The following is a 115,343-nucleotide window of genomic DNA, read 5'->3' as shown; positions in this document are numbered from 1 at the left end:
GTCCAGTAACTTCTCCAAAGCCGGTTTGCAGTACCAGCTTGAAGCCAACGCAAGATTCGAGAACGGCGATAAACGCTTCCGGGGGGCATGGCAACTTGCGGAACGATACTGGGAGGTGGGGGAGGATTACAGCGCTGAGTTAATCGCGTTGCTGGAGAGGCTGCTGCGGTTTGTTGAATGGCCGGAGGCAGTAGCGCGCGCATGCGCTGAGTTACTGGAAGGCGATTGGGCAAAAGACTACATGCAGCACCAGCAGTTGGGCGCTGCGCCCGCCCTATGGCCGAGCCAGAAGCAAGGCATTGCCCAAGCGCTCTGGCTGCTCGACACGGTTGGAAGCGCGCTCGTTGCCGATGCCACCGGAGCTGGAAAGACGCGGATGGGGGCACATCTCGTTAGGGCACAGTTGGACCGGATCTGGAGTTCGGGTCGAATCCGCAAGGGCAACCCCATGTTGATCTGCCCACCGGCGGTCCAAAAGGCATGGCATGACGAGGCAACGCTCTGCGGTTTACCGTTATCATCGTCATCCCATGGCGTGCTGAGCAATTCGCAAAGCATACAGCGTGAGGCCGCCATTGATGCGGTCCGTCGTGCGCAGATACTGGCTGTCGATGAGGCACACAACTTCCTTAACCCCCAATCACGGCGTACTCGCCAGCTGCTGGGGAACATGTCGGACCACACCATCCTGTTCACCGCAACGCCGATCAACCGAGGAGTTCGTGACCTCCTTCGGCTGGTGGACATGTTGGGAGCCGATAACCTTGCTCCGTCCACACTCAAGATGTTCGAGCAGGTGCTCAAGCGGCGAGATGTAGGCGATTCGGTCGCGCCGAACGAGGCGCAGGCACTTCGTGCTGAGATCCAGCGTTTTACCGTGCGCAGGACCAAATCGCTGCTGAATCGCATGGTCGATGAAGCGCCGCAAGAGTATCGCGACGCGGACGGGCGGCAATGCCGTTATCCACGGCATGAATCCCGCATGTATGAGCTGGGGGAACCGGACAACGACTGTCAGCTCGCGGAGAAGATTCGGGCACTTGCCAACAAGCTCAGGGGCTTGGCCTATCTTGCCAAACCCATTCAGATGCCGGAGGCGCTGAGATCACAGTGGTCGGAAGAAGAGTACCTGAAGATTCGGCTCAACGCGGCGAGTAAACTGCCCGCTTATCTCGTCATGGCAACGCTGCGCTCCTCACGAGCGGCGCTGCTTGAGCACCTGAGGGGCACGCAGTGGGCCGAGGATGTAACACGAATCACTGGGTTGAAGAAACAACCATCCGGCAACGTCAGGCGCCAGCTCATGGAGCTTGCCGGAAATCCCCCGAAGAATCGCTTATCGACCCCCCTGCCAGCTTGGTTGACCGACCCCGGGGCACATCGCCAGGCATGTCGAGAGGAGGAGGCGATCTACATAGAGATTGGAAAACTTGCCCTCCAGATGACCGAGCGACGCGAGGAAGCCAAAGCCGACCATCTCTGCGCCGTACTCAAGCGGCACAGCCTGGTGCTTGCCTTTGACAGTCGACCGATCACGCTGTACCTGATGCGTGAAAAGTTGCGAAGACGCGGTGTTGAGGTATTGCTGGCTACCGGCAGCGATCAGCAGGGCAAAAGAAGCGTGAATGAGGCCTTCAGGCGGGACTCAAAACACCGGAACACCATCGCCCTATGCTCCGACAGTATGTCGGAAGGCATCAACCTCCAGCGGGCGTCCTGCATCGTGCATCTGGATATGCCAAGTGTCGTTCGGGTCGCTGAACAGCGGGTCGGCCGGGTGGACCGCATGGATAGCCCGCACAAGAATATTCAGGCTTGGTGGCCCAAGGATGCTAAAGCCTTCGCATTGCGAACGGATGATCGGTTTATCGAACGCTACCAGACGGTAGAAACTTTGCTCGGCTCCAATCTTCCACTACCGGAGGACATGCGCAGCGCCAAGGAAGACTCTGCGGTGGTTGATCCACTGACCCTTGCGCAGGAGTTGGAGCAGGAAGGGAGGGAGAGAGGTTGGGACGGATTGGAAGATGCGTTTACGCCGGTTCGAGCCCTTGTGAGTGGAGAAACGGCGCTGGTTGAGCCCGCCGTCTACGCCGAGTACCGAAAGGTGACGGCACGGGTGCTTTCCCGCGTCAGCCTTGTGCGCACGGATCGCCCCTGGGCGTTTTTCTGCCTGCGGGGCGCGGCAGAGTCCGCACCGAAATGGATTGCCTTCCCTCGCCCTGATTCCGCAGCCATGACAGAACTCGGCGACGTCTGTGAGTTGCTTCGCGCCAGGCTCGGGCCGGACGTGCAGAGCGGCCAACCGGACGAGACAGCCATGGTTCAACTGGAGGAATTCTTGAAACAGCTACTGGCGTCGGAGCGATTGCTGTTGCCACGACGCAAGCAGCGTGCGCTGGAACAAATGGCCGTGGTGATAAAGCGATACCGGGATGATGCGGCGAAGGCGCAAGACGAAAACGCGTACAACTTTTTTCAACGATTGGTTGAAATGCTTGAGAATCCAGACCCTGAGCAGACTCCAGACTGGAACGACCTGGCCGAACGTTGGCTCGACGTTATCCGCCCGCTCTGGTTCACGTTCCTTACCCAGCGGCGCCGGCGCCGCCCGCTACTGCTAAACGAACTCACAACGTCGCTCAAGGGCACCGAACGTATCCCGATGGGGCAATTACAGGAAGCCTTTCAAGGACTTCGTATCGGGAGTCCGCTGGATGAGCGGATCGCGGCGTGTGTGCTTGGGGTGAGGGGATAGGGTAGTCGTGCCCAAGGAGCCCCTCCCTATACTCCCTTCGCCAACGGAAGAGTTGGTTGGCAATGACGTCGTGCCGACGCGCAACAACATAGACCGATGCACCGGCCACGAGCGTCTCCTCAGCCATCTGCCGCTTGTACTCCCGGATGAATCGGCGGCGCTGGCTAACCGCACGCTCGGTCTCATCGACTGACGTATCCCCCTACCTCCTCGTGGACACTCCTGAGCGGCTTTGAAAGGGAATGTAGGCTCAGTCCTCACCGACCTGTTCACAAAGGCATGGGCGGCTTGGTCGGCTCCGGGATTGGAATGTTGCAAACAGGCGTAGTGCGCATCCCCGTCACGATCCACTATGCAGCTCGACGCTTTTTTCGACGCCTGCCTCCAATTTTTCGATGCTGACGGGCACGCTCCTTCTCAGACATGATACTAACGCGCTTCTGAGGTGCTATCGCTTGGGGCACAGCTAGCTGCCATGTCGTCTCACGCAGGGTCCGAGCATCATCGTCGGTGGACGCAACCTCCACCTGCAATGCGAGATTTTCCGGTGTAAAGAACCGAGATCCGGCCTCGATCGCATGCCGGAGCCGATTGGTCGCCTCGTCAGTTTCAACTATCCAGCGTTTCCAGGCCCTTAACTGACCGAGTCCGAGTGACGCGACGTTCAAATTCTCAAGCGATTCGAGGTTATTAGTAATTAACTTGTGGTCTCGGTGTGGGTCCGCAAGCAGCACATTGAGTCCCTGAAAATTTCCGATAAGTTCGCTTTCGTACTCTCCATCTGATCGCGTCTTCACCAGACCAGCATCGAGCAAATCTCGAATTTCATCCTGAGATCTCTGCCGCACCCGCTCAACTTTTGAATCATTTGAGCGCGCCTTTTGCCGCATAACCTCACGCACACCGTCTGGCGTCACACGCTTCCATTCTTGCAACGCTTTCCGAACCCAACTGGCACCACGTTCCTGCTGAACAAGATCTTGAACACCTCGGCGCTTAACGGGAACGTCGTCAACGAAGGCAGTAATGTCCCGCCTTAACCGAATTTCGTTCTGGGTTGCCTCAAGTTTGCGTTGGGCAATGGCAAAATCGTGGCCGAGTTTGGTCTTGCCACATACTCTGCCGACGTGAAACAAGCGGCCGTCGGCGAGTTTTCCCAGTAACCCACTTTTATGCGGGGTTCGGCAGTCTGCGAGCCCGCATGGGATCTCCATGTCCAGTCTGTAAACATTGATTAGGTCAAACTCACCGTCGAGCAGGTCCGCCGCCGTGATGCTCCGATCCAGACCAGATCTTTGAAGCAACTCGTTGGCATCGTAGATAGGGTCCACCTCTACGGGAAGATCGAACGACTTCACTGACTTCGCCACAGGAAAATCCTTAACAGGCATCGAAAGTTGGACGATGCCATAACACGACATCTTGTGACACCCTATCGCACTATCGGAAATTGTTGGGCCTCGACCGTCATCAGATCCACCAGCTCCACGCCGAATGGATCGGCGACGCTGTCGGTTCGTATAGCGGGCCACTGTTGTCCTTATTCTTGGTCAATTTGCGCTGATGCCGAATGTCGCCTCGGGAGTTGAACGATCCAGAATCGATGATGTGTGGCCGTGCGCCAGCGCGTGGTCGCCAACCTCCGCCACACGGCAGAGAACGAGCTAACGAGCGGGAGGTTCAGAGCGCGAAGAGCTCTCCGCTGCCGTTGGCAGCGAGAACGCCGTCAATCGCAGATTACGGTGTTTCCCATTGTTCGGCAGTTGCGCAGAGTGGTCGGCTGATTGTCTTTAAGAATTTGCTCGCGACGTGCACGACGTTGTTCTCGCTCGATTGCGGATAGACGCTCGCTAGTTTCCCGCTGCCTGCGCTCTTCGGCGCGCTGTGTGGCGCCGCCTGGATCGAGGCGGTCCTGCCACGCTTGATCTAGGGCCTCCAGTTCCCCGCTTAGCCGCCGGTGCCGGTTTCTGTTCGTCATGAGATCGGAGACAGTTTGGTCCAGACCCAAGTTGATTGAATTTATTTCCCGTTCCAATCGACGACGCTCTGTTTGATAGGCTTGGTGTTCCGATTCGAACTGATGTCGTGCCTGTGATTCCTGATGTCGCGCTTGGGCTGCAGCCGTTTGTTCTGCCGAGGGTCCGGGGGAAACGCGAATCCTCTCCATGTCGGCGTCGGGGGTTTCACATTGAGTCCCCTGAAACGTGGTACTGCCGTCCGGCAGGGTGCATCTGAAGACTTGCTGCGCGTGAGCGAAACTGGAAGCGATGGTGATCGCGGCGACGATAGCCCCCGCCGAGAGCAAGAATCTACCCATTACCCAACTTCCCCCGTCCTTCGCATGTCACGCTTGAATGACCAGAGTCTAGCAGAGCTAATGTCTTGTCCCGACCAGTATGAGGCGCGATCGCCACGAAGCTGTCATGCGTGAACCATGTCCCGATTTCGTAACATGATGCCAAGACACGCGACGCTATGAGAGTGTCTTGGTGTAGTCTCCGTCGAGACGCCACGGTTCGAAAAAGATCGGGATGATGCGTGTGACGGTTCCGGAGAGGTCAGTCAAATTGTTGAGGGCAGGATGATCAAAGACGCGACAACGCTGATCGAGCTGCGGGTGCTTGTGGGCTATCTCGGTGAGCAGGAGCCAGCCTGGTGGGCGTCAAACTTTTTCGCACCGACCGCCGAAGCTTTTCTCAGCCCGGTATTCGGGCGCTCGGCGAAGCAAGCTCAGTATCATGGGGTGCTAGAGGCTGCGCGTCGCGTTCATGATGAGCGTATTGGCGTTGGCCGAACGCTGCATCTATTCCACCTGCCAGAGGGCTTCGAGCAGAGTGCGGCCAGCCTGGTCGCTGATCGTGAGAAAGGCGCGGCGCACTTTGAGCACACGGGTTCTGTCGAGCACGTTCAAGCTCGATTAGAAGTGCTTGCGAGCCCCCAGAAGGCACAGGAAGGGCCGTTGCTCGTCGGAGATTTCGGCGGCAACCTCGAGGAGCACCTGCCAACCGTAGCGGGCCTTTACCTTGATGCGTTTCGCAAGGGTATCCAGACCTTTCCATACCTTCGGGAGGCGCATTGACCGAGTCTCCCATCTACACCACGCAATTGCAGGCTGGGCTAGGCCTGATCGACGAGACACAGCGGTTGTTCGAACTTTTTGAGCCGGGTATGCGCTCCCGCCAACTGTTCGCCAAGGCGCTTGAGTCCGGCATGTTCCCCCTGGTCTCGGCTCGCCGGCTGGACAACATCGTTCGGGAGTGCTTCGCGCCTCGCTACCTGCGGCATCCAGGTGTTGCCGAGAATTTGAAGCGTCTGCTTCCTTGTCTGGAGCGTGATGAGCGTCTGCAGGTATTCATGCTCCACACTGCCAGGGCCAACGCCATCCTGGCCGACTTTATCCGTGACGTGTACTGGCCACGTTATGTCTCCGGGCGGGATAGCCTCAGCCGTGAAGATGCAGTGAGGTTCGTGGAAAACGCGGTGAGGGAGGGGAAAACCCAGAAGCAGTGGTCCGAGAGCACCGTCAGCCGCGTGTCCGGTTACCTACTAAGCGCTTGCGCTGACTTCGGCTTGATCGAAACTCGCCGCAGCGGGTCGCGGCGGCTCTATTCGCTGCGTCTTGTCAGCCGGGTTGGGACCTACCTGGCCTATGACCTCAAGTTCCAAGGGCTAGGCGACAACCAGGTACTGAATCATCCTGACTGGCAACTCTTCGGCCTTGAGCGTGCCGACGTGCGCGATCAATTCAAGCGCTTGTCACTGGATGGGCACTTGATCTTGCAAGCTGCGGGGGATGTCACTCACATCAGCTGGCAGTACAAGAATATGGAGGAGGTGGTCAATGTCCTCATTGGATACTGACTTCAACGAGCTGATGGAGCGGGTTCGGCACGGTCGTGAGTTCGGCCATGCCAGCTTCGAACCCGTTTTCTACCTGGTATTTCGGCCCGAGCAGATCCTGGATGTGAAACGCCACCTGCCCGCCTGGCAGAGCCGGCTGCGTAACGAGGGCTGGGATGTCCATACGTTCTCAATTGCCGAGGCCGTGGATGAGATCCTCACCCAGGCAAGAATGCGCAATATCTGGCTGGCCGCCGATCAGCGTAACCCGCAGGACTGGAAGAAGACGAATGCATCTCTCGCCAACGCGGTGGCCAATGGCGCTCTGCAGCAGCGGCTTGAAGCCAGACTCTCGGAGCTCGAAGACAAGCCAGGCAGCATCCTGCTCGTCACCGATCTGGAAGCCTTGCACCCCTACATGCGTATCGGGGTGATTGAAGGACAACTTCAGGGGCGCTTCCATGTGCCCACAGTGTTTCTGTATCCCGGGGTGCGCACTGGCAAGACACGCCTCAAGTTCCTGGGCTTCTACCCGGAAGATGGCAACTATCGGTCGGTCCACGTCGGCGGGTAGAGAAGGAGTTCATAGATGGAAATCAAACAGCTATTCGATCCCAGCCGCGACATCTACCGCAGCATCGAGAAGGTGATTGCCTACGGCGTCTCTCAGGAGGAACGCCTGCGCAAGGAAATCGCCGAGTACGTGGTAACCGATGCCATCGACGAACAGTTCAACCAGCTCCTCACCAAGATGCAGGCGGCCATGGAGGCAGGCGGGGAGAATGAGGTCGGCGTATGGGTCTCTGGTTTCTACGGCTCGGGCAAGAGTTCCTTCACCAAATATATGGGCCTGGCTTTCGACGATAGCGTAACCATCGACGGCGTGCCGTTTCGCCAGCACCTCCAGGATCGCCTCAAGAACACCACCACGCGCCAGCTCCTGAGCACTGTGGCAAGGCGCTTCCCGGCTGCCGTTTTGATGCTGGACTTGGCCACCGAGCAGGTCAGCGGGGCCACGATGGAAGAGGTCTCCAGCGTCCTCTACTACAAGGTGCTGCAATGGGCGGGCTACTCACGCAACCTCAAGGTGGCGGCATTAGAGCGCCGGCTGAAACAGGAGGGGCGCTACGAGGAATTCCTAAATCTTTTCGAAGACAACACGCGCGGGGAATCGTGGCGTGATTACCGGAACGATGAACTGGTGGTCGATAGCCTGATCCCCGAGATTGCCCACAAACTGTATCCCGCCCTGTTCACGACCCCAAACGCCTTCAATACGGCCACCAGCGACGTGATCCGCTTCGAGAATGATCGCGTTCAGGAAATGCTCGAGATTGTGCGTGAGCACTCCGGCAAGGAGCACATCATTTTCATTGTGGACGAGGTTGGTCAGTACGTGGGTGCGCGGCAAACGCTCATTCTGAACCTGGATGGCCTGGCTAAGAACATCAAGGCCCAGGGCGAGGGCAAAGTGTGGCTGATCGGCACCGGGCAACAGACCTTGACCGAAGATGACCCACGCGCCTCGCTCAACTCGCCCGAACTCTTCAAGCTCAAGGACCGCTTTCCCATCGGTATCGACCTCGAGGCCGATGACATCAAGGAGATCTGCTACACACGCCTGCTCGGCAAGTCTCCGGAGGGTGGCAAGCAACTAGGCGAACTCTTCGATCAGCACGGCCAGGCGCTCCGCCACAACACCAAGCTGGAGGATGCCCGGGCCTACGGCGCTGACTTCGACCGCCAGACCTTCATCGATCTTTACCCCTTCTTGCCAGCCCATTTCGACATCCTGTTGCACCTGCTCGGCGCCTTGGCGCGCTCCACTGGCGGCATCGGGTTGCGGTCGGCCATCAAGGTCATTCAGGACATTCTGATCGAAGGGGATGGCAAGCGCGTGCCGGTGGCTCAGCAGCCGGTGGGCTGGCTGGCGACCACGGTTACCCTCTACGACGCCCTCGAAAAGGACATCGAACGCGCCTTTCCCAATTGGCACAAAGCCGTCAACACCGTCACAAAGACTCGCTTCCCGGACTCGGAACTGGAAAAGCGCATCGCCAAGGCGGTGGCCGTTCTGCAGATCCTCGGCAATCTGCCGATCACCCGGCGCAACGTGGCCAGCCTCATCCACGCCGACGTGGCAAACGGTAGTCAGGCCGATGGGGTGAATGCCGCTATCGAGCAACTAATCGCTGACCCGATCGTCCCCTTCGGCGAGCAGGACGGATTCCTGTGCTTCTTCAGCGAGAAGCTGAACGATATTGAGCAGGAGCGCACGCAGATTCCGCTTCGTGCAGTTGAATTGAAGCGCATCCTCAACAGGGCACTGGAGGAGGTGTTTTCGCCCTTGCCCAGCGTCCAGCTGCACGGTTCATTGTCGGTGCAAAGTGGCCTCAGGACTCAGGGCCCCGAGGGTATTCCAGTCTCATTGGCGGGTGATCGTCACCCCATTCAAACAGTGGTCGAACTGGTCGAACCCACCGACTATGAGGCGGCCCGCTCACGGTTGCAGGATGATTCCCGGGTCAAGACAAACGAGAACGTAATCTACCTGGTGGGCCGCAAAAGCCCCGACCTCGACGAACTGGCCGCCGACATCTATCGCTGTCAGGAGATTGATGCCAAGTTCCGGCACGATCCCGACCAGGAGGTGCGCGACTATTGCCGAGCCCAACTGGAGCGGGCCAGTCGGTTGGGTGCAAACCTCCAGCGGTTGATTAAGCGCAGCCTGCTCCAGGGCTCGTTCATTTTCCGTGGGCAAACCACTGCCGTGGAGGGTCTCGCCAGTGACTTGACCGAAGCCGCTCGGAAGCAGCTTGCCGGCGTCGCAGGGCAAGTGTTCAGTCGCTACAGCGAAGCGCCTGAGCGTGTCCAGAGTGATGTCGCAGAGCGCTTCCTGCGCGTGGGAAACCTTAGCGGCACGACCGCCAAAACCGATCCGATGGGTTTGGTGGTTCAGCAGGGTGGCCAGACCAGCATCAACATCGATCACAGAGCGCTGATCAGCATCCGCGATCAGATTGATCGCGTCGGCTCGGTGGATGGAAAAAGCCTGGCAAGCCGTTTCAGTGACGCGCCCTTCGGTTGGTCGCAGGACACCTTGCGGTATCTGGTGGCGGGCATGCTTCTCGGTGGCGTCATCAAATTGAAAGTGTCCGGCCGGGAGGTCACGGTCAACGGGCAACAAGCCATCGATGCGTTAAAGAACAACAACACGTTCAAGAACGTTGGTATTTCCCTGCGAGAAGATCGCCCATCGATGGAAATGCTGGCCCTGGCGGCGACGCGTCTTACTGACCTAAGCGGTGACAGGGTGGTTCCCCTGGAAGATTCCATCAGTAAAGCTGCCACGAAAATTTTCCCGCTGCTTCAGCAACGCTACGCATCGCTCGCGGGGCGTTTGCAGTCGCTAGGTTTACCCGGCGACGACCGTCTGGAGGCCATGGGCCGTGAAATGGCGGACATTCTGCTCACCGATGGCTCTGATGCCCCGCAGCGCTTGGGACGCGAGGAATCCAGCTTATACGACGCGCTGACCTGGGCGGCGGAGCTCAAAAATGCCTTGGATCAAGGCTTGGAAACCACACTGCGCGACCTTGGCGACCTGGCACGCGCAATTGATGGGCTGCCAAGCAGCGGCGCGCCTGGTGAGCTGAAAGCGGAGCTGGCGGAACCGCTAAAAGACCTGTCGACAAGGCTGGCGTCCAGTGAGGCCCACCGCTATGCCTCGGATTTCAACACCCGGCTGACTGAGCTACGAGGCAAGGTTCGTCAGGCCGCCGAGGGCATGCGGGAGTCGCAGCAACGTCGCTTACGCCAGGCGGAGCAGGAGTTGCAGCGCGTCCCCGAGTGGCCCGAACTGACCCAGCAGGAGCAACAGGAGCTGCTCGCCAGTCTGGATGAATTGGTCCTGGACACGGAGCCGGACATCAACGGCTTGCGTGCTTTGGTAAACCGGGATTACGAATTGCAGAGCGCGGTAACATCGCTCAAAGAACGCGTGGAGCACGTTGGTCGCGAACGACAGCAACAGCGGGTACGCGAGGAACAGGAAGCGCTGGAGGCGCGTTGCAAGGAGAGCAAACCGGTACTCAATCGCCGATTACAGACTCGGGCAAAAATTCGTTCATTGGATGAGTTGGATAGCGTCATCCGGGAGCTGCAGAAACTGCGCGGTGAACTCAAGTACGCCCATGCCTTCGAGCTCAACCTGGCAATCGACGATTCGGATAGGGAGTGAGGCATGGCCTTTGATCAAGCCACCCGCAATCGTCTGCAGAGACTGGTTAGCGACTGCCGTAAGCAGTTAACCGAAGAGTTTACCCTGCAGTTACAGCAAACGTATGGCCTGGATCCCAAGAGCGGCGAGATCACTGCGCTCGAACGCCTCACCCACCTGAGCGACCGCGAGCGGCACACTGCCGAATTACTGCGTGAGACGCTGAGCCATTACCTGGCAAGCGAGATGGCGGGGGAGCACCCAAGCAAAGCCCAGCGTCAGGCCGCCATCGACCGCATCATCCGCGAGCAGGCCTTCACCGTGCTCAACCGCCTGGCGGCGCTGATGATGATGGAGGCGCGTGGCCTGCTGCTGCAGTCAGTCAGCAAGGGCTCCCAGTCCCAGGCCTTCGAGCTCTATCGCCACTTGGCGGGCACCGCCCTGGGTGAGACCGGGGAGGCCTACCAGACCTTCCTGTTCAGCTTGTTCGACGAGTTTGCCATCGACCTGCCGGCGCTGTTCGACCGCTTCGCGCCCCAGGGGCGGCTCTTCCCCCGGGAGACGGCGCTGAACGCTCTGCTCGAGCTGCTCAATCATCACGAAATCGAGCGGCTCTGGGCACTCGACGAGACTATCGGCTGGATCTACCAGTACTTCAACAGCCAGGAAGAGCGCAAGGCGATGCGCAAGGCCAGCCAGGCCCCGCGCAACAGCCGTGAGCTGGCGGTGCGCAACCAGTTCTTCACCCCCCGCTATGTGGTGGAGTTCCTGGTCGACAACACCCTGGGCCGTCAGTGGTTCAACGCCACCGGCGGCACCACGCCGCTGCGCGACAGCTGTCAGTATCTGCTGGTCAAGCCGGACGAGCAGCCTGAGGCCGGGGTCAAGCTGCGCGATCCGCGCACCCTCAAGCTGCTGGACCCGGCCTGTGGATCCATGCACTTCGGCCTCTACGCCTTCGATCTCTTTCTGCAGATCTACCGCGATGCCTGGCAGCGGGAACAGCAGCACGGCCCCGGCTCGCTGGACGTCTCCACCCAGCCGGAGGCGGGTTTCGAACCGCTCTGCCATACCTATGCCGATGAAGAGGCCCTGCTGCGTGACGTGCCGCGACTGATCATCGAGCACAACATCTTTGGGGTGGATATCGACCCCCGCGCCGCCCAAATCGCCTCGCTGGCGCTGTGGCTGCGCGCCCAGCGCGCCTGGCACGAGGGCGGTGTGCAGGCCATGGAGCGCCCGGATGTTGGGCAGGGCAACGTCATCGCCGCGGTGGCCCCGCCCGCCGAGAAGGAACTCCGCGAGGCCTTAATGGCCCGCCTGGATCGCCAGGATGCCGAGCTCTTCGAGAAGACCCTGCAGATGCTCAAGGGCCTGCCCGAACTAGGCGTGCTGCTGCGCGCCGAGAAGGAGCTCCCTGCGCTGATTCGTCAGGTCTATGTGGGCAAGGGCAGCGACCTCTTCGCCGAGCAGGAGCAGGAGACCTGGCAGAAGGCCGAGGAGCGCCTGCGCCGGGCCCTGGTCGAGTTCTCCGAGGAAGCCGGCGCCACCTACCAGAGCCGCCTTTTTGCCCAGGATGCCCTGCAGGGCCTGAGGATGATTGATCTCTGTCGAGCGGTCTTTGATGTGGTAGTCATGAACCCGCCGTTTGGTGACACCGTCGCAGCTGATAAGCTCTTAGATAAAAAGATCTATCCTGGTGCTAAGCATGATGTGTCTACTGCTTTTGTTGATCGTGCACTTGAGTTGACTCAAGGAGGTTCGGTAGGGGTTTTGATGACCAGAACCCCTTATTTTTTAACTTACTTGACAGCTTGGCGTGAAAGATTGATAGAAAGGGTTGGGAGTGCGCATTTTGTTGACCTTGGGCAGGGTGTGCTGGACGCTCTTGTAGAAACAAGTGCAGTCTGCTTCCATTCTGATCGTAAAAAATCATATTTCGGGGATGTGAGAGGCTTAGAAGCGAAAGGTGGTGAGAATGCCATTCTACATCTTGTCAGAAGTTTTTCATTTTATGAAATCGATATAACTTTATTTTCTAGCATAAAAAGGTCCCCCTTTATTTATTGGGTGTCGCCAGAGATTCTCGGGCTTTTTTCAAAAGGTGTATTGATCAGTGATGGGGCAAGAGATGGGTATATTGGTGCTGTCACTCAAGATGATTTTAGGTTTACTAGGCTTTGGTGGGAAGTCGAAGGAGAACAAGGCTACCAAAATATTTCAAAGGCCGGAACTTATCAGCCTTTTGTAGGTAACTTTTTGATAAGGATTAATTGGAAAGAGTCGGCTAAGGAGTTAAAGTATTTTCTTGTTGATTATCGTGCTAAGAAAGGTTTTTCTCCACACTGGACTGCACAACTAAATGGCTACGATAAATATTTTCAGCCAGGAGTGACATGGTCATCACGGCCTCACAAAGTTGGTAGTTTTTGGATTCTGCCTGAAGGCTCAGTTTTTGGAAATTCGGGGCCGGCAATTATTGATGAGAATCCAGAGGGGAATTATTATAGCTTGGCTGTTCTCAACAGTCCGACATATCTCTCTCTTTTGAGTCTTCTTATGCCGCGAGGTACGAGAGGTGATGGGCAGACTCTTAAGTACGAGCTTGGTTATATAAAGTCTGTTCCTTTCCCAAATGCTGAAAATGATGACTTTGAGTTTATTTGCTCGCGCTCTAAAGAGATAGTTAGGTTGCTGCATGGTTTGCAGGCATACGATGAGATGTGTCCGGATTTTTATCTTGAGTCTGCTTTTCCAAAAGTAAATGATTTCGATCAGTTTGTGGGTGTGATCTATGATGTAAAATTAAAGGCTGAAAATGAGTATCGGATCCTGAAAGGGGAGTTGGATAAATTTATAAGAAGACTATATGCTTACACAGGTGATGTTAGTGAAGGTGATCTTTCTTCTTTAGAAGAATCTGTTGTTGAAGTTATCGAGGATATGGTTCACCCTCTTTTCAAGGTTGATGACGCCCCTGGTCTAGCGAGTAAAATATTCTCATATGCATTGAGCATGGCTTTTAAAAGGTACAAGTTTTCGTGCTCATGTGGAGGCTCTTTCTGTAGAGGGGGTTCAAAAGAAAGAGAAATAGACGCGCTGGAAATAGGTATTTTATCTGGTGATGCAAACCAGTCTGATAATATTTATAAGCGCGTTTTGGATGTTACGTCTTGCTATCTAGGTTTTGATTCATCAACTCTTTTGTCAGAAGCGGCGAGTGGTCTTGGTGATAGTAAGGGTTATGATCACTATCTGAGAGAGAAGTTTTTTAGCCAGCATGTAAGGGACTGTACTGCAGCGAAAAAAGCTGCGCCACTTTATTGGCAGATTTCCACGAGATCGGGAAGCTACTCTTTGTGGATTTATTTTAGAAATGTCACGAGTCAGACTTTATATGTGGCTATAAATGATTTTGTTAACCCAAGGCTTCATCAGATAGATAGTGATGTTCGAGACATTATTTCGAATTCTGGTAGCCTTGGCGTCTCGACCTCCAAGGAGGTTGAGAGAATTAAAGGATTGCGTGAGGAGTTGGCTGAATTTCGCGATGAGCTCTTGGAGATCGCGGAGAAATATCGGCCCAATGTTAATGATGGAGTGCAGATTTCGGCAGCGCCATTATGGAAGTTGATTGACTTTAAGCCTTGGCAAAAAGTTCTTAAAGATACCTGGGACAAGCTTGAGCAGGGTGACTACGACTGGGCCCATCTGGCCATGGCCTACTGGCCGGAGCGGGTGCGCGAGAAGTGCGTTACCGACAAGTCGCTTGCCATCGCCCACGACCTGGAGCGCCTCTACGTCGAACAAGAGCCGGCGTCCAAGAAGACGATTGGGCGGAGGAAAAGCACAGGGAGCAGTGAATGAGCATCATGGTGCAGTCCAGCAAGGCGCATGATCGCAGCCTTGGCGAATGGTTTCACGATATCCAGCGCGGCTCGATCAAGCTGCCGCGCTTCCAGAGAATGGAAGCTTGGGACCGCAACAGAATCACAAGTTTTTTGGATACCGTGATTAACAATCTGCCGATGGGAGTGGTGCTGATTCTGCAGGTTGACGGTAATCAGAATGAGAAGTTTGTGTCCCGCTATATCAGCGGCGCAAAACCCGCGACGCAGGGGACGGTGACCCAGCATCTTTTGGATGGCCAGCAACGCCTGACGGCCTTCTGGCGGGCGATGCACAACAACTACGAGTATGAAACGTTCTTCGTTTATCACCCCGAGTTTGATACGCAGTCGGGTGCGCCTGGCGAGGATGTGCAGGTTTTCTTGAAGCCTCGCTGGTATGACAAGCAGGGGCGGCGTATGCCGCTCTGGGCGGATGACCCTCGGTATATTCTCGAGAGAGGATTGTTCCCCATATCACTGCTTCGCCCGGGCGATATGAGTCCGGAAATTTCCGATTGGCTAGCGAAAGCAACGAGCCACCTTAAGCCCGCCGGCAGTGAGGATGACGCCTACCAGAAGCTCGAAGCCTATATGGAGCGACAGGAGAAGCTAAAGGGCGAGATTAATCGCCTGAGAGAGCGTGTGACCCATTTCAACCTTCCCTACCTGGCTTTGCCGTCGTCAACGCCGAAGGAAGTGGCATTGCAGGTGTTCATCAACATGAACACCAACAGCAAGCCGCTTTCCCTGTACGACATCATTGTTGCTGAAGTGGAAAGCGTGGCAGGCAATTCCTTGCACGATCTGGAGGCCATGCTTGATGCCCATTGCCCCCATGCCAAGCGCTACGCCGAGCTACGGGATCTGATTCTCTCGACCTCCGCACTGCTGCAGGACAAGGTGCCGAACAACCGCGGCATGATTGAGATGAACAAACAGGTGCTCGTGGACAACTGGGGGCATCTTGAGCGCGGGCTGGAACGGATGGCGGATTTTCTGGCCAGCCAGGGTGTATACGATGCGGCTAGGCTACCGACCAATGCTGTGTTGTCAGTAATTGCGGCTTGTTATCAGTTGATCCCCGATGATGGCGATTATCGAGGAAAGGCGGAAACCCTGCTGCAGCGGTATCTCTGGTCGGCGTTTTTCACGGATCGTTACGAAAACTCAGCACCGACGCGGGCCTATGCCGACTTCAAAGCCCTTCGAGCGGTGCTGCAGAACCTTCAATTTGATGAGACGCACATCAAGCAGGTGCCCGTGCTGGATCGTGATCACTACCCCCTGGCGACGACGGATGAGTTGATGGCGGCTGGCTGGCCGAAGGCAAAGGGGATCGAAGCCAGAGGCATTATGGCGGTGACCACGTATCTTGAGGCTCGGGACTTCGCCGATAACCAGCCCGCCACCTACGACAACCTGCAGAAGCGGGAGTATCACCATGTGTTCCCCGACGCCTTGCTGCAGGAGGCGGAGATCCCCAGCTTTCTGGCGCTGAATTGCGCCTTGATCACCTGGAAGACCAACCGTGTGATCGGGCGTAAGGACCCGCTGGCCTATCTGGAAGAGCGGGTCGGCTGGGCGGGCGAGGATGCCGTGCGCCAGCGCATGAAGACGCACCTGATCGATTATGACCTGCTGGCCAAGGCCGAATTCGGGGATTTGCAGCAGCAGGCTGAAAGGGAGAGGCTGCAGCAGGATTACAATGCTTTCCTCAGGGACCGGGCACGGCGTGTTGCCTGGGTCGTCGAGTACCTTGCGGAAGGGCTGCACCCCGATCTCCATAAGCTGTGGCAGGAGTCCACAGAGGTGGAGAGCTGAGGGCATGCCGGTTCACTATCACCTTGGTGATTTTCCGCCGAAGCAGCTCGACTGGTCGTTGCTGATCCCGTTGCTGGGGCCAGCCTCTGCCGCCGTGGCACGCTATGACGGGACCCTGGCAGCGATTCCCAATGCGGCGGTGCTGCTCTCACCGCTGACGACCCAGGAAGCGGTGCTGTCCTCGCGCATCGAAGGCACCCAGGCCACGATGGGGGAGGTGCTTGAGTACGAGGCCGAGGGCGATAAGGCGGACCTCAGTGCCGATCGCCGGGCGGATATTCAGGAAATCCAGAACTATCGCGCCGCCGTTCGTCATGCGGAGGGCATGCTGCAGGAGCTACCACTCTCCCAGCGCGTAATCCTGGAGGCGCACAAGGTGCTGCTTTCAGGTGTGCGCGGACAGGGCAAATCACCGGGTCACTATCGCCGCATACCCAACTGGATTGGCCCGGCGGGCTGCAGCGTCGAGCAGGCGCGCTTTGTGCCTATCTCAGCCGACAAGCTGCCGGATGCGATGAGTACCTGGGAGCGTTATGCTCATGGCGAGGTGCCGGACAAACTGGTGCAGTTGGCCATACTGCATGCCGAGTTTGAGGCGCTGCACCCCTTCTTGGACGGCAACGGCCGCCTCGGCCGCATGCTAGTGCCGTTATTCATGTGGCAGTCGGGGCTGATTCAGCGGCCGATGTTTTACATCAGCGCTTTCTTCGAGACCAACCGTGATGAGTACTACGATCGGTTGTTGGCCGTGTCACGTGACAGCGACTGGACAGGCTGGTGTCGTTTTTTCCTGATAGCCGTTCAAGCCCAGGCCGAAGAGAACCAGCAGCGTGCAACGCGGATTCTGGAACTCTATGAGCGGATGAAGCGTGAATTGCCGGAGCTGACGCGCTCACAGTACGCCATTCACGCACTGGATTGGATTTTCGAGCGGCCTATCTTCAAGAGTTCGGATTTCGTGGCAAGTGCCAGTATTCCCGAGGCGACGGCAAAACGCATCTTGTCGCTCTTGCGCCGCGAGTCTGTGTTGCGTGACCTGGTGGAGGCGCGCGGGCGGCGTTCGGCGGTGCTGTGTTTCCCAGCGTTACTTAACATCGCTGAGGGCACAGCGGCGTTTTGAGGTGTACATTTGCATCAGAACTTTATTTGTGGATCATTTTTAGCATTAAGTGATCCACAAATAAAGATGAAGCTCATGCATGAGCGAGAACAGGTTTGGTCAGCGTGGGCACACAAATGGGGAATGGAAGACTCAACCCTATGAGTATTGAGGCATACATTCAGGAGCAGGTGCTGGCCGAGCGACTTCGTCAGCATTCTGTGGTGGTGGTTTACGATCCGCAGCGGCGCTACCGCAGTCTCTGCCAGGGCCTGACGTCAGAGAAATGTCTGGTGGTGGACGCGACCGAGAACAGTATCGAAAGCCGCGAGCAGGCGATGCGGGCACTGCAGTCTCTGGGGCATGGTGAAACGACCGGCCTCCTGGTGTATGTGCCCGCCGAAGCGCCACTGGAGCCCGAGCAAAAACAAATCGATCCATTCTCTCCTTTCGCAGCCTGCGGCGCTGTGTTCCCCGATGGAGATGGCGACAGTTTTCAGACCTTGTGCCTGAAGGCGAAACCCGAGCACGCCGACGAAATCCGACAACTGTTCGTGAATGACCCGAATCCGGACTTCGCCGTCATTGATGCCGTTGGCGGCGGGGTTGGCTGGCCGAATCTGAGAGCGCTACTGAACGCGGAATCCAGTCGCGACATTCTAATGAGCGTATTGGCGCCAAGTGAGTCTCAGCTCAAGGCGCTCAAGGCCAACGATGCCTGGGTGGCTGAAGCGCGTGATCTGTTCAGCCGAGCATTGGGGTTGAAGTTACGTACGCGGGGCAAGACCTGGTCCTCGATTGCGGAGGAGCTTTGGCGATTCGTGCTGTTTAGCGAATTCGCCTTCGACCTGCCGGGGGAACTGCCCGAGGCACTGGAAGATATTCCACGGGCGCAGCAGAGTGCCCGGCCAATCGTTGAGGCTCTTTGTGAGGCCCTGCGCAATGATCGCCGCAGCCAGGATCTATACATCGAAAAAGCCGAAGAAATCGAGCAGGAGCTGGATCTGCCAACCCATTGCCAAGGGCTCACCGATCTTGGTTTGCGCGATACCTTCCCGTTCGAGGAGCGGACGTTTCTCGCGCAGGCGAAGGCTGCCTATGAGCAGGGTGATCTAGAGCGTGTGCGTCTCATTCTTACCCAGCATGAACGTTCGGTCTGGATTGGCAAAGGGGAGAGCCGTGCCAAGTGGTATCTAGTAGAGGCGGCAGCGGCTCTATCTCAAGCCTGTGACGATTTAGAGGGCCAACTCCCTAAGCATGCCGAGAGCATGGAATCCCTGGTGCACTTTTATGTGGGGCATCTGCGGGAAGTTGACCGCCTCCATCGCGAGTTTGAGCAGGCGGTGGCTGACTACGAGTGGCAGGATACCGCGGCCGAGATGACCGGGTTGATTCAGGGTGCCCGCAGAGGTTACGGCAAGCTGGCCGATGCGGCGCAGCAGGTATTCATGCGCCGTCTGGCCAAGACCGGATGGCCATTACCAGGGATGTTGGCCAATTCCGAAGTCTTCGATCGTTTGGTGGCGCCAGCGCTGAAACAGAACGGCCACAAGGTGGCTTACGTGATGGTTGATGCGCTTCGTTACGAGCTCGGCGTTGCGCTGGAGAAACAGCTAGCCGAGGACGGCGCGATCCAGCTCCACTACGCGCTCGCGCAGCTTCCCAGCGTGACGCCCGTGGGTATGGCGAGCCTGCTTCCGGGCGCGAGTGACTATCTGGAAGTAGAGAGGCGTGATGACGGCTTGATGCCCTTGCTGGACGGGAAGCCGGTTGCATCCGTCCCGCAGCGCATGGATGTATTCCGGCGTCGCTACGGGCAGCGTTTTGCGGAGATGCGCCTTGAGGAATTTGTTCGCAACAAAGGCCAAGAGATCGGTGAGGAGACCGACCTTCTGGTGTTGCGGTCAGTGGAGATCGACAGTCATTTTGAAAACCACCCTGAGACAGCGCCAGCGGAAATCACGAATGCGCTGAAGCGCATCCGGATGGCGGTGCACCGTCTAATCAAGCACAAGTTCAATGAGGTGGTGATCGTCACCGATCATGGGTTCTTCATGAATACCCATGCTGGTGCTGGAGACAGGGCAGCCAAGCCGCACGGAGACTGGCTGATCGTGCATGACCGCTGCACCCTCGGTGATGGCTCTGCCGATGATTACCACCTGGTGATGGAGGCGGAGCGGCTTGGTGTGCGCGGCGACATGACGCGTTTTGCGGCGCCGTTAAGCATGGCGGCTTACCGCTCAGGTTTGCAGTATTTCCACGGCGGCGTTTCGTTGCAGGAGTGTGTTGTACCGGTCATACGGATGCAGCTCAAGCAGCATGAACAGCCCAGTGTGAAGCGTGCGCGAGTGGCCATCGGATACAAGAGCGGCGCGTCCCGGATTACCACGCGAGTGCCGGTTATCGACGTTGCGGTGGAGGCTGACGACATGTTCTCCGGCGAAGGAAGTTACGAGATTCTGCTGGAAGCGCACGACAAGCGTGGCAATGTGGTCGGTGAAGTCAGGGCCGGTGCTCAGGTGAATCCGGCAACGGGGACGCTGACACTGCGCGCGGGCGATTCGGTGAAGGTAACGCTCAAGATGCAGTTGGAATTTGAAGGTAGGTTCAAGGTGAAGGCGTTAGACCCAAAAACGCACACCGTCCACAGCCAGATCGATCTTGAAACGGACTACACAGTGTAAGCCATGGATAACCTCGACCAGCAGTTGGCGTCATTATTCGACGGGAAGGTGGTGCGAAAGGATCTCCTTCATCGCATCAAGAAGGGCACGAACGTGCCGACCTTCGTGCTGGAGTTCCTGCTGGCACGCTACTGTGCAAGCGATGAGCCGGAGGAGATCCAGGCCGGCATGGAAGCCGTGCTGGATACGCTGAGCGATAACTATGTGCGGCCCAATGAGGCGAATGCTGCGCAGTCTCGCGTTGCCACAAAGGGCAAGCACCGCTTCATCGACAAGGTGCATGTCAACTACGTTGAGAAGGATCGTCGGCACTGGGCGGCGTTGGAGAATTTTGACTCTCGGCGGGTGGCAATCAGCGATAAGTTCTATCGTGATAACGAGCGCTTGTTGCAGGGTGGGCTTTGGGCCGAGGTGACCATTGCCTACAACGAGATCGAGGACGACGATTACGCCTTCTTCGTCGAAGATCTCAGGCCAATCCAGCTCAGCCGCTTTGATTACGATCGCTATCGTGAGGGTCGCGAGGCATTCAGCCGTGACCAGTGGCTGGATGTGATTCTGCGCTCGGTGGGGCTGGAGCCGAGCAAGTTGTCAAAACGGGTGAAGTTTCATTTCATTGCTCGCCTGGCGCCATTGATAGAGCCTAACTTCAACTTCATCGAATTAGGGCCGCGGGGGACCGGTAAATCGTATTTCTACAGCGAGTTCTCACCTTACTCGACGCTCATTAGCGGTGGGCAGGCCACCAAGGCCACGCTCTTCTACAACGTGCAGCGGCGCAAGATCGGTCTGGTGGGCTTCTGGGATACGGTGGCATTCGACGAGGTTGGTGGAATCAAGATCAAGGATCCTGACACGATCCAGATCATGAAGGACTTCATGGCGAACGGGCGTTTCTCACGAGGGGTTGAAGTCATTGCCCAGGCATCCATGGCCTATGTGGGGAATCTGGATCTCTCGGTCGAGCAGATCGTCAATTCCGAAGTGTACGATCTGTTCCAACCGCTGCCGAAGGAGTTCGATCTGGCGATTCAGGATCGCTTTGCCTGCTATCTGCCCGGCTGGGAAATGCCAAAGAACAGCAGTGAGTTTCTGACCAACAACTACGGATTCATCACCGACTACCTGGCCGAAGCCTTCCATTATCAGTTCAAGCAGACCAATCGCTATGAGGAGGTGTCGAGCCGGGTCAGGCTAGGTGACGCGGTGGAGGGTCGAGACGAGAAGGGCATTAAGAAGACTGTTTGCGCGTTCCTCAAAATCCTGCATCCGGATGGCAAGCCCAGCGATGAGGAGTTCGAGGAGTACGTTGCCTACGCCGTGGAGGCCCGACGTCGCATCAAGGAGCAGATGAACAAGCGCAAGACCGATGACGAGTTCTCGCGCATTAATCTCTCCTATTTCAATCCGGCGGGCGAGGAGGTGGTGGTCTACTGCCCTGAATCCAGGGGCGCTCTGGCGACGCAAGAGCCTAGTCGACGCAATATCCACCAGGATGGCGATGAAGGGTCGCCTTCCCCGGCGTCACACGAGTCAGGGGCACCAGAGCCCAGGCCAATCGTCGATGTCCCGGCCGAGGTGAGCGTGACCGAACCGCCGCCGGGCGAGCCAGAGCCGGAGGAGAAGCACTTCACCATTCATTACGGGGATACCGGCTTTAGTTATGAGGCGCTGCTGCTGCCGTATTTGCGTGGTGCAAAGCTAGTGGAAATCGAAGACCCATACATCCGGGCCAATCACCAGGTGCACAACTTCGTGCGTTTCTGCGAGGCCGTGATCAAGGCTCCGACCATACGGAAGATCGTGCTGACCACCAGCTACGACACGGATACCGACGTGAAGGGCCTCAGCGAGCGTATGGAAGAACTGAAACAAAGCCTCCTGGAACTGGATATCGAGCTGAAAGTTTTGATCAACGAGAACCTTCACGACCGGGAGATTCGGGTCGACAATGGCTGGGTGATCAAGATTGGCCGAGGGCTCGATTTCTACCAGAAACCGGATCAGTGGTTTGGCGTCGGAGCCCACGACTTGACCATGCGGCGATGTCTGGAGACGAAGGTAGACATATTTAAAGGCGCAAGTGGAGATTAATTCGGTCGACCAACGCACCTTGATACTTCATTCGAAAAGCGTTTCGTGCGGTCGAATTGGCAGATGCGTTCAGGTCAGTGGATATCCCGGCCCTTCACCTAAGACGGATGCCTTTTCGGGTGATGTGGTCGAAGGTGTAGACGTGCTCTTCTGGTGCCTCTTCACACCGGCCGACAATTCGTCCCCAGAACTCTATCCGCCCACTCTTTGCCGCCACCGCTCCGCCGCAGCGAGGGCATCCCGCAGTGTATCTGGCGGCCTTGATCATGCGAGGGGCATTGGGCGCATCCTTCCACCAGACAAGCAATCGATCATCATGGACCGACTGCATCCACCATGGCGCGATGACAACCCGGTTGTCAGGCAGCCGCACAATGGGCCCGAGCGACGCCCAGATGGCCCAGAGTATGACTGCGATGGCAGCCGCCATCACAAGTATGGCGCGCAACTCGCTGAACTGGACCGTGAGCAATAAAAGGATTACCAGCAAGACACTGAACAGCATGGCCGCAGCCACAAGCGTCAGCACCGCGGCTCGGCGCCAGCCATGGAACACGAGGCCCTTGTGGAACAGGCGGGCAAGCAGTGCGGGATTACTCAGATCCTCGCATATGTAGACGATGTCCGCAGCCTCCTGATTTACAGGCGAAGGTGCGCCTGAGTCAGCCGTTGACTGATCGGGGAATGGTCGCACTATCAGTCGATATCGGGTGGGGTTCCCCGTGCCCCCACCTTCTTGACGGTCCAAGTCGGGAAATCCATCCAGTGCGGCATCCGACGACCTCTGTCGCAACCCTTCCAGTTTTTGCTCCCAGAGCTTGGTGAGCTTCTTCCAGTAAATTCTGACCGTCTTTGAGGGATCGTCAGCCAGCCAGCTCCGGCGCGCTTGCCGGTCGACTTCCTCACACAGGTCGATGCTTGTGAAGCCCTCCGTAGCGTCCGGCCGAGCAACGGTCAGGCGACAGAGGGCCTGGAGAAGCACCACCGCCAGCGTGTTTTCCGGCCATCTCTTGGAGGCCTCTAGCGTCAACTCCGCGGCACGCTGCTCTCTGGTGATCCCGGTTTCAACCCGGTTGTTTCCCTGTTCCTGCCTGACTGATTCCGCAGAATTCATCGCGTGTCCAATCATTTAATGGAGAGAGTGCAAATGTCGAAGTCTGAAATTCTGCTGCAGTCGTTCGGGATCGACAAGCAGGGCCATTTGGTTTCGGTCTTAGAAGTCGTCAATGGGAAGGCTTGTGGATGTGCGTGTCCAGTGTGCGGCGGACAACTCGTCGCACGGCAGGGTGAAGTGCGTGCCTGGCACTTTGCTCATGCGTCGGCGAGCCACTGTGACGGTGCGGCCGAAACCGTTCTGCACCTGGCGGCCAAGGAGTTAATCCTGCGCCGGCAGGGCATGATGCTTCCTGGCGCAACCGCAACCGCCACTCACAGGTTACCAGACGGACGCCAGGCTACCGCCACCGCAGAACTCCTTCCCGCATGGGCTGATTTCGAAGCCGTGCATGTGGAGAAGGCTTTCCGAGAATTGCGCCCAGATCTGCTTGTAACCCTCGGCGGTAAGCCCATGTTCGTCGAAGTGGCGGTCACGCACTTCATTGATGCCATAAAAGAGACGAGGATCCAGGAGCTGGGAATTCCCACGGTAGAGATTGCCCTTGACGTCAGTCTTCGCGAGTCCTGGTCTTGGGATCAATTGGAACAAGCGGTCATTGACGGCCATGACGGGAAGCGCTGGATCAATTGTCCTTGGGCGAAGGAAATCATGGAAGAGGCGCAGCGACGGGCGTTGGCGGCGGCAAATCAGCAGTCAGTCCCCGAAGCGACTACGAAGCCGAGAAAGGCGAAAGCGCCCCGAACACGGTTCGTTGTTAGGGGATGCTTTGTCGATGTCATCGAGCGCCCATTCGGCATCGCCGTGTGGTCACCGTATCATCCGGAAGTCAATCGGCTCATTAAGCAGATCGTCCAGCCGCTCGGGGGGGCCTGGAAGCCCAGCTTCAAGAACTGGCTCTTACCCCTGAAAGCGAGAGATTCGGTTCTCTCCGCATTGGACGATATTGCCACCAACCCTGGAAGGCGGATCGGGTAGTGGGAGACCCATCTTCCTAGGAGTTGGGTTTTATCCTGGGGTCTGCGCGAGCCTCATCTACGGCACTCGCGGCATATTTCCCACCGCGATTTGATGGCCTGATCCGCTTGCCAGGATGAAAGCGAGCGGCACGGTTTGGCCATCTTGGCGGCGGATGCGGGTAGCCCCGCATCCGCCAAGCCTCAGTCCCCCGATCTGGTGTTGCCGCCTTCCGGGTCTGCACGCATGCGGGCGGCCAGGTTCGCGGCCCGATGGTGGGTGTATCGCATCAGCATGCGGACGTCCTTGTGGCCCGTGACGGTGGCGACCTCGGTGAACTCGAACCCGTACTCGAAGAGTCGCGAGGTGCCTTCGTGACGCAGGTCATGCCAGCGCAAGTCCTTGAGCATGAGCGGGTCAGGCTCCGTTTCCTTCCCCTTGCAATCGGCTGCGTAGATTCGGCGCGCGCGCCTGAGCGTGCGATTCCAGCTGCAGCTCAGGCTGTCCGCGGTCATGGTGGGGAACACAGGTCCCGAGCGTTTCCGTCCAAGCGCCAGCAGTGCGTTGACGGCCGCCTCGGACAGTGGAACCGACCGGCGCTCGCCATTCTTGGTGTCCATCTCCGACAGGTCAACGACACAGGTGTCGAAGTTGATGTGCTCCCAGCGGATCTTCAGCAGTTCGCCGCGCCGCATCGTTGTCTCGATGGCCAGCGTGAAGACATGGAGCAGCCGGTCCGACCTGACGGGGCGGATGCCGTCCGGCAGGCTTGCCTGTGGGTCGAGGGCCCGCCGGAGGTAGTCTTCCTCGTCCTCTCGCAGACGGCGCACGCGCCCCTTCCCCGCTTTCGGTTTTCGCGCCTGCTGGAACGGGTTGGCGGGCAGGTCATCGTAGCCCCAGTCGCGCATGGCAAGCGAGACGACGGCCTGGAGGAGGGCGAGTTCGCGCCTGACGCTATCAGGCTTGACTGACTTCAGGCGCGTGGTGATCCAGGCCTGCACGTGCTGGCGCGTAATCAGGCAGAGGATGTGGTCGCGCAGGGGGAGTCCGCCGTCCTTGACATCCCTCAGCCAACTGTTGATGCGCCAGCGCTCGCTCTCCGCGCCACGATGCTGTGGAGATTCCACATCGCGATAGAGCGCGAGCAACTCGCCCAGCGTGGTTTCGCCGGAAGGCCCGTTACTACCGACTGCTGGTGCCCCGGCGAGTGGCGGTTGGGCAGGGTAGGAAGGCGCGGGGGTGCCGCCATCGATATGCGCGCCACCGTCGAGCGCGACCTCCGCCTGCCTTGCCCAGCGCATGGCCTCTGCCTTCGTGGTGAACGTCTGAGAGAGTTGCGGGTGACCGGTGCGCCTGATCCGCGCCCGCCAGCGACCACTGCTTTTTTTCTCGATTGTTGCCAAGTCAACACCTCTTCTGGTTGGTCGACATGGCGAAAGTGTTCAACGGCGGGCGCTGGCAAGGGATGCCTCAAAAAAGCTGACTGTCCCCAAATTGTCCCCAGATTGTCCCCAAAAAGAAAAAGGGCCCGCAGCATGGCTGCAAGCCCTTGATTTTCTTGGTGGACGCGGCTGGGATTGAACCAGCGACCCCTGCCGTGTGAAGGCAGTGCTCTCCCGCTGAGCTACGCGTCCTGAAGAACTCAGGATTCTAGGGAGCGCTCCGGCGCCTGTCAATCGACGCATGCCCATGCTCGGAGGGCGCCGCAGACTGCGATTGCGTGGCGCCGGATGCGGTTGCCTGATGGGCGAGATGGATGTGTTCCTCAAGCAGTTGGCAGGCGCCTTTACTGTCACGCTGCAATGTCAGGCGAACCAACTCGTCATGATGGCCATCGAGTATCCGCCGCATGTCTCGGTCCGGGGTGGCGGCTCGTCGGTATCGATCGAAATGATCATGCAGTTGCGCGATCAGGCGCTCGAGCCAGGGTGAGTCGCATGCTGACACAAGTGCCTGGTGAAATTCCGAATGACGCCGCTCCCAGGTGTCCTGATCCGCGTCGCCCTCCGTGGTCCGCGTTAACCGATGCGCGGCTGCAAGCAACTCCGATTCCCAATCGGCGTCGCCTCGCGCGATCGCTCGTTCCAGCGCGGTGGACTCCAGTTGCTTGCGGAGCAGGGCGAGGTCTTCCAGCTCGGAGAGGCTCAGTGCTGGTACGCGGAATCCGCGCTGGGTCTCCTGTATCAGCAGTCCGGTTGCGGCGAGGTGGTTCAGTGCCTCGCGGAGGGGGCTGAGGCCAACGGAGTAGGTCTCCCGAAGCGTGGTGATGGCGAGTTTTTGTCCGGCCGCGAATCGCCCGTTGATGAGATCCCGTCTGAGTCTTTCGACCATTGGGCTGGCCTGTCCGGGTCGGTTCCTTTTCACCATCGCTCCCCCGTTGAAAAGCCCTCGAGCACGTCACGCCTGATCCCGATTGGAGGGACGTGACGTATCCTCCCGGGAGTATTTTCGTTATGCAGACGCCCGATCATGGTCGGTAACAGCCGGTCTGGCCACCCGTCGGTTCCTTGACAGGTGGCGGGTCAGGCGCTACGTTTTAGCCATTAGTATATAGTATACAAAAATGATTTCGGGTGAGTGCGCAAGCAGTCTCCCCACATCCCGACAGGTTCCGGACGAGTTGGAAGCTGTCGCAAGTGACAGCCCGTGTAGGTCGAGAGTCGGCGGTCGGGCGAGCAATATTGAGGAGCATAGACATGGCAGAGTTGATGGATCGGGATACGTTCCGCACTGCGCTGGAAGATGCGATCAAGGGCAAGAGTGCGAACAAGGCGCCGTTCAGCATTGCCTGGGCGAGCGGCAAGCTTGACCGTGATCATCTTGCCCGCTGGGCGGAGAATCACTATCACTACGTGGGTCCGTTCGCGGACTATCTGGCCTATATCTATGCGCGCACGCCGGATCATTGCCAGGAAGCGAAGGACTTCATGCTGCAGAACATGTATGAAGAGGAGATCGGTGGTGACCGCCACACGGATCTGCTGATTCGCTTCGCCGAGGCCTGTGGCACGACGGGCGAGCGGGTTGTGGACCCGGACAACATGTCGCCGACGACCCGTGGCCTGCAGGCGTGGTGCTATTCGGTGGCGATGCGCGAGCATTGGGTTGTTGCGGTGGCCGGTCTGGTGGTTGGCCTCGAGAGCCAGGTGCCGTCGATCTACCGCCGTCAGACGCCGACGCTGCGTGAGAAGTACGGCTTCACCGATGAGGAGGTCGAGTTCTTCGATCTGCACATCGTCTCCGACGAGATTCACGGTGAGCGTGGCTACCAGATCGTGCTGGAGCATGCGGACACGGTGGAGTTGCAGCAGGCCTGCCTGAAGATCTGCGAGATCGGTGCGCAGATGCGTCTGCTCTACACCACGGCGCTGTACTACGACTACGTGGCCAAGGACGTGCCGCTCTCGGAAATCGGCATCTCAGAAGCCGCCTGAGGGCTGCTGCTGCGTCAACGATGCACCCGCTGGTGCGTCGTGACTGGCGCGGTAACAAGACAACCGGCGCATCGCACGGGACAGGGGCGATGCGCTGGTTTTGTATTTTCCTGATGTCTCGGCTCCCGCCCTGTCGAGAATCCATTCAATCAAAGAGAGGTTTCAGCCTTGGCCAGCACAGCAGGCGAATTCAATAACTATATCGACGGTGAGTGGTGCAAGAGTGTTTCCGGCAAGACCTTCGAGAACCGGAACCCTGCCGACACCGACGACCTCATCGGCACCTTCCAGGCTTCTGTCGCGGACGATGCGGCGCGCGCCATCAGTGCGGCACAGGCTGCATTGGCCGAGTGGAAGCAGACACCTCTTTCAAAGCGGGCGAAGATTCTCAATGCGGCCGCTGATCACCTCGAGGCCAACGCCGATCAGTTTGCGGAAGAACTCACAAGGGAAGAGGGAAAGCAGCTTGCCGCGAGCCGCGGTGAGGTAATGCGCTCTGCGCAGACGCTGCGATTCTACGCCGTGGAAGGCCAGACCCTTTACGGTGAGACGTTCCCCACTGATGACAGCAAGACGCTGGTCTACACGCAGCGCGAGCCTCTCGGTGTGGTCACTGTCATTACGCCCTGGAATTTCCCGATCTCCATTCCGTCGAGGAAGATCGGCCCGGCCCTGATCAATGGTAATACCGTGATCTTCAAGCCGTCTTCGGATGCACCGTTGATCGCGACGCGCCTGGTCGAGGCTTTCGAGGCGGCTGGGCTGCCGAAAGGGGTGCTCAACTTCATCACCGGTGGCGCCCGGGACATCGGCGCGGCCATCACCGAACCGGCGACCGTCCGTGCCATCTCCTTTACCGGTTCCACGGCAGCCGGTGAGCATATCCAGCGCTCCGTGCCGATCACGACCCGCACCCAGATGGAGCTGGGTGGCAAGAACCCGCTCATCATCCTTGACGATGCGGATCTTGATCGGGCAGTCACACTGACGGTCAATGGCGGCTTCTCCCTCACCGGGCAGGCCTGCACGGGGACGAGCCGTGTGCTGGTCACCCCAGGCATTCGCAAGGCCTACACGGAGAAGCTGCTGGAGAAGGTGAAGGGGCTCAAGATTGGCAGCGGTATGGAAGAGGGTGTGGTGATTACCCCGCTGGCCACCAAGTCGCAGCTCGACAATGTGCTCAAGTACGTTGAGATCGGAAAGTCGGAGGCAACCCACCTTTGCGGAGGCGAGCGGCTGACCGGCGGACACTTCGACAAGGGCTACTACGTCTCGCCGGCAGTGTTCACCGACGTGACGCAGGACATGCGTATCGCCAAGGAAGAGATCTTCGGCCCGGTGATCGCCATTATCGAGGTCAAGGACTACGACGATGCCATCGCCAAGGCCAATGACGTCGAGTATGGATTGTCTGCTTCCCTGGTCACCAACGATTTCCGTTATATCCAGCGCTTTCCGCTGGAAATTGAAGCGGGCACGGTCAAGGTCAACGGCACCACGACCGGGAACCTGATCAACGCCCCGTTCGGTGGTCTGAAGCGGTCGAGCACATCGACCTTCCGTGAATCCGGGCGCACCGGGCTTGAGTTCTTCTCGCAGACCAAGACGGTTTACCTGAGTCGCTGATAATCCGCTCTCGGTGGGGGCTTGCCGCCAGGTTGCCCCCACGTAGCCACAAACCAGGAGATACTCCGTGAAGAAGTTCTTTACTCTTGATCTTGAAGACGCCCGCGTGATGATCGAGGCGGCCAAGGCCAAATCCGAAGAAATCGGCGTTCTGGAGACGATCTGCATCGTCGACAGCGGCGGTTATCCCCTCGCCCTGGAGCGTATGGACGGTGCCCGTCTGACCGGTCCGCAGATTGCCTGGAACAAGGCGTTTACCGCGGCGGGTCATAAACGTTCCACCCATCTGTTCAACACCCCGCCGAACGGGCCTGCGCTGCCCGGCAACGAAGCCTTCGGTATCCAGTGGAGCTTCGACGGCAAGTTTGCCGTGTTCGTGGGCGGTTTTCCTGTCGTTGTTGATGGTGAGGTCGTTGGTGGCGTCGGGCTCAGCGGCGGAAACGGCGAGCAGGACACGGCGGCTGGCGTTGCGGCCCTGGATGCCCTTCAGAAGAAGCTGGCAGGCGACGGACACGAGGTCCTGGTGCAGGCCGACATCAAGAAGTAGTGCCGGATACGAAAACGCCGCCGATGATTCGTCATCGGCGGCGTCTCGAACAACACGAAGGGAGTAGGCTGGTCGGCTACTTTTTCACGACCCGGTCAGGATCCCAGGACACCTTGACGTCTCCGCTCACGAAGGTCTGGCAAGCCATTCGGTAGCCCTCGGCGATCTCTTCCGGTGTCAGGTGTTTTTCTTCCTTTTTCTTCACCTTGTCCGTGTTTTCGAGACCTTCTTCGATCTTGCAACGACAAGTGCCGCAGATTCCTCCGCCGCACTTGAAAGGGATGCCGCCCTGCTGACGCAAGGATACACGCAGGAGATTGGACATCTCCTTGACCTCAACTTCCTTGTTGGCATTGGTGATGAATGTAATGGAGAACATCGAGAGGTTTACCTGTTGATACGCATGCAGCATGCCAAGAAAAACGAAATTAACATGGGAATGAGCGGCTCGCAACGATAAAATAGCGATTTGGTGAAGCCGCTCATGTATGAAGATAAGGGGGCTATAAGTGCTGAAAATAGGATTGATCGGATTCGGGACAATCGGTCGAGATGTCGCGCAAGGAATAGCTGAGGGTAAAGCCGGAAATGCGGAGTTGAAGGCAGTGCTTGTCCGGCGCTTGTCATCAGTGGACCAGGAGCTGGGGGACGGCGTGCTGGTGACCGACAATGAGGCCGATTTCCTTGGCGTCGATGTGGATCTCGTGGTCGAGGCCGCAGGTCATGGCGCCGTGCAGGCTCATGGCGTCAACGTCTTGCAGAGCGGTCGCGATCTGATCGTTGTCTCCGTTGGCGCCTTCTGCGATCAGTCTCTGTACGAGGCGGTGTGGGCAGCAGCGGAAAAGGCGCAGCGCCGCATCATTGTGCCATCTGCCGCGGTTGCAGGCCTCGACCGTATTGCTGCCGGTGCCCAGGGCCGGCTTGACAGCGTCACACTGACAACGCGCAAGCCTGTCGCCGCATGGCGCGGCACCTTCGCCGAAGAGGTGGTGAATCTCGATACGCTCACGGAGGCGACAGAGGTATTCAAGGGCACCGCGAGGGAGGCCTCACGGACGTTTCCGGAGAGCGTCAATGTTTCTGCGGCACTGAGTCTTGCGGGAGTCGGACTGGATGAGACCATCGTACGGGTCATGGTGGATCCCGACCTTGATCGGAATACCCATCAGATCGAGGCGGTTGGCCAATTCGGAAAGGTGTCAATTCAGGTTGAGAACACGCCATCCAAGAAGAATCCGAAAACGGGTTATATCGTCGCAATGAGTGTGCTGAAAGTGATAAAGGGAAACGCATCCCCCCTCGTTATAGGGATATAAATATTATTGAAAATAAAGACTCAGGCCAGAAAGGAAATCTGGCCTTTTTTATTGGCGAAATTTATTGTTCGACGCGGCGTAACTCGGTCTTCAGATGTCCGAAGGAGATGAGAGATTCGAGTTCCGAACGTGCCTCGTCAATATCCTCGAACGACTCGAATATCTTTACGGGCACATAGTTCACGTCTTCTGGTTCGCCGGCGCTGACGATCTTCACGCGGGTCGTCGGAGACATGACTTCCGCAATCACGAACTCGGCGCGTTTCTGGTCGTAGAAGTAATAGTCGTACTTCTCCACGGCGCGAAGGCCGTCCACCACTTCGCTGCGGTATTGGTTGTCCTTGCTGGCCAGTATGATGTACACGGATCGTTCTCCTTTGCGTTCGGTGCCCCGATTCAGCGGCTGTCCGGCTTTATGGCAAGGATGTCTTCCACGCCCTTGACCAATCCGTCCAACGCCTCTTCCACGATCTGTTGACCAATTTCCAGGCTCGCCCTGGTGGCGTCGCCAATGCACCCGTTGGCGGTCATCTCTTCGTAGCTGTAAAAGCCCTGAATCGGATTGCCGGGCCGCAGGCTTTCCCATCGCCCCTTGCCACGCCGAATCTCGCCGCTGGTGATCTTCGATTCGCGCACGATATGTGGTGCCAGGTAGTAGGCCTCGGAGACCTCCCGCTCGCAACTGTGTCCGAACGGTTTGGAGGACACATGCTCCGCGATGGCGTTTTTGGCGGCTGCTGTGGTCTTGGCGTAATAGCATTCCACATCCAGTTCCTGCGACAGCGAGGCGCTGGCGATTCCTAGCGTGGACTGGTTGCCACCGTGACCGTTGAGGAACAGAAACCGCGTCAACCCGTGCTTCTTCAGCGAGGTGACCATGTCCCGGAGTACTGCGATCAGGGTCTCAGGACGCAGTGTGATGGTGCCGGGGAAGTTCATATGGTGCGGTGAGACGCCCATATTGATCGTGGGAGCGACAACCACCCGCGGGTGCAGGCGTGCGGCAAGCCGATGCGCCATGGCCTCGGCGAGCACGGCATCGCAACTCTCTGCCATATGGGGGCCGTGTTGCTCATGGGCGCCCACCGGTATAATTGCCATTTCGGTGGTCTTGAGCGCATCAGCCACTTCAGGCCATGTCATGTCCGCCAGAATATAGGCTTGGTCGTTCACGGTGGGCTCCTCATGTTAATACCGGCACCCTGGGGCCTTTACGAATACTGTATACGAAAAGGCGAAAGCTGACCAGATGAGCCGGCCAGGCGGCGCCTGATCTGGTCGCGACAGCTGATTACACTGTAGTGAGTGGTATGTTGCTTGACAAAGGGTTGAGCCGGAATATACTCAACCATTCTGTATATAGTATACAAGATTAGTGGGCGAGCCGCTTCGGATGGGCTCACTCGAGTCGCGTCAGCCTTCAGAAGGCCGGAAGCTGTCGCAAGTGACAGCCCGTGTAGGTCGAGAGTCGGCGGTCGGGCGAGCAATATTGAGGAGCATAGACATGGCAGAGTTGATGGATCGGGATACGTTCCGCACTGCGCTGGAAGATGCGATCAAGGGCAAGAGTGCGAACAAGGCGCCGTTCAGCATTGCCTGGGCGAGCGGCAAGCTTGACCGTGATCATCTGGCCCGCTGGGCGGAGAATCACTATCACTACGTGGGTCCGTTCGCGGACTACCTGGCCTACATCTATGCGCGCACGCCGGATCATTGCCAGGAAGCGAAGGACTTCATGCTGCAGAACATGTATGAAGAGGAGATCGGTGGTGACCGCCACACGGATCTGCTGATTCGCTTCGCCGAGGCCTGTGGCACGACGGGCGAGCGGGTTGTGAACCCGGACAACATGTCGCCGACGACCCGTGGCCTGCAGGCGTGGTGCTATTCGGTGGCGATGCGCGAGCACTGGGTCGTTGCGGTGGCCGGTCTGGTGGTTGGCCTCGAGAGCCAGGTGCCGTCGATCTACCGCCGTCAGACGCCGACGCTGCGTGAGAAGTACGGCTTCACCGATGAGGAGGTCGAGTTCTTTGATCTGCACATCGTCTCCGACGAGATTCACGGTGAGCGTGGCTACCAGATCGTGCTTGAGCATGCGGACACGGTGGAGTTGCAGCAGGCCTGCCTGAAGATCTGTGAGATCGGTGCGCAGATGCGTCTGCTCTACACCACGGCGCTGTACTACGACTACGTGGCCAAGGACGTGCCGCTCTCGGAAATCGGCATGCCAGTAGCCGCCTGACGGGCTGCTGGTTACACATCGCGCAGGTCGGACCATGTCATGCCGCAAGTTGTCGGCGTGCCATGTTCGGACCTGCGCGTTATCATTTGCCGCTATCCAGATAGGAAACACCATGCCGAAGATCACGCTGCACAAGAATGGGGAAGTCCACGTCGGAGAGGTCAAGGACAACACCAATCTGGTTGTCCGCGCCGGTATCCGGCAGTTTCCCTATCCCAACCTTAGCTACAAGTGCGGGATGGGAAAATGCGCAACCTGTCGTTGCCGGGTCATCTCCGGTGGCGAGCACCTGCCAGAGCCGAACTGGAAAGAAAAGAAGATGCTCGGCGAGAAGATCGACGAAGGCTATCGCCTCGCCTGCCAGCTGTGGATCAGCCACGACATCGAACTATCTCAGGACGTGGATTAGGCAGTGTCGACTCTGAATCGCTCCGACGTCGTCTATGGCAGCACTGGCATGCGGTTCGAGTCGGTTTTCGTTCGCCCCGACGTGCCCGAGCCGCTCCCCGGTCTGATCGTGCTCCATGGTCTTTTCGGGCTGCAGGAGATGGACATCCGTTTCGTTGAGCGTCTGGCAGAGCATGGCTATGCCGTCTTGCTTCATGGCTGGCAGACAACGGACAGGGATCCGGCGGATGATATCGTCGGGCGAGGCGTTGGAATGGCTGTTCGCTGGCTGGCGCGGCAGCCCGGTGTTGCCGATGAGCCTTTCGGGCTGATCGGTGTCTGCCGAGGCGGCAGCCTGGCCGTCATATCGGCGGCCGCCTTGCAGTGCTTCAGCCGCGTCGTTTCCTTCTACGGGCAAGCTCACTATGCGGGGAAATCGACTCTGGCAAAGCCTGTCTCGCCTATCACCCTTGTAGATCGGATCAGCGCTCCGCTGCTCGCGATTCACGGTGAACGGGATACGACATTTCCGGCCAGCGATTCCAGGGATTTCTGCGAACGCTTACTTGCGAAGGGCGGGAGTTGTGAACTCATTACCCACCCCGACGCAGAGCATGGTTTCTTTCTCGAAGGGCATCGCAACTACCATCCGGATGCGGCTGAAGCGATCTGGCCCCGGTTGCTGAGCTTTCTCGAACGCAATCGGCGTAAGGCTGACGAACAAGGCCCGCCGTGATGGCGGGCCTTGTTCGGTTGTCACGATAGCGCTGTTAACCCAGCTTCCATTCATGCAGTTCAAGGCTGCGTACCTTCTCGGCTACGTAGGGATCCGCCTCCGCCAGCTGCCTGGCATCCTCCAGTGAATCGGCGATATACACCACCATGCCACCCGAGCCATCGGTAAACGGCCCTTTGCCATGGATCTTGCCTTGCTGCTCGAGGCTTGCAAGATACTCGAGGTGCGCGGGACGTACCGCCTGATTGCGGCTTTCATCGGCCATACGCAGAATTGCTGCGAAAAACGCCATTACACTATCTCCTCAAAGGTCCAGAACGACGCGTTCACCGGCAGGTGCGCGGGACACACAGACCATCATCCGGTCGTTGCATGCCTTTTCGTCGTCCGAGAGCACATCGTCGCGGTGCTCGATATTACCGGAAACGACTGCTGTTTCGCAGGTCGAGCAAATGCCCTCCTCGCAGAAGGACTCGATCTCGTAGCCGGCCTCGCGAAGAACCTGCAGTAGCGTCTTGTCCGCGGGTACCTCAAGCTCGCGCTCGCTCTTCTGGAGATACACCGTGAAGGGGTCGTTGCTGAGCTCATCGCCAGAACGCTGAGCCGAAAAGAGTTCGAAGTGCACATGCTCTTCCGGCCACTCGAACGCGTCTGCGAGCATGCGCGTTGCCTGCAGGAGGCCGCCGGGTCCGCAAACATAGAGATGACCATCCTCGGGAGGATCCATCAGCACCTGCTCGAGCTGGATGCCTTCGTCCGGATCTCCGCCATCGTGGTGGAATACCGCCCGATCGCCGCACACCGCGGAGACTTCCTCCCGGAAGGCAGTCTGCTCTGCAAACTTGGTGCAGTAGTGCAGGGTGAATTCCGCACCAATCGCCTTTAACCGATGTGCCATGGAGAGCAGGGGGGTGATACCGACGCCGCCGGCAATCAGCACATGGGATCTACCGTCCTCGCGCAGCTCGAAGTTATTGCGGGGCAGCGTGATCTCGAGCTCCATGCCCTCAGAGACAGACTCATGCATCCACTCGGAGCCGCCGCGGCTCTCGGGTTCCCGGAGGACGCCGAGGAGGTAGCGACTCCGCTCCGTGGGATCGTTCGCCAGCGAGTAGGATCGAGCCATGCCAGCGTCCGTGATCACGTTGACGTGCGCGCCGGCAGTGAAGGCCGGCAACTCGCCTCCGTCAAGGGCAACCAGTTCGAAGCGCTTGATGGTGTCTGTTTCCGGAGTGACCTTGGCCACTCGTACCTTGAGAGTTTCGGTGGAGGTAGAAACTGCCATGGGGAACCTCGTCTAGGGTCTTTGCGACACATAATATAGTTGCGTGAAACAGCGCGAGGAGCCATGCAGGATGGCTCCTCGCGGATCGGGCTGCGGCCGTGGCGGCCGGATGGTCAGATCATGATGATGATCGCGACCACTGTTGCGATCAGCACCCCTGTCATGACCGGGACGAAATTACGCCTGACCAGTTCCTGCGGATTGACGCCCGCGATACCGGCATCCGCCGCAACCCCGAACGCCCAGGCAGCCAGTGTGCCACCGCCAGCGAAGATGGCGCAGACCTGGCCGAGGGCGGCGAGGACTGCGATGTCCACCCCGGCACCTGTGCCAAGCGCGCCTGAGAGCGAACCCACCAGCGGCAGGCCGGAGAAGCCGGAACCGTCCATGCCGCTCAGCAGACCGATCACGGCAATACCGAAGGCCAGCAGCACAACGTTACCGTCGATGTACTGACCGATATTGTTGCCGATATCGAACAGGAAGCCCGGCGTGCCGGAGCCCATCACGGTTTCGGCGTGGCCGGGATGACCGAGGAAGAAGAACCCGGCGATGGGGATGATCGGCGCAAAGATCTTGATGGCGAAGAAGAAACCGTCCCGGGTGTGCGTGCTGATGCCGTCCAGGGCCTTGCTGCCGTGCGCCGCGAACGAGGACAGCACCAGCAGGACCGTTGCCGAGCCGCCGAGCAGGGCGGTGGCACCGCCACCACGAATGGCCTGATCGGGCAGGAACACGGCGCGGTAGATCATCAGCAGCGCGATGGACAGCAGAACGATCGGCACCGCGATGGCGAAGAGTTTCGCATACTGGCCGGGCGGTACTTCCTCGGCAATCGCACCGGCGGTTGTGTCCCGGCCGACGGCCGTTTCCTCGACAGGCTTGGTGAAGACCGTGTCACCCTTCGGGATCTCGATCGCGCCAGACTTCATGTCGCGGCGGATCGTGTAGACAGCGATGGCGATGGCAACCACGCCGACAATCAGCGAGAACAGCATGCTGTAGGGCAGGATCTGCTGCACATCAATGCCGGCAGCCCCGGCCGTCAGTCGGTTCGCACCCTGGATGACCGGGTCGGCGGCCAGCGCCATGCCGTGGCCGAACAGGTTGACTGCAACTGCAGCGCCGATGGCGGGCAGACCCACCTGCATGGCTACTGGAATCAGCACGGTTCCCACGAGCGCCACGGCTGGTGTTGGCCAGAAGAACGCGGCTGCGATGTACATGGTGATGCCGAGCACGAAAAACGCCGTCCACGGCCCCACCATGAGCTTGCGCATGGGGGCGACCATCATCTTGTCTGCGCCTTGCGCCTGCAATGACTTCAGCATTGCCACCATCAGTGCGATAACCAGCATGATGTCAAACAGCGACTCACCCGCATTCAGGAGAGCACGGAAGACCACCTGTACACCGAAGATGATGCTGTTGAGAAAGCCGTCGGGCGAATTGTCGGACAGGAGCCCCAGCATGAGCGTACCGACAATCGAGGGCACGATGACGCCCTTGCGAAAACCGATCGAGACAAAAATTGAGAGAATGACTAGCAGAAATACCCAGTGTGATAACGTGAGTTGTACCTGTTCCACGTCTGACCCTCCCCGGAATGGGTTTCAAATGCACGATTGTTTAGTTGTTCCCTAAACGCCCCTTCCGGGCGCTCCCCTTACTGAGAAGACTCCTCTTCCTTGTCTTCCGGAAACGCTCATCCGTCGGGAGCAACTGGGATGCTCTCCGGGATGACCGCCTGCTGCTCGCTACGACCCCAGGCCCCTTGGGGAGGGATGTTGTATCGGGGGCCCTGTCCGTCCCCCTGCAAATAACCTGCATTCAGTTGTCGTAAACAGGATCGCCGTGCGACCCTACCTCGACTGAACGTTGTCTCTTGTATACTATGTTCTTGTTTTCGCCGTTCAAACGACCTGCCAAACCCGGCTAATCGGACGTCTCAACGGATAATCGATTTTTTAGGTATACAGTAGACGAAAAAGTCAGGCAACAGTTATCTTGCACTTATCGCATGAGGAACGAAGGCATGACCCCGGAAGACTCTGGCAGTGGTTCCCAACCGCATACGGACAAAAAGATGACCCCCATCAGGCACACGTCTTTGAGAGAGACAATCACCAACGAAATTCGCAAAGCCATTCTTTCTGGTCGCTACAAACCTGGAGAGCGCCTGGTTGAGGATCGGCTTGCAGAGGAATTCGGTGTGTCACGTAATCCCGTGCGTGAGGCCATGCGAGTGCTGGAGATCGAAGGCTTGCTGGAGGTCGCTCCACGTCGCGGTGCCACGGTGGCCAAGTTCACCCTGGAAGAGGCGAAGGAAGCCATCGAGTTGCGGTCATCGCTTGAGGGCTTGAGCGCGCGACTGGCCGCACGCCGCTGCAGTGACCAGACGAGAAGCCGGATCTTTGATCTGCTTGGCCGGGGTCGGCGCGCCCTCGATGAACAGGATTGGACGGCTCTCCGGGCACTCAATGACGAGTTCCATCAGTTGATCGCGAAAGCCGGAAGTAATCGTTTCCTTTGGGAATTCATGCATGCCATGCGGGCCAAGACCTACTGGATGGCCGCAGGCAGCAAATCCTGGCGCGGCAAGGACTCGTGGCTCGAGCATGAAGCCATTCTCCACGCCATCCTTTCGGGGGACGAGGAACTCGCGTCGCTGCTCGCGAGCCGACACGTGGCAAGCGCCGGTCAGGCGTTCATGGACGGAGCGGAAGAGGCAGCAGGGCGGTCCACGGGAAGCGGTGGAGGCGACGCAGGCTGAGAGTACCCGCATGCTGGTTCTGGAAAATACGCTTGTCCAGGAGCTTGTTGACGCGGATGCGGCCATCGCCGCTCTCGAAACGGCTTTTCGTGAATTCGGACGCGGCGAGGCGGCCGTTCACAGGCGCGTGCGGACTTCCCTTGCAGAGCGCAAGCTCAGTACGATGGGTGCCATCATGCCCACGGCGGGCATACTCGGTGCCAAGGTCTACACGACCATTGACGAGAATTTCCGGTTCGTCGTGTTGCTTTTCGACGCAGAGTCCGGGCGCCCGCTGGTCAGTATCGAGGCCGATGCGCTGACAGAGATCCGCACCGCTGCGGTGTCCTGCATTGCGGCGCGCAAGCTTGGCGTGGATTCCCCGGCCACCACCGCCATTTTCGGTGCCGGATCGCAGGCGGCAAACCACATCCGGTTGCTTGCATCCCAGGGATTGGCTGGGGAAGTGCGTGTCGCGTCCCGCAGTAATGCAGATGCATTCTGTCGCGAACTGGAAGAGGAATGTGGCATCTCCGTTCGCCCGTCGACACCGCGCGCTGCGCTGCTGGGAGCTGACCTGGTGGTGACGGCAACCCGATCGACCACGCCACTCTTTCCCATGGAATTTCTTGAGAGTGATGCCTGTGTTCTAGCCATCGGGTCCACGTTGCCGGCGTGTGTCGAAGTCGGGCCAGACGTGTTCGCCGCCGCCCGGCGCGTGGTCGTGGAATGGCTGCCACAGACGAGAGAAGAAGCCGGAGACCTGCGGGAGGCACTGCGGACTGGTGTTCTCGCCGAGCATTCGATCCTCGACATGAGTCACCTGCTACTGGCCTTCGACGAGGGTCACAAGGAGTCTGCCACGGGGTTGCGGGTGTTCAAGTCGGTTGGTGTCGGGCTCGCCGACATCGCCATCGCCACCGATCTCTATCAGCGGTTTCTCGGCTCGAAGAACGACTGACAACAGATTCAGCAGCACGCCTTATGCCCTTGCGCTTGCATGGTCGGTGGCGCAAGGCAGCACACACTATCCGAGGTATTCATGTTTCCCGAAATCATTGATGGTTTCGGCTGGCAACTCTACGTGATTGCGGCCTTTCTGATCGCGCTGGGTGCAGCCATTCAAGGCGGAATCGGCATCGGTTTCGGCATGTTCGCGGCGCCGTTTCTGGCGCTTGTTGAACCGAGACTGGTGCCGGGGACGGTGCTGATGCTCGGATTCTTTGTGGCGGCACTCATCATGCTGCGCGAGCGACACCACGTTGACATGAAGGGGCTCGGGTGGTCGCTCGGTGGTCGCCTGGCAGGTACGGTCGTGGCCGGTGCAACCGTCGCGCTGGTGCATGAATCGGTGTTCGGGGTGCTTTTCGCCCTCATGATCTTGATGGGTATCGGGCTCAGCATCATCGGATGGAGGCTCTTGCCGACTCGGCCGAATCTGATCGGTGCCGGTATCCTGTCCGGCTACATGGGCACAATTACCTCGGCCGGTGCGCCGCCAATGGCGTTGGTCTACCAGCACCGGTCGGGCCCGACCATTCGCGCGACCATGGGCGCCTTCCTCGCCGTCGGTGCCATTTTTTCCGTCATTGCCCTGGCATTGGCAGGACGTTTCGGCCTGATGGACCTGGTGTTCAGCGTGTTGCTGGTACCGCCCATGCTTTTCGGCACCTGGGTTTCCCGTTATGGCATGAGCTTTGTCGATCGGGGACGAGCCCGTACCTTCGTCCTGGCTCTCACGGCGGTGGCAGCCATGGTGCTCCTCGTGCGATCGCTTATCCAGCTATAGGTATTAATCCACGTCCGGCCGGTTCGACGCCGCGGACGCTGCCGGCGGCGTCGCGCTCTGTTAGTATTTCGGCCCTCTGGACACACCGAAACGGGAAACTGGCCAATGACCGTCAAGAGTCGATTCGCACCAAGCCCCACCGGCTATCTCCACATCGGTGGAGCGCGGACCGCACTTTTCTCCTATCTGTTCGCCCGCCGACACGGCGGACGGTTCGTGCTGCGCATCGAAGACACCGACCGCGAGCGCTTCACCGAGGAATCCGTCAACGCCATCCTCGAGGGCATGGCCTGGCTTGGGCTCGAGTATGACGAGGGCCCCTTCTACCAGACGCATCGCTTTGAGCGGTATCGCGAGGTGATTCAGCAGCTGCTTGATGAAGGCAAGGCCTATCGTTGCTACTGCAGCAGGGAGCGTCTGGACGCCGTCCGCGAGAAGCAGGTGGAGCACAAGGAGAAGCCACGCTATGACGGTCACTGTCGGCATCTGACCGAGCCACCGTCTGCAGATGCTCCCTATGTGGTGCGCTTTGCCAATCCACAGGATGGCGATGTGGTGATCGACGACCTGGTGCACGGGCGTATCGTGATCAGTAACACCGAACTGGACGATCTGGTGATTGCCCGCACGGACGGCAGCCCCACCTACAACCTCACGGTCGTGGTGGACGATATGGACATGGGCATCAGCCATGTCATTCGCGGTGACGATCACATCAACAACACACCGCGTCAGATCAACATCCTCAAGGCGTTGGGCGTCAAACTCCCGGTGTATGCCCATGTGCCCATGATTCTCGGCGAGGACGGCAAGCGCCTGTCCAAGCGGCATGGTGCCGTGGGCGTCATGAATTATCGGGACGAAGGGTATCTGCCGGAGGCTGTGCTCAACTACCTGGTGCGCCTCGGTTGGTCATTCGGCGACGAAGAGATCTTCTCGTTGGATGAGATGGTGGCCAAGTTCGACATCGATGGGCTCAACGCCAAGGCGTCAGCCCTGAATATCTCCAAGCTCAACTGGCTCAACCAGCACTACATGAAGACACTGCCACCGGAGCACGTGGCCCGACACTTGAGCTGGCACATGGGCCAGCGGGATATCGACCCCGCAGAAGGGCCGCCGCTCGAGAGTGTGGTGGAAGTGCAGCGTGACAGGTACAAGACCCTGGTCGAGGTCGCCGATAACAGTGTCATGTTCTATCGCCGGCCAGCCGAATATGACGACAAGGCAGCCCGCAAGAACTTGAAGGGCGAGGCGCGCGGGGCGCTGCTGGCATTGAAGGAAGGGCTTGAGGCCGTGGAGGACTGGCAGCGCGCCGACCTGCATGCGGTGGTCGAAGGTGTTGCAGAACGCCTGGAGCTCAAGCTCGGCAAGGTTGCGCAGCCCCTGCGGGTGGCCCTGGCGGGTGTTCCGGTCTCACCATCCATCGACGTCACGCTGGAACTCCTGGGCAAGGCGGAATCCGTTGCGCGCATTGATGCGGCGCTTGCCTGGATGGATGCGAACGCTGGTGGTGATTCGGCTGATTGAGGGCAGTTGACAGGGGGTGGTGCGCTGCTTAGTATACGCCCTCGTTTCGGGGCCATAGCTCAGCTGGGAGAGCGCCTGCATGGCATGCAGGAGGTCGGCGGTTCGATCCCGCCTGGCTCCACCAAAATCAAGGATTTGGACGCCCCCTTCATGGGGGCGTTGTCCTATTCGGGGCAGCGTTGTCCAAAATCTACAGTGGCTTGACCCGCCGAGTCTCTCTCGAACGCAGGTACGCAAGATGTTGCGCTTCGGTGCGATGCCCGAGGAGCGCCTGCGAATCGAGGCCTAACTCTCTCGCGTCCGTTGCGCACTTCGCTCGAAGGTCGTGGAACGTGAACCGACGGACACCTTGCGCGACCGCCTTGCGCATTACCCTCTGCCACATCGCACTGAATCCGTCCGCAGAGTATGCTTGCCCGTCCCGTGTGCACAGGACGTGCAGTCCCCGAACGCCCTGTTTCCTCCGAAGACCTTTCGCTGCCTCGATGGCGGCCGACAGTCGCGGGCTCCACTCGATAAGCATCGTATCGCCGGTCTTCTCCGTACAGACCCGAATGCCATCGGTGCTGACCTGGGACCACGACAGGGCCAGTAGGTCGCCACGGCGCATACCGGTGCAGTACGCCAGTTCCATTGCGACCTGGATCAGGGGCGGAGCCAAACCGTAGACCGTCTGGTACTCCGCATCGGTGACGCGCCGGTCTCGGGCTTTCTCGGGGTTGCGCCGAACCTGCTTGGTGACGTTCTCCCTCAGCATTCCCTGCTCTACGCCCCAGGACAAAGCCGCAGACAGAGTACCGACCTCGCGGTTTGCTGCTACCGGATGGGAATGTCGACGGAGATAGCGGGCGATGTGGTGTGGTTCCAGTTCCTCAGCGCCCATGCGGCCGAAGACGAGATTGAGGCGGTTGAGATGGGCGCGACGATCCTCCTGTGTTCGTTCCGCCAGGCTTGGTAGCGCGTTTTGGCGGTAGTCGTCGAGAATGGCGCCAATGGTTCCCTGTGTTGGGGTGCCAGACTCAATTTCGGCCCATCGACGCAGTGCCTTGCGGTAGTCGCTGCCAAGTGGTTCACGCCAGCGGCGACCATTCACGATGCCGTGGTCGTAATAATAGGCCTTCCGGATGCGACGCATCCGGGTTGGCAAATCCGTCTGTACAGTCTTTCGTCGACCCATTGCTCCTGTGAGCCCCAACTTATGGCAAGTGCTTCCAGTCTGGTTCCGTGATCGCATGCGTTGCGTCGCTCCCGACGAGGTGTCGCATGGCCTCGTCACGCGCGACTTTCGGTTTTCCGCGTGCGCCGAGCGCGTACCGATAGCCGTTTCTGTCGAGCCAACGCCGCTGGTCCGCTGCCCGGATGTAACCCGTAAGGCTCTGTATCTCATCGTCACTGAGCAGCATGGCTTACGCCCCTCTTTCATTGAACATGAAGCCCACGATAGCGATTCGAAGGGCCGTTGTTTCCCGCTACGCCGGTCGATTCCGACGGGTTTTTGAGAACTTCTGCATCAGCGTTTTGTGAATCCGAACGATGTCGTCAATATCCTATGAGTACCCGTTGCCTCCCCAAGTATGAAATTGAAACCGCCAGTGAACCTGTGGGTTCACAGTGATGCGTTTATCAGCGAATAAACCGCGAAAACCTCCACCGTTTAGCCCACACCGTGAACCCGTAGGTACCCGACAGGTTCTCTGTTGAGTTTGCCGAGGGGCGGGCAGCCAAGACGTGCTGAAAACCCATCCAAATGGGCCGGCGCGTGTGCAGTCTTGTTCCGGCTCTCCGTGAAAGGCTATCCAGGCATGAGCCTCCCAATTGGGGGGGAACAGCCTGCAAGTTCTCCACGGCGACGTTCCGGAGACGAAACCACAGGTTTTGAGGTGGAAAATCCAACGTCATCCTCCCTGTTGGGGGGAAACATGGTGCAAGTTCCCCCCCAAGAGGATAGCCTTCCGCCCCCTGGAGCAGGGGCAACGAAAGAGGCCTTATTCAGCACTGAGAATGAATTAAATACTTTTAAAACAGTTACCTGCGATCTCCCTGGTGTATCGTGGTCACGCCTTTTGGCGCCTGAATTGCACCTTTTCTTCCGTGAGCCTCCCAATTGGGGGGAAACTGTATGTAAGTTCCCCCCCACGCGCGCGGCGAGCCGTCATTCAGGCTGAACGTTTCTCCCCCACTTGGGGGGAAACATGCTGCACAGTCCCCCCTAAAGATTGCAAAAATTGCCTCGTCTACGCGCGCGTGGGGGGAAAAAGCATGTTGTTTCCCCCTAGATAGGATGGGGGGAAACCAAAAAGCTGGAGATCGCTGAGGGGAAACGTCCCAGCAATGTCGTGAGCATCTTCCCGAACCTCGAGGCGGTGGCCTGACTGGTTGGCGGGGTGCTCATCGAGCAGATCGAGGAACGGGCAACGGGGCGGCGCTACAGGTGCTTGATTCGGCTTGGCGGTCAATAGGTCGGCGGTTCAATCCCGCCCACTGGCACCGTGAAGTCATTAGCTCAAGCGCTTCCATTCCTAAAATCTGCAGCATGCTATGCTGCCGTTGTGGACAGTGAGGTGAAATACCGTATGACTGATCGAAGAGCAACGCTCAGCTACGTGTACTCACGCGCGGCAGAGGTTTTCGGCGACCCAGAACGAGGGAGCGCCTGGCTTGAGCGTCCCAATCGGGCGTTCGATGACCGAGCGCCATTGGAACTGTTGGAAACGGAACACGGTGCGCATCTCGTGGTTCAGGTCCTCGGGCGAATTGAACACGGAATCGCTGGCTAACTCCCGTTTTGCCCTACCATCCATCGCTGATCGCACGATCTAAGTTCTGGTCGCGGCTTCGAACGCTTGCCTTATGCGTCCCAGTGCTTTGCCGAGATCAACTCCCCGCTCATCCTGCAGCCCGGCACCGCCGCACTGACCGATGGCCTCGAGGCTTTGGAGCAGATCATCCACGACGGAGCCACACAATGACGTCGCGGCAGAAAGGCCCGGATGAAGCTCCAGTCTCCAAGTGTGCCTTTGCAGACCAAGGCGCCAATGACTTGCCACCGGTCGCAGGTAGAGGCACTGCCGTGGATCGCGTTACGGCAGTTGGGTCTTGCCGGCGAAGTGCTTATACTCATTGTTGAAAATCTCAACATTGAGGCAAGCCATGGCGACGGTGAATTTCAGTGTCCCGGACGAGGTGAAAGAGGCGTTCAACGCCACCTTCGCCGATGCCAACAAGAGCGCGATCATCGCCGCGTTGATGCGCGAGGCGGTCGAGCGCGAGCAGCAGCGGCGTGAGAGTCGTGCCGCCAGTGCCCGGATTCGCGCACGCCGTCGGCATGCACCCGTGCGCAGTGTCGAAGAGTTAGGCGCCGCCCGCGAACAGGGGCGCTCCTGAGTGCTTTTGGTCGTTGATGCGAGTGTCGCCCTGAAGTGGTTTTTCCAGGACCGTGAAGGGGAAGACCACGTGGAGGCCGCACTGGACGTTCTTGATGCGCTGGACCAGGGACACGTGCGCCTCATCCAGCCACCGCATTTCCTCGCAGAAATGGCGGCCGTCCTGATCCGCGAGAAGGGGGAGACGGCGTACGAAGACTTGCGCGACCTGCAAGCGCTGGACTGGGAGGTTGTCGATGAGCCGGCTTGCTACGAGGAAGCGATGCGGTTGGCAGCAACCCATCAGCATCACCTGTTCGACACCCTCTATCACGCGACCGCGTTGCGGTTCCCCGATGGGCGATTGTTGACGGCGGATCGCCGCTACCACGGCAAGGCAGCCGGGGAGGGGCGAATCGACCTGCTGGGCGAGCCCCTGCCATGGGACGAGTAATAGGGTAAATCCGCAGTCCCGCCCTCCATGGATCTGCCGGTGATCCATGTATCATGAAGCCGCCAAGAAATCCCAGAACAATCGATTGAGGACGCTCCCTTGAACACCGAGAACCACTCCCAGACGGCCGCGTTCATCTGGCAGGTCGCCGATCTCCTGCGCGGTGATCTCAAGCAGTCTCAGTACGGGCGGGTGATCTTGCCGTTCACGCTGCTGCGCCGCCTGGAGTGTGTGCTGGAGCCCACCAAGGCCCAGGTGCTGGAGGCGGCGCAAGAGCACGCCAGCAAGCCGGATGGTGTCCGTGAGCGCCTTTTGCTGCGCGCTGCCGATCAGCCCTTTTTCAACGCCTCACCGCTGACCCTGGGCACGCTGTCGGACACGCAGACCGCCGATGACCTCATGAGCTACGTCCAGTCGTTCAGCGCGGATGCCCGCGAGATCTTCGAGCACTTCAACTTCGAGGACTTCGTCCAGCAGCTCTCCGCGAACAACCTGCTCTACCAAGTGGTGCAGCGGTTTGCCGGTATCGACCTCAGCCCCCGGCGCATCTCGAACTTCGGCATGGGCTCGATCTTCGAGGAGCTCATCCGCAAGTTCGCCGAGAGCTCCAACGAGACCGCCGGGGAGCACTTCACGCCCCGGGACGTGGTGCACCTCACCACCTCGCTGGTTCTCACCGGCCAGGACGACAAGCTCACGCCGCACAGCATTGTCACCGTCTACGATCCCACAGCCGGCACCGGCGGGTTTCTCTCCGAGAGCGACGAGTACATCCAGCAGGTGAGCGAGAACGTCACGGTCTCCCTACACGGCCAGGAGCTGAACCCGAGTCCTACGCCATCTGCAAGGCGGACATGCTCATCAAGGGTCAGCAGGTGGACAACATCAAGCTCGGCAACACGCTCTCCGACGACCACCTCGCCGGTCAGAGCTTCGACTACATGCTCGCCAATCCGCCCTTCGGCGTGGAGTGGAAGAAGGTCCAGAAGCAGGTCGCCGACGAACACAAGTTCAAGGGCTATGACGGCCGCTTCGGCCCTGGCCTGCCGCGGGTCTCCGACGGCTCGCTGCTGTTTCTCATGCACCTGGTGAGCAAGGTGCGTGACCCGCGGGAGGGTGGCTCGCGCATCGGCATCATCCTGAACGGCTCCCCGCTTTTCACCGGTGGTGCGGGCAGCGGCGAGTCCGAGATCCGGCGCTTCCTCCTAGAGCGCGACATGGTGGAGGCCATCGTCGCCCTGCCCACGGACATGTTCTACAACACCGGCATCGCCACCTACGGCTGGGTGCTGTCGAACAGCAAGCCCGCCCAACGGCGCGGTAAGGTCCAGCTCATCAATGCGACCGACCGCTACAGCAGGATGCGCAAGTCGCTGGGCTCCAAGCGGCAGTACATCAGCGATGCGGACATCGACACCATCGTCCGCCTCTACGGCGCCTTCGAGGAGACCGAGGAGAGCAAGATCTTCCCGGTGGAGGCGTTCGGCTACCGGCGGATTACCCTCGAACGCCCACTTCAGCTCAACTTCCAGGCCAGCGAGGAGCGCATCCGCCGCATCCTGGAGGAAAAGCCCATCCAGAAGCTCGACGAGGGCACCCAGGCGAGCATTCTCGCTGCACTTGATGCCATGGACGGAGACACCCTCTGCCGGGATCGGGACGCCTTCACCAAGGCCCTCAAGCAGGCGCTCAAGGAGCGGGACATTAAGCTCGGTGCCCCACAGATGAAGGCGGTGCTGAACGCCCTGTCCGAGCGGGACCCGGAGGCCGAGCTCTGTAAGGACAGCAAGGGCAACCCGGAGCCGGACACCAGCCTGCGAGACAACGAGAACGTGCCGCTCACGGAGTCGGTGTACGACTACTTCGAGCGCGAGGTGAAACCGCACGTGCCGGATGCCTGGATCGACGAGTCGAAGCGCGACGAGCAGGATGGCCAAGTGGGCATCGTCGGCTACGAGATTCCGTTCAACCGCCACTTCTACGTCTTCAAGCCGCCGCGGCCGCTGGAGGAGATCGACGCCGACCTCAAGGAGTGCACCGACCGGATCAAGCAGATGATCGAGGAGCTGTCGGCATGACGTTTCCGGCGTATCCCGAGTACAAGGATTCCGGAGTTCTGTGGCTGGGGCAGGTGCCGGCGCATTGGCGTGTCGTGCCAACTCGCGCCTTCGTCGAAGAAAGCGATAGGAGAAACGATGAAGGGGGCAGAGAGTACCTGTCTCTCGTGGCTGGTCGGGGCGTGATTCCTTATGCAGACAAAGGTGATGTCGGCAACAAAAAGCCCGATGATTTATCAAAATGCAAGGTCGTGGAATCCGGTGACCTTGTGCTTAATAGCATGAATTATGGGATAGGATCTTTTGGTATATCCCAATACACTGGAGTTTGTAGTCCTGTCTATATAATTCTTCGTGCAAGGCCAGAGGTGTCTTTCCCGGATAATTCACCAGCAGGGTAAGAAAAGGATGACGCAGCGCCGTAATCCCCTCAAAATCAGTGTTGTGACGACATTGATCAAGAGAGGGGACGCTGCGCCATGGGTGAAACGCTATCGCTGTTCGAGCCGTCGTTCAATGGCTCCGTGCGGGTGGAGACGCGCTCGGAGCGTCTCAGCGGCGATGCCGGTTTCCTGCTGTTGCGCGAAGTCCTCGATGACACCGGCCTCATTGACCACCTCGCCGGGCGGCTGCACGACCCGCGCTGCCCGGAGCGTGTCGTGCATTCACTCCCGGAGTTGCTGCGCGAGGCTGTTGCCATGATCGCCCAGGGCTGGGGCGATCAGAGCGACGCGCAGCGCCTGCGTGACGACCCCTTGCTCGCCCTCGCCGGCAGTGACCGGCGTGGTATGGCTGCCGCCGGCAAGACGCTGGCCTCGCAGTCGACGTTCTCGCGGTTGCTGGACCTCCTCGCCCAGCCCGCCAACCAGGCGGTGATCGACACCGCGGCGCTGGAGCTTGCCTCGCGGCGGCGGGCCGCAGCCGGCGCACCGCCGGCGCCGGTGATGACCGTCGATATCGACGGCCTCCCGCTCACTGCCCACGGTGAACAGCCAGGCAGTGAGCACAACGGCCATGTCGGTGATCGGATCCACTATCCGCTCATCGCCTCCTGTGCCGAGACGGGCGACATGCTCGCCGGGCTGCTGCGCCCCGGCAACGCCGCACCCGGCGCGCAGGCTGCCGCGTGGGTCCCGGAGCTGGTCGCCACTCTGCGCGAGCGTGGCCTTGCCCGGCAGGTGCGCTGCCGGCTCGATGCCGGGTTTACCGATGGCGCCACCCTCGAGGCGCTGGACCAGGCCGGGATCGGCTACCTGGGGCGGCTGCGCGACAACGCCGCACTGGACCGCCACTTCGACCCGCACCGCCGGCGCGGCCCGGGGCGCCCGGCCGAGCGGCCGCGGGAGTGGACCGAGGAGACGGTCTACGGCGCCGAGAGCTGGCAGCGCAAGCGCCGGGTGGTCATGGTCATCCAGGAGCACCCGGCCGAACTCTTTCGGCGGTGCTTCTACATCGTCACCAACCTGCCCGCCTCGACCCACAGCGGCGAGCAGGTCCTGGCGCTGTACCGCCGCCGTGGCAAGGCCGAGGGGCACATGGGCGAGCTCAAGGACACCATCGGCACCTCGCTGCCGTGCACCTCGCGGGGACGGGCCAGCGAGGCCGAGGTCTTCGCCCGGGCGCAGGCGCTGCTGTCGCTGCGGCTGCTCGCCTATGAGCTGCTGCACGTGCTGCGCGCCCAGATGGAGGCCGCCACGGGACAGGGCTGGAGCCTGCGGCGGCTGCGCGAGCGCGTGCTCAAGGCCGCCGCGCGTGTGCAGCGCCAGGCACGCCGGCTGCATGTGATCCTCGAGCGCCGTGCCGCGACGCTGTGGCGCACGCTGCTGGGGCGGCGTCATCGATGGCGACTGGCCGCATGACCGCGTCCGCTTCAACGCGAAAAACCATCCCCGACACGCTGGAACACCCCGGCGACGGGGGCGCTCGTCTGCAGCTGTGGCCAACCGGCTTCGAGAGCTCCTTGTGAGGCTGCTCATGCGTGTCTCGCACCCGGTTCGGAACCGTTGCACCGACCATCGGCTTCATCAACCAAGGCGCGCCGGGCGTGCCGGCCCCAGCATCAGCCAGGTCACCCAGATCAGCAACGCTAACGCCAGCATGGAAAGAGTGGATGCGGCCGGCGAGGGATTCAGTGACTCCGGGGGCTGCGGTAATCGCGGGGTCAATGCACGCGCCTGCGGCAGAATCGGATAGATATCCTCAGCCTTTCCGGTGCCAGCATTGATGCGCTCGACCACCTGGTCGGTCAAAGGGAGGGCGCGGGGAATAAGGCTCGCTCCCGGGCCCTGGGTCGAGAGCCTCACATCCCCCGGCGGGGCGGGTCCTGCCACCAAGAGTTGCGTGGACAGGGTCTCGACTGGCTGGCTGAATCCGGACATCCGCGCGGCCCCCTCATGCTCCGCTGGGAAAAAACGTGCGTAGTCGGAGGGGGCGAGGCGCGCCGGCTGCAGGTAAGGAAAGACAATGCGGTTGTTACGCTGCACCCAGTTGTCGACGCCGATCAGCCGCAGATCCCGCTGCAGCAGGGCCAGAGCGGTCGAGTTGCCGACAGGCTCCATCAGGATCGCGACGTCGGCCCCGCTATCGACCAGGGCGTCGGCCAGGGCAACGGGTGTATCGCCGTCAACCGGGCTAAGTGTGGCGGTCAATTGTAGGCCGTCGATAATGGACTGCGCGACTCGAAAGCCACTGGAACCCGTGGGCCCAGTCGCGATCACGGTCGCGTCCTCGAGGCGACTGACTTCCGGTTTCAGTGCAAAGGCCTGCAGAAAACTCGTCCCAACCAGAGCCACGGCCTCGATGCCGGAGCGCATTGGAGGCTGCCCGGTGGCTGGATCGGCCGAGCCGGGCGCAAAAAATGCCGGCGCGCCGATCAGCGCAATCCGCGCGCGCGCATCGTCGATCGCGCCAAGCGGATCATCGGATCGGATCAGGTTCACGGTGCTGGTCGGGAATGATCGGCGCAGCTGACGTAGAACGGTTCCCACCTCCCCATCCGCGTTTGCCGAAAGGGAAACCGCCAGGTTCAGGGCCTGACGATCGCGCTCCCCGATCTCGCCATCGATCAGACTGAGACGGATCAATTCTGCCCGTACCACTTCACGCGGATCCTCACCCCGCACCATGACACTTCTACTCAGCGCCTGCATCTGCGATTTCCCGATTGCACCGGCCAGTTGCCCGAGGACGTCTTCCAGCGCCGGAAAGCGTTCCAGGACCGCCTGACGATAGACCAGGGCGCCGTCATAGCGAGGAAAGAAATCAAGATCGTCCTCAAGCACATGCAGGTCGAAGATCTGGATCTGGGGGGCGGCTGAGCGGGTCAGTGCGACATCGATATCACCGTCCAGCAGGCGATCATAGAGTTCGCTTCGGTCGCGCGGCTCAATCTCGAGGGTCCTTTGGAACTCCATGCCATAGCGCCGGCCAAGGGGCGCAAGACCGTCGACGGGGCGAGCCCGCATATCGCTGTCGATCCCGAGCGCGAGCTGATCCGCGTAGCGCGCCAGATCTGAATAGCTTCGAATGCCGAGTGAGAGCGCGCGGTCGCGCAGCATTACAAGCCTGGGCCCGTTTTCAAAGCCCAACGGCTCGCTCCACTCAAGTCCGAGCGAGGCGTAGCGATCGCGCAGCAGGGCGATGGACGCATCCGGGTCGGCGTCGGGGGCTTGCGCGAGTCCCAGTAGCGCCAGACCCGCCCCCGTTTGTTCGGGATAAAGATCGATCTCGCCACGTTTCAGGGCCTCAAGCGTAAGCCGGCTGCCGCCCAGACCGATGCGTCGCTTCACGGGTATGCCGGCAGCTTCGGCGAGCTCGGCCACCAGCTCGGCGACGATCTGGTCTTCCGGGGACTGCGTGCCACCGACCTGTAATGGCTCGCGGTCACTGCCACATCCGGTAAGGATGAATAACAGGGCGAGGCTTAGTAGGATGCTGCGGGTGCCGCTCACGATAGGCTCCTTACCCGTTGATCGACCGCGCCGATGCGCGTAGGGAGTGCACACGAGCACCTCCGCGTTCGGTTCGAATTGTTCTCAGAAAACCCACCACCTGCAGCAGCAGTACCACGGAAAACGGAATCGCGCCGGTGACCGCCATCGCCTTGGCGACTTCAACCGAGCCACTAAACAGGGTGGCAACGGTGAGCACGGCGACCAGGGTGCCCCATACCAGCTTGTAGGTCAGCGGCGGGTTCAGCTGGCCTTCGCTGGTCATCATCGACAGCACGAAGCTTCCCGAATCCGCGGAAGTCACCAGGAAGATGAAAATCAGGAACAGAGCAATAAAGCCCAGCAGCTGCCCGAACGGAAAGAAATCGAGAAAGATGAAGAACGCACGGCTGACGTCCTGGGACACGAGTTCGGCAATCCCTCCGCCCCCGAAGAGCTCGATGAATACGCCCGCCCCGCCCAGCACCGCGAACCAGAACAGCGAGAAAAGCGTGGGTACGATGATGACTCCGGCGCAGAACTCGCGAATCGTCCGGCCGCGGCTGATGCGGGCGATGAAGATGCCGACGAAGGGCCCCCATGCCAGCCACCAGATCATGTAGGTCAGGGTCCAGCTGGCGGTCCAGCCCTGCAGTCCCTCGAACGGCAACAGGTGAAAGGCGAGATTCGGAAGCTGGGTCAAATAGCTGCCGAAGGAATCCACCAGCGTCTCGAAAATGAAAGCGGTCGGACCGACAAAGGCAATGTAGATCACCATCAGAACAGCCACCGCCATGTTGATGTTGGACAGGAGCTTGATGCCCTTGTCGACACCGACAGCCGTGGAGGTCATGTAGGTGGCATACATGACCGCCATGATTGCCAGGGACATACCGAAGCTCAGGGGCGTGCCACTCAGTTCGCCAAGGCCCGCCCGGATCTGCAGGGTGCCCATGGTCAGCGAGCCAGCAAGACCGAAGACGACGGCGAAGACACCAAGGACATTGGCAACCTGACCCAGGCGCTGGCCCGCAACCCCCGGGAAAAGGGCCTCGATCGGAGTGGAAATCAGCGGTTTCTGCTTCTTCCGGAAGGTGAAATAGGCAATCACCATGGCGCAGATGCCATAAATCGACCAGGCGTGCAGCCCCCAGTGCAGGTTCGTCAGGGCGAATGCAGCCCTGGCGGCCTCGGCGGTCTCGCCCGGCATCCCGGGCGGCTCACGGAAGTGGTACAGCGGTTCCGCAACACCCCAGAAGATCAAGCCTGCGCCCATGCCCCCGGCGAAGAGCATCGCGATCCAGGAGACGGTCGAGAACTCGGGTTCCTCGTCATCGTCACCCAGCTTCACGCCGCCGTAGGGGCCGAAGGCGAGGAATCCTGCGAGGATCAGAAAGCCGGTGCTAATCAGCAACCAGTACCAGCCGATGCTGGTGAGCATAAAAGTTGTGAAACCAAGGGACGTGCTGCTCATGCCCTCGGGATCGATCAGCCCCCAGGTGCCGAAGGCGGCGACCAGGATGAGTGAGACCACGAAAACCCGGTTCAGGGTGAAGCGGCGTTGCTCGACGGGCCGGGACATGACCTCTCCTCATTGCGCGGGCTGTCAAAGGATGGGGCCGATTTTGTTGCTCTTCGGTGTGTCCAGTAGAAGAGCGCGCTTCGACCCTGCTTCGGCGTTTCAGTGAAGTGCGGTTGCCTCGAGGCGCAGCCGCAGCGTTCCGGATTCATCCAGCATTTCCATGTGCCGCCCGATGATGCTGTATCTGCTCACCTCCTCGAGCGCCTTCAGGAATCGACTTGCCTGCTCCATGCCCTCGGCACAGGCCATGCGAGTCGTCGCGACCCTGGAGAGCTGGATCGATGCGCCCTTTCGTTCGTAGGCACCGCTAATGCGATTACAGCCGTCGGAACCGGCGAGCCGATTTCCCTCGTGGAACACCAGATGGGGCTCACGCTGATCCGGTGCGCGCTGCACGTGATCATCATCGAGGAACACTGCTCTCCAATACGTATTCTTGAGGTCGGCAAGTTTGACCGGCGGCGGGCATGTGAGCTCTGGCGAAACGTCGATGAACCGCTCGGGCACGAGCGTCAATACTGGGCCTGGCCCCTCCATCGGCATGCGCGACACGATTTGACCATCGAGGCTCACCCGCAACGCTTCCCCGGGCTCGTCACGCGCCGCAAGGTAGGCCTCCTCGAGGGCGCGGTTGTCGGCTTCCGTGGCTACCGGCAGTTCGAGACCGGTCAGGCATTCCTGGAAGCGTCCGGCCCCGGCCACATACCGGTACATACCCATGAGCAGCAACCGCGGCTCGAGCGGCTGGAATGCTGGCTGGCGCTCAAGGTTGTAGTTGAGTTCAGACTCGATGTGCCCCCCATCGCGGTCCAGTAGGCGCAGGGTGTCCGGCGCCGAGACGGCAAGGCGCAGCGGCGCCTCCCGGCCACCGTAGAGCGTGAGCTGATCACCGTCTGACGACAGCAGGTAACGCCCGATGTCGTCAGACGGGCTACCTGCACGATCCTGGTACGCCTGCCGCAGGAAGTACACGCCATCGTCCAGCAGATTCAGGTGGTAATCGATACCCGGGCAACTGGCACAGGGCAGCGTTCCCGTGAAGGTCGCCGGGAGCTCCCCAAGCGGGTGCGCGCGAGCACTGCCGACCCGGCGCATCCGCAGGGTGGCCGTCGACGGGAAGCCCCGGGTGATAACCTGGTGGACTTGGTCGGTGACGAATATTAGCTTGTCACCATCGTAAAGGCGCGCTGCCACACTGTAGGTATGCCGCGGGTCGATCTGCGCCGGGTCGTACTGGATCCGGAATGCGTAAGGCGGTTGTCCGGCGCTCTCCACGACCATCTTGCCCAGACGCTCGGCACCCCGGCCCGGCTGGCTGATGTCTTGGAGAACCACTTCCAGCCTGGCATTTGGCGGCGCAGCAATGCGCTCGACATAAAACGCGTTGCCGCTGACCTCGGCCATATCGGTCTGGCTGACCTTGGCTGCGCAGCCGGTCATCATCAATAACGTTAACAGGAAGGACATTTTCAACGGTTGTCGCATCGTCTTCTCTCGATTGAATTCAGCCTTTCTTTTCGCCTCGCGATTCCAGATCGACTGAACCCTTTGGCGGATAGTCCAGTTGGTCTCGTAATTCCTTGCGCGCTTTAACGCCGAGGTTCGGAAAAGGCAGTGCATCACCATCACGCAGCTCGCGAACGATTTGCTCGGCACGCTCAGTGCTTTCCTCATCAATCCCGCCATCACGGGCTAGATAATTGACAACCGACGGGAAGGCAACCCCGGTTCCCGATTCTTCGACAATGTCGATCAGGCGCAGAAAAACATCTTCCTGAACGGCAAGGAATTCGTTCCAGTCATTGGTTTTGACATAGGCAAAGATTTCTATGTCAACCGAGTGTTCACCAAAACCAAGGAATCGAGCCCTTGACGGTTCAGGTGTAATCATCGGGTGCTTCAGAAGTAGAATGCGAATCTCGGTCAGTACCCAGCGTAACTGGTCAGGTGTTGTTTCGTAGCGCAGCCCAATCGTTTTGCGCAGGAGTATTCTGTCGCGCCTGGTCAGATTCTCGATATTAAGGTTGATGAATTCAGCATTTGGAATTGTGATGATGGTTCTATCCAGGGAACGCAACTTCACCGATCGCAAGCCGATGCCCTCGATAACGCCCAGATGCTCCCCTACTTGGCAAAAGTCTCCCGCCTCCACGGGTTTGTCAGCAAACAGTGTGAGGCCGCCAATCAGGTTTTCCAGAGTGCTGCGTGCTGCCAGAGCCACGGCCAGGCCGCCGATACCCAGCCCGGCAATCACGCCTTGATAGGGTATGGAAAGAACCTCGGCGAGGAATAGAATAGCGCCAATGATAACAGCCAGTTTGGCGATAGAAGTGGCCAAAGAGCGAAGAATTTGATCTTGCGTGGCGCGTAATTCAAGAAACTCATTGATCTTGTCTACAAAGTTATACGCGAGCCAGCCTCCAATAATCGATAGAATCACACTGAAGAAAACGCGCAAGGGTATATCGACCGATTGGGGGAGGCCCAGACTCTGGACTGCGAATAGCCCGATAGCTGCAACGAAGACCAGGCGTAATGGCCAGATAAAGCGGACGGCAGCAGAGAGGGAATGCTCGTCCTCATGCGTTTGTAGCCGGAGGACTTTGGCGGCACCCCAGGTGAGCACCCAACCCAGGGGAAGAGCCATGAGGAGCCATAGCGTCAAGGCGAGCCATTGCCAAAGCTCCACGCCTGCGCGCGTCTCTTGAAGCAGGTCTCGGTGGAGGCCGCGAACCTGATTACGCAATTGGAAAAAGGTTGTGGGTTGGCGGGCGCGCTCCTTATCGCCGAGCAGCGGCATATCCTCCAACGCCATGAACAGCTGGCGCGCGCTGTCCATGGTGTCGGCACTGAACTGCCATTGGACGGACCCGTCTTCCCGCTCAGACGGCACGATCTCCACAAGCCCGGTCGGGTGAAGAAAATGAACGTACCGCCCGCGCCGTTCCGGGTTATCCGGTATTTCCTGGCGTAACGGGCGTCCGATACGGTAAAGCACTTCAATGAGATACTCCCCGAGCAGGGCGCCTTCTTCGTTGCGTATCGCAGCCGGTATCCGGGACAGATCCATGGTTTCCAGAAACAGCTCGGTATTCTTTTTTTCAGCCTGGTCCCAGTACTCGATGAAGGTCCGCATTGTGGCTCGGGGCGAGCCGAGTTCACGATGGGCGCGTGAATGCGGGACCACCCCTCCGTGGATCGCCGTCAGTTCCTCCAATGATTCACGCATCTCGCCTTCCGGCGGGATCACCAGGCGCCATGCAGGCCCACTTCGTTCGTCGCCGGCATCCACGGCTCTAAAAGTCACCGGATAACTCAGGTTGCTACCCGCCTGAGTCAGTTCAACCGTGTAATCTGTCTCGCCAGTGATGTCCCCGATTGGGCGCAGTTCCCAGATGCGAAACGTCAGGCGGTCAACGATCTGGAAAAACAAGCGTGTCAGATCGATGCGTTGATAGGGCGTTAGCTCCTCCCCGTTGGCCGAAAAGTCCAGCAGGGGAAGGACAATGCCCAGCCGATCGCTTCGGCCTTCCCCCGCCTTGTTCCCGGCCCGAACAAAGGACTCCAGCGTTCGCTCCGGGCTTGACATGTCGAGTTCGCCAAAAAAGGCACTCGCCATATCGATCTGCGTGCGCGCACCGGTCCACCACTCTCCCGTGCCGAAGCGCCCCATGAACGTTTGTTGGTCCGGCGACATGACGAAGGTGAAAACCCCTTCGCCAGCGGCATCCATCCAGGTCCCGGTGAGCTGAGTGCCGTCGATGCGACCCTCGATAACACCCTCGAATCCGGGATAGGTTCCGACAACATCCTTGCCGTCCTGGTGTAGGTCCATCACCGCGCCGCCACCGCGCCACTGCGTGTCCCATACCCCCGTCCAGTCCTGCATCTCGTCCGCTGTTGCCGGAGACACCAGAGTTAGCAGGGCCATGAATGCAATCAGAATGTTTTTCATGGGTTATCGCGATTTGTGCATCAGTTGCAACATGAAATGCTGAATATCGGAGGCGCCTCCGTCCTCCAGCACTTCGTTCTGGTAGGTAACAATCGCCGCGCCGCCCGGCCATGTCGGAAATCCCCCGCCTACTGCCAGGCGCAGGCTTCGCCGGGAGTCCTCAACCCGCTCGCCATCAATCGACGTCCGGCCACCGGCACTCGCTATCAGCCCGCCGCTGAGCCAGGCTGAGCCGGCGACATTGCGACTGTAGTGGGCCTCCAGGCCCCACATTGGCTGCTGGCGCAGTGTCCCGCCGCCGGCGATATCACTGTTGCTGGTGAATAGCCTCACGCTTGGATAGAAGTCCCACCAGGAATAGCCATCATTACGCGTGATGCTGTAGTTGAGGGTCGACTTCAATGCCCACCGGTTGGCGCCGATGTTGACGGGTGAATCCGAGTGATAGGCCCCGGTTGGTGTGGTGAGGGCGAAGTGCAGGCCCGCGTAATCCCCGGGCGTATGCTGGCGAAACCGCTCGCGTGGCAACGCGGGTGCGCCGAACAGGTTATAATCGAAGGTCAGGACGATGTCACCGCGGTCCTGCTCATCCACCAGGACTTGATCCGTGTCGGTTTCGTAGGACAGCAGCGAGGTCCAGGGCAGAGACACGCCGAAGCCACCGGTCCGCCCGTTGATCGAGGTGATGTAGCTATAACTCAGGCTCACGGTCTGGTTCCGAGATTGGATGGTGTCATCCCCGATCGCCGGATCTGCCCACGTCGCCGAGCGGACTCCGTTGAAGGTCATGGTGAAAAGATGCGTATCGACGGGTGTATTGATGTAGTAGCGCCCCACCTGTCCAATCGCCTGCGAGTGGGGTAGCAGCAGGAGAGGCATCGCAACGATTGTCAGGGGAAGAGGAGCAGGCCAAAACGCCATCTAACTACCCGGAACCAACATGGAAAAACCCAGGCGGACGGACCACTTCGGCAGCCCCTGCTGGTCGCGGAGGTTGTACTCCGGGTTGATCGACCACTTCACCGACTGGCCACCGAGACTCATTACCTTACTGAGTAGCAGACCGACGGGCAGATTCACGAAGGCACTGCGCTCCCAGTCATACGTCCATTGGGCATCCCCGGTGGCAACCGCCCAGCCATTGCCCAACTGATAGGCGATAACGGGTTGCAAGCTGCTTATGCCAATATCACCCGCGAACAGGTTCTGATTGAACACGCCATAGGTCCAGCGCTCGCGCGAGGCCACGAACCCAACCGCGGGCCCCAGCGCGAAGGTGTCGGATTTGCCGTCCTTTCCCGGTAAAAGCTGGGCGACAGGACCGACGCCCCAGCGGCCCCATGGCTCATCAAAGACCGTCAGATTGAAGACGGTCACATCGGCCAGTCCGTCGGTTGTTGCCCCGCTGTTGGTGTAGTTAACGGTCGTGCGCAGGATGTTGCTTGTATTCCACGCACGGAAGGGCAGGACCGTCTGGAACTGGCTGAGGTCCGCGGCGGCATCGAGTCCATGAAACTCCGGAATTCTCGTGTAGCGGAGGTTGAGCGACATCAGCGACGCCGTCGGGTCGGCCGCTTTCCTGGCCAGTTCCTCGCTGTCGTCAGCAAAACCAACGGGGCTGGTGATCGCAATTGCGATCACCAGCCCCGCTTTTGCAATGCCCTTTCGAAAAGTGCTTCCGACGGGTCTTCTCATCCAATAAATCCTTCAGCTTGAAACTCAGTCTTTGGACTCGCGTTGCCAGGGTTTCCAGGGACCGTCCGGGTCTTCCGGCAGACTGCGGGAGATCGGCGGACCAAGGGAGCCGTCGGAGCCATCTGGGTAGGGGTCGGTGAGCATGATCATCTCGGTGAAGCCCGTGGCGACGATCGGCCCGTCGGGTCCACCCTCCCGCAACTGGATCACCCCTTCGATGTACGGCCCACCAAAGCCCATTCCCTCCTGCTCAGGGAAAGTCGGCTCGTACCAGTACGTGCCGTGTGGTGTCTCGATCCGGCCATACCAGGGGTACTCTTTGCCCGACTTTTCCGACGTCCACATCCGCTCGGGGATCAGCTTGAAGGCCGGGCCGAAGTGATAGCTTCGCTCGAAGGTCTCACCATCCATGAACAGGTAGCGGTTGACCTCGTAATGCGGGTTCCGGAAATTAAGGCCCTCGTAGTACTGGCGGAACGTCATCAGGTCGCCATTATCGAAACGGAACCACGCCCAGAAATAGCGGTATTGCAGCGTGTTGCGGAAGTTGCCCCACTGATGCTCAAACCACCCGGTGCCTTCGAAGCGAACCGTGCGACCGCCCACTTCTATCTCGCCCGAAGTGGCCATGTTGGGCGCAGTGTAATAGTAGGTCAGGCCGTACATGGTCTCCGGGTTTTGCCGCTGTTGCGGATCGAACCCGATGCTTTCCAGCCCCCAGTAGGCCATGGGTACGTACCCGGGCTGCTGCAGCTCTGCTGTCATGTCAAGGTTGAAGGGTGCGTTCCACTCGTCCTCCTTGGTGTTATAGCCCGAAAACTGCCATGTCTCCGTCGCGTGGGTGTAAGCGGTCGTGAATCCGTTCTTGCCGTCGTCGATCTCGTAGCGGAAGTGGAAGTCCTCGGCGTCCGGCGCCGACCCCTCCGTGGTCATCGGTCCTGTGACGTAGAGAAGCGCGGTGTGGAACTCGCCGGTGTCGAGGTTGTGGAAGGCGAACAGGACGTTGTGCAGCGGGTGGCCGTCCTCTTCCATCCAGCCCTGGCTCAGCGGCACCCAGAACACGGATACGCGTTCGTCGGTCTCCACGTCGCGGCCGAGGACGGTGATGTAATGCCACTCGTTGAAGTCGTTTTTCTGGTAGAAATCACCGCCGTGCCAGGCATGATCCCGGGGCAACTGATAGAGAGCCTGGCCGGTTTCTGTCTCCACGCCTGGGCCTTCGAATGGCGGCGGCATTTCAGCGCTTGCGGTATATAGAACCCCCCCGAGCAGGAAAGCTGCCGCGGCCATGATTGTTTTTTGACTCATCATGCGTCCTCTTCGTTCTGGAACATCACTCGTACGATCTTCATGAAACCCAGCGGGCAAACCGGAATGACTCTCGCGCAGGCGTAGAACAGAACCGACGCGTCGCAACTTTTTTCAGGCTAGCCGGGAATCGGCGCCTGGCGTAGTCTAAAAAGTGCAGGATTCAGGGAGGCACTGATTTTCTCGTTGCTTGCCGTTCCGACAGCGGGCACGAGTTGCGATACTACGTCCTGGCACTAAGTCACACTGATGGATCATCTGTTGAGCGGCGACGAGAGAGAAACAGTGAGCAGCATCCGACGAACTCACTTCCAGTCTGTTGAGGAGTTCGAGGCGGCCTTGCGGTCGGTTTGGGACGTTGAGATTACCCAGGCCGAGGCTGGGCCGGGCGCCGCCACCTTATGGTCGACGACGACGGCGGGCTGTCTTGTTTACGGTGGCGCCGGAAACCGCGCAATGGTCTATTCGGGGCGGCGCTCCGAGGGCTATTGGACCTTGACACCGATTACACGTCTCTCTGCGTGTGGGCGTTATCGCGGACAAGTTCTAGAGGACGGAGATCTCTTGTTTCTCGACCCCGGCGGCGAGGTCTTTCAACAAACCCGCGAAGGCCATCGTCAGCATGCAATCTCGATCCCGGTGACCATGGCGGAACGGATTGTTACCTCGGAACATGGCCTGCCCCCGGAATCCATAGTCCGGCAATGGTCCCGGAAAAAAGCACCGCGGGCGTCGGCGCGGCTTGAGCGTCTGCTGATGCAGTTATTATCGGGAAAAATGTCAGCTTGCACCGGAAGACAGTCTGACGAGGCCGAGCTGGTGGGGCAGGTGATCGCTGAGGCGCTATCCGGAAGTGCGCCTCAAACCCTTCGTTCTTCGCTTGCCAATCGACGCCGTATTATCTCCCAGGCAGAGGAGCTGATTCGCAATCGCCTGAACCAGCCCCCCAATATCACCGAGCTCTGCGAGGCGACCTATTCCAGCCGCCGTCTGTTGTTTAACGCATTCCATGAACTGTTGGGACGATCTCCAATTGCTCACATCAGGATCCTGCGGCTCCATGCCGCACGCCGCAGGATACGAGCCGATGCCAATGAAGCGAACATCCAGGAAATCGCTGCCGAACTCGGTTTTTTTCACCCCGGACAATTCGCGTTATATTATTCGCGGTGTTTCGGTGAATCACCGAGCCAAACACGCCGTTTCTGGCAGGGCTTTTCCTTTGCCAGAGAGTCGGTTCTAGAGAAGAAAACGAGACGAACATGACGCATCACTATTCCCTGGACGACTCTTTATGAAAGCAAGGCTGATCGCCGTGCTCTGCATGAGTGCGTTTCTCGTGGGCTGCGGATCCGAACCAGATGTACCGGAGGCGACGCCAGTGGGAATCGGCGTCTATGAACTCACGGAGTCCGAGATCAGGCAGCAGTGGAATGTGGTTGGTCGCACCCAGGCTGTTGAGTCGGTGGCGATCCGGGCGCGCACTGAAGGTGAAGTGACCGAGGTGCTGGTACAGCGCGGTGGTCGGGTCGATGCCGGTGACGTTCTATTCCGTCTCAACGATGACATGGCCCGGGAGCAGGTGGGGCGTGCAGAGGCCCAAGTCAACTCCTGGCGCAGCGCCAACACGCTGGCCCAAAGGAACTTTCAAAGGGGGCTTGAATTACGTGCCGAGGGATATCTTTCCATCGCAGATCTTGATCGCCTGAGAAACGAAGCCGAACAGGCGGAATCGGCCCTGGCGGATGCCGAAGCAGCACTCCGACAGAGCCGGCTCAACCTGGACTACACCGTAATCCGAGCCCCAATCAGCGGCCGCGCCGGAGATACAAGGGTGACACTGGGTGACCTGGTGAGCCCCGCCTCAGGGGCACTGCTCGAGATCATTGACCCGGACCCTATCCGCGTCCAGTTCCAGCTTACCGATCGCGAGTTCGCGCAAGTGTCGAATATGCGGGATCAGACTCAGAGCACGATCGGATTGGAGACCTACATGCTGCTTGACGGCTATCAACGGCATCCGTTCCCCGGCACCATCGAGTTTGTTGACATTGTTGTACAGGAGACGACCGGAACGGTCGCCGCGACGGCTACTTTCGCGAATCCGGCTGAGACGCTGTTACCGGGTCAGTTTGTGACCCTTCTGATTGAGCGGTCCGAGTCCACTCCCGGTCTGCTGGTGCCCGAGCAGGCCGTGCAGCGTAATCAGCTTGGTCCGTTCGTCATGCAGGTTGGACCAGACGGCACAGTTAGTCAAAGACAGCTCACCCTCGGCCCCCGCTACGGCTCTGCCTGGCAGGTCGAGGACGGATTGCAGGTCGGGGATCTGGTGGTGGTGGAAGGCCTGCAGAAAATCCGACCTGACATGCCGACTCAGTTAAGTTTTTACGACCGCGATCCGGAAACCGGACTTTTGGCGCCTCGGGAGATGATCCAGCCGTGAGCGCTTTCTTCCTCGACCGGCCAAAGTTCGCCTTTGTCCTGTCGATTCTCATCACATTGGCCGGAGTGCTTGCGCTGCAGGTCCTGCCGGTCAATATGTACCCCGATCTCGCCCCACCGCAGGTGCAGGTGCGTGCGGTTTATCCCGGGGCCAGCGCGGAGGTTGTCGCCGACGCTGTGGTACGGCCGATTGAACAGCGTCTCAATGGCGTCGAGGGCATGATTTACATCGAGTCCTCTGCGACCAGTGACGGTGCAGCCAGCATTACGGTCACGTTCGCCACCGGGACCGATTCGGACATGGCCCAGGTCAATGTGCAAAATCGCGTCAAGCTAGCCGAAAGCCAGTTGCCCGAGCCCGTGCGCCGTGAGGGTGTGGTGGTGCGCAAACAGGCCGGCAACATGCTGATGGGGATTAATCTGGTTTCCGAGCGCCCCGGTCTGGACGCTCTGTTTCTGAGTAACTACGCCAACACCAGTCTTCTGGAGAATATCGCCCGAGTGCCAGGTGTGGCCGAGGCCAGTGTGCTTGGCACCAGTGAGTACGCCATGCGTCTCTGGTTGGATCCGGGGCGCATGAACCAGCTTGGCGTCACCGTCGCCGACATCAACGCTGCGGTGCGAGAGCAGAACCAGATTGTTGCGGCAGGGGCGCTTGGCCAGGAGCCCGCGCCCCCGGGACAGATCTTCACGTTCAATATCCGCAGTGAAGGCCGTCTGAGCGAAGCCGGTGAATTCGGGCAGACGGTGCTGCGCGTCAGCCCCGAGGGTCGAGTCGTCCGACTCGGCGATGTTGCCAGGATCGAACTGGGGGCGCGATCCTACGCCGCGACGTCGCAGCTCAATGACCAGGATACCGCCTTTCTTGTCATTTACCAGCTTCCCGATGCCAACGCACTGGATGTCGCTGAACGCGTTCGCGACGAAATGACGGCCCTCGCGACGAATTTCCCGGATGGCCTGAGCTACCGGATTCTGTTCGACAGTACGCGGTTCATTGATGAATCCATCAACGAGGTAGTCAACACACTATTCGTTGCGGTGGTCCTGGTCGTGCTCGTGGTCTTTCTGTTCCTGCAGAGCCTGCGCGCGACGCTGATTCCGGCTGTCGCCATTCCGGTTTCGCTGATCGGCACCTTTGCCTTCATGGTTCTCATGGGGTACTCGATCAACCTGATCACCCTGTTCGGGCTGGTTCTGGCCATCGGCATTGTCGTGGATGACGCCATTGTGGTGATCGAGAATGTCGACCGCCTGATCAAGGAAAAGGGCCTCGACGTACGAGAAGCAGTAAGTCAGGCCATGCGCGAGATCAGCGCGCCGATCATTTCCACCACCCTGGTGCTGTTGGCCGTGTTCGTGCCGGTGGCCTTTCTGCCTGGCATCACCGGCGAGCTTTTCCGACAGTTTGCGGTGACGATCTGCTTTGCAGTGCTGATTTCATCGGTTTGCGCTCTGACTCTGTCGCCGGCGCTCAGCTCGGTTTTGCTGCGCAAGGAAGCTGAGCCGTTGCGCCTGCTGAGCCCGGTGGAGTGGTTGCTTCAACGGTTGACTGCGGGCTACAGCTGGCTGATCGGCCGATTGCTCAAGCGCATGCTTGTCGTCGCCGGACTTTTTCTGGCTCTGCTCGGACTCCTGGGATACCTGGCAGCCACAACCCCGACCGGCTTTGTGCCAGAAGAGGATCAGGGGTTCCTGTTTGTCGATGTGCAGTTGCCGGATGCGGCGTCGGGCAGCCGAACCGCTGCGGTGATGGAACAGGTTGTTGATGAGGTGTTGCAGGATCCTGCGGTTAGCGACTTCATCAGCGTTAGCGGTTTCTCGCTGCTCAGTGGCAGTGGCTCGAACATGGGCTTTGGTGTGGTAGTGCTGAAGGACTGGTCTGAGCGCGAATCGGCATCCCTACAACCCGCCGCGGTCGTTCCACGACTCAATGCCCGACTATGGGCCATTCCGGCAGCTCGCGTCATGGCTTTCAACGTGCCTGCCATTCCAGGTCTGGGGGTGACGGCCGGGTTTGATCTCAGGTTGCTGGATTCTGCTGGCGTGCCGCCGGAAGATTTGGCGGCGACGGCTGATAACCTCGTATTACAGGCCAACCAGCGCGAAGAGATGGTCGGCGTGCGACACAACCTTCGCGCCAATGTCCCCATGTTCGATCTGGAGGTCGACCGCGACAAGGCGCAGTTGCTCGGCGTTGATTTCGGCGATGTCTTTCTGACCTTGCAGGCACAGCTCGGCGGCCTTTATGTCAATGATTTCAATCAGTTCGGCCGAACCTACAGGGTCATGCTCGGATCGGAAGGCGCCTACCGTTCCCGACCAGAGGATTTGCGCCATTTCGAGGTTCGCAATAACCGCGGCGAGATGGTGCCCATTGCCGGGATCGCCCGTCTTGAGCCCTCTCAGGGCGCAACGCGTATCGAAGGGTTCAATTTGAATCGCAGCGTCACGATCAATGGTGAGCCTGCTCCTGGCCTCTCAACCATGGAAAGCGTCGGGGTAATGGAAGAGCTGCTGACGGAACTGCCGGATGGCTACACGTTTGCCTGGGCTGGCCAGACCTTGCAGGAGCTGGAAGCCGGGAATCTGATCGTTGTCCTCTTTTTGCTGGCCATCGTTGCCGTTTACCTGTTCCTGGTGGCCCTGTATGAAAGCTGGACCTTGCCACTTGCGGTCCTACTATCGGTTCCGCTGACTTTCCTGGGCTCCTTCCTGGCTTTTCGCGCTACCGGACAGGCGCTGGACATTTATGCCCAGATCGGACTGGTGCTCCTGGTCGCGATGTCGGCCAAGACGGCCATCCTGATTGTGGAGTTCGCAGCCCAGTTGCGACGCGAGGGCAGGCCCATCCGTACGGCGGCTGCCGACGCCGCGGTGCAACGGTTTCGTGCGGTGCTGATGACCGGGCTCTCGTTCATGCTCGGCGTTGTGCCACTGGTTATGGCCAGCGGGGCCGGCGCCGCCAGTCGGATCAGTCTCGGTATCACCGTGCTTTCCGGGACCACGGCTACGGTCATTCTCGTAACGCTGATGACGCCGGCCTTCTACGTCATGATCCAGAGCATGCGTGAGCGTTTATCCGGCCCCGCGGAGGGGCTTCCGGCGGAGCCCGAGCAATCGGTAGACGGGCAATCCGGGCAGCCGGTATGAGTCACCCGTTGCGACTCCTGTTTCTTGGCTTGCGCTCGGCGTCCCGCGACCGATATGTTCGGGGGCTGCTGGCCCTTGCCTTCACGATCATTGGCCTTGCCGCGTTGTTCTACGCAATTGTCGAAGACTGGCCCTATCTGGATGCCCTCTATTTTTCAGTCATGACCATTGCAACGGTTGGTTATGGTGATCTGGCGCCAGTGACAACCATCGGGCGTCTTTTTACTATTGCGTACGTGCTTGTAGGGCTGGGGATTTTCATTGCCGCCGCCAGTGCTTTAGCAGCCGCGATTCTTTCGCAAAGTGATGTGGAGCCTCAGGATCAGGACCGCGAGTGACATGCCGCCATCACAGTGGCAGGGTCAGACCCGCTAGGTTCAAGGGGTTGCGGTAGGCAACCTGTTCCCCTTGACTGGAATACGCACCGGCATCGTCTCTCGCGCCGTACGGGATCGAGGCTGTTCACCCGGACACGTTTGTGGAGCAACAGATCGATCTTCACGAGGGCGCGGTATAACCACGCCCAAACGACGCCGCGCTGCGCTCCGCAACCCTCCGAAATCCGTTGACGAATACCTCGGGACGCTCGCCGCCCAGGGGTTTGTCGTCACAGCCGACAGACTGCGCCAGTTCGCAGACGTCCTCTCACCTAAACCCACTTTGCCGCCAAAGGACGCTGACCGACCCTAAGCCGCCGGTCGCCCGGCATCTGCGAGAGTCCGCTTTCAAGAACTGTCCACGACACCCGGGGAAGTCCAATCCGCAGCATAATTGTCTGCGATACGCTCAGGATCTAGCGCCCGCCGCCGGGCGTTGCCAATGTCCTCAGCTCTGCAGATTAGGGAGCGGCCACGGTGGTTTTGCCAGTGCCCAAGCTCGTGGGCTGTGGAGAATCGAACTCGTGACGGCAGAGCTCGGTTGTCTACTGTGATAATCGCCCTTTCGCCGAAACCAACGATTCGCGCTTCGCAGCCCTCGAGCGGGCGATACTTCACTATCGCTCCTTGATCATATGCGATTGCTTCTAGATCGATCTCTTGGGGCTGGGTCACACCGAGCGACTGCAGCAGCTGCTCAGCGGGGCGGAGCGGGCTCACAGCAGGTTGCCCTCTTCGTCAATTACTCCGAGTTCCACTAGATCCTGAAGGTAAGTGTCAATATCCGCGCCATGGTCATCTTGGTTGCGTGCCGCCATGGTGAGCTTCTCTCGAAGAGCGGGATCATCGCTTGAGAACCGCTCGATTAGCGCCCATTTCTGCTCCGGCGAAAGTTCAACAACACTCAATGTCGTCTTTGAAGCGAGCGCATCGTATCCCCGCCGAGCTGCCTGCAGCCGCTGCTTACTATGCGCGGAAACCACAGCGTTAATGAGGCTTCTCGTCTCAGCGGCGGCGGCCACCGGATTGTCGTATTCCTGGAGCAAGTCCTCGTCGCTCAGTTCATCTACATCTCGCGCGAGGGTTGACCCGAGTCGGGCCAACTGCTTCTTCGATCTATCCTGGTTACCAATCATGATTGATTGCCTCCGCCGAACTCGCGCTCGATCGTGCGCCGTACTCGCCGTCGCGCTGTAGCGTATTCTTTATCGTCCATGGACTCTGCCTCCTTGATCTCCGTCGCCGACCACTCTTCCATGTCGCCTATGACAATGGCCAGCGCAGGCGGATCGTCAGCAAACAGGGTTTCCAGGCGATATATGGTCCTCCCCAGTTGGTCTTGCGCCGATACCACTTCTTCTGCGGACAGTGAGTGAATATCTGCGGCTCCGTCTGGGAGGTTGTCGTAATCGTCGACGGGGATCGATGACTGACGGGCATACTTGTCTCTCTCTCCATCGGCGATGCTCCGCATGGCATTACCCAAGTAGACGGCCACTGGGACGTCCTCGGGGCAATTGCGTCCCTCGGCCTCAAGTGTGCGAAGTATCGCCTCCTGCAAGAGGTCGTCGCCTCCCAGACCTGTTCCAGGGGCATATAGGGCAGCCTTCTTCCTGAGTCGCAACAGATCTGCATCCGTCAGCTCCTCCAATGCGGCCATGAATCCCGCTTGGTCCCGATATGTCCTATGCGAGGTTCCCGCCACCGGCCCCACTCCTCTTGTCCTTATAGGCGGTCGGCGAGCACCACTCCAGACAAACTTTTTTCGCTGTCGTGTCCGAGCCGCCCCTAGTTTACCGCCTAGGTTAAGTAAGTAGAGCAATTGCTGTCCATCAACGGACTACACGAGCAGGGCACGAGCAGCGTATGACGACTGAGAACGCACAACAGGTTTTCCGGGTGCTGAGCATCGATGGCGGTGGGATGCGGGGTCTGTACACCGCCACCTATCTTGACGCCCTGGCACGACGCTATAGGGTCACGCGAGGCGAAGCCGCACTGGATATCGGCAACGGATTCGACCTAATCGCCGGCACCAGTACCGGAGCGATTATCGCCAGTGCCCTTGCCGCTGGTATCCCTCTGGCACGGGTCGCCGGTGTGTACCGAGATCACGGTGCAGCGATTTTTCCACGCAAGGTGCCGAACGGTCTTGGGACCGAACTGCTCCGCCAAATCTTTCGGCGGCCCGCGTACTTAAGGCAAGGCGCTGAGGCGCTCACAAACGCCCTTGAACAGGAACTCGGGCAGACAACCGTAGGCGAAGTGTGGAATGACCGGCGCATTGGGCTGTGCATCCCAGCGGTGGATATGTCGCGCAACCGCGCCTGGGTGTTCAAGACTCCGCACCTGCCTGACACACTGCATCGCGACGATGGCTACCGACTGGCCGACGTGTGTCTCGCGGCGACCGCGGCCCCGGTGTACCGCTCTATGGCGCGCTTGGCGACTCCGGACAACGACGGCCATCACGTCTTCGTGGACGGTGGGCTATGGGCCAATAACCCGGTCCTGATCGGACTCATCGATGCCCTATCGATGACTGGTCCCGGCGACCGCATCGAGATCTATTGTCTGGGCACGTGCCCCCGGCCAGAGGGGGAGTCAGTGGGTGCCGGCGACCTCGATCGCGGCTTCCGGGAGTGGAAGTTCGGAGCGGGGGTCGTGTCGCTCGCCGTAAGTGCCCAAGAACACGCGTTCGACAACATGGCGCGGATGATCGCCGGCCACATCGATCGCGATTGCCAGATCGTACGATTCCCCACTGGCAAGGTCCCGGCCTCAGTCATGAAGTACCTGGACCTCGACGAGACGAGCAAGGAGGGGTTGGAGGCGCTGGTAAACCAAGCCCACACGGATGTCTCCGAGACCATGAGCAAGTGCCGAGATCCCGGCGATCCGGCGGGGCAGCTTTTCAACTCTCTCCTCATGGACCTGCCAACTGTTTCGGAGGGAGTGCGGTGATCCCCCTGTTACTTAAGCTCGCAGTCTCCGGTGCTGCGGCTACGTTGCTTTACGACATCCTGAAGAGCGAACGAGGTGAAATTATGCACAACTGTCACGAGGATATGCTGGCCTTCCATAACCAGGACGTGACGCTGCCTTACGGTGAGCGCACGGAGATGCGGCAGCGGCGCGACACCAACCGAAATCGGCTGAAAAGTGGCCTCAAGCGGGACGGCGAGCCAACTCCAATTGGCTGCCATTCCCAAGGCTCCTACGCCATGCGGACGATGGTTCAACAGTCTGACCGCGACTACGACATTGATGATGGGGTCTACTTCGACAAGGGCAAGCTCAAAGGTCCCAAGGGCGGCGACCGGACTCCCGGTGACGCCAAGGAGATGGTTCGCAAGGCTCTGAATAATCAGGCTTTTAAGCGGTCACCCGAGAAGCTTAAGAACTGTGTTCGGGTCTATTATGACGCCGGCTATCATGTCGACGTTCCGGTCTATCGCCGGGTGACTGACACAAACGCGCTGGGTGAGGAGGAGACCTGGTACGAACTGGCCAGCAGCGAATGGAAGCATTCGGACGCGCTGGCGGTAACAGACTGGCTACTGGACGCCAACAAGGTACAGAGCCCTGAAACGGATAACGGTGGCCAGCTGCGCCGTCTCTTGCGTCTGTTAAAGGCCTTTGCCCGGAGGCGGGAGAGCTGGCGGTCGCGCATTGCGACCGGGTTCATGATTACGAAGCTTGTCGTCGAAAAATACCGAGCCGACGCCGACCGTGAGGACCGGGCGCTGTACGACACCATGGTCGCCACTCGTGACCGACTCAGCCAGAGTCTGGAGATCGCGCATCCGACCATCAATGGTGAATGGCTGACTAAAGGCCCCGATGACGCGCAGGCTCAGTATTTGCTGGAAAAGCTGGATTGGGCGATCGAGCAACTGGCGGTGTTGTTCGACCCAGAATGCACCCGCAAGCAGGCTCTCAAGGCTTGGGACAAGGTTTTCGCCACTACGTTCTTCTCGGAACGGGATGCGGACCATGAGGCACAGGCGAGCAAAGGTGACCACGCCGATGCTGCTGTCCCCTCTGGAATACTAATCCGGGACGGCGATCGGGCAGCGACTGAAGAGCCAGTGGATAAGCGCGGAGGCGGTCGCTATGCCTGATAGGACGTTCAATGCGGGATGTTGGCGGCGCGCGGCCGCCATTGCCGCCTTGGATGACCACTTTACGAGTTGCCCCGGTGTGGACCGGCTTGGTGACGGAGACCTGAGCCGCCGCTACGGGCGCAGGTTTAGCCTCGGCTGGCGAGTCCGAGTAGAGTTTCATGATGGCATAAGACACGAATTGCACCTCCTCGCTGACGATCGATTTCCCTATACCCCTGTTAGGGTCGCTGTGGCTGATGCACCGCCGATTCTCACATGGCCGCACCTCGAGAAAGGAGTTTTCCTTTGCACCCTGTCACAAGATGCGGCGGTATCGAGCGACAATCCCGTAAGCGCTACATTGCAGATTCTCGGCGACGCTTGCCGGCTGGTGGAAGAAAACCTCCTCGGGTGCAACACAGACGACTTTAGGCAGGAGTTTCTCAGCTACTGGGCGCTGGCCGTGGATCGGTGTGCTTTGCAGTACATCAGCCTCCTGGACCCGAGAGGTCCAAGCCGGAGTATTTCGATGTGGTGGGGCCAACGTACCCGGGTTGCCGGCGAAGACTCGCATTCCCTATACAGGTGGTTGAAGCGATGGGGAGCGGACCCACGGCTCGAATTCCTCCACGGCATGCTTGTCTGGCTTCCGGAGCCGCTTCTTCCGGCAGAGTATCCGCGCACGGTAGCCGACGTGCGAGCCCTTGCCAGAGAGCGATCGCCAGAGGCAGAGGAGATACTCGAGACGTTGATGGCCTCGGGCCCACAAAGCTTCGATGTTGTGATTGGAGCTCCGACGGTGAACGGAGCGTGTCTTGCCGCAGTAACCATGCGCCGACCATCACCACAAGGTGCGCCAGGGCGCCAACAAGATGGGCTTACGAAGGGGTTCCGCCCCGGGAGAGTACCCGAGAGTCTGCTTGCAGCGAGATACCGGTCAGGAGTTACGAGAGTGATCAAAGCCAATGTCGAACGAGCGGACCACGAGTGGATTCACGGACGCGACCAAGATCCCCGGCAGGATCGTCTCCGGCAGTTTCGGGTCGCTGTTCTGGGCTGTGGATCACTAGGAGGCCCAGTGGCACGCATGCTCGCGCAGGCTGGAGTAGGAAACCTTCTTCTGGTCGACCCCGAGGACCTTGGGTGGTCGAACGTCAGTAGACACAACCTAGGGGTTCCGTCGGTAAACCGCGGTAAGTCACGAGAGGTCGGGCGGGAGATCGAAAGGGCTTACCCTCACCTTAGAGAGATCACTGCGCGGCAAGAACGTGTGGGCCTCGACGCAACCGATCTCCAGAAGGACCTTCTGTCGTGTGATTTGATCATCAGTGCTATGGGCAATTGGCCGGCAGAAAGCTTCTTGAACGACCTACAGAAGGACAACAACGCTTTTCCGCCAGTCATTTACGGTTGGCTAGAACCCCAGGCTGCCGCAGCCCATGCACTGCTGGTGGAACGTGAGGGGCCATGTCTGCGCTGCGGGACGGACGACCTCGGTCGCCCGCATCGAACCGTAACGGTCTGGCGGGATGCTGATGCCAATCGTCAGGCCCCGGCCTGCGGCGCTCAGTTTACGCCCTATGGTCCGTCGGAACTCGCCTGGGGCCATGCATTGCTGGCCGAGGCCGCAATCGACGCCCTCTTGGGGGAGGCAGGCATTTCCACCCACCGGGTCTGGATTGCGTCCCGCCCCCGCATCGAAGGGGCGGGTGGCGCGTGGTCCACAAAGTGGATTGAGGAGGTGGGGGATCCCGGCGAAGGGGGGAGTACGGTGCGGGCCATCTGGCGAGCTGATCCATCGTGTCCGGTGTGTCATCGTCGTGCGCGCGTGGCGTGATCGAGTACGCAATCACGGACTCTGGCCAAGGAATCGCCTTCACCGATGACGTAATTGCGCGTTTGTTGCGCCACAGCCAGTTTGACCAGGACACCCCTGAGGTGGGCGGACAGCTGTTCGCACGTATTGATAGGTGGGGCGTCCGGATTGAGCACGCCACCGGGCCGCGGACCTCTGATGTCCGTCGCCTCAGAGCTTTTATACCGAACCGGGCGGCGGAGCGACAGGAGATTCAGCGACTGTTCAAAGAGGGGCTTCACTACGTAGGGGATTGGCACACACACCCCGAACGTTATCCCACTCCATCAGCCGTCGACATTTCCAGCGTTCAGGATATGTTTCGCAGATCAAAGCACCGATTGGCGAGCTTTGTTGTAGTGATTGTCGGAACTGCCCCGTTGCCTGACGGGCTATTCGTTGGAATCGCGAATGAAAATGGATGGTCGCGTCTGTCGTTCCGCTCGCATAATTGATCTGGGCTGTTCGGTTCGTGCAATGGGGCGGCAAGCGTCCAAGCTGGCTGATGGTGGGACGCGGTGCGGCAGCAGTGAAGATGCGTAGTGGCGAGATTACGGCGCTTACGCCGGGCGAGTAGCACAAAGGGCGGCGAACCCGAAACGGAGTCAGGCCCGACCCCAAGTCCCCCTAACCCGAACCTGGCGCTCGAACCCGGGAGGCGGCGTCCGAGGTATCAGACCACGCACTCAGGCCATCTGGTCTACGATTGTAGTAGGGATACACATCACGCACCTGCGGTGCTGATGTGCCAAGCCCCGCCACTAGGGGCTTTCCGGCACCGACGGTCAACGCCGACAAACGGTTGGTGCCTACGCGGCCAGGCCTTGCATGAGGTGCAGGGTGCGATGTAAGACCCGCAAGGCCGCGCACTGCTCGAGCCCTGGGTGGAGGTGTACCGGGAGTGAACCCACAGGTTCACTCCCGGTATCCAGGCAGTCACAGGAGGCTACCAATGGATGTGAACTGGGCATTCGTCGGGCTGGTGCTCGCTGTTGTGAGCGTCATGTTGCTTGCTTACTGGTGCTCAGAATGATGAGGGGCACAAGACGTCTGACGTCGGATGCCTATCGTGCGCGCTGCCATCTTCGCAGCGCTGTTGCTGGTTGCCGGGGCGGAACATCCAGCACCTGGGCTGGGGCGGCGGCTACGCCGTCGGGACGTCGGGGAAGAGCCCGGGCATCCAGTGGGGAGCAAGCGATGCCGGAAACGCGAGGTGTAGTGGGGCCCGCGACGAGTTCGCGTGCACCACGCCCTGATAGAAAAGTGACTGGACCACTCGGCGGGCATGGCGCTCGGATACGCCGAGCAGGTGTGGTACTTCACCTCGCTCGAGCTGGCCACGATAGAGCAGCGCATCGACGAGCATGTCGGCCCTAGGGGCAAGCTGGTTGGCCCGGATTGCCTGTTCAGCCCAAGCGGATACACGCTCCCGGAGCTGGTTCGGCTCGACCAGCCGCTCCATAAATCGAACCTGATCGAGGCAGGTCTCGAGGAAGAACTCGGTGAAGTTCGCCAAGGCCTCCTCACTCAGAGTCCCGCGGCCATCGAGATCGTTGCGTCGCGGTGCATCGCATCCGGATAGCACTTCTTTGTACTTGGCTTCGGAGCGAGCCAAGCCTCGGGCAGCGGACCAGATGTTACCTGTGTCCAGTGCACGCCCAAGGAGTGCATGCGTCATGAGGCGGGCGACCCGACCGTTTCCATCCAGAAATGGGTGAATCCAGAGTAGACGATGGTGTGCGGCGGCGGCCACAAGAATGGAATCCGTCTTGCCCATTCGGGCATACGCATCCGCGAAGCGGTCGAGAAATCGGTCAATGGCCCCAGGGCTCACCGGTACGTGACGTCCGACCTGGACGTCGTGTTGTCGCAGTTCGCCGGGGACGACAGGCAGTAACTTGCCCGTGCTGGGGTGCCCAACCCAGAGCATGCTCTCCGGGAGCTCCTTACAGAACCGGTAATGGATTGCTTGCAAAGTCGCCTTGCTGGTCACCGGTTCCTGCAGATCACCCGTGTCGATCCATTCCTGGACGGCAATGTACGCTTTGGCTTCCAGTTGGAGGTCGCGTTTGTCGGGGTCAGCGCTATAGTCCTCATTCAGCGCGTTCTCGATCTCAACAGGATGGGTGTCGTGTCCCTCGATGAGGTTGCTGTAATAGCAGTTCATGGAGCGCACGAGCTTCGCCAATGAAGCCACCATTGCATCCGGGAGGCTCCGCCTGAGCCCGGCCGATGCCTCGGCAAGCTCGACTGCCAGGTCCGTCAGATGGGCGCGGTGCCGCGAAGCCTCGCTGATCCGCATGGGCTCCATGAGAGCTGGCCGCTCTCCCCGGTCCTCGATCCCGTTGATGTCCGCTTCCATGGCCGCCTTTATAGAATCCTAAGGTGTTGTTCGACAAAGCCTATTACCCATTATACGGCAAATCATGTCCGCTTCCATGTCCGGTTCGTGTGCGTGGCCCGAACCGGCCTGTCCGTGGGGCCGGAAGCTTCCCGGTATTGGCCGATCTGAAACTTCCCTCCAGCAAGCGCGGACGGGTTGCTCATCGCAGACCCCGTGATGGAACGGTCTCAGGAACATGCACATCAAGGGGCATCGATGAACTACAGCAGCCGCCAGATCCAGGCCATGATCCGCGACCCGATGCCCACGATGGGCAATGAACCGCCGCGCCGTATCCCCGCGGACAGTCCGCTGCACTCCCACGCCATTGGTCGCGGCAGTTACCATGAGTTCTACGCTTTCGTGTGGCGGGACAGCGCCGTCGAGTACGTCGATGGGGCTGTGGCCTACACCAATGACCGCGACACCTTTGCGCGGGTGGCTTACTCCACGCGCTTCCGTGCTCGAGGTGTTAAAGAACCTGCCGGCGGCGGAAAGCGACGACGCTCTCACGGAGCTGCTCCCGTGGCATCAGGATGAGAGCCTATATGCGCTCAAACCCACCGAATAGGTGGGGTTCCCGGATCGCTTACAAACGACGCAGGGGTCGGGCGCCGTTTTCATTGCCAACGCAGATGCTTCGGCCTCAAGGAGGCGCTTTCCATGATCGACACCACCGATGCAATGCTCATGTGAGCAGATGTAGTGCAAAAGCGCGCATGTGTTCTATGACGTTCATGCCCTTGCAGTACGGCCAGTGTGACGAGAATCCCCTCTTTCAATCGCGCTGACCAGTCGCGCGGATAGGCGAGCTGGCTGCTGTTCCCGCATCGACGTCCTGTTCGTATCGGTCGTCTGCACAAACACGTCAAAACCCGCGCCGATGCAGTGGTACGATCATTAGCAAAGTTCGGGCACTTGGGGAGAATCTGAGATGGACATTGGCAGCATCAACTGGGCGTTTATCGCGACTGTCGTTATTGTGGTGGGAGTAATGCTCGTCGCCTACAAGTGCTCGAGCTGATCTTCTCCCCGGCGTGAACAAGTTTAGTTATTACCCGACGAGAGCCCCGGCCTGCGCTGTGCCTTGGGCGAGATCCTCGTCGCGACAGGCAATAGGCCAAACGCAGGGCTATCGACAGCCTTGAGCCGGTAATGTCGGAGATTGACGCCTTGTGCGGTGTGCCGCCCGATTGCATGGAATGAGGAGCACAGAATGAGCAGGAAGAAGCACCTCGAAAGACTTACGAAACAGGCGCTGGCTGGCATTGGTGAAAGCAGTGACGACATCTGTAAGCACGAGGGGCCTGTCACCTACTTGGGCGTCCAAGCTCAGAAATTGCTCCAGGGGAAGGCCAAGAGTGACGACGCGGAACCACCGAACAAGGATGGGGTTGATGTAGAGACGTTCTCGGTGTCGGGGCGGAGAATCTTTACGAAACGGTATGAATACGGCCGCCCCTCTTTGTATTTTGATGGAGAAGTGGACCCTGAGATTGTCGACGAATGCATCGAGGTGCTGAGACGGCACCTCGATGCGCGGCTAAGATGACAATAGACCACCCGACCCACGCAAACAGCGCTCCCCAAAGCGGCAGTTACCCCTGCCGCTTTTAAGTTGGGAGCTGGATCGCGGCGCCGGGTGATTGCTTTCATGACGAGGACGCATGCCTGTGATTTTGCTGTCCAATCGTAGTCGATCCGGTCAGTACGCGCGTGAATTCCCCTCGGTACAACAGTCCGTAACTTTTGGAGCGCTTGGGGTGAAATTATCCTGTGGCTGTTTGGAAAGAACCGCCAGTTGCGGGGCGACTGGAGCGCGCGTGTCGTAGGGATAGCACGTGTCGGATGAATTTTTTTGACACACAGGATTGCATCGGAGTATTGGTGGATTCGGTACTGGGAATTGTCGGCGGCAGCGGGCTCTACGATCTGCCTGGTCTGCATAATGCCCGGTGGGAGCGCATCGACAGCGCATGGGGGGAGGTGTCGGACGACATCCTGTTTGCCGAGATTGATGGCTTGCCCATTCGGTTCCTGCCGCGCCATGGCCTGGCCCCATCTGAGATCAACTACCGCGCGAACATTGATGCCCTGAAAAGGACTGGTGTCACCGATCTGGTGTCATTCTCCGCGTGCGGTTCGTTGGATGAGCGCCTCGCGCCTGGACACTTCGTCCTGGTGGACCAGTTCATCGATCAGACGCGCGACCGCCCTCGAAGTTTTTTCGGAAACGGCTGCGTGGCGCATGTATCCATGGCCGAGCCAGTCAGCCCGACTCTGGCCGGCTATGTTCAACAAGCCTTAGAGCGGGAGGCCGTGGCTCATACGCGGGGCGGCACATATGTCGTAATCGAGGGCCCGCAGTTCTCTTCCCGGGCCGAGTCCCTGCTTTACCGCTCATGGGGGTGCCACGTTATCGGGATGACGAACATGCCCGAGGCGCGGTTAGCCCGGGAGGCAGAACTGTCTTACACCACCGTAGCGATGGTGACTGACTACGACTGCTGGCGCGAGAACCACGCGGCAGTGGACGTGGAGAGCGTACTCGCGGTGATGAAGGACAACACCTCCCGCGCCCAGGTCGTCATCCAGGGCCTCGCAGCCGTGTTCCCGCGTCGCCATCCGCCTTGTTCGGTTGGCTCCGACCGTGCACTTGAGGGTGCCATCGTTACCCCGCCAGGACACCGTGACCTCGAGCTGATGCAAAGGCTCGATACGATCACGGGCCGGGTCTTGGGGGAGTCGCTGGAGAACAACGATTAGGCGTTGAAGGCGGCACGCAATATCGGGGTGTTTGAGCAGTTAGCCGGAGTTTCTCCAGTTTGCGAAATCGGAGTTACTCTATGGGTGCGAAGCTATTCAAGGAGGATGGAACATGCCGGACAGTGGGAGCAAACGCCTCGTCAGAATTGCCCGAACCCGGGCGATGGCGCTGGACGTCTACAAGGATCTGGATTTAGCGAGGGAGTTCCTGCGGCGGCCCCACCATATGTTCAATGGGCGCTCTCCGCTGGAGGTGGCTGCAGCCAGTGAGGAGGGTACCAAAGCCGTAGTGGAGACGCTTGGTCGGCTAAAGTACGGCTCGGCCTCCTGATGCGGGCGTTGCCATCGGTGGAGGGTGAATCAAGAGGTGGTTATGGCCAAACCTACGCGTGCGGAAATTCGCCGGTATCTGAACCAGGCTTCGAGAGAATCGCTCGCTGCGGAAGGGATCACGTGGAGCGATAAGCAGTGGCGGCGGATTGTCTCTGCCGCGCGGAATGCGCAGCCTCAGCGCTCGGCGGCACCGTCCGCGAAGGAAATAACAGATCCGAGGGAGGTCGCCGAGTCTCTCACGCAGGCCTACATCCGTGCTATCAATGCGCGCCGTGACAAGGGTTGAGGCTTCTGGCGGGGCGTTTGACGTCAACAAGGTGGGGATGCAGCTGTTGTCCAAACCGCTCTCCGATATCCAGTAATCAATGACTTGGCGCGATGCCTCGGCTAAGGTTTTGGACAACTTGTCCTTGGTGTGATACTTTCAACATCAAGTCCTTGCAGCGGTATCGACAACTGCATGGCATGCAGGAGGTCGGCGGTTCGATCCCGCCTGGCTCCACCAGATTCCCGATCGACAACGGCCCCTGCTTTGGGGCCGTTGTCGTTTTTGGTGGTGGTGGGCGGTCCGGAAAGACACTGAGCGCAGCGATGGAGATGATCCCTTGGGCCTCTCGTTGAACTGGTTGGGCGCGATCTTTCTCTGGCCGGGCATCGCCTTCATGGACTGGTTCTCCCGCACGTTTCCCTACGTCGTGATCCGTTACGGGTTCGGTTTCTCGGCGGAGTCCTACATGTTCTGGGCCTTCGTCGTCTCCATGGCATTCTGGTTGACGACCCTGCTGCTTTGCCTGTACGCGCTACGAACCCTCATGCGGCGTCGACGCCGCACAGACTGATGGCCGCCCGGCTTTCGGCCCATGCTGCCGACTGTCACATCGGCAGGGGGGTGCATTTTTTGTCAGATACGTTATGCTTTTTCAAGTTGTCAGGCGATTCTTACAAAATTCTTGTACAGGGGTTGCACGGATCGCCGAAAGAGATTATATTGATGCATATGTTGTACAGTATTTAGGAGTTTTGAATACCTGTCTGTCCTTGCTGAAGTTCTTCTCGCGTTGGCGCACCCTGTCCCCTTAGTCTGCGCCACCCGGCCCATCCCCCAGGCGGCCGGGTTTTTTTTGCCTGCAACATTCGTTCTGTCTATCAAATTGAAATTTTTGATAGACAGAACGAATGTTTTTGCGAAGAACTCAGAGGAGGGGTATCAGGCGCTGCCGAGATCTCGGCCGGATCGTGGCTGTTGGGTGCCGCCGGGGCCGTAAGCTGCCTGGTCACTTTCCATCGGCTCGCCGCGCAGGACTTCCAGCAGCCGGTGGTTGTCTTCCAGGCTGCGGCGGATGATTGCCCCACAGGCTTCGTTCATCGCCTGCCCTTGTTGCAGGCTGCGGAGCAGTGTCGCCCACAATTCCTGAACCGCGTCGTCGCTACTGCGCGAGAGCAGTTCGTTCATGCCGGAGTTGGTGTCGGGCAGCCCCTGGGCGAGAACCATCGCCCGGCGCTGCGCGTCCAGCGTCTGAACATCATCCAGTAGCGCCATCTTGCGCTGGACGGCCGCGCCGAGCGCAGCAAGATCACGACCGGCGATGCACCGTTGTTCCTCAATCAGGGCATCCTGCAGGTGTTCGCTGCGCTCCAGCAATTCCGTCAGCAGTGATGCCAGCGTTGCGCTTGTTGTTGCCGTCACGATTATCGCTCCAGCAGGCCTTCAAGTTCGATAAAGCGCCCCGCAATGGCGTCGGCGTCGATGGGGTAGTTGCCATCGGCGATGCTCTGGCGAATGGCTTCCACACGTGCCATGTCCACGTCCGGTGTTTGCCCGATGGCGGCGCCAATGGCCTGCAAGCGCTCGGACTGATTGGCCGTGAGCTCGGCGGATGCCGAGCCAGCGTTGTCGCCCGTCGCCTGGCTACCAGGTCGATTGGTCACTTCGCTGGTCTGGCGATTGCGCAGGCTCTCGGCCAGTGCCCGATCAACGCCCTGGTTTCCGCCGTTAATTGGATTGGTCATCCGATTACTCCTAAGCCGCTTTTCGGCCGTCGCAACTGTCATGGAGCGACCCTTCGCTCCTTACTCGACTGTGATCGGCAGCCCGTGCTGAAACTTTAGCCCGCCGATCAGATTTCGATGGTCGAGTCCCGCGGCGTTCAGAGCCGCACTCTAACACGGCCATCTCCAATGATTTCGCCCTCGATCACTCGCTGGGACTGCACGTTTCGTACCCGAATACGATCGCCCATCGCGCCACCTTCCATCGCCTCGCCACGCATGCTGACCTGGGCGGAGCCACTGCTGGCCAGCACCGTTACGGTCTGACCGCGGCGTACCAGTTCAGGGAGCGTGATCATCGCTGGAGTGAGTACCTCCCCGGACCGGGCTGGTCGCCGCAACTCCATGCCCACCACCTGATCGGCCTCCGTGAAATAGCCATGGCCCAAAGTGCCGACGTTGACCTCCAGCAGACTCAGGTCTGCTTCCCGCAGACGTTCGCCGCGGCTGAGCGTGCGGCCAACGGTGTAGACCTCCACAAAGCTGTCCACCTGGGCCGATACGTAGATCGTCCATGGGGCCTGGTCGGCGCAGCGCACGCCGATGGTGGTGCGGCCACCCTGGCGATTGGTCTGGTGCTGAAAGGTCTCCAGCGGCAGGCTGCACTGGCGTAGCCGCAAACGCGGGTCGAGTCGCCCGATGGTCACCTGGCCGCGTTGGCCGGGCGAGAGCAGTTGCCCCTCTGCGTAAACGCGGGCGGCATCGCGAATGCTCTCCAGTGACTGAACACCGTTTGCCGCACCGGCCAAAAGGGGCGTCAGCAGCAGCAACGTCAGAACGATGACGCCCAGTGCCGGAAAACCGACGCTCGAAGTTGTGACGCCGGTCAGCGTTGTGTCGTGCCTGCCACGGATAAGCTCTGTCACGTGTGTGATCCTCATGCCTTCAAAGGCTTGCAGATCAGGTATGCAGTAACGGTGCCAACATCGACCGCCCTGGGTGAATCCGGTGGGCTTCAGAAACCAGGCACGCGGTCGATAGGGTGGACAATAACGACAACGCGAGATAACGCACATGGCCAGCATCATAGAAACGGTGGACCAGCGAACCAATCTGGTCGGCCAGAACCGGCTGGAGTTGCTGCTGTTCAACCTGAACGGTGCACAGATCTTCGGAATCAACGTGTTCAAGGTGTGTGAGGTCATTCGCACGCCCAAGCTGATCCGCATGCCGCATGCCCATCCGGCGGTGGCCGGGGTCGCCCATATTCGCGGCAAGACCATTGCCGTGCTCGATCTGAGCCTGGCAACCACCGGCAAGCCGGTGGATTCCAGCGGTGAAACCTCGATTATCGTCACCGAGTACAACCGCACGACCCAGGGGTTCGTCGTCCGTGGCGTTGATCGCATCGTTAACCTGAACTGGCAGGACATCATGCCGCCGCCCAGCGGTGCCTCCGGCTCGGCCTACCTTACCGGCGTGACGCGGGTAGATGACCGACTGGTGCAGATCGTGGATGTGGAAAAGGTGATGGCCGAAGTCACCAGGGCGGAGCGCGTCGCAGCCGCGAGTGAACAGGAGTCCAGGGACGACGCCATCGACCGTCACGTACTTGTGGTGGATGACTCCGTTGTTGCGCGCAAACAGGTGCGGGATACCCTGCAGCAGATCGGCGTGCAGGTGAGCCTGGCCAAGAATGGTGAAGAGGCGCTCGCAATGCTGGATCAATGGGCGGGTGCGCCGGCGGGAACGCCCCTCGAGTCCATGCTGATGGTGATTTCCGATATCGAAATGCCGCGCATGGACGGCTATACGCTGACCTCCGAGATCCGCAAGCGGGACAATCTCAAGCACCTGCATGTGCTGCTGCACACCTCGCTCAGTGGTGTGTTCAACGGCAACATGGTGAAACGCGTTGGTGCCGACGACTTCCTCGCCAAGTTTGCCGCCGACGAGTTGTCAAAGAAGGTCACGGAACGCCTGGACGCAGCCTGATAGACTAGCCAGGGAGTGGCGACGACTGTCGCCGCTTCTTTCTTTCAGACAGATTAAACGGGAGCGCGGCTTGTCTGCAGGCAGGCAAATTGATCCGGACCATTACCAGGCCTTCCGGGGTTTTCTGGAGCAATCCTGCGGGATCGTTCTGGGTGACAACAAGCAGTACCTGGTATCGAGTCGCCTGGGCCAGTTGATGGTTCGGGAGGGGATCGCCAACCTTGGTGAACTGGTGCGGCAGGTGCAGAGCAATCGCGCCGGCGGCCTGCGTGGCCGTGTAATCGAGGCCATGACCACCAACGAAACCCAGTGGTTTCGTGATCTCTACCCGTTTTCCATTCTGCAGGAGCGGCTGTTTCCCGAGTTCGTCAAGGCTGGAAAACCCCGCGTCCGGATCTGGTCTGCCGCCTGTTCCTCCGGGCAGGAGCCTTATTCCATCAGCATGGCGCTGCAGGAATTCATTGCCGCCGGGCAGCGTCTGGAGGCAGAAATCGTTGGCACCGATATCTCTCCCGCCATGGTCGCCCAGGCGCGTCTTGCCCGCTATGGCGGCAGTGCCATCAGCCGTGGGCTGTCCCTTGAGCGGCGCAAACGTTTCTTCCAGCAGGTCGACGACGATACCTGGGAGGCACGGCCCGAGATCCGCGGCAGGGTGAAGGTTCAGAGCCACAATCTGCTCGAGAGCTTCACGAGTCTTGGCCGTTTCGACCTGATCTTCTGCCGCAACGTCCTGATCTATTTCTCGGCGCAATCCCGCGAGGATATCCTGCGGCGGATGTGCCAGCAGCTGTCACCGGGCGGCTACCTGATTGTTGGTGCTTCGGAGTCATTGGCCCGGCATGCCGATGATCTGGAGATGGTGCGCAGCCACGGCGGCGTACTCTACCGCTTGCGCAACAAGGTGACTGAGCGTCGTTAGCCCGGAGTTTCGAGCGATGGCGGCAAGACCTTGCCGCCGGCTTGCCGCCGGAGCCCTGTCAAAATTCCGCCTGTTCGGGTTATCGGCGCTTGGGCCGAAAGCTTGACCCCGGCCCTGGCGCCGCACCGCTGCGGCGTTCCTCACCGCTAAACCCTGTTGTTTCCTTTGTGATCGTCCTCCTGGCGACGCGCTGGCACACCTTTCGCATAACCCCTCTCGAACAATCGTGAGGGCAGGTCATGAGCATATCTCTGGACAAGGCAATGGGTCTGCACGCGGCGGCGCTGAAGCTGCGCGGTGAGCGCCACCAGGTGCTGTCGCAGAACCTGGCCAATGCGGACACCCCGAACTACAAGGCGCGGGATTTCGATTTCCAGGCCGCGCTGCGGGCGGCAGAAGGCTCGCAGCGCGGTGGGCAACTGCAGATGGCGACCACCCACGGCAATCATCTGCGCGCGCAAGCCGGCGGCAACGCCTCCATGGAACTGCTCTACCGCCAGCCCTACAGCCCATCGCTGGATGGAAACACGGTGGAGAGCAACGTGGAGCAGGCCCAGTTCGCGGAGAACGCGGTGGGATATCAGGCCAGTCTGAATTTTCTCGGTGATCGCATCACCGGTCTTATCGGCGCGATTCGAGGGGAGTAGGGAGCATGTCTCTGTTCAAGGTGTTTGACGTTGCAGGGTCAGCCATGACGGCGCAGTCCCTGCGTCTGAACATGACCGCCAGCAACCTGGCCAATGCCGAGACCATGGCCGGCACGCCGGAGGCCGCCTACAAGGCGCGGCATCCCGTGTTCTCGGCCACGCTGCAGGCGGTGCGCGGCAACGATGGCAATACCGTTGGCGTGCGGGTGCGGGATGTCATCGAGAGCGAGGCGCCGAACAAGGCACTGCACATGCCCGATCACCCCGAGGCGGACGAGAACGGTTACGTGTACCGCTCCAACGTCAACACGGTGGAAGAGCTGGTCAACATGATCTCGGCCTCCCGCTCCTACCAGAACAACGTGGAGGTGATGACCACCTCCCGCGATTTGCTGCTGCAGACCCTGCAGCTTGGCCGGTAGTGTCGTGAATCATGAGTTCGTCATCTTGCTGCGGGTCGGCAAAACGCTGTCGCAAGGCGGCATCGCGAAGGCGTGGCGGGCCCACGTCGAGCGATGCCAACACCGCGACAGCGTTTTGCCGACCTGCCCTTCGGGAGCCAGTGCGCGCCTCGCTGGCGGTGTTGCAGCTCCTCACCATAGCGACGGCTATGGCTCGTCGCCGCGCCTAGCCAGCAAGGCGCGCACTGGCTCAGAAAGGTGACGAACTCATGATTCACGACACTAGGAGGCTGACGGATGTTTGACGCATTGACCGCCGGAAATGGTGTGGGCAGTGGGACGCAACCCAAGGACGCCGTGGGCAAGGGCAACGACGAGCTGGGTCAGGACGATTTTCTCAAGCTGATGATCACCCAGTTCCAGAACCAGGATCCGTTCCAGCCCATGGAGAGCGGCGAATTCCTGGGTCAGCTTGCGCACTTCACCAGCGCCAACGGCATCACCGAACTGCAGAAGTCCTTCGACAAGTTCGCTGCATCCATGACCACGGATCAGGGCCTGCGGGCCGCGAGCCTGGTGGGGCGCGATGTGCTGGTCGAGAGCAACCGCGGTGCGCTGCGTGAAGGCGAGTCCATGGGCGGCGCCGTCAAGAACCTGTCGGGCGTCGATAACGTGACGGTGCGCATCGAGAACGCCGCCGGCGAACTGGTCCGGGAATTGCCGCTGGGTGCGGCTTCCGGTTCGCAGGCGAGCTTCAACTGGGATGGCACCAATAACCGCGGTGTGCGCATGCCGCCGGGCGAATACCGCATCAGCGCCCAGGGCACCCGCAACGGTGAAAGCATCAGCCTGGGCGTGCTCTCCGGCGCACGGGTGAACAGCGTGACCCTGGGGCAGGGTGGGCAGAGCCCCATGCTCAGTCTTGACGGTGTCGGTGACAAGCCGCTCTCCGATGTTCGGCAAATTCAATAATCGAGGACAAAAGCCATGTCGTTCAATATCGCACTGTCCGGCCTGAACGCCGCCTCCGCGGACCTGGACGTGACCAGCAACAACATTGCCAACACCGGCACGGTGGGCTTCAAGGAGTCCCGTGCCGAATTTGCCGATATCTTCGCGACCTCCCAGCTGGGTCTGTCGCAGAACGCCATCGGCCAGGGTGCCCGGCTGTCGAACGTGCGCCAGCAGTTCAACCAGGGGCAGTTCGACTTCACCGGTAACAGCCTGGATCTCGCCGTCAGCGGCACCGGCTTCTTCCGGCTGAGTCAGGAAGGCTCTATCTCCTACTCGCGCAACGGCGCATTCGAGCTCAATCGCGATGGTTTCATCGTCAACGCCGACGGCAAGCAGCTCACCGGCTTTACCGCCAATACAGACGGCAACCTCACCGGTGCCCTTGGCCCGCTGCAGGTGAACACCGGCGACGTGCAGCCGAGTGCCACGGACAATATGGAGCTGAACGCCAACCTGGACGCGACCCAGGAGCCGCCGGCACTCGCTTTCGATGAGGAGAACCCGGAGACCTACAACTTCTCGACCTCCACCACCATCTTCGACTCTCTTGGTCGCTCGCACCTCTCCACCCTTTATTTCGTGAAGGGGGCCGCGGATAACGAGTGGCAGGTGTACACCGATGTCAACGGCAACATTAGCGCGCCCACCGACGTGGTGTTTAACCCGGACGGTTCGCTGAGCACCGTGAATGGTGCTGCCGATCCGAATGTGGATTTCACCTTCGCCGCGGCTGACACCGCCGGCGTCGAGGGCGCGAACGATCTGGACATCACCGTCGACTTTGGCGGCCTGACCCAGTTCGGCACGCCGTTCAACGTCGCCGAGCTGCGCCAGAACGGGTTCACCGCCGGCCAGTTCTCCAGTCTGGATGTGGAGAGTGACGGCACCATCTTCGGCCGCTACACCAACGGCCAGTCCCTGGTGCTTGGCCAGCTCGCCCTGGCGCGCTTCCCCAGCCCGGAGAAGCTCACCCAGACCGGCGACACTGCCTGGGTGGAAAGCTTCGAGTCCGGTGCGCCGGTGCTCGGCAACCCCACGCAGTCCGGCCTGGGCTCGATCCAGGCAGGTGCCCTTGAGCAGTCCAACGTCAATATCACCGAGCAGCTGGTGAAGATGATCACGGCGCAGCGCAACTTCCAGGCCAACGCCAAGATGATCTCGACCCAGGACCAGGTGACCCAGGAAATCATCAACATCAGGTAATCGCCATGGACCGTCTTGCCTATCTGGCCATGACCGGCGCCAAGCACGCACTGCAGGCGCAGCAGCACAACAGCCATAACCTGGCCAACGTCAACACGCCGGGTTTTCGTCAGGACCTGGATCAGCTGATTTCCCAGCCGGTCCGGGGGCCTGGCTATGCAAGCCGGGTGTACTCCTCGGAGACATCCATCGGCCATGACTTCCGTCCCGGCAGCGTGATGACCACCGGCCGGGATCTGGACGTGGCCATCAACGGCGACGGCTGGTTCGCGGTGCAGGGGCTGGACGGTGGCGAAGCCTACACCCGCCGGGGTGATCTGCGGATTTCCTCGGTGGGTTTGCTGGAGAACGGTGCCGGCCATCCGGTGCTCGGCGATGCTGGTCCGGTGGCGATTCCGCCGGCGGACAAGGTCGAGATCGGCCAGGACGGCACGGTGTCCATCGTGCCTGCCGGCGCTCCGGCGGATCAGCTGGTGGTGCTCGACCGCATCAAGCTGGTGGACCCGGCGGTGGAAGAACTCCGCAAGGGCGAGGATGGCCTGTTCCGCCTGCCGGATGGTGGCATTGCGCCGCCGGATGGGGCGATCCGGGTCACCAGCGGCGCGCTGGAAGGCAGCAACGTCAACTCGGTTGAGGCGCTGGTCAAGATGATCGACCACGCCCGGCAGTTCGAGACCTACGTGAAGCTGCTGAACAAGGCGGAAGAAAACGACAACGCCAGCAGTGCGCTGCTGCGCGCTCAAGGTTAACGGAGGCACATAGCCATGAATCCAGCACTCTGGGTCGCCAAGACGGGCCTCGATGCCCAGCAGACGCGCATGCAGGTGGTGTCTAACAATCTGGCCAACGTCAACACCACCGGCTTCAAGAAGGACCGGGCGGTGTTCGAGGACCTGGTCTACCAGACGGTACGCCAGGCCGGTGGACAGGAAACCCAGGACACCCAGCTGCCCACCGGGCTTTCGCTAGGCACCGGTGTTCGGGTGGTCGCCACCGAGAAACAGCACACCCAGGGCAACCTGATGCAGACCGGCAACTCCCTGGACGTCGCCATCGAGGGGCGCGGCTTTTTCCAGGTGCTGCAGTCCGACGGCACCATTGCCTACACCCGTGACGGCTCGTTCCAGGTGAACGCCGACGGCGAGATGGTGACCTCCAGCGGCCAGCTGCTGCAGCCCAACATCAACGTGCCGCCCAACACCGAGCAGATCAATATCGGCCGTGACGGCACCGTGAGCGCCAAGGTCCCGGGTCAGGCCCAGCCCATCCAGGTGGGCAATATCCAGCTCGCCGAATTCATCAACCCGGCGGGCCTCGAGCCCCTGGGGCAGAACCTCTACGCCGAGACCGGCGCCAGCGGCAACCCGCAGATCGGCGTGCCCGGGCTGAACGGCCTGGGGCAGGTGATGCAGGGCGCACTGGAGAGTTCCAACGTCAACATCGCCGAGGAACTGGTGAACATGATCGAGACGCAGCGGGCCTTCGAGACCAACACCAAGGCCATCTCCACTTCGGACCAGATGCTGCAGTTCATCACCACGAACATTTGACCGGCGGAGCCGGGGGGCACGTCATGATGAAGAAAATCACAATGCTTGCAGGCCTCATGCTGCTGGCCGGTTGCGCCACAGTACCGGATCACGCCCGCGAACCGCCAGCGCTGCCGCAACCCGTGGTGAAGGAGCAGCCCCGTCAGGTCAATGGCGCCATTTTCCAGGCGGGCCGCGATCAGCGGCTGTTCGAGAACCGTACGGCGCTGCGCCCGGGTGACCTCATCACCATCATCCTCGAAGAGGAAACCGGTGCCAGCAAGCAGGCCAGCACCAACGTCAGCAAGAGCAGTGACACCAACATCGGCACGCCCCAGGTGTTCGGCCGCGACGTCACCGTCAGGGGCAACCCGCTGTCTGCCTCGGCAAGCGCCGACCGTGACTTCAACGGCAGTGGCAACGTCAACCAGCAGAACGAGCTGACCGGCGTGCTCACCGCAATCGTGGTGGACGTGCATCCAAGCGGCATCCTGGTCGTGCAGGGCCAGAAGAAGCTCACCATCAACCACGGCGACGAATACATCACGTTGACCGGGCTGGTGCGGCCCGACGATGTGCGCCCGGACAACACCGTGTCTTCCACCCGGGTGGCCAACGCCCAGGTGGCGTATACCGGCACCGGCACCCTTGCCGATTCCAACCGGATGGGCTGGATGCAGCGCATCTTCAACTCGCCGCTTTGGCCCTTCTGAGGACGATGAACATGATGGCAATCAAGCGGATCTTCGTGTTCACCGTACTCTGCCTGCTGGCCGGAAGTGCCTGGGCCGTGAACGGCGAGCGCATCAAGGACCTGGCTTCGGTGCAGGGCGTGCGCTCCAACCAGCTGGTGGGCTACGGCCTGGTGGTGGGGCTTGATGGAAGCGGTGACCAGACCACCCAGACACCGTTCACCACCCAGAGCATTCGCAGCATGCTGGCCGCCCAGGGCGTGCAGTTGCCCGAGGGCATCAACCTGCAGACCAACAACGTGGCAGCGGTGATGGTAACGGCGGAACTGCCGGCCTTTGCCCGCTCGGGCCAGACCATCGATATCACGGTTTCATCTCTCGGGAATGCCCGCAGTCTGCGTGGCGGCAACCTGTTGCTCACCCCTTTGCGCGGCGCCGACGGCGAAGTCTACGCACTGGCCCAGGGCAACCTTGTAGTGGGTGGTTTCGGGGTAGAGGGCGCCGACGGAAGCCGTGTCACCGTCAACGTTCCCAGCACCGGCCGCGTGCCCAATGGCGCATCGGTGGAGCGGGAAGTGCAGAGCCCGTTCGCCTCCGGCGATTCCGTGGTGTTGAACCTGCACACCGGCGATTTCACCACCGCCCGTCGTCTCGCCGATGCCATCAACGATTCCCTGGGGCCGCAGACGGCTGCTGCCCGGGATGCGGTGTCGGTGGAAGTTCGCGCGCCCCGCGATCCTGACCAGCGGGTGGGCTTTGTGTCCTTTCTGGAGAACATCCGGGTTGATCCCGGTGACGCCCCGGCGCGGGTCATCGTCAACTCCCGCACCGGAACGGTGGTCATTGGCAGCCACGTGCGCGTGCGCGCCGCTGCCGTGACCCACGGCAGCCTCACCGTGACCATCAGCGAGGACTTCCAGGTGGGTATGCCGGCGCCGTTTACCGATGCAGACCCGGTGGTGGTGCCTGATACGCAGATCGACGTGGTGGAGGAAGCGAACCCCATGTTCATCTTCGGCCCCGGCGTCGAGTTGCAGGAAATTGTCAACGCGGTGAACCGCGTCGGCGCGGCCCCAGGGGATCTGGTGTCGATCCTCGAAGCCCTGAAGCAGGCCGGCGCCTTGCGGGCGGAGTTGATCATTATCTGAGAGTGGTGGCCTGGTCGGGAGCTGTCTGGTGCGTTACGCGCTTTGCGCTAACGCACCCTACAACCCGATCCAGCCCCCACCCCCCGTAGGGTGCGTTAGCGCGCAGCGCGTAACGCACCGAACCAACAACCAACGAAGCCACAACCGAGACGAAAGAGCACCAACCCATGACGCTCACCCCAGCCGAAGCCAACATCTTCGACACCTCCGCCGCCACGCGCATGCGTCGCAGCCTCGGTGAGCAATCCGAAGACGGCATTCGCGAGGTTGCGAAGCAGTTCGAGTCACTGTTCGTGCAGATGATGCTGAAGAGCATGCGTGCCGCAACCCCCGGCGACGGTCTTTTCTCCAACGCCGGCACCGATCAGTACCAGCAACTCTACGACCAGCAGATGGGCCTCGCCGTGACCCAGGGTGACGGTCCCGGTTTCGGGATCGCTGCCATGGTGGAACGCCAGCTCCGGGAACAGGTCGGCTTCGACAACCCGGCCCCGGTGACCGGCGGCAAGGGAATCCAGGACTACGGTCGCCTGCCGGTGATGCGTATTCAGGAGGCGCCAACGCCGGATGTGGCTCCCAAGCCCGGAGCCCCCACGGGCAAGGCCACCGGCCTGGGCGGCAAGGGTGATGGCTGGGAAAAGCCGGAAGACTTCGTCCGGGACATCTGGCCTGCGGCCAGGGCCACGGCGCAGGAACTGGGTGTGGACCCCCGTGCACTGGTTGCGCAGGCGGCGCTGGAAACCGGCTGGGGCCGGCACGTCATCCGCAAGGCGGACGGTGAGGGCGCCAACAATCTGTTCGGTATCAAGGCGACACCGGGCTGGCAGGGTGACCGCGTGCGGGTACCGACGCTGGAATACCGTGGTGGTATCCCGCAACGGGAGATGGCCGAATTCCGGGCCTACGATTCCCTGGAGGACAGCTTCCGCGACTACCTGCAGTTTCTGAACAACAACCCCCGGTATGCCGGGGCGCTCAAGGTCAGTGATGACCCGGTTGCATTTACCAATGCTTTGCAGCAGGCCGGCTATGCCACGGACCCGCATTACGCCCGCAAGATCCAGCAGATCATGGGCGGCGATATCCTCCGGGCCACGCTGCCGGAATTAAAGAATGACGCACCGCGGACGACACCCTTGTAACCACGGGTCGCCGCCTTCGTGCGGCCACCCCCAGGAGTAAGTGAGCATGGCCAATATTTTCGGTACAAGTGTCTCCGGTCTGCTAGCCACCCAGCGGGCGTTGGCGACCACTGGCCATAACATTTCCAACGTCAACACCGAAGGCTACAGCCGGCAGCGGGTGGATTTCTCCACCCGCATTCCCAGCGGCAGCAGCCAGGGCTTCATCGGCACCGGGGTGCAGACGGACAGCGTGCGCCGGGTATTCGACCAGAGCCTCGAGACCGCGCTGCAGAAGAACATTGCCGAGTTCTCCCGGCTGGACACGCTGGCCAACTTCAATGGCCGGGTGGACAACCTGCTGGCGGACAAGGATGCCGGCGTTTCGCCGGCGTTGCAGTCGTTCTTCGACGCGGTGCAGGATGCCGCCAACGACCCCACATCCACCTCGGCGCGGCAGGTGCTGCTGTCCGAGGCGGAAAGCCTGGTCAGCCGCTTCGAACTCGTGAATCAGCGGCTGGATGAGCTGGAGCGCGATGCCAACAACCGCATCCAGCTCGGCGTCTCCGAGATCAACGAACTGGCCGGCTCCATCGCCAGGCTCAACCAGGAGATCGTCCAGGCCCAGGGCCGCACCGGCCAGCCGCCCAACGATCTGCTGGACAAGCGCGATCAGCTCATCAAGCAGCTCTCCGAGAAGGTGGGCGTGACCACGGTGCCGGAGTCCGGTGGCGCGATTAACGTCTTCATCGGTAATGGCCAGGCGCTGGTGGTGGGCAATTCCACCAACCAGATCTCGGCGGTGCGCAGCCAGTTCGACCCCAACCAGTTCGAGATCGCCTACCAGCGTCCGGGGGGTGGGCAGGTCAATATCACGCGGAACCTTACCGGTGGCGAGGTGGGCGGGTTGCTGGACTTCCGCCGCGAGGTACTTGAGCCGACCCGCAATGACCTGGGCCGCCTTGCCGCCACCATTGCCACCACCTTCAATGAGCAGCACCGCCTGGGCATGCAGTTCGAGTCGACGCCGCCCGGCCTTGGCCAGGACTTCTTCTCACTGCCCGGGCCCCAGGTGCTGCCTAGCCAGAATAACTCGGCCGGGGTGGGTTCACCCATCGTGGATTTCGACGCCGCCACGATCAGCGATCTCACCGGCTCCGACTATCGCCTGACCTTTGACAATGGTGACTGGACGCTGCTGCGCCTGCGCGACAATACCAGTCAGGTCGTTGACGACAGTGGCCCGCAGGTCATTGATGGGCTGAGCATTGATGTCAGCGGGCTCGGCGCCGCCGACGGTGACAGCTTCCTGCTGCGACCCACCAAGCAGTCGTCGGCGCGCATCGACGTGAACCTGCAGCGGCCGGGGCAGATTGCCCTCGCCAATCCGCTGACTGGCGGCGAGGTGACCACCGCCAGTGGTCAGGCCATCAATACCGGGAGTGGTCAGCTGGACCGCATTTCCGTCTCGGCCTTCGACCCCGATCAGCTCGACAACTTCCGCGCCGATGGGCCGCTCACCTTCACCTTTGATGCGGCGGCCAGTGCCTTTCAGGTCACCGACGCCAATGGTGCCGCAGTCGCCAGCATCGACTACGATCCAGCCACCCAGGGCAACGGCATCAACGCGGAAGTCGAGACCGCGGAGTTTGGCACCTTCAGCCTGCGCCTTTCCGGCGTACCGGCGGATGGTGACGCCTTCGAGGTCAAGGCCAACGACAATGGTGTGGGCGACAACGCCAACGCCCTGCAACTCGCCGAACTCGCCAACGAGGGAACCGCCCAGGGTGGCGCTGCCACCTACCAGGAGTTCTACGGCAGCATTGTCGGCCGGGTCGGTACCGAGACCTTGCGGGCCCAGAGCAATCGGGATGCCCAGGAGGCGCTGGTCGACCAGGCCCGGCAGGCGAGGGAATCTGTGTCCGGCGTCAACCTGGAAGAAGAGGCCGCAAAATTGCTGCAGTTCCAGCAGGCGTTCCAGGCCAACGCCCAGGTCATTACCGTGGCCAACGATGTTTTCCAGACGCTGCTCGGTGCGATCCAGAGGTAAGCCATGCGTGTCTCTACCAATCAGTTCCAGCAGACCAGCACCAATTCGATCCTCGATCAGCAGTCGAAGCTGCTGAAGACCCAGCAACAGCTGGCCACCGGGCGCAAGATTCTCACACCGTCGGATGACCCTGCCGGCGCCGCCCGGGTGCTGGACCTGGAGAAATCCATCGGTCAGGTTGAGCAGTTCAACCGCAACCTGGACCGGGCCGAGTTCGCCCTCAAGACCGAGGAGTCCGTGCTGGAAGAGACGGGCAACATCATCCAGCGGGTGCGTGAGCTGACGGTGCAGTCCCTGAATGCCACCCAGGACGGTGCCAACCGGAAAATCATCGCAGCTGAGATTCGCCAGTTGCAGGATCAGCTTGTGCAGCTGGCCAACACCCAGGACGGAACCGGTGAATTCATCTTTGCCGGTAGCAATACCCGCACGCGCCCCTTTGCGCTGGGAGATGGCGACGTCAACTACACCGGCGATCAGACCCAGCGGCTGGTGCAGGCCGGGCCGTCGCGGCAGTTGGCTACCAACCACACCGGCTTCGAGACGTTCATGCGCATCCGCGAGGGCAACGGTGAATTCACCACGGCGGCGGCCCCCGGCAATGGCGGTACAGCAGTTATCGACGGCGGCCGGATTCTCGACCGCACCGTGGCCTTTGATGGCCCTTACACCATCGCCTTCACGGAGCAGGCGAACGGCGAGCTGACCTACACGGTGAGCAATGCCGGCGGCAACTTGGTGGAGGACGCCCCCTACAACCGGGGTGACGCCATCGTGTTCGATGGCCGGGAAGTGGCCATCAGCGGAACGCCGGTGGACGGCGACAGCTTCGAGGTGGCACCGGCGGGCTTCAACAGCCTGTTCGGCATGCTCGACGACCTGGCGGCGGCACTCGAAGCCTCCGGTTCCAACGAGACCTCGGTGGACCGGTCACGGTTTCTCAATGCGGGTAATTCGGCGCTGGGCAACCTGGATCAGGCGCTGGACAACATTCTCAACATACGCAGCGAAGTCGGTGCGCGGCTCAACGCCGTGGACGGCGAGCGCCGCGCCAACGAATCCAGCCTGCTGGACTTGAGAGAGGCCAAGTCGAATATCGAGGATGTGGATTACGCCAAGGCCATCAGCGAATTGAATTTGCGTCAGGTTGGGTTGCAGGCGGCGCAGCAGAGTTATGTGCGTATCCAGGGCTTGAGTTTGTTCAATTTCCTGTAAGCGTGGGGCAAGGCCAGCGCCGCTGCGGTGCGTTACGCGCTGCGCGCTAACAGCACCCTACAGTTGGCCGTGGCCGGCCAAGCCCGCCGTAGGGTGCTGTTAGGCCGCAGGCCGTAACGCACCGATTCAGCGTTGGCCATGCCCGCCCCCAACCAAAGGGCATAAACGGCTGTCGGGTGCGCCGCTCATGGACCGTCAGCGACAGGGATGTCGCTGTCGAGCCCCCAGGGATGGGTTTACGGCGTGTCCATGAGCGGCGTACCCGGCAGCCGTTCCCCGATATCCCCCTGTAGGGTGCTGTTAGCGCGAAGCGCGTAACGCACCGCAACCCACGCCAATCAAACCCACCAACCGCAAAAATGTGACCCCCGTCACAAAAAAATCCCCTTACGCGTTAAAGTTCCCCCCACCATCGCCGTTAAACCTCCTGAACAAAGAATTCCAGCATCGCTGGAGCAAACGGTGCAGGGCACCGCGTTAACTCAGGAGTGGGAACAATGGCCCAGATCATCAACACCAACGTGCTGTCGCTGAATGCGCAGCGTAACCTCACCACCTCGCAGGGCGCCCTGGCCACCAGCCTGGAGCGTCTGTCCTCCGGCCTGCGCATCAACTCCGCCAAGGACGACGCCGCCGGTCTGGCGATCGCCGAGCGCTTCACCTCGCAGATCCGTGGTCTCAACCAGGCCAGCCGGAACGCCAACGACGGCATCTCCTTCTCGCAGACCGCCGAAGGCGCGCTCAGCACCATCGGTGACGCCCTGCAGCGGGCCCGTGAGCTGTCTATCCAGGCCGCCAACGACTCGAACTCCGCCACCGATCGGCAGGCGTTGAACGACGAAGTGCAGCAGCTCATTCAGGAAGTCAGCCGCGTCGCCAACGCCACCGAGTTCAACGGCGGCAACATTCTCGACGGCAGTCTGCAGGATATCTTCTTCCAGGTCGGCGCCAACCAGGGCCAGACCATTGCCGTCAACGGCGTGGACGCGAGGACGTCGGAGCTGGGCGTCACCGAGTTTGTCGGTGCGAATGGTCTGTCGCAGGAACAGATCAATGACGACGGTATTGCGAGCATTGGAGACATTACGATCGCCAGTGATGATTTCGACGACATCGTGGTCGATCTGACTGGCGCCGAAAGTCTTGATGACGCGGTCCGCCTGATCAACGAGCAGATCGCTGAAGATGCCGCCGCCGGCGACGACAATGCGGCTGCACTGGCTTCCGCGAACGTGCAGGCCTCACTGCGTGTAGGCAACGATGGTTCCACGACCATTGCCATCACTTCCGCTCTTGGCACCGAGGCGCTTGCCGTGACCGGCGGCCTCGTGACACTTGATGATGATGACACGACGCCGACCACGGTCGACCTCTTTGATGGCGCCGCTGCGGAGGATGTCACCCTGCGCGACATCGACGTTGCCACCCGTGAGTCGGCGACCCAGGCCATCGGTGCGCTGGACGGTGCTCTTACCCAGGTCAACAGCCTGCGTGCGGAACTCGGCGCGGTGCAGGTGCGCTTCGAGAACACCATCGCCAACCTGAGCGTCAGCTCGGAGAACCTCTCCGCTGCCCGCTCCCGCATCCAGGACGCCGACTTTGCCGCAGAGACTGCCGCGCTGACCCGTGCGCAGATCCTTCAGCAGGCCGGTACCTCGGTGCTGGCCCAGGCCAACGCGGTGCCGCAGAACGTCCTCGCCCTGCTGGGTTAATCGGGGTAGGGCAAGGTTCAGGGCGGCATTCGATCCGGATGCCGCCCTGATTTGGTGACAGGTGGAGGGCTTATGCATGGACAGGGCAGATCTCACATTGCTTGCTCCCATGATGCCCCGGCAGCAGACTGACCGTAGCCAGAATGTGCCGAGCATCGAACGTGTCGACGCCGACGGTCGGGGTCGAGCACCCCAGGTCGAGTCGGTGACCGCCGAAGATGTGGACAACGCCGTTGCAACGCTGAACGACTTTGTCCAGGTGGTTCGTCGCGATCTGCAGTTCTCGGTGGATGAAACCTCCGGGCGCACGGTCATCACCGTCCTGGACTCGGAAACCGAGGAAGTGGTGCGGCAGATCCCGCCGGAACGGCTGGTTGCCGCGGCGGAGAACGTGCAGCGGCTGCAGGGCCTGCTGTTCGAGGCAGAAGCCTGAACGGCAAGCTTCTTGCTGTAGTACGCCTCAGGTAATGAACCCCCAAGCGGTGCCTGTCCGCGTGGGTGCTGGATTGAAACCACAGGCCTATGGTTGCCGCCAGGGCGGCAAGAGTTTGCAGCGGGAGAGTGACCATGACGGGCATCAGTTCACTGGGCGTTGGGTCGGGCATCGACATCCGCGGGTTGGTGGATCAGCTCGTCGCCGCAGAACGCGCACCGCAGCAGAATCGCATCGATCGCCAAGCCGAGCGCTTCCAGACGCAGCTCTCCGCCCTGGGTCAGGTGCGCAGTGCGCTCTCTTCTTTCCAGACACAGGTCCGTGATCTGGCCCAGCAGAATAGCTTCCTCAGCACCCGTGCGACCTCTTCCAACGAAGGAGCCATCGCTGTCACCGCGAGAGATGGCGCGGATGCGGGCAATTTCGACATCCAGGTGAACCGCCTCGCCCAGGCCCAGAGCATCGCTACTGGTGCCTTCGCCAGCCGCGATGCGGTGCTTGGCAGTGGTTCGCTCACGTTCCGGTTCGGCGCGGTGGAGCAGGACGAGTCGGGCGCAGTGACCGGCTTTTCCCAGAACGCCGACAAGGCGACGCGCACGATTCAGATCGATCCTGCCAACAACACCCTGCAGGGAATCCGCGACGCGGTGAACGGTGCCGACATTGGTGTGCGCGCGAACATCGTCAACGACGGCAGCGGCGAGCGGCTGGTTTTCTCATCAACGGAGAGTGGCGAGGACAACGGCTTTCTCATCGATGTGGATTCGGCCGATGCCGCATTGAATCGACTGGCCTTCAACGAGAGCAGCACCGAGACCATCATCACCCGGTCCGCAAGCAATGCCGAGCTGACAATCGATGGACTGGCGGTGACCCGGTCATCGAATACGATTACCGATCTCATCGACGGTGTGACCCTGGATCTGCGGCAGACCACGGAAACCGCCGCCCGCATCCAGGTCGAGACTGACAACAGCGGTGCCCGTGAGGCCATCGAGGGCTTTGTCGCGGCCTTCAATGAATTGCAGGGCAAGCTGCGGGAACTGACGCGCTTCAATCCGGAAACCGAGACCGCCGGGCCATTGAATGGCAACGCCGCCGTGCGCAATATCACCAGCCAGCTGCGCAATGCCCTGACGGCACCACTGGCCGCGCTGGAAGGTCGCGAAGTCCGGGCCATGGCCGATATCGGTATCCTCACCACTCGAGAGGGTGGCCTGGAATTGAATGCCGACCGCCTCGAAAGCGCCCTTGAGCGGGACCCGGACGCCGTCGCCGCCTTGTTCGGTCGCACCGGTATTGTCGATGGTGGGGGGTTCTCCTTCGACAGCAGCCGCACCGCCACCGAGAACGGACGTTACGGCGTCAACGTCTCCGAACTGGCATCACGGGGCCGATTCTCTGGCGCCGGTATCGGCGGTGGGCCGATCAGCATCGCCGAGGGTGATAACACTTTCCGCATTCTCGTTGATGGCACGCGGTCCGAAGTGCTGACCCTGCGGCCGGGGGATTACGACAGCCCGAATGCCGTTGCCCGTGAACTACAGGCGCTGATCAATGGTTCCAGCGTTCTGCGCGATGGCAACCGCAGTGTCTCCGTCTCCTTCGATATCGAAACCAACAGCTTTACGGTGACCTCGCAGCGTTACGGCAGCGAGTCGAGCATTGCGTTCAATAGCGTTGCGGCGGGGCTCTCGGCGAGCCTGGGTATCGATGGCGGTGTGGCTACTGCCGGCACGGATGTGCAAGGCACCATCGGTGGAGTGGCAGCCGAGGGCTTTGGCCAGTTTCTTACCGGCCAGAGCGGCCCCACCAACGGGCTCAAGCTCAAGGTGGACGGTGGTCAGACGGGTGATCTCGGATCCATTACCTATTCCCGGGGAATCATGTCGGATCTCGACAGGATTCTGCAGGATTTCATCGGTGCGAACGGCTCCATCAGCAATCAGACCAACAGTCTGAACAGCCAGTTGTCGCGACTTGATAGCGATCAGGAGCGGCTTGACCGGCGCATGTCACAGGTTGAATCGCGTTACGTCGCCCAGTTCAGCGCCATGGATCAGATGGTGGCGCAGATGAACGAAACCAGCCAGTTTCTGAGTCAGCAGCTGGCGACGCTGAATTTCAACAACAACAACAACCGTCGCTGATATCGACACACTGATTTCTCAAGGTGGACTCCATGGTCAACAACAAACTCAACGCCTACCAGCAGGTCAGCAATCAGTCGGCGCAGTTCGCCGACCCCCATCGCCTGATCCAGATGCTGATGGATGGCTTCATCATGCGTGTCGCCGCCGCCAGGGGTGCGATGCAACGCAGGGAGTTCGAGCGAAAGGGCGTCGAGCTGGGCAAGGCCATTTCCATTCTCAGCGGCCTGCGGGACACGCTGGATCATGACAAGGGGGGCGAGCTTGCTGCCAACCTGGAAGGCCTGTACGACTACATGCAGCGCCGGATCCTGGAAGCCACCGCGAGCAATGACGTGGCCATGCTTGATGAAATCATCGGGCTGATGCGCGAAGTGAAAACCGGCTGGGACGGCATTCGCGACGCTGCCACCGGGGCTGCTGAAGTGAAAGCCGCTGATCCGAATGGTGTCAGTGTCAGTGGCTGAGACCACGCATGATGCCCTGGCGGGCGAGCTGCTTCGCCTGACCAGGGAAATGGTCGAGGCCGCCCGCGCCCGCGACTGGCCCGGTGTTGCCAGTCGTGAGGCCGAGCGTCGCCGCATCAATGCAAGACTGTTTGCCGAGCCCATCCCCCAGGCGCAGCGCGCCGTCGTGGCGCAGGCCATCGAGAAAGTGCTGGCCTACGACCCCGAACTCAACGAACTCGCCACCGATGCCCGCGACGAATCGGCCAACGATGTGCAGGATGCACAAGCCAACCGCAAGGCCGTTCGCGCCTATCATCGCTATTCCGCCGATTGATGAAGCCCTGAAGTCATTACGTCGCCGTAAACCGTCACATTCCTGACGCAGTCGCAAATTCGCGACACAGGTCACAGTTGCCCCGCCACGAAATTGACACTCTGACCCTGCGCGCAACAACGTCAAAAAGACGACGCGCGGTAGGTCGGTCAATCAGCGCCAGAATGAACAAAAGTCTCCGCGGCGCAGGTTGATCGCGAACGAAAACAAGAATTCGGACCGGGGGGTTCAGGGTGGTCAACGTCGTCGTATTCGATACCGATCGTGAGCGTGCAGCAGCCGTCGAAGCTGTCCTTCGTTTCCTCGAACATGATCCCACGGCAGTGCATCACCCGGATGCGCTTGCCGGCGTCCTCGGCGCCGAGGGTGAGCAGACAGCGGTTCTGCTGATCGCCGCCCATGCCGATGAGCGTCACTGGCGGGTCGTCGTGGATACACTGGTGGATGTGGCGCCATCGGTTCCCTATTTCTTCCTCACAGCCCCGGGGGATCGTCGTATCCGCCCGGTGGATGCCGGCTCCGGCTGTCTTGGCAACCTCGATCTGCCCCTCAAGCAGGCGCAATTCAGTAGCGGCCTCTCCCAGGCGCTCACTTTCAATGCCCGGCAGCGCGCCGCCGGACGCGGCGGCGTCAACGAGACGCCGCGCCTGGTGGGGCAGAGCAACGCCATGCAGCAGATCGCGCGTATGGTGCAGCAGGTGGCGCCTTCGGAAGCCACGGTGCTGATCCTGGGTGAGTCGGGTACCGGCAAGGAAGTCATTGCCCGCAATATTCATGAGCAATCCGACCGTCGCGACAAGCCCTTCGTGCCCATCAACTGCGGCGCGATTCCGGCGGATCTGCTGGAAAGCGAGCTGTTTGGTCACGAGAAAGGCGCGTTTACCGGTGCCTTCAGTGCGCGGCAGGGACGTTTCGAAATCGCCCAGGGCGGCACCATCTTTCTCGATGAGATCGGTGATATGAGCCTGCACATGCAGGTGAAGCTACTTCGCGTCTTGCAGGAACGTACCTTCGAGCGGGTGGGCAGCAACAAGCCGATTCAGGCCGACGTGCGCATCCTGGCCGCTACCCACCGGGACCTGGAGCAACGCATCACCAGCGGAGAATTCCGCGAGGACCTGTTCTACCGCCTGAATGTCTTTCCCATTCACGTGCCGGCGCTCCGCGAGCGGGCCGGGGATATCCCGGTGCTGGTGGACGAACTGCTGCGGCGGATCGAGGCCGATGGCCGTGGCTCGGTGCGGCTGACCCCGGCTGCCGTCTCTGCCTTGAGCCACCACCCCTGGCCCGGCAATGTGCGGGAGCTTGCCAACCTGATGGAGCGCCTCGCCATCCTGCACCCCTATGGCAGCGTTGGCGTAAACGATCTGCCGCCGCAATTCCACAAGGGCGACTGGGACGTTGCCTTGACCGAAGCCCCTGCGGTGGATGACTTGCCGGACACCGAAGTGGCCGGTGACGGCCCTGCCGCGTCCGAGCCCGTTGACTGGGCCGACGGCGGTATCGACCTCAAGACCTTCCTCTCGGACCTGGAAACCCAGCTCATTCGCGATGCCCTGGATGCCGCCGATGGCGTGGTTGCCCAGGCTGCCAAGCTGCTCAGCCTGCGCCGGACCACACTGGTGGAGAAGCTGCGCAAGTACGGCATCCAGCGCGCCGAGGCCTGACAGGGTCGGCTGAATCGCGGCTGGCACGATGGCTGCATCAAGCCCCCATGGAAGCCTGCAGTGTCAAAAGGCAGGCGCGAGATCGGAGGGCGGAACATTGACAGAACCCGAACTGATCCTGGTCAGCGATGATGCCGAGGCCGTTGGCCGTTGGCGGGAACTGCTGCAGGCCGAGGGCCACGCCGTGCAGATCGCGGCGACCACGGCGCAACTCGACAGCCTGCTCGACGCCTGCGGGCGTGCGGTGATCGTTCTGCAGCCCGGCTGCGGTGTCGACTGGCGGCGTCTGTTGCAGCGGGCGCTCCCCCCTCGCGTCATTCTCTATCAGCCCACCGGCACCATGCAGGACGCCGTGCGCGCCATCCGCGACGGGGCTGTCGATTTTCTGACGGCCCGTGACGATTCCATGGCGCTGCTGGAGAGCGTGCGCCGCCACTTGCAGGAATCCTCCGGTGACGGCCTGGTTTGCGAGGACCGTTTGACCCAGGAAATGGTGGCCCTGGCGGCGCGGGTAGCAGCGCGTCCGGTGACGGTGCTGCTGTCCGGCGAGAGCGGGACCGGCAAGGAGGTCTTTGCCCGCTTCATTCACCAGCAGTCGCCCCGGGCAGATGGTCCATTCGTGGCGGTGAATTGCGCGGCCATTCCCGAACACATGCTTGAGGCCGTGCTGTTCGGCTTCGAGAAGGGTGCTTTCACCGGCGCCCATCGCGCCCATACCGGCAAGTTCGAACAGGCCCAGGGCGGCACGCTGCTCCTGGATGAGGTCTCCGAGATCGATCTCGGACTGCAGGCCAAGCTGCTGCGCGTTCTGCAGGAGCGGGAAGTGGAGCGGCTCTGCGGTTCCGAAGCAACGCCTATCGATGTACGCGTCATCGCCACCACCAACCGTGATCTGCGCGGCGAAGTGCAGGCCGGGCGTTTCCGTGAGGATCTCTATTACCGTCTGCATGTGTTTCCCCTGGTCCTTCCCGCCTTGCGTGCCCGCCCGGCGGATATCGGCCCGCTGGCGGCGGCGTTCGTGCGTCGGCACTGTGCCGAACAGGCCAGTCAGCCCAGGCTCACCGAGGCGGCGATCCAGCGGCTGGTGACACACCCCTGGCCGGGTAACGTGCGGGAACTGGAGAACGTGATCCAGCGCGCCCTGGTGATGGTGGATGGCGAGCGCATCGAGCCCGCGCACCTGCGTTTCGATCCGGTGCCGGGTGACGTGGTGGTGGCGGAGGCAACGGCAGCGCCAGCGCCACTGGACGAGCGAATGCGCGACCGTGAGCAACGCATGATCATCGATACGCTGCAGCAGCAGAACGGCAGTCGCAAGGCGACCGCCGCAAAGCTCGGTATCAGCGTGCGCACGCTGCGCTACAAGTTGCAGCGCATGCGGGAACAAGGTCTGGAAGTGCCCGGCGTTGCCGGTGCCGAGTACGCATAAGGGGAACGAACCATGAATGGTGTCAGCGGACCAGGCAACGTCAACGCCGCGATTCGAATGCTGCAGGAGATGCAGCGGATGGCGGAACAGTCCCGTGGCGGCGCGGCAGACGCGCAACCGGCGCAACAGGGTGGCTTCGGCGCTGCAATGCGCACCGCGGTGGATCAGGTCAACACCATGCAGATGGACGCTTCCGCCAAGACCGAGGCCTTCACCCGGGGCGACGACATTCCCCTCACCGAGGTGATGGTGGCCACGCAGAAGAGCCGTGTGGCCTTCGAAGCGACCAAGCAGGTGCGCAATCACCTGGTCGAGGCCTACCGCGACATTTTCAACATGCCGGTTTGATGCATAGCGAGCGACGGAAACAGCCATGGCAGACGCACAGGCTTTGACGACCACTGACCAGGGCATGCTGCGCGGCGATAGCCGCGCTGGCGGCAAGCGCCCATGGGACGGCCTGATGAATGGGGCCGCCACACGCCAGATCGGGCTGATCGCCGGGTTGGCCATTGCCATGGCCATGGTGGTGGGGATCTTCTTCTGGGCCCAGCAGCCGGTCTACCGGACGGTGTTCGGCAGTCTGCCGGAATCGGATCGCGCTGCGGTGGTGGAAGCCCTGCAGGCCAGCGACCGGGAGTATCGTCTTGATCGCAACACCGGCGCCATTCAGGTGCCCGCCACCCAGGTTCATGAAACGCGGCTCTATCTCGCCGGACAAGGCTTGCCCAAGGGGCAGGGGGTGGGCTACGAGATGCTGCAGGAAGACCAGCGCTTCGGCACCAGCCAGTTTATGGAGACGGCCCGCTTCCAGCGTGCCCTGGAGACCGAGCTGGCCCGCTCCATCGGCAGCCTGAGCGCCGTGGAGCAGGCCCGGGTGCATCTGGCCATGCCGCGGGAGACCGTTTTCATCCGTGAAACCTCGCAACCCAGCGCCTCGGTGGTGGTCACCCTTGCCGCCGGCCGTCGGCTGAACGAGAACCAGGTGGCGGCCATCGTCCACCTGGTGGCCAGCAGCGTGCCGGAGATGTCCGAGGAGCGGGTCACTGTTGTCGACCAGCGGGGCGACCTGCTCACCCAGGACAGCATGGGCGATGCGATGGGCCTCTCCGCCCGGCAATTCGAGTACCAGCAGTGGGTGGAGCGCAGCTATGCCCAGCGCATCGAGGATCTGCTGACACCCATGGTGGGCGCCGGCCGGGTGCGGGCCCGCGTCAACACGCTGATCGATTTCGACCATGAAGAGATCACCCAGGAGACGTTCGATCCGGATACCACGGTGATCCGCAGCGAACAGACCAGCGAGGAACGTCGGGAAGCGGGTGGACGCGCCGAGGGCGTGCCTGGCGCACTCACCAACCAGCCCCCCGGCGCCGGTCAGATCGGCGGCGAAGACGCCTTCATGGCGGAGAGCATCTTTCCCTTCAACACCAGCAACCAGGCCACGCGCAACTTCGAGGTGGGCCGCACCGTACGCCACAATCGCCGCGCCCAGGGCGGCATCGAGCGATTGACCGTGGCCGTGCTGGTTGACCAGCCCATGGTTGCCGGTGACGACGGCGAGATGGTGCGCGAGGCCATGAGCGACGTGCAGATTCAGCGCCTGACTGCACTGATCCAGGATGCCATCGGTTTTGACGGCACCCGGGGCGACAGCATCAATGTCATCGATGCGGCTTTCCAGGAGCCCGAGGCCGAGGTGATACCGGAGCCCGCGCTCTGGGAGCAGCCGCTGGCGCTGGAACTGGGGCGCTGGATGATTGCCGCCATCGTGGCGCTGGCCTTGATCTTCATGGTGATCCGCCCGATGGTGAACGGACTGCTTGGCCGGGGTGCGTCGAAGCAACCCCAGGGTGAGCAACAGGCGGGACTGCCTGCGGCGGAAAGCGGCGTGGATACCCGCCGCCTGACCGGCCCGGACATGGAAAGCGGAACCATTGAGCAGACTGCGGCCATCAATAACGCGGATCATAAGGCCAAGATCGATGCCGCCCGGCAGATCATCGATCAGGAGCCGGCCCTGGCCGCCAACCTCATCAAGAACTGGTTGAATGACGATGACGGAAAATAGTCCCAGCCCGAAGTTGAGCGGCGCCGAAAAAGCGGCCGTTTTCCTGATGAGCCTTGGCGAGGATACGGCTGCCTCGGTGATGAAGCACCTTGGGCCGAAAGAGGTGCAGTTGCTGGGCAGTACCATGACCTCGCTGAAGAACATCCGCAAGGAACAGGTCGAGGCGGTGGTGGATGACTTTGTCACCACCGTCGGCGAGCAGACAGCGCTTGGTATCGGCAACAGCGACTACATTCGCTCGGTGCTGGTGAAGGCGCTGGGTGAGGACAAGGCCGGCAACATCATCGATCGCATCATGATGGGCGGCAACACCCGCGGCCTGGAGCAGCTGAAGTGGCTGGACGGCAAGACCGTCGCCGAGATGCTGCGCCTGGAGCACCCGCAGATCATTGCCATCGTCATGTCCTACCTTGACCCCGACCATGCCGCGGAGGTTCTGGCCAATCTGCCGGAGCGCATCCGCCACGACATCCTGATGCGTGTTGCGACCCTGCAGGGTGTGCAGCCTGCGGCACTGCAGGAGCTCGACGAGATCATGGAGCGGCAGTTCACCGGCAAGCAGCGCTTGAAGTCGTCGTCCATCGGCGGCATCCAGGCCGCGGCCAATATCCTCAACTATCTGGACAGTGCCGTGGAGAACCCGCTGATGGAGCAGGTCACCGAGATGGATGCGGACCTGAGTCAGAAGATCCAGGATCTCATGTTCACCTTCAACGACCTGGTGGAACTGGACGATCGCGGCATTCAGGCTCTGCTGCGCGAGGTGAGTTCGGAGCTGCTGGTGCTGGCGCTGAAGGGCGCCGACGATGCGCTGAAGGACAAGATGTTCAAGAACCTGTCACGGCGGGCCTCGGAGATGCTGCAGGACGATCTGGATGCCCGCGGCCCGGTGCGGGTCAGCGATGTGGAACAGGCCCAGAAGGAAGTACTCACCGTTGCCAAGCGCATGGCCGATGAGGGTCAGATCTCTCTTGGTGGCGGTGGCGATGAATACATCTGAGCGGAGGCCTGAATGAATCGCGCCAGCAAACCGCTGACCGACGAGGAGCGGCGCGATCAGTCTGTGAGCCGCTGGCAGGCGCCGGACATGCACGAGCCAGTGTCACCGAGCAGGGCCCCGAGTGGGGCCGAGGCAGTGGCGTCGCGGCCGCGTTACCCCACGGCGGGTGAGCTCGAGTCGCTGCGTCAGGCGGCCCAGGACGAGGGTTTCGAGCAGGGTCGCGAAGAGGGCTATCGTGCCGGCCTGGAACAGGCGCAGCAGGAGGCCCGCAACCAGGCGGAGCAGGCCGATGCGGACTACCGACAGCGTGTCACGCAACTCGACGGTGTGCTGGATGCCCTGGCCCGCCCGCTGGATCAACTGGATGAACAGGTTATCGAGCAACTGAGCCAGCTGGCACTGACCGCCGCCCGCCACGTGGTGCGACGGGAGCTGCAGACCCAGCCGGGAGAGGTCATGGCCGTGGTGCGGGAGGCGGTTGCCGCTCTGCCGTTGTCGGCGCAGAACGTACGTGTGCACGTCAACCCGGAAGATTTCCGGTTTCTCGGTGATCGCCTGGGTGACAGCCACGCCGATGCCGGGGAGCGCGCCTGGCGTCTGGTGGAGGATGCCGCCATCAGCCGTGGCGGCTGCACCGTGCGCAGCGATGCCTCATTCATCGATGCCACCGTGGAGCATCGGCTCAACCAGTTGGTGATCCAGTTGCTGGGTGGCGGTCGTGTGCAGGACCGTAACCCGCCGGATGGGCCCGACAATCCGCCTGCCGAAAACCGGCCGGTGGATGGGAACGACAATGACTGAGCCCCTTGACGAACAGCGTGCTGAACGCTGGCGGCAGGCGCTGGCCGAGCGGGAGTCGCATCTGCGCCCGCCGCGCATTGAGGTGCAAGGCACCCTGCGGCGTATGGTGGGGCTGACCCTGGAAGCCCGGGGTTGCCAGGCACCCATTGGCGCGCGCTGCGTGATTCGCTCGCGGGATACGGAAGACGTCGAGGCGGAAGTCGTCGGCTTTGGCGATGATTGCCTGTATCTCATGCCCACCGGTGACGTCCAGGGTATGACACCCGGCGCGGTGGTGATTCCCCAGGATGGTCTCTATGAAGCCGTGGTGGGTGACCGCCTGTTGGGCCGCATTCTCGACGGCGCTGGCATGCCCCTGGATGGCCGTGGCCCGATCCGCGGACAGGCGCGGGTACCGCTGCTGGGTCGCGGTGTGAATCCGCTGGATCGTGCCCCCATCCGGCGGCCGCTGGATGTGGGTGTGCGCTCCATCAATGCGCTGCTGTCCGTGGGGCAGGGGCAACGCATGGGGCTTTTCGCAGGCAGCGGCGTGGGCAAGAGCGTGCTGCTTGGCATGATGACCCGCTACACCGATGCCGATGTGGTGGTGGTGGGGTTGATCGGCGAACGTGGTCGGGAAGTGAAGGAGTTCATCGACGACATCCTCGGCGAGGAGGGCATGCGCCGCGCCGTGGTAGTGGCGGCGCCGGCGGATTCACCGCCCCTCATGCGGCTCCACGGCGCCATGCAGGCAACGGCCATTGCCGAGTATTTCCGCGATCAGGGCAAGCGCGTACTGCTGCTTATGGATTCCCTGACCCGCTATGCCCAGGCGCAGCGGGAAATCGGGCTCGCCATCGGCGAACCGCCCACCACCAAGGGCTATCCGCCATCGGTCTTCGCCAGGTTGCCGCGGCTGGTGGAGCGGGCCGGTAATGGCCCCGCCGGCGGTGGCTCCATTACCGCTTTTTATACCGTGCTGGCCGAGGGCGATGATCAGCAGGATCCCATTGCCGACGCCGCCCGCGCCATACTTGATGGTCATGTGGTGTTAAGCCGTGAACTGGCCGACGCGGGCCACTATCCGGCCATCGATATCGAGCAGTCCGTCAGCCGCGCCATGATCAACATCACCGATGAGCGGCATCGCGCCTTTGCCCAGCGGTTCAAGCAGATCTACGGTGTCTATCGGCAGAATCAGGACCTCATCAACGTCGGCGCCTACCAGCGGGGCACGGATCCCCGCGTGGACGAGGCAATCGCGTTGCATCCGAAGCTCATGGAATTCCTGTCCCAGGACCTGCGCCAGTCCGACGGATTCGCCAACAGTCTGGCCGCGCTGGAGGACCTGCTGGCGCCGCCAGCGTGATAGCGGTCGCAGACGCCAGTGGTGCATGCCTGCTATAAAACATAACCAAGAGGGGGGGCGATGACGCGATTGAAACGTCTGGAGACTGTTCAGGGAGTACTTGGCGACCGCGCCGAGGCCTCGGCGCGGCAACTCGAGCAGGCACGCCGCCGTGTGACCGAGGCGGAAGACCGGCTGACCCAGTTGCAGCAGTTTCGCGAAGATTACCGCCGCGATGTGGCCGGCGAGGGGCAGGGGCTCATCGATGCCTTCCGCCTCCGCGACTTCAATGCCTTCATCAGCCGGCTGGATGCCGCTATTGCCCAACAGCACCGCCATCTCATGGACCTCCGGCAGCAGGCCGACGGCTTGCAGGAACACTGGCTGACCGAACGCCGCCGTGCCGATGCGGTGGAGAAGGTCGTGGACAAACAGCGTGCCGCGGTGCGACGTGACGAGGCCAGTGCCGAGCAGCGCGCCAGCGACGAACTGGCGCTGCGCATGCGGCGCTTCCGGACATTCTGACGCCTGCTGTCCTGCCTGGCCCCCATCTTGCTTTATTCCTCCCGATACCTTGATTTCGCGTGGAGCACACCATGAATGGCCTCAACCTGCTGCAGACACTGTTCGCCGGCCAGATGGACGGAGAGCGGGGGCTGAAATCACTGCAAGACCCTGAAAACATTGCATTCATGGAGGCGCTGCTGGAGACGGATGCGCTGCAGGGCAGTGGCCTCACCCTGGATGACCTGAAGGCCTGGCTGGCGGGCGAGGGGGGCAAGGGTTTGCCGCTCCCTGCCGCCTTCTTGCAGGCCGGGGACGGCTCTGGACCAGAGTCCCCCATTATTCCGGCGAATGCGGAACTGGATGCGGACCCGGCTGCGGCTCCAGTGGAACTCAGGGCGGACCTGTCCGCCCTCGGCCAGAAAGCGGGGCTGGATGCGGCCCTGCCCGCCAACGCCCGTTCATCGGCGGAATTGTCTGGCCAGCAACTGGCAGCCCGCCTGGCGGTGCTCGAGCAGTTGCAGTCCCGTCGTCAGGATGGTGAGGCACCGGTTCGCTCTGCCCCGCGGGTCGATGTGGAAGGCCTGCAGGGCCTGCAGTCCTACGCCCAGACCAGCCAGCTGGTTGATCAGGGTAGCCGGGCGGCGCCCCTGCCCACCTTTATCGTTGGTACGCCCATGGATCAGTCCGGCTGGGGCCAGGCGCTGGGTGAGCGGCTGGTGATGCTGGCCAAGGACGGATTGCAGCAGGCGCGGTTGCAGATCAATCCCCGGGAACTGGGCCCGGTGGAGGTGAACATCTCCATGAAGGATGACAAGACCACGATTCACTTTCTCGCCCAGCACGCCGTGACCAGGGACGCGCTGGAAGCGGAACTGCCGCGCCTGCGCGTCATGATGCAGGAGAACGGCTTCGAGCATCTGGATGTGAATGTGGGCCGCGACGACGGTCGTGGGCTGGCCGAGCGCGATGGTGATGAGCGACGCAACGGCGACGGCTCCGCTGGCGGCGGTGAAGCCGCCGCGACGGGCGAGAACCCGGAGAATCGCAGTCGGCCACTTGGCCTCATCGATCAGTATGCCTGACCGGTCAAGGGCTTCGTGGCTCCCCTGGGTGTGAGGCGGTTGGCAGGATTATTCGTCGTGGGCCGCTAGACTGGGCCCCGTTATCTGAAACCGGGCGAGAAACCGAATGGATCGGAACAAGCAGCAGGGCGCGGCCAAGATCATCATCATCGTGGGACTGCTGGTGCTCATACTCGTGGGCGCGGGCACCGGGGCCGCCCTCTATCTTTCCGGTGTCCTGGCTGGAGATGATGCAGGCGTCGCCGGCACCGATGGCGCACCGGCAGCGGAACCCCCCAGGGGCCCGGCACAGTATCTGGAGCTTGATCCCGCCATCACCGTGAATATCGGGCGGGACGGACGCCGTGCGGTGCTGCAGGCGCGGGTGCAGCTCATGGCCAGAGATGAGATGATCCTGCAGGACGTGCGCAAGCACATGCCCCTGGTGCGTAACAATCTCATTTTGCTGTTCAGCGAGCAGGAGTACGACGCGCTGACAGGTCGCGAGGGCAAGGAGGCATTGCAGCGCCTGGCCCTCGACGAGATTAACGCGATCCTTGAGCAGGAATCGGCACAGGGGCCTGTCGAGGCGCTTTATTTCACCAGCTTCGTGATGCAGTAGCCATGGCCAACCAGGACATACTCAGCCAAGACGAGATCGACGCGCTGCTCCACGGTGTGGAGGGTGGCGATCTCGACGAGGGCGGGGACGAGGCGGCACCGGGCCAGGCGCGCTCCTTCGACTTCGAGAGCCAGGAGCGCATCGTCCGTGGGCGCATGCCCACCCTGGAGATGATCAACGAGCGCTTTGCGCGGCTCTTCCGCATTGGCCTTTTCAACATGCTCCGCCGCACGCCGGAGGTCTCTATCCACGGCGTCGACATGATGAAATTCGGCGAGTACATCCACACCCTGTTCGTGCCCACCAGTCTGAACATCGTGCGCATCAATCCGCTGCGCGGATCGGCACTGTGTATCGTCGACCCCAAGCTTGTATTTGTGTTGGTGGACAATTTCTTCGGCGGTGATGGCCGCTACTACACCAAGATCGAAGGGCGCGAGTTCACGTCCACGGAGTTGCGTGTGGTACGCATGGTGCTGGACCAGGCCTTCAGCGACCTGCAGGAGGCCTGGGCGCCGGTGATGCCGGTGGAGTTCGAGTATCTGAATTCCGAGGTCAACCCGCAGTTCGCCAACATCGTCAGCCCCTCCGAGGTGGTGGTGATCTGCAAGTTCCAGATCGAACTGGACGGCGGCGGTGGTGAGTTCCACGTGACCATTCCGTACACCAACATCGAGCCCATCCGCGAGCAGCTCAACGCCGGGGTGCAGAGCGATCGCAACGAGGTGGACGAGCGCTGGACGCGCTCCCTGCGCGAAGAGATGAAATCCGCCGATGTGGAGCTCTCCAGCACGCTGACACAAGTACAGATCAGCCTGCGTGACCTGCGCCGACTCAAGGCGGGGGACATCATCCCCTGCGACATGCCGGAGACGGTGATCCTCGAGGCCGAAGGGGTGCCGATTTTCCGGGGGCGCTACGGACAGGCCGAGGGCCAGGCAGCCATCAAGATTACGGACAAGGTGCGGGTTGAAAACGACCGGGCCCTGACCATCGGGAGCAAGACACATGAGTGAGCAGAACAAACCCGACAGCGAGGAACAGGCCGCGGCGGACGATTGGGCGGCAGCCCTGGCGGAGCAGTCCGATGCCGAGTCCGGCGCCAGCGGCAAGGGCGATGTGAATCCAGCCAAGCTGGAATCGCTGCGTGATGAGGGCGAGCAATCCATCGAAGAGCACCGCAATCTGGATGTCATCCTCGACATTCCGGTCACCCTGGCCATGGAAATCGGTCGCACCAAGATCAGCATTCGCAACCTGCTGCAGCTCAACCAGGGCTCGGTGGTCGAACTCGACCGCCTGGCCGGTGAGCCACTGGATGTGCTGGTCAACGGAACGCTGATTGCCCATGGTGAAGTGGTGGTGGTCAACGATCGCTTCGGCATCCGGCTTACCGATGTGATCAGCCCCTCCGAGCGCGTCAAGAAGCTGCGCTGATGATCGCCATCCCCAGGTCCCTCTCCCCAAGCGTGCGCCAGGCTTTTGTCGGAGCCGTGGTGCTGGGCGTCGGATTTCTGGCGCCCATTGCCGCGATGGCCCAGGACAGTGGTGCTTCCCCCGGTCTTGATTCCGCTGCCCTGATTCGCGTCAGCCTGGGGCTGGTGGCCGTTCTGGCGGCCATTGTGGCGCTGGGCTGGATCGTCCGCCGCATGGGCAATGTGGCGGGTTCCGCCGCTGGCAGGATGCGGGTGCTGGGCGGCGTGTCAGTGGGCAACCGTGAGCGCGTCGTGTTGCTGCAAGTTGGTGATCAGCAAATACTTCTTGGTGTGGCCCCGGGGCGGGTACAGACTTTGCATGTGCTCGATCAACCGCTGGAGGTGTCCGGGTCCGATACCGGCGCTGGTCGCGGAAGAGACGAGCAGCAGGGCTTTGCCTCCCGACTGCACCAGGTGATGGCCCAGAACCGGCCCTCCCGCAAGGACCCCTCTTCCTGACCGGCCCCGAGTCCGCCCCGGTTCCAGCATCACTGAATCGGGTAGACGGATCGGGGCAGCATGCGGCAACTTCAACTTCTCAAGCGACTGACAGCGCCCTGGCGGCGCGTGGCGGTGCCGCTGCTGGCGGTATCGGCATTGCTGGTCCCGGCCACGGGCATGGCCCAGGTGGGTGGACTCGACGCCATCACGGTGACTGAGTCGGACGAGGGCACGTCCTACAGCATCAGCCTGCAGGTGCTGGCACTGATGACGGTGCTGACCCTGCTGCCCGCCGCCATGCTGATGATGACGGCCTTCACCCGCATCATTGTCGTCCTCGGCATACTACGTAATGCCATTGGCACCGCGTCCACGCCATCCAACCAGGTCCTGGTCGGGCTCGCCTTTTTCCTGACGCTGTTCATCATGTGGCCGGTGTTCGAGCAGGTCTATTACGAGGCCGCCGAGCCCTACATGGCCGAGGAGATGGCGGCGGATGAGGCCATGCAGGCGGCACTGCAGCCGTTCCGGGATTTCATGGCCGGCCAGACCCGCCAGGAAGACCTGGCCATGTTCATGCGCATTTCCGATAACGGGCCGGTGGCTTCCATCGATGAGGTGCCGTTCTCGGTGCTCGTGCCCGCCTTCGTCACCAGTGAACTGAAAACCGCCTTCCAGATCGGCTTCATCCTGTTTCTGCCGTTTCTCATCATCGATCTGGTGGTGTCCAGCACGCTGATGTCCATGGGCATGCTGATGCTCTCGCCCATGATCATTTCCCTGCCGTTCAAGATCATGCTTTTCGTCCTGGTGGACGGTTGGTCGCTGATCATGGGCACGTTGGCAGCGAGTTTCGTCACATGAGCCTTGTGTTGTTCGGAGTGCAGAGTGCCGTGGTGCGGGAGCCCGGTAAGTCCCCCGGGGACACGCTGCAAGTACGTCCCTGTAGCTCGTATGCGGCGTCCCTGCCGCATACGGTCACCGGTGAACTCACCGGGCTCCCGCACCACGGCACTCTGCACAGTAATTTATTGGGGGTAACACCATGAGTCCGGAATTCGCCGTCGAAATCGGTCAGCAGGCGCTCTGGGTGGCGACGCTGCTGGCCGGGCCGATCCTGCTGGCAGCCCTGATCACCGGTGTGCTGGTGGGGATGTTTCAGGCCGCCACCCAGATCAACGAGCAGACCATGAGTTTCGTGCCCAAGCTGGGGGTCCTGGTGCTGGTGTTGTTCATGCTCTCGCCCTGGATGATCGCCGTGCTGACGGATTTCGCAGAATCCCTGTTCTTCAATATTCCCCAGTGGGTGAGTTGACCGGGCCCGATCATGCTGACGCTGAGCACCGCTGAACTCATGGCCTGGATCGGCGCCTTCATGTGGCCGTTCATCCGCGTGGGCGCCATGCTGTTCGCGGCGCCGGTGTTCGGCAATACCCAGGTGCCGCTGCGGATTCGCCTGATGATCTCCCTGGCGCTCACCGTCGCCATCATGCCGGCGGTGGGAGAGGCACCGGCGGTGGAGCCGTTATCCGTGGAGGCGCTGCTGATCGCGATCCAGCAGGTCATCATCGGCCTTGCCATGGGGCTCATGCTGGCGCTTGCCTTTCAGACGGCCGTGATCGCCGGTGAAAGTATCGCACTCACCATGGGCCTTGGTTTCGCCACCATGGTGGACCCCACCAGCGGCCAGACGGTGCCGGTGGTCTCCCAGTTTCTGCAGGTGGTCATCACGTTGCTGTTCCTGGCGGTGGGCGGTCACCTGATGTTCATCGAGATGGTGGCGGCGAGCTTCTCCACGCTGACTCTCACCGGGCCGGGACTGGTGCAGCAGGACCTTACCCTGGTGTTCGGCTGGGCCACGCAGATGTACGCCGGCGCCGTGCTCATTGCTCTGCCGGCCATCGTGCTGCTGCTCACCGTGAATATCGCCCTCGGCGTCATGACCCGCGCCGCGCCGCAGATGAACATTTTCTCCGTGGGCTTCCCGGTGACCATGATGGTGGGCTTCCTGCTCATCACCATCCTGATCATTCCCTCTCTGCCGCGCCGGATGTCCGCCATCTGGAGCGACGCCTTCAACACACTCGGCCGCCTCATCGGCGTTAACTAGTTAGGAGACACTGGTGGCTGAAGAGAGCGAGAACGGCCAGGAGAAAACGGAACAACCCACGCCCAAACGGCAACAGGACGCCAAGGAGAAGGGGCAGGTCCCCCGATCGCGGGAGCTCAATACCACCGTGATCATGGTGCTTGGTGCCGGTGGGCTGCTGGTGTTCGGCGGTTTCATGGCGGGGCAGATCTTCCAGGTGTTCGACCTGGCCTTCAATGTGTCCCGGGAGAAGATCTTCGACCCGGAAGCGCCCATCAATCTGTTCCGGCACGCCATCGCCATGGGCCTGCTCGGCGTGGCGCCCTTCGCGCTGCTCATGCTGGTGGCGGCGCTGATCACGCCGGCGGCAATGGGCGGCTGGACCTTTAGCGCCAAGGCCATGGCGCCCAAGCTGGAGAAGCTGAACCCGGTCAAGGGCCTGGGCCGCATGTTCGGCGTCAAGGCCCTGGTGGAGCTGGGCAAGGCCTTGGCCAAGGTGCTGGTGGTGGGTGGTGTGAGTGCGCTGCTGCTGTGGTCGCTGCAGGACCGCATTACCCAGCTTGCAGTCGAGCCCCTGGGTTCGGGTGTCAACGAGGGGCTGAAGATCTTCTTCTGGAGTTTCTTTGCGCTTGCCAGTGCGTTGATTCTCGTCGCACTCGTGGACATTCCCTACCAGCTCTGGGATCACACCAAAAAACTGAAGATGACCCTCCAGGAGGTCAAGGATGAGCTGAAGCAGACCGAGGGCAAGCCCGAGGTCAAGGGCAAGATCCGGCAGCTGCAGAATCAGATCGCCCAGGGCCGCATGATGGAAAACGTGCCCCGGGCCGACGTGGTCATCACCAACCCCACCCACTTCGCCATCGCCCTGCAGTACGACCAGAAGCGGATGCGCGCACCCCGTGTGGTGGCCCGTGGCGTTGGCGTGGTGGCCCTGCGCATCCGCGAAATCGCCGAGGAAAACCGCATTCCGCGGGTGGAAGCACCGCCGTTGGCACGAGCCTTGTATCACACCACTGAGCTGGAGCAGGAAATCCCTGCAGGGCTGTATCTGGCGGTGGCCCAGGTACTCGCTTACATCTACCAGCTGCGGACCGTGAATCGCTATGGCGGGCAACGGCCGAAGCCACCGAATCCGGATATTCCGGAGGAGTTCCGGGAGGTCGCCGAGCGGGGACGCACACCGCCGGATGACGGGAACTGAGTGACAACTTTCTGACGCCTGCGCCGTGAATCCGTCGCTGGCGTCCCATGAGGATGACCATGGCAACGGCCGTACTGAATAATCTGCGGGAGTTTGGCCGCAACGGGCTGGGCACGCCACTGCTGCTCATGGCCCTGCTGATGATGATGGTTATTCCCATGCCCCCGCTGGGGCTGGACATGCTGTTCACCTTCAACATCGCCTTGTCGCTGGTGATCATGCTGGTGGCGGTTTATACCCCCCGGCCCCTGGAGTTCGCCGTCTTCCCGTCGGTGCTGCTGGTGGCGACGCTGCTGCGCCTCGGCCTGAACGTAGCCTCCACACGGGTGGTCCTGCTTGAAGGTCATACCGGCACCGACGCCGCCGGCCAGGTGATCCAGGCTTTTGGCGAATTCGTGGTAGGTGGCAACTACGCCGTCGGTTTCGTGGTGTTCGCCATCCTCGTCATCATCAACTTCGTGGTGGTGACCAAGGGCGCGGGCCGCATTTCGGAAGTCAGCGCCCGGTTCACCCTGGACGCGCTGCGGGGCAAGCAGATGGCTATCGATGCGGATCTGAACTCCGGCCTGATCGATCAGGACCAGGCCCGCAAGCGCCGCGAAGAGGTGTCCCAGGAGGCGGACTTCTACGGCTCCATGGACGGCGCCAGCAAGTTCGTGCGGGGCGACGCCATTGCCGGCATCCTGATTCTCTTCATCAACATCATCGGCGGGCTGTCCATCGGCCTGCTGCAGCACGGCATGGAATTCAACGATGCGGTGCGCACCT

The 115,343-nt window shown here is 60.7% G+C and carries 104 protein-coding genes, 2 tRNA genes and 2 pseudogenes (2 of these 108 only partly in view); 80 read left to right on the top strand and 28 right to left on the bottom strand.

The window, feature by feature from the left end; all coding sequences use genetic code 11:
• Window positions 1–2,758: the 3' portion of an SNF2-related protein gene (locus J2T57_RS14060; RefSeq protein ID WP_253479357.1), read on the top strand. It extends 350 nt beyond the left edge of the window; only the last 2,758 of its 3,108 coding nucleotides appear in the window; the start codon falls outside the window, past its left edge; its stop codon occupies window positions 2,756–2,758.
• Here the strand turns inward: J2T57_RS14060 and J2T57_RS22590 are convergent.
• The 3 genes and pseudogenes from J2T57_RS22590 to J2T57_RS14050 form a co-directional block, all read right to left on the bottom strand.
• Window positions 2,643–2,909, bottom strand: a pseudogene (locus tag J2T57_RS22590) (transposase); the annotation flags it as partial. The gene J2T57_RS14060 and the pseudogene J2T57_RS22590 overlap by 116 nt on opposite strands.
• Before the next feature lie 199 nt (window positions 2,910–3,108).
• On the bottom strand, window positions 3,109–4,149 hold the full coding sequence (locus tag J2T57_RS14055; RefSeq protein WP_253479355.1) for a hypothetical protein: 1,041 nt from the start codon (window positions 4,147–4,149) through the stop codon (window positions 3,109–3,111).
• 335 nt (window positions 4,150–4,484) lie between these two features.
• Complete coding sequence (locus J2T57_RS14050; RefSeq protein WP_253479353.1) at window positions 4,485–5,075, bottom strand: hypothetical protein; 591 nt, start codon at window positions 5,073–5,075, stop codon at window positions 4,485–4,487.
• 264 nt (window positions 5,076–5,339) lie between these two features.
• Between J2T57_RS14050 and J2T57_RS14045 the strand changes: the two genes are divergently transcribed.
• The 9 genes from J2T57_RS14045 to brxL all read left to right on the top strand — a co-directional run bounded on the left by J2T57_RS14045 (window position 5,340) and on the right by brxL (window position 22,408).
• Window positions 5,340–5,837: a BrxE family protein gene (locus J2T57_RS14045; RefSeq protein ID WP_253479351.1), complete on the top strand. Its 498-nt coding sequence runs from the start codon at window positions 5,340–5,342 to the stop codon at window positions 5,835–5,837.
• Window positions 5,834–6,619, top strand: coding sequence for a BrxA family protein (locus tag J2T57_RS14040; protein WP_253479349.1), 786 nt, complete (start codon window positions 5,834–5,836; stop codon window positions 6,617–6,619). Before J2T57_RS14045 ends, J2T57_RS14040 begins: the two co-directional genes overlap by 4 nt.
• Window positions 6,600–7,172, top strand: a complete 573-nt coding sequence (locus tag J2T57_RS14035; protein WP_253479347.1) for a BREX protein BrxB domain-containing protein — start codon at window positions 6,600–6,602, stop codon at window positions 7,170–7,172. The genes J2T57_RS14040 and J2T57_RS14035 overlap by 20 nt, the downstream gene beginning before the upstream one ends.
• Before the next feature lie 15 nt (window positions 7,173–7,187).
• Window positions 7,188–10,838 carry a BREX system P-loop protein BrxC gene (gene brxC / locus J2T57_RS14030; protein WP_253479345.1) on the top strand — a complete coding sequence of 1,217 codons (3,651 nt, stop codon included), beginning with the start codon at window positions 7,188–7,190 and terminating at the stop codon, window positions 10,836–10,838.
• 3 nt (window positions 10,839–10,841) lie between these two features.
• Window positions 10,842–14,684: a BREX-1 system adenine-specific DNA-methyltransferase PglX gene (pglX, locus tag J2T57_RS14025; protein ID WP_253479343.1), complete on the top strand. Its 3,843-nt coding sequence runs from the start codon at window positions 10,842–10,844 to the stop codon at window positions 14,682–14,684.
• A complete protein-coding gene (locus J2T57_RS14020; RefSeq protein WP_253479341.1) occupies window positions 14,681–16,528 on the top strand; it encodes a DUF262 domain-containing protein in 1,848 nt (615 codons plus the stop codon). Before pglX ends, J2T57_RS14020 begins: the two co-directional genes overlap by 4 nt.
• 4 nt (window positions 16,529–16,532) lie before the next feature.
• Window positions 16,533–17,648 carry a Fic family protein gene (locus J2T57_RS14015; RefSeq protein ID WP_253479339.1) on the top strand — a complete coding sequence of 372 codons (1,116 nt, stop codon included), beginning with the start codon at window positions 16,533–16,535 and terminating at the stop codon, window positions 17,646–17,648.
• Between the two features lie 140 nt (window positions 17,649–17,788).
• Window positions 17,789–20,314: a PglZ domain-containing protein gene (locus J2T57_RS14010; protein ID WP_253479337.1), complete on the top strand. Its 2,526-nt coding sequence runs from the start codon at window positions 17,789–17,791 to the stop codon at window positions 20,312–20,314.
• A 3-nt stretch (window positions 20,315–20,317) separates the two neighbouring features.
• On the top strand, window positions 20,318–22,408 hold the full coding sequence (gene brxL / locus J2T57_RS14005) for a BREX system Lon protease-like protein BrxL (protein ID WP_253479335.1): 2,091 nt from the start codon (window positions 20,318–20,320) through the stop codon (window positions 22,406–22,408).
• A 94-nt stretch (window positions 22,409–22,502) separates the two neighbouring features.
• Here the strand turns inward: brxL and J2T57_RS14000 are convergent, their stop codons facing one another.
• Complete coding sequence (locus J2T57_RS14000; RefSeq protein WP_253479333.1) at window positions 22,503–23,522, bottom strand: hypothetical protein; 1,020 nt, start codon at window positions 23,520–23,522, stop codon at window positions 22,503–22,505.
• A gap of 33 nt (window positions 23,523–23,555) precedes the next feature.
• Between J2T57_RS14000 and J2T57_RS13995 the strand changes: the two genes are divergently transcribed.
• Window positions 23,556–24,500 (top strand): competence protein CoiA family protein, encoded by a 945-nt coding sequence (locus tag J2T57_RS13995; RefSeq protein ID WP_253479331.1) that lies wholly within the window; start codon window positions 23,556–23,558, stop codon window positions 24,498–24,500.
• A 182-nt stretch (window positions 24,501–24,682) separates the two neighbouring features.
• Here J2T57_RS13995 and J2T57_RS13990 read toward each other — a convergent pair whose 3' ends face one another.
• The 3 genes from J2T57_RS13990 to J2T57_RS13980 all read right to left on the bottom strand — a co-directional run bounded on the left by J2T57_RS13990 (window position 24,683) and on the right by J2T57_RS13980 (window position 26,810).
• Complete coding sequence (locus J2T57_RS13990; RefSeq protein ID WP_253479329.1) at window positions 24,683–25,882, bottom strand: tyrosine-type recombinase/integrase; 1,200 nt, start codon at window positions 25,880–25,882, stop codon at window positions 24,683–24,685.
• 156 nt (window positions 25,883–26,038) lie between these two features.
• Window positions 26,039–26,113, bottom strand: a tRNA-Val gene (locus J2T57_RS13985).
• A gap of 16 nt (window positions 26,114–26,129) precedes the next feature.
• The gene (locus J2T57_RS13980; protein ID WP_253479327.1) at window positions 26,130–26,810 is read right to left on the bottom strand and encodes a GntR family transcriptional regulator; all 681 of its coding nucleotides are present in this window, start codon (window positions 26,808–26,810) and stop codon (window positions 26,130–26,132) included.
• Window positions 26,811–27,175: 365 nt separating this feature from the next.
• On the opposite strand from J2T57_RS13980, the gene J2T57_RS13975 reads away from it, so the two are divergent.
• The 3 genes from J2T57_RS13975 (at window position 27,176) to J2T57_RS13965 (ending at window position 30,086) form a co-directional block, all read left to right on the top strand.
• Window positions 27,176–27,913: an iron-containing redox enzyme family protein gene (locus tag J2T57_RS13975; protein WP_253479325.1), complete on the top strand. Its 738-nt coding sequence runs from the start codon at window positions 27,176–27,178 to the stop codon at window positions 27,911–27,913.
• Between the two features lie 168 nt (window positions 27,914–28,081).
• Complete coding sequence (locus J2T57_RS13970; protein ID WP_253479323.1) at window positions 28,082–29,539, top strand: aldehyde dehydrogenase family protein; 1,458 nt, start codon at window positions 28,082–28,084, stop codon at window positions 29,537–29,539.
• Window positions 29,540–29,606: 67 nt separating this feature from the next.
• On the top strand, window positions 29,607–30,086 hold the full coding sequence (locus J2T57_RS13965; RefSeq protein ID WP_253479321.1) for a GlcG/HbpS family heme-binding protein: 480 nt from the start codon (window positions 29,607–29,609) through the stop codon (window positions 30,084–30,086).
• Window positions 30,087–30,162: 76 nt separating this feature from the next.
• On the opposite strand, the gene J2T57_RS13960 is transcribed toward J2T57_RS13965, so the two are convergent.
• Window positions 30,163–30,498 carry a 2Fe-2S iron-sulfur cluster-binding protein gene (locus J2T57_RS13960; protein WP_253479319.1) on the bottom strand — a complete coding sequence of 112 codons (336 nt, stop codon included), beginning with the start codon at window positions 30,496–30,498 and terminating at the stop codon, window positions 30,163–30,165.
• Window positions 30,499–30,595: 97 nt separating this feature from the next.
• On the opposite strand from J2T57_RS13960, the gene J2T57_RS13955 reads away from it, so the two are divergent.
• A complete protein-coding gene (locus J2T57_RS13955; protein ID WP_253479317.1) occupies window positions 30,596–31,402 on the top strand; it encodes an aspartate dehydrogenase in 807 nt (268 codons plus the stop codon).
• A 61-nt stretch (window positions 31,403–31,463) separates the two neighbouring features.
• Here the strand turns inward: J2T57_RS13955 and J2T57_RS13950 are convergent, their stop codons facing one another.
• Complete coding sequence (locus J2T57_RS13950; protein ID WP_253479315.1) at window positions 31,464–31,766, bottom strand: ferredoxin; 303 nt, start codon at window positions 31,764–31,766, stop codon at window positions 31,464–31,466.
• Between the two features lie 32 nt (window positions 31,767–31,798).
• A complete protein-coding gene (locus J2T57_RS13945) occupies window positions 31,799–32,575 on the bottom strand; it encodes a creatininase family protein (protein WP_253479313.1) in 777 nt (258 codons plus the stop codon).
• Window positions 32,576–32,906: 331 nt separating this feature from the next.
• Between J2T57_RS13945 and J2T57_RS13940 the strand changes: the two genes are divergently transcribed.
• The 3 genes from J2T57_RS13940 (at window position 32,907) to J2T57_RS13930 (ending at window position 34,767) form a co-directional block, all read left to right on the top strand.
• The gene (locus J2T57_RS13940; protein WP_253479311.1) at window positions 32,907–33,644 is read left to right on the top strand and encodes an iron-containing redox enzyme family protein; all 738 of its coding nucleotides are present in this window, start codon (window positions 32,907–32,909) and stop codon (window positions 33,642–33,644) included.
• Window positions 33,645–33,756: 112 nt separating this feature from the next.
• A complete protein-coding gene (locus tag J2T57_RS13935) occupies window positions 33,757–34,053 on the top strand; it encodes a 2Fe-2S iron-sulfur cluster-binding protein (protein WP_253479309.1) in 297 nt (98 codons plus the stop codon).
• A gap of 3 nt (window positions 34,054–34,056) precedes the next feature.
• Window positions 34,057–34,767, top strand: coding sequence for a dienelactone hydrolase family protein (locus J2T57_RS13930; RefSeq protein WP_253479307.1), 711 nt, complete (start codon window positions 34,057–34,059; stop codon window positions 34,765–34,767).
• Window positions 34,768–34,801: 34 nt separating this feature from the next.
• Here J2T57_RS13930 and J2T57_RS13925 read toward each other — a convergent pair whose 3' ends face one another.
• The 3 genes from J2T57_RS13925 to J2T57_RS13915 all read right to left on the bottom strand — a co-directional run bounded on the left by J2T57_RS13925 (window position 34,802) and on the right by J2T57_RS13915 (window position 37,641).
• Window positions 34,802–35,059, bottom strand: coding sequence for a YciI family protein (locus J2T57_RS13925; RefSeq protein ID WP_253479305.1), 258 nt, complete (start codon window positions 35,057–35,059; stop codon window positions 34,802–34,804).
• Window positions 35,060–35,071: 12 nt separating this feature from the next.
• Complete coding sequence (locus J2T57_RS13920; protein WP_253479303.1) at window positions 35,072–36,052, bottom strand: PDR/VanB family oxidoreductase; 981 nt, start codon at window positions 36,050–36,052, stop codon at window positions 35,072–35,074.
• Between the two features lie 113 nt (window positions 36,053–36,165).
• Window positions 36,166–37,641, bottom strand: a complete 1,476-nt coding sequence (locus J2T57_RS13915) for a hypothetical protein (protein ID WP_253479301.1) — start codon at window positions 37,639–37,641, stop codon at window positions 36,166–36,168.
• A 497-nt stretch (window positions 37,642–38,138) separates the two neighbouring features.
• On the opposite strand from J2T57_RS13915, the gene J2T57_RS13910 reads away from it, so the two are divergent.
• The 5 genes from J2T57_RS13910 (at window position 38,139) to J2T57_RS13890 (ending at window position 42,247) form a co-directional block, all read left to right on the top strand.
• On the top strand, window positions 38,139–38,825 hold the full coding sequence (locus J2T57_RS13910) for a GntR family transcriptional regulator (protein WP_253479299.1): 687 nt from the start codon (window positions 38,139–38,141) through the stop codon (window positions 38,823–38,825).
• A gap of 10 nt (window positions 38,826–38,835) precedes the next feature.
• Window positions 38,836–39,765 (top strand): ornithine cyclodeaminase family protein, encoded by a 930-nt coding sequence (locus tag J2T57_RS13905; RefSeq protein ID WP_253479297.1) that lies wholly within the window; start codon window positions 38,836–38,838, stop codon window positions 39,763–39,765.
• An 81-nt stretch (window positions 39,766–39,846) separates the two neighbouring features.
• Window positions 39,847–40,593, top strand: a complete 747-nt coding sequence (locus J2T57_RS13900; protein ID WP_253479295.1) for a sulfite exporter TauE/SafE family protein — start codon at window positions 39,847–39,849, stop codon at window positions 40,591–40,593.
• A 105-nt stretch (window positions 40,594–40,698) separates the two neighbouring features.
• The gene (gene gltX / locus J2T57_RS13895; RefSeq protein ID WP_253479292.1) at window positions 40,699–42,123 is read left to right on the top strand and encodes a glutamate--tRNA ligase; all 1,425 of its coding nucleotides are present in this window, start codon (window positions 40,699–40,701) and stop codon (window positions 42,121–42,123) included.
• Between the two features lie 48 nt (window positions 42,124–42,171).
• Window positions 42,172–42,247, top strand: a tRNA-Ala gene (locus J2T57_RS13890).
• Window positions 42,248–42,313: 66 nt separating this feature from the next.
• Here the strand turns inward: J2T57_RS13890 and J2T57_RS13885 are convergent.
• Window positions 42,314–43,258 (bottom strand): tyrosine-type recombinase/integrase, encoded by a 945-nt coding sequence (locus tag J2T57_RS13885; protein WP_253479290.1) that lies wholly within the window; start codon window positions 43,256–43,258, stop codon window positions 42,314–42,316.
• Between the two features lie 61 nt (window positions 43,259–43,319).
• Entirely contained in the window at window positions 43,320–43,526 is a 207-nt protein-coding gene (locus tag J2T57_RS22460; protein ID WP_366519106.1) for a DUF4224 domain-containing protein, read from the bottom strand.
• Window positions 43,527–44,696: 1,170 nt separating this feature from the next.
• Between J2T57_RS22460 and J2T57_RS22455 the strand changes: the two genes are divergently transcribed.
• From J2T57_RS22455 to J2T57_RS13860, 7 genes and pseudogenes are all read left to right on the top strand, one after another.
• A complete protein-coding gene (locus tag J2T57_RS22455) occupies window positions 44,697–44,900 on the top strand; it encodes an antitoxin Xre/MbcA/ParS toxin-binding domain-containing protein (RefSeq protein WP_366519105.1) in 204 nt (67 codons plus the stop codon).
• A gap of 66 nt (window positions 44,901–44,966) precedes the next feature.
• Window positions 44,967–45,092: a hypothetical protein gene (locus J2T57_RS22265; RefSeq protein ID WP_301289388.1), complete on the top strand. Its 126-nt coding sequence runs from the start codon at window positions 44,967–44,969 to the stop codon at window positions 45,090–45,092.
• Between the two features lie 181 nt (window positions 45,093–45,273).
• Entirely contained in the window at window positions 45,274–45,507 is a 234-nt protein-coding gene (locus tag J2T57_RS13880) for a hypothetical protein (protein ID WP_253479288.1), read from the top strand.
• The gene (locus J2T57_RS13875) at window positions 45,508–45,939 is read left to right on the top strand and encodes a type II toxin-antitoxin system VapC family toxin (protein WP_253479286.1); all 432 of its coding nucleotides are present in this window, start codon (window positions 45,508–45,510) and stop codon (window positions 45,937–45,939) included.
• Between the two features lie 99 nt (window positions 45,940–46,038).
• Window positions 46,039–48,017: pseudogene (locus tag J2T57_RS13870) on the top strand (type I restriction-modification system subunit M).
• Window positions 48,014–48,397 (top strand): hypothetical protein, encoded by a 384-nt coding sequence (locus tag J2T57_RS13865; RefSeq protein WP_253479377.1) that lies wholly within the window; start codon window positions 48,014–48,016, stop codon window positions 48,395–48,397. The pseudogene J2T57_RS13870 and the gene J2T57_RS13865 overlap by 4 nt, the downstream one beginning before the upstream one ends.
• Window positions 48,398–48,475: 78 nt before the next feature.
• Window positions 48,476–49,855 (top strand): IS1380 family transposase, encoded by a 1,380-nt coding sequence (locus J2T57_RS13860; RefSeq protein ID WP_253479284.1) that lies wholly within the window; start codon window positions 48,476–48,478, stop codon window positions 49,853–49,855.
• A 165-nt stretch (window positions 49,856–50,020) separates the two neighbouring features.
• Here the strand turns inward: J2T57_RS13860 and J2T57_RS13855 are convergent, their stop codons facing one another.
• From J2T57_RS13855 to J2T57_RS13825, 7 genes are all read right to left on the bottom strand, one after another.
• The gene (locus J2T57_RS13855) at window positions 50,021–51,946 is read right to left on the bottom strand and encodes a glycine betaine ABC transporter substrate-binding protein (RefSeq protein ID WP_253479282.1); all 1,926 of its coding nucleotides are present in this window, start codon (window positions 51,944–51,946) and stop codon (window positions 50,021–50,023) included.
• A gap of 10 nt (window positions 51,947–51,956) precedes the next feature.
• Window positions 51,957–53,507, bottom strand: a complete 1,551-nt coding sequence (locus tag J2T57_RS13850; RefSeq protein WP_167781399.1) for a BCCT family transporter — start codon at window positions 53,505–53,507, stop codon at window positions 51,957–51,959.
• A gap of 99 nt (window positions 53,508–53,606) precedes the next feature.
• Window positions 53,607–54,992, bottom strand: a complete 1,386-nt coding sequence (locus tag J2T57_RS13845; protein ID WP_253479280.1) for a YbaY family lipoprotein — start codon at window positions 54,990–54,992, stop codon at window positions 53,607–53,609.
• A 19-nt stretch (window positions 54,993–55,011) separates the two neighbouring features.
• Window positions 55,012–57,462 carry a mechanosensitive ion channel family protein gene (locus J2T57_RS13840; protein ID WP_253479278.1) on the bottom strand — a complete coding sequence of 817 codons (2,451 nt, stop codon included), beginning with the start codon at window positions 57,460–57,462 and terminating at the stop codon, window positions 55,012–55,014.
• Window positions 57,463–57,465: 3 nt separating this feature from the next.
• Window positions 57,466–58,341 (bottom strand): transporter, encoded by an 876-nt coding sequence (locus J2T57_RS13835; RefSeq protein ID WP_253479276.1) that lies wholly within the window; start codon window positions 58,339–58,341, stop codon window positions 57,466–57,468.
• A 42-nt stretch (window positions 58,342–58,383) separates the two neighbouring features.
• Window positions 58,384–59,157: a hypothetical protein gene (locus tag J2T57_RS13830; protein ID WP_253479274.1), complete on the bottom strand. Its 774-nt coding sequence runs from the start codon at window positions 59,155–59,157 to the stop codon at window positions 58,384–58,386.
• Between the two features lie 24 nt (window positions 59,158–59,181).
• Window positions 59,182–60,468, bottom strand: coding sequence for a lipocalin-like domain-containing protein (locus J2T57_RS13825; protein ID WP_253479272.1), 1,287 nt, complete (start codon window positions 60,466–60,468; stop codon window positions 59,182–59,184).
• A 246-nt stretch (window positions 60,469–60,714) separates the two neighbouring features.
• Here J2T57_RS13825 and J2T57_RS13820 point away from each other — a divergent pair, with 246 nt between their 5' ends.
• From J2T57_RS13820 to J2T57_RS22585, 5 genes are all read left to right on the top strand, one after another.
• Window positions 60,715–61,731, top strand: a complete 1,017-nt coding sequence (locus tag J2T57_RS13820; protein ID WP_253479270.1) for a helix-turn-helix domain-containing protein — start codon at window positions 60,715–60,717, stop codon at window positions 61,729–61,731.
• 28 nt (window positions 61,732–61,759) lie between these two features.
• A complete protein-coding gene (locus J2T57_RS13815) occupies window positions 61,760–62,908 on the top strand; it encodes an efflux RND transporter periplasmic adaptor subunit (protein ID WP_253479267.1) in 1,149 nt (382 codons plus the stop codon).
• Entirely contained in the window at window positions 62,905–66,060 is a 3,156-nt protein-coding gene (locus J2T57_RS13810) for an efflux RND transporter permease subunit (protein WP_253479265.1), read from the top strand. Before J2T57_RS13815 ends, J2T57_RS13810 begins: the two co-directional genes overlap by 4 nt.
• Window positions 66,061–66,068: 8 nt before the next feature.
• Window positions 66,069–66,398: a potassium channel family protein gene (locus J2T57_RS13805; RefSeq protein WP_253479263.1), complete on the top strand. Its 330-nt coding sequence runs from the start codon at window positions 66,069–66,071 to the stop codon at window positions 66,396–66,398.
• Between the two features lie 70 nt (window positions 66,399–66,468).
• The gene (locus J2T57_RS22585) at window positions 66,469–66,750 is read left to right on the top strand and encodes a VapC50 family PIN domain-containing toxin (protein WP_494546284.1); all 282 of its coding nucleotides are present in this window, start codon (window positions 66,469–66,471) and stop codon (window positions 66,748–66,750) included.
• Between the two features lie 403 nt (window positions 66,751–67,153).
• Here the strand turns inward: J2T57_RS22585 and J2T57_RS13800 are convergent, their stop codons facing one another.
• Together J2T57_RS13800 and J2T57_RS13795 are read right to left on the bottom strand one after the other, a co-directional pair.
• Window positions 67,154–67,573: a hypothetical protein gene (locus tag J2T57_RS13800; protein ID WP_253479261.1), complete on the bottom strand. Its 420-nt coding sequence runs from the start codon at window positions 67,571–67,573 to the stop codon at window positions 67,154–67,156.
• A complete protein-coding gene (locus J2T57_RS13795; RefSeq protein WP_253479259.1) occupies window positions 67,570–68,097 on the bottom strand; it encodes a hypothetical protein in 528 nt (175 codons plus the stop codon). Before J2T57_RS13795 ends, J2T57_RS13800 begins: the two co-directional genes overlap by 4 nt.
• Window positions 68,098–68,303: 206 nt before the next feature.
• On the opposite strand from J2T57_RS13795, the gene J2T57_RS13790 reads away from it, so the two are divergent.
• The 4 genes from J2T57_RS13790 to J2T57_RS22445 are packed head-to-tail and all read left to right on the top strand — an operon-like array spanning window position 68,304 to window position 72,853.
• Complete coding sequence (locus tag J2T57_RS13790; RefSeq protein WP_253479257.1) at window positions 68,304–69,401, top strand: CBASS cGAMP-activated phospholipase; 1,098 nt, start codon at window positions 68,304–68,306, stop codon at window positions 69,399–69,401.
• Window positions 69,398–70,561, top strand: coding sequence for a cyclic GMP-AMP synthase DncV-like nucleotidyltransferase (locus tag J2T57_RS13785; protein WP_253479255.1), 1,164 nt, complete (start codon window positions 69,398–69,400; stop codon window positions 70,559–70,561). The genes J2T57_RS13790 and J2T57_RS13785 overlap by 4 nt, the downstream gene beginning before the upstream one ends.
• Complete coding sequence (locus J2T57_RS22450) at window positions 70,554–72,380, top strand: ThiF family adenylyltransferase (RefSeq protein ID WP_436262707.1); 1,827 nt, start codon at window positions 70,554–70,556, stop codon at window positions 72,378–72,380. Before J2T57_RS13785 ends, J2T57_RS22450 begins: the two co-directional genes overlap by 8 nt.
• Complete coding sequence (locus tag J2T57_RS22445) at window positions 72,344–72,853, top strand: Mov34/MPN/PAD-1 family protein (protein WP_366519103.1); 510 nt, start codon at window positions 72,344–72,346, stop codon at window positions 72,851–72,853. The genes J2T57_RS22450 and J2T57_RS22445 overlap by 37 nt, the downstream gene beginning before the upstream one ends.
• Window positions 72,854–73,542: 689 nt before the next feature.
• Here J2T57_RS22445 and J2T57_RS13775 read toward each other — a convergent pair.
• Window positions 73,543–74,760, bottom strand: a complete 1,218-nt coding sequence (locus tag J2T57_RS13775) for a Fic family protein (RefSeq protein ID WP_253479251.1) — start codon at window positions 74,758–74,760, stop codon at window positions 73,543–73,545.
• A gap of 237 nt (window positions 74,761–74,997) precedes the next feature.
• On the opposite strand from J2T57_RS13775, the gene J2T57_RS13770 reads away from it, so the two are divergent.
• The 5 genes from J2T57_RS13770 (at window position 74,998) to J2T57_RS13750 (ending at window position 78,719) form a co-directional block, all read left to right on the top strand.
• Window positions 74,998–75,321: a hypothetical protein gene (locus J2T57_RS13770; protein ID WP_253479249.1), complete on the top strand. Its 324-nt coding sequence runs from the start codon at window positions 74,998–75,000 to the stop codon at window positions 75,319–75,321.
• Between the two features lie 676 nt (window positions 75,322–75,997).
• Window positions 75,998–76,333, top strand: a complete 336-nt coding sequence (locus J2T57_RS13765; RefSeq protein ID WP_253479247.1) for a hypothetical protein — start codon at window positions 75,998–76,000, stop codon at window positions 76,331–76,333.
• A 335-nt stretch (window positions 76,334–76,668) separates the two neighbouring features.
• On the top strand, window positions 76,669–77,547 hold the full coding sequence (locus J2T57_RS13760) for an S-methyl-5'-thioadenosine phosphorylase (protein WP_253479245.1): 879 nt from the start codon (window positions 76,669–76,671) through the stop codon (window positions 77,545–77,547).
• 112 nt (window positions 77,548–77,659) lie between these two features.
• Window positions 77,660–77,878 carry an MbcA/ParS/Xre antitoxin family protein gene (locus J2T57_RS13755; protein WP_253479243.1) on the top strand — a complete coding sequence of 73 codons (219 nt, stop codon included), beginning with the start codon at window positions 77,660–77,662 and terminating at the stop codon, window positions 77,876–77,878.
• 607 nt (window positions 77,879–78,485) lie between these two features.
• Entirely contained in the window at window positions 78,486–78,719 is a 234-nt protein-coding gene (locus J2T57_RS13750; RefSeq protein WP_253479241.1) for a hypothetical protein, read from the top strand.
• Between the two features lie 368 nt (window positions 78,720–79,087).
• Here the strand turns inward: J2T57_RS13750 and J2T57_RS13745 are convergent, their stop codons facing one another.
• The 3 genes from J2T57_RS13745 to flgA form a co-directional block, all read right to left on the bottom strand.
• Window positions 79,088–79,567 carry a flagella synthesis protein FlgN gene (locus J2T57_RS13745; RefSeq protein WP_253479239.1) on the bottom strand — a complete coding sequence of 160 codons (480 nt, stop codon included), beginning with the start codon at window positions 79,565–79,567 and terminating at the stop codon, window positions 79,088–79,090.
• Between the two features lie 2 nt (window positions 79,568–79,569).
• A complete protein-coding gene (gene flgM, locus J2T57_RS13740; RefSeq protein ID WP_253479237.1) occupies window positions 79,570–79,890 on the bottom strand; it encodes a flagellar biosynthesis anti-sigma factor FlgM in 321 nt (106 codons plus the stop codon).
• A gap of 137 nt (window positions 79,891–80,027) precedes the next feature.
• Entirely contained in the window at window positions 80,028–80,795 is a 768-nt protein-coding gene (gene flgA / locus J2T57_RS13735) for a flagellar basal body P-ring formation chaperone FlgA (RefSeq protein ID WP_253479235.1), read from the bottom strand.
• 148 nt (window positions 80,796–80,943) lie between these two features.
• Here flgA and J2T57_RS13730 point away from each other — a divergent pair, with 148 nt between their 5' ends.
• The 36 genes from J2T57_RS13730 to flhA form a co-directional block, all read left to right on the top strand.
• The gene (locus J2T57_RS13730) at window positions 80,944–81,864 is read left to right on the top strand and encodes a chemotaxis protein (RefSeq protein WP_253479233.1); all 921 of its coding nucleotides are present in this window, start codon (window positions 80,944–80,946) and stop codon (window positions 81,862–81,864) included.
• Between the two features lie 70 nt (window positions 81,865–81,934).
• On the top strand, window positions 81,935–82,783 hold the full coding sequence (locus J2T57_RS13725; protein ID WP_253479231.1) for a CheR family methyltransferase: 849 nt from the start codon (window positions 81,935–81,937) through the stop codon (window positions 82,781–82,783).
• 239 nt (window positions 82,784–83,022) lie between these two features.
• Window positions 83,023–83,430 (top strand): flagellar basal body rod protein FlgB, encoded by a 408-nt coding sequence (gene flgB / locus J2T57_RS13720; protein WP_253479229.1) that lies wholly within the window; start codon window positions 83,023–83,025, stop codon window positions 83,428–83,430.
• A 5-nt stretch (window positions 83,431–83,435) separates the two neighbouring features.
• The gene (gene flgC, locus J2T57_RS13715) at window positions 83,436–83,852 is read left to right on the top strand and encodes a flagellar basal body rod protein FlgC (RefSeq protein ID WP_253479227.1); all 417 of its coding nucleotides are present in this window, start codon (window positions 83,436–83,438) and stop codon (window positions 83,850–83,852) included.
• Between the two features lie 276 nt (window positions 83,853–84,128).
• Complete coding sequence (locus J2T57_RS13710) at window positions 84,129–84,803, top strand: flagellar hook assembly protein FlgD (RefSeq protein ID WP_253479225.1); 675 nt, start codon at window positions 84,129–84,131, stop codon at window positions 84,801–84,803.
• 15 nt (window positions 84,804–84,818) lie between these two features.
• On the top strand, window positions 84,819–86,048 hold the full coding sequence (gene flgE, locus J2T57_RS13705; protein ID WP_253479223.1) for a flagellar hook protein FlgE: 1,230 nt from the start codon (window positions 84,819–84,821) through the stop codon (window positions 86,046–86,048).
• Window positions 86,049–86,053: 5 nt separating this feature from the next.
• Window positions 86,054–86,797, top strand: coding sequence for a flagellar basal body rod protein FlgF (locus tag J2T57_RS13700; protein ID WP_253479221.1), 744 nt, complete (start codon window positions 86,054–86,056; stop codon window positions 86,795–86,797).
• Between the two features lie 15 nt (window positions 86,798–86,812).
• Window positions 86,813–87,598, top strand: a complete 786-nt coding sequence (flgG, locus tag J2T57_RS13695; RefSeq protein ID WP_253479219.1) for a flagellar basal-body rod protein FlgG — start codon at window positions 86,813–86,815, stop codon at window positions 87,596–87,598.
• A 23-nt stretch (window positions 87,599–87,621) separates the two neighbouring features.
• Window positions 87,622–88,290: a flagellar basal body L-ring protein FlgH gene (gene flgH, locus J2T57_RS13690; protein WP_253479217.1), complete on the top strand. Its 669-nt coding sequence runs from the start codon at window positions 87,622–87,624 to the stop codon at window positions 88,288–88,290.
• 11 nt (window positions 88,291–88,301) lie between these two features.
• Entirely contained in the window at window positions 88,302–89,417 is a 1,116-nt protein-coding gene (locus J2T57_RS13685; RefSeq protein WP_301289384.1) for a flagellar basal body P-ring protein FlgI, read from the top strand.
• A gap of 167 nt (window positions 89,418–89,584) precedes the next feature.
• Complete coding sequence (gene flgJ, locus J2T57_RS13680) at window positions 89,585–90,559, top strand: flagellar assembly peptidoglycan hydrolase FlgJ (protein WP_253479215.1); 975 nt, start codon at window positions 89,585–89,587, stop codon at window positions 90,557–90,559.
• 46 nt (window positions 90,560–90,605) lie between these two features.
• On the top strand, window positions 90,606–92,588 hold the full coding sequence (gene flgK, locus J2T57_RS13675) for a flagellar hook-associated protein FlgK (RefSeq protein ID WP_253479213.1): 1,983 nt from the start codon (window positions 90,606–90,608) through the stop codon (window positions 92,586–92,588).
• A gap of 3 nt (window positions 92,589–92,591) precedes the next feature.
• On the top strand, window positions 92,592–93,803 hold the full coding sequence (gene flgL, locus J2T57_RS13670; protein ID WP_253479211.1) for a flagellar hook-associated protein FlgL: 1,212 nt from the start codon (window positions 92,592–92,594) through the stop codon (window positions 93,801–93,803).
• Window positions 93,804–94,300: 497 nt separating this feature from the next.
• A complete protein-coding gene (locus tag J2T57_RS13665; RefSeq protein ID WP_253479209.1) occupies window positions 94,301–95,515 on the top strand; it encodes a flagellin N-terminal helical domain-containing protein in 1,215 nt (404 codons plus the stop codon).
• A gap of 76 nt (window positions 95,516–95,591) precedes the next feature.
• Window positions 95,592–95,948, top strand: coding sequence for a flagellar protein FlaG (locus J2T57_RS13660; protein ID WP_253479207.1), 357 nt, complete (start codon window positions 95,592–95,594; stop codon window positions 95,946–95,948).
• A 134-nt stretch (window positions 95,949–96,082) separates the two neighbouring features.
• Window positions 96,083–98,098, top strand: coding sequence for a flagellar filament capping protein FliD (gene fliD / locus J2T57_RS13655; RefSeq protein ID WP_253479205.1), 2,016 nt, complete (start codon window positions 96,083–96,085; stop codon window positions 98,096–98,098).
• Between the two features lie 32 nt (window positions 98,099–98,130).
• Window positions 98,131–98,565 (top strand): flagellar export chaperone FliS, encoded by a 435-nt coding sequence (gene fliS, locus J2T57_RS13650; RefSeq protein ID WP_253479203.1) that lies wholly within the window; start codon window positions 98,131–98,133, stop codon window positions 98,563–98,565.
• A complete protein-coding gene (locus J2T57_RS13645) occupies window positions 98,558–98,881 on the top strand; it encodes a flagellar protein FliT (RefSeq protein WP_253479201.1) in 324 nt (107 codons plus the stop codon). Before fliS ends, J2T57_RS13645 begins: the two co-directional genes overlap by 8 nt.
• A 233-nt stretch (window positions 98,882–99,114) precedes the next feature.
• Window positions 99,115–100,548: a sigma-54 dependent transcriptional regulator gene (locus J2T57_RS13635; protein WP_366519102.1), complete on the top strand. Its 1,434-nt coding sequence runs from the start codon at window positions 99,115–99,117 to the stop codon at window positions 100,546–100,548.
• Window positions 100,549–100,645: 97 nt separating this feature from the next.
• Window positions 100,646–101,977 (top strand): sigma-54-dependent transcriptional regulator, encoded by a 1,332-nt coding sequence (locus J2T57_RS13630; RefSeq protein WP_253479199.1) that lies wholly within the window; start codon window positions 100,646–100,648, stop codon window positions 101,975–101,977.
• A 12-nt stretch (window positions 101,978–101,989) separates the two neighbouring features.
• Window positions 101,990–102,325, top strand: coding sequence for a flagellar hook-basal body complex protein FliE (gene fliE / locus J2T57_RS13625; RefSeq protein ID WP_253479196.1), 336 nt, complete (start codon window positions 101,990–101,992; stop codon window positions 102,323–102,325).
• 25 nt (window positions 102,326–102,350) lie between these two features.
• Entirely contained in the window at window positions 102,351–104,048 is a 1,698-nt protein-coding gene (fliF, locus tag J2T57_RS13620; protein WP_253479194.1) for a flagellar basal-body MS-ring/collar protein FliF, read from the top strand.
• The gene (fliG, locus tag J2T57_RS13615; RefSeq protein WP_253479192.1) at window positions 104,035–105,048 is read left to right on the top strand and encodes a flagellar motor switch protein FliG; all 1,014 of its coding nucleotides are present in this window, start codon (window positions 104,035–104,037) and stop codon (window positions 105,046–105,048) included. The genes fliF and fliG overlap by 14 nt, the downstream gene beginning before the upstream one ends.
• Window positions 105,049–105,060: 12 nt before the next feature.
• Entirely contained in the window at window positions 105,061–105,849 is a 789-nt protein-coding gene (locus J2T57_RS13610) for a flagellar assembly protein FliH (protein ID WP_253479190.1), read from the top strand.
• Window positions 105,842–107,197: a flagellar protein export ATPase FliI gene (gene fliI / locus J2T57_RS13605; RefSeq protein WP_253479188.1), complete on the top strand. Its 1,356-nt coding sequence runs from the start codon at window positions 105,842–105,844 to the stop codon at window positions 107,195–107,197. Before J2T57_RS13610 ends, fliI begins: the two co-directional genes overlap by 8 nt.
• Window positions 107,198–107,257: 60 nt before the next feature.
• Entirely contained in the window at window positions 107,258–107,701 is a 444-nt protein-coding gene (gene fliJ, locus J2T57_RS13600) for a flagellar export protein FliJ (protein ID WP_253479186.1), read from the top strand.
• Window positions 107,702–107,772: 71 nt separating this feature from the next.
• On the top strand, window positions 107,773–108,765 hold the full coding sequence (locus tag J2T57_RS13595; protein WP_253479184.1) for a flagellar hook-length control protein FliK: 993 nt from the start codon (window positions 107,773–107,775) through the stop codon (window positions 108,763–108,765).
• Window positions 108,766–108,871: 106 nt separating this feature from the next.
• Window positions 108,872–109,366, top strand: a complete 495-nt coding sequence (locus tag J2T57_RS13590; protein ID WP_253479182.1) for a flagellar basal body-associated FliL family protein — start codon at window positions 108,872–108,874, stop codon at window positions 109,364–109,366.
• 2 nt (window positions 109,367–109,368) lie between these two features.
• Window positions 109,369–110,382 (top strand): flagellar motor switch protein FliM, encoded by a 1,014-nt coding sequence (fliM, locus tag J2T57_RS13585; RefSeq protein WP_253479180.1) that lies wholly within the window; start codon window positions 109,369–109,371, stop codon window positions 110,380–110,382.
• Window positions 110,375–110,803 carry a flagellar motor switch protein FliN gene (gene fliN, locus J2T57_RS13580; RefSeq protein WP_253479178.1) on the top strand — a complete coding sequence of 143 codons (429 nt, stop codon included), beginning with the start codon at window positions 110,375–110,377 and terminating at the stop codon, window positions 110,801–110,803. The genes fliM and fliN overlap by 8 nt, the downstream gene beginning before the upstream one ends.
• Window positions 110,803–111,300, top strand: a complete 498-nt coding sequence (gene fliO / locus J2T57_RS13575) for a flagellar biosynthetic protein FliO (RefSeq protein ID WP_253479177.1) — start codon at window positions 110,803–110,805, stop codon at window positions 111,298–111,300. Before fliN ends, fliO begins: the two co-directional genes overlap by 1 nt.
• A gap of 60 nt (window positions 111,301–111,360) precedes the next feature.
• A complete protein-coding gene (gene fliP, locus J2T57_RS13570) occupies window positions 111,361–112,146 on the top strand; it encodes a flagellar type III secretion system pore protein FliP (RefSeq protein ID WP_436262706.1) in 786 nt (261 codons plus the stop codon).
• A gap of 181 nt (window positions 112,147–112,327) precedes the next feature.
• A complete protein-coding gene (gene fliQ, locus J2T57_RS13565; RefSeq protein ID WP_253479175.1) occupies window positions 112,328–112,597 on the top strand; it encodes a flagellar biosynthesis protein FliQ in 270 nt (89 codons plus the stop codon).
• A gap of 12 nt (window positions 112,598–112,609) precedes the next feature.
• Window positions 112,610–113,392 (top strand): flagellar biosynthetic protein FliR, encoded by a 783-nt coding sequence (fliR, locus tag J2T57_RS13560; protein WP_253479173.1) that lies wholly within the window; start codon window positions 112,610–112,612, stop codon window positions 113,390–113,392.
• A gap of 13 nt (window positions 113,393–113,405) precedes the next feature.
• Window positions 113,406–114,575 carry a flagellar biosynthesis protein FlhB gene (gene flhB, locus J2T57_RS13555; RefSeq protein ID WP_253479171.1) on the top strand — a complete coding sequence of 390 codons (1,170 nt, stop codon included), beginning with the start codon at window positions 113,406–113,408 and terminating at the stop codon, window positions 114,573–114,575.
• Window positions 114,576–114,628: 53 nt separating this feature from the next.
• Window positions 114,629–115,343, top strand: the start of a protein-coding gene (gene flhA / locus J2T57_RS13550) for a flagellar biosynthesis protein FlhA (RefSeq protein ID WP_436262710.1). Its footprint extends 1,424 nt past the window's final position; the window shows 715 of its 2,139 coding nt (coding positions 1–715); its start codon is at window positions 114,629–114,631; its stop codon lies beyond the right edge, outside the window.

This window comes from Natronocella acetinitrilica (assembly GCF_024170285.1).
Taxonomy (GTDB): domain Bacteria; phylum Pseudomonadota; class Gammaproteobacteria; order Nitrococcales; family Aquisalimonadaceae; genus Natronocella; species Natronocella acetinitrilica.
The sequence above is the reverse complement of the archived record's forward strand: the minus strand, read 5'-3'. Positions and strand labels throughout refer to the sequence as shown.

Coding starts and splice junctions, on each gene's coding strand:
- J2T57_RS14055 (WP_253479355.1), bottom strand. CDS start 4,149: ATGCCTGTTAAGGATTTTCCTGTGGCGAAGTCAGTGAAGTCGTTCGAT.
- J2T57_RS14050 (WP_253479353.1), bottom strand. CDS start 5,075: ATGGGTAGATTCTTGCTCTCGGCGGGGGCTATCGTCGCCGCGATCACC.
- J2T57_RS14045 (WP_253479351.1), top strand. CDS start 5,340: ATGATCAAAGACGCGACAACGCTGATCGAGCTGCGGGTGCTTGTGGGC.
- J2T57_RS14035 (WP_253479347.1), top strand. CDS start 6,600: ATGTCCTCATTGGATACTGACTTCAACGAGCTGATGGAGCGGGTTCGG.
- brxC (WP_253479345.1), top strand. CDS start 7,188: ATGGAAATCAAACAGCTATTCGATCCCAGCCGCGACATCTACCGCAGC.
- pglX (WP_253479343.1), top strand. CDS start 10,842: ATGGCCTTTGATCAAGCCACCCGCAATCGTCTGCAGAGACTGGTTAGC.
- J2T57_RS14020 (WP_253479341.1), top strand. CDS start 14,681: ATGAGCATCATGGTGCAGTCCAGCAAGGCGCATGATCGCAGCCTTGGC.
- J2T57_RS14015 (WP_253479339.1), top strand. CDS start 16,533: ATGCCGGTTCACTATCACCTTGGTGATTTTCCGCCGAAGCAGCTCGAC.
- J2T57_RS14010 (WP_253479337.1), top strand. CDS start 17,789: ATGAGTATTGAGGCATACATTCAGGAGCAGGTGCTGGCCGAGCGACTT.
- brxL (WP_253479335.1), top strand. CDS start 20,318: ATGGATAACCTCGACCAGCAGTTGGCGTCATTATTCGACGGGAAGGTG.
- J2T57_RS14000 (WP_253479333.1), bottom strand. CDS start 23,522: ATGAATTCTGCGGAATCAGTCAGGCAGGAACAGGGAAACAACCGGGTT.
- J2T57_RS13995 (WP_253479331.1), top strand. CDS start 23,556: ATGTCGAAGTCTGAAATTCTGCTGCAGTCGTTCGGGATCGACAAGCAG.
- J2T57_RS13980 (WP_253479327.1), bottom strand. CDS start 26,810: ATGGTCGAAAGACTCAGACGGGATCTCATCAACGGGCGATTCGCGGCC.
- J2T57_RS13975 (WP_253479325.1), top strand. CDS start 27,176: ATGGCAGAGTTGATGGATCGGGATACGTTCCGCACTGCGCTGGAAGAT.
- J2T57_RS13960 (WP_253479319.1), bottom strand. CDS start 30,498: ATGCTGCATGCGTATCAACAGGTAAACCTCTCGATGTTCTCCATTACA.
- J2T57_RS13940 (WP_253479311.1), top strand. CDS start 32,907: ATGGCAGAGTTGATGGATCGGGATACGTTCCGCACTGCGCTGGAAGAT.
- J2T57_RS13935 (WP_253479309.1), top strand. CDS start 33,757: ATGCCGAAGATCACGCTGCACAAGAATGGGGAAGTCCACGTCGGAGAG.
- J2T57_RS13925 (WP_253479305.1), bottom strand. CDS start 35,059: ATGGCGTTTTTCGCAGCAATTCTGCGTATGGCCGATGAAAGCCGCAAT.
- J2T57_RS13920 (WP_253479303.1), bottom strand. CDS start 36,052: ATGGCAGTTTCTACCTCCACCGAAACTCTCAAGGTACGAGTGGCCAAG.
- J2T57_RS13910 (WP_253479299.1), top strand. CDS start 38,139: ATGACCCCCATCAGGCACACGTCTTTGAGAGAGACAATCACCAACGAA.
- J2T57_RS13905 (WP_253479297.1), top strand. CDS start 38,836: ATGCTGGTTCTGGAAAATACGCTTGTCCAGGAGCTTGTTGACGCGGAT.
- J2T57_RS13900 (WP_253479295.1), top strand. CDS start 39,847: ATGTTTCCCGAAATCATTGATGGTTTCGGCTGGCAACTCTACGTGATT.
- gltX (WP_253479292.1), top strand. CDS start 40,699: ATGACCGTCAAGAGTCGATTCGCACCAAGCCCCACCGGCTATCTCCAC.
- J2T57_RS13885 (WP_253479290.1), bottom strand. CDS start 43,258: ATGCGTCGCATCCGGAAGGCCTATTATTACGACCACGGCATCGTGAAT.
- J2T57_RS22460 (WP_366519106.1), bottom strand. CDS start 43,526: ATGCTGCTCAGTGACGATGAGATACAGAGCCTTACGGGTTACATCCGG.
- J2T57_RS22455 (WP_366519105.1), top strand. CDS start 44,697: ATGACTGATCGAAGAGCAACGCTCAGCTACGTGTACTCACGCGCGGCA.
- J2T57_RS13880 (WP_253479288.1), top strand. CDS start 45,274: ATGGCGACGGTGAATTTCAGTGTCCCGGACGAGGTGAAAGAGGCGTTC.
- J2T57_RS13865 (WP_253479377.1), top strand. CDS start 48,014: ATGACGTTTCCGGCGTATCCCGAGTACAAGGATTCCGGAGTTCTGTGG.
- J2T57_RS13860 (WP_253479284.1), top strand. CDS start 48,476: ATGGGTGAAACGCTATCGCTGTTCGAGCCGTCGTTCAATGGCTCCGTG.
- J2T57_RS13850 (WP_167781399.1), bottom strand. CDS start 53,507: ATGTCCCGGCCCGTCGAGCAACGCCGCTTCACCCTGAACCGGGTTTTC.
- J2T57_RS13845 (WP_253479280.1), bottom strand. CDS start 54,992: ATGCGACAACCGTTGAAAATGTCCTTCCTGTTAACGTTATTGATGATG.
- J2T57_RS13840 (WP_253479278.1), bottom strand. CDS start 57,462: ATGAAAAACATTCTGATTGCATTCATGGCCCTGCTAACTCTGGTGTCT.
- J2T57_RS13835 (WP_253479276.1), bottom strand. CDS start 58,341: ATGCCTCTCCTGCTGCTACCCCACTCGCAGGCGATTGGACAGGTGGGG.
- J2T57_RS13830 (WP_253479274.1), bottom strand. CDS start 59,157: ATGAGAAGACCCGTCGGAAGCACTTTTCGAAAGGGCATTGCAAAAGCG.
- J2T57_RS13825 (WP_253479272.1), bottom strand. CDS start 60,468: ATGATGAGTCAAAAAACAATCATGGCCGCGGCAGCTTTCCTGCTCGGG.
- J2T57_RS13820 (WP_253479270.1), top strand. CDS start 60,715: ATGGATCATCTGTTGAGCGGCGACGAGAGAGAAACAGTGAGCAGCATC.
- J2T57_RS13815 (WP_253479267.1), top strand. CDS start 61,760: ATGAAAGCAAGGCTGATCGCCGTGCTCTGCATGAGTGCGTTTCTCGTG.
- J2T57_RS13800 (WP_253479261.1), bottom strand. CDS start 67,573: ATGATTGGTAACCAGGATAGATCGAAGAAGCAGTTGGCCCGACTCGGG.
- J2T57_RS13795 (WP_253479259.1), bottom strand. CDS start 68,097: ATGGCCGCATTGGAGGAGCTGACGGATGCAGATCTGTTGCGACTCAGG.
- J2T57_RS13790 (WP_253479257.1), top strand. CDS start 68,304: ATGACGACTGAGAACGCACAACAGGTTTTCCGGGTGCTGAGCATCGAT.
- J2T57_RS22450 (WP_436262707.1), top strand. CDS start 70,554: ATGCCTGATAGGACGTTCAATGCGGGATGTTGGCGGCGCGCGGCCGCC.
- J2T57_RS13775 (WP_253479251.1), bottom strand. CDS start 74,760: ATGGAAGCGGACATCAACGGGATCGAGGACCGGGGAGAGCGGCCAGCT.
- J2T57_RS13770 (WP_253479249.1), top strand. CDS start 74,998: ATGAACTACAGCAGCCGCCAGATCCAGGCCATGATCCGCGACCCGATG.
- J2T57_RS13765 (WP_253479247.1), top strand. CDS start 75,998: ATGAGCAGGAAGAAGCACCTCGAAAGACTTACGAAACAGGCGCTGGCT.
- J2T57_RS13755 (WP_253479243.1), top strand. CDS start 77,660: ATGCCGGACAGTGGGAGCAAACGCCTCGTCAGAATTGCCCGAACCCGG.
- flgM (WP_253479237.1), bottom strand. CDS start 79,890: ATGACCAATCCAATTAACGGCGGAAACCAGGGCGTTGATCGGGCACTG.
- J2T57_RS13730 (WP_253479233.1), top strand. CDS start 80,944: ATGGCCAGCATCATAGAAACGGTGGACCAGCGAACCAATCTGGTCGGC.
- flgB (WP_253479229.1), top strand. CDS start 83,023: ATGAGCATATCTCTGGACAAGGCAATGGGTCTGCACGCGGCGGCGCTG.
- flgC (WP_253479227.1), top strand. CDS start 83,436: ATGTCTCTGTTCAAGGTGTTTGACGTTGCAGGGTCAGCCATGACGGCG.
- J2T57_RS13710 (WP_253479225.1), top strand. CDS start 84,129: ATGTTTGACGCATTGACCGCCGGAAATGGTGTGGGCAGTGGGACGCAA.
- flgE (WP_253479223.1), top strand. CDS start 84,819: ATGTCGTTCAATATCGCACTGTCCGGCCTGAACGCCGCCTCCGCGGAC.
- J2T57_RS13700 (WP_253479221.1), top strand. CDS start 86,054: ATGGACCGTCTTGCCTATCTGGCCATGACCGGCGCCAAGCACGCACTG.
- flgG (WP_253479219.1), top strand. CDS start 86,813: ATGAATCCAGCACTCTGGGTCGCCAAGACGGGCCTCGATGCCCAGCAG.
- flgH (WP_253479217.1), top strand. CDS start 87,622: ATGATGAAGAAAATCACAATGCTTGCAGGCCTCATGCTGCTGGCCGGT.
- J2T57_RS13685 (WP_301289384.1), top strand. CDS start 88,302: ATGATGGCAATCAAGCGGATCTTCGTGTTCACCGTACTCTGCCTGCTG.
- flgJ (WP_253479215.1), top strand. CDS start 89,585: ATGACGCTCACCCCAGCCGAAGCCAACATCTTCGACACCTCCGCCGCC.
- flgK (WP_253479213.1), top strand. CDS start 90,606: ATGGCCAATATTTTCGGTACAAGTGTCTCCGGTCTGCTAGCCACCCAG.
- flgL (WP_253479211.1), top strand. CDS start 92,592: ATGCGTGTCTCTACCAATCAGTTCCAGCAGACCAGCACCAATTCGATC.
- J2T57_RS13665 (WP_253479209.1), top strand. CDS start 94,301: ATGGCCCAGATCATCAACACCAACGTGCTGTCGCTGAATGCGCAGCGT.
- J2T57_RS13660 (WP_253479207.1), top strand. CDS start 95,592: ATGGACAGGGCAGATCTCACATTGCTTGCTCCCATGATGCCCCGGCAG.
- fliD (WP_253479205.1), top strand. CDS start 96,083: ATGACGGGCATCAGTTCACTGGGCGTTGGGTCGGGCATCGACATCCGC.
- fliS (WP_253479203.1), top strand. CDS start 98,131: ATGGTCAACAACAAACTCAACGCCTACCAGCAGGTCAGCAATCAGTCG.
- fliE (WP_253479196.1), top strand. CDS start 101,990: ATGAATGGTGTCAGCGGACCAGGCAACGTCAACGCCGCGATTCGAATG.
- fliF (WP_253479194.1), top strand. CDS start 102,351: ATGGCAGACGCACAGGCTTTGACGACCACTGACCAGGGCATGCTGCGC.
- fliG (WP_253479192.1), top strand. CDS start 104,035: ATGACGGAAAATAGTCCCAGCCCGAAGTTGAGCGGCGCCGAAAAAGCG.
- J2T57_RS13610 (WP_253479190.1), top strand. CDS start 105,061: ATGAATCGCGCCAGCAAACCGCTGACCGACGAGGAGCGGCGCGATCAG.
- fliI (WP_253479188.1), top strand. CDS start 105,842: ATGACTGAGCCCCTTGACGAACAGCGTGCTGAACGCTGGCGGCAGGCG.
- fliJ (WP_253479186.1), top strand. CDS start 107,258: ATGACGCGATTGAAACGTCTGGAGACTGTTCAGGGAGTACTTGGCGAC.
- J2T57_RS13595 (WP_253479184.1), top strand. CDS start 107,773: ATGAATGGCCTCAACCTGCTGCAGACACTGTTCGCCGGCCAGATGGAC.
- J2T57_RS13590 (WP_253479182.1), top strand. CDS start 108,872: ATGGATCGGAACAAGCAGCAGGGCGCGGCCAAGATCATCATCATCGTG.
- fliM (WP_253479180.1), top strand. CDS start 109,369: ATGGCCAACCAGGACATACTCAGCCAAGACGAGATCGACGCGCTGCTC.
- fliN (WP_253479178.1), top strand. CDS start 110,375: ATGAGTGAGCAGAACAAACCCGACAGCGAGGAACAGGCCGCGGCGGAC.
- fliO (WP_253479177.1), top strand. CDS start 110,803: ATGATCGCCATCCCCAGGTCCCTCTCCCCAAGCGTGCGCCAGGCTTTT.
- fliP (WP_436262706.1), top strand. CDS start 111,361: ATGCGGCAACTTCAACTTCTCAAGCGACTGACAGCGCCCTGGCGGCGC.
- fliQ (WP_253479175.1), top strand. CDS start 112,328: ATGAGTCCGGAATTCGCCGTCGAAATCGGTCAGCAGGCGCTCTGGGTG.
- fliR (WP_253479173.1), top strand. CDS start 112,610: ATGCTGACGCTGAGCACCGCTGAACTCATGGCCTGGATCGGCGCCTTC.